Source organism: Ramlibacter henchirensis, assembly GCF_004682015.1.
Classification (GTDB): Bacteria; Pseudomonadota; Gammaproteobacteria; order Burkholderiales; family Burkholderiaceae_C; genus Ramlibacter; species Ramlibacter henchirensis.
This window is the reverse complement of sequence record NZ_SMLM01000002.1, coordinates 1-112,671: the sequence shown is the minus strand read 5'-3', so window position 1 is coordinate 112,671 and position 112,671 is coordinate 1. Positions and strand designations below refer to the sequence as shown.

Below are 112,671 nucleotides of genomic sequence, written 5' to 3'. Positions count from 1 at the left end.
ATCCCGACCTGCGCAGCCGCCTCACGCGGGCCATCGGGCTGGAGGACCACGTACGGGTCGACTACCTGCAGGGCGAGCTGCAGCGGGGCGATGTGTTCCTGCTGACCACGGACGGCGTCCATGGCGCGCTGGGCGCGACGCAGCTGCGGCAGCTGGCGAAGCATGCGGTCGAAGGAGAAGCCCAGGCGGCCAGCGAGTCGCTGGTGCGTGCCGCGCTCCAGGCCGGCAGCCGCGACAACGCGAGCGCATTGGTGATCCGCGTCCTGGACCTGGCCGCCGCGCGGCTGGAGGACGTGCTGATCGGCGGCCGCCAGCTGCCGGTGCCCGCACGCCTGAAGGTGGGCGACACGCTGGACCAGTTCACCGTGACGGCGGTGGTGGCCGACACCGGCCTGCACCGGCTGTACCAGGCCCGCGACAACACGACCCGCGAGCTGGTGACGATCAAGACCCTGCACGAATCGCGTGCCAACGACCGCGAGGAGCGCGCCATGCTGGCGCACGAAGTCTGGCTGGGCCTTCGGCTGGCGGAGCGGACCGGCGGCGCGGGCAGCGGCTTCGTCAACGTGCGCGAGCCGCGGGAGCCCAGCGCCTTCTACGCCGTGTTCGACTGGCATGGCGGCGCCACGCTGGAGCAGGCGCTCGCGCGCAAGCGCACCTTCAGCGTGGAACAGGTGGTGCAGGGCGGCATCGCGGTGGCCCGCGCGCTCGGCCGCCTCCACCGCCAGGGCGTGGTCCACCGGGACATCAAGCCCGGCAACCTGCACCTGGGCGACGACGGCGCCTGGCGCGTGCTGGACCTGGGCGTCGCCATCTCCGGCCAGGAGTCCGCCGTCGAACGCAGCCTGCATGCCGGAACGCCCAGCTACATGAACCCCGAGCAGTGGGATCCGGGCGAAGGCGGCCGCGCCGCGACGCCCGGCAGCGACCTGTTCGCCCTCGGCGTGACGCTGTACCAGTGGCTCACCGGCCACCTGCCGTACGGCGAGGTCGAGCCCTACCAGATCGCCCGCTACCGGCGCGACCCCAAGCCGCCGTCGCGCCTGCGTCCCGACGTGCCGATCTGGCTCGATCACGTGGTGCTTCGCGCCGTCGCCCGCGACGCCCGGTTGCGGTTCGAGACCGCGGAGGAATTCGTGCTCGCCCTGGAGCGCGGCGCCTCGCGTCCGATCGCCGGGCCCGGGGCGACGCCGTACTTCACCCGCGATCCCGCCGGTGTGTGGAAGGCGGCGCTGGTCGCGTCGGTCGTCCTGAACGGCCTGCTGCTGTTCTGGCTGCTGTTCCTGCCGCGGTAGTCCACTCATGCGGCTTTCCCTCCGCGCGGCGGCTGCGCGGCCGGCCGCAGGCGCGCGCGTCCGCCTTTCTCGGCCCAGGTGCGAGTCCAGCGGATCTGCATGATGCGCATCACGACCAGCACCACCAGCGCCAGGGCCGCGAACAGGTAGAAGCCCCACGCGTAGCTGCCGAGGTACTGCCGCGACACGCCCATCGAGGCGGGCACCAGGCCCCCTCCGAGGGCGCCGATCTCGCCGATCATCGATCCGGCCACCGCGGTGGTCGTGGGCCAGCGAAGCGGCACGAGCTGGAACAGCGCACCGTTGCCCGCGCCGAGCGCGGCGAAGCAGAGCATCATGAGCAGCGTGGTGGCCACCAGGGAAGCGCCCGAGAACCCGATCAGCACCAGCGATGCGCACACCACCGCCAGCACGACGGTCAGCGTGTTCAGGCCGCCCCAGCGGTCGGAGATCCAGCCGCCCACGACCCGCAGCGTCGCGCCCATGAAAGCGGCCAGCATCGTCAGCTGCCCCGCCTGCACCTTGCTCACGCCGAACTGCTCGAAGTAGTACGAGGGCAGGAAGCTGGTCAGGCCGATGAAGCCGCCGAAGGTGACGCAGTAGATCAGGCTGAACACCCAGCCGTCGCGCTCGAACAGGCAGGCCACGTGTTCGCGCAGGCCCGCGTGCGGGTCCACGTCCTGCGGCTCGCGGGCGAAGATCACCATCACGGCGGCCGGGACCAGGATCGCGCAGGCCGCGACGCCGTAGACCACCTGCCAGCCGAGCCATTGGGCCAGCGGCGGCGCCACCAGCACCGACACCGCGGTGCCCACGTTGCCGGCGCCCACCAGCCCCATCGCCAGGCCCTTGTGCTGCGGCGGGAAGGAGCCGGCGCCCAGCGACAGCGCGACGCCGAAGCTGGCGCCGGCGATGCCCAGCAGCACGCCCATGGCCAGCAGGTCGTCGAAGCTGTCCACGAACAGCAGGCCGAACAGCATGGCCACGCAGACCAAGCCCATCTCGACCAGCGTGGCGGGCTTGCGGCCGATGTACTGCGCCAGCAGGCCGAGCGGGAAACGCATCACGGCGCCCGCGATGATCGGCACCGACAGCATCAGGCCCAGCTGGGCGGCGGTGAGCTGGTAGGCCTCGCGGATGAAAGGCGCCATGGCCCCGTTCAGCACCCAGATCGCGCACGAGAACGCGAAGTACAGGAATGCCGCCACGAGCGTGGGAACGTGGCCGGACTGCAGGAAAGGCGTGCGCTGGTTCATCGTGTGTCTGGACCCGGGCGGAGCCAGGGCGGCTCCAGCCCTTTCGGGGGAGTACAGGACAGCACACGGCGTTGTGCGCGGGACCGGCGGTACGGTGCACGGTCCGGGTGCAGCATCGCACCCGACGCCTGCTTCCATGCACGGTCCGTGCCAGTGGCACGGCGCAGGGCTTGCACTATGCTTTGCGCCCCTTCGAAAGCCCGCGCGTGACGTCCGTTCTGCTGCTCCTCACCCCGGATCCGGCCCTGCCCGCGCTGGCGGCCGACCTTCGCAGCGCCGGCTTCACGGTGGTGGCCGAGGGCGAGTGCGCGAACCTTGTGCGCGATGCACTGCGCGCGCAACCCGATGTGGTGCTTTGCTGGCAGCCGCGGCCGGACGGCGCCTTCCTGGAAGCCGTGCGCACGCTGCAAGCGCAGCAGTCGATGCCGCTGCTGGTGTTCACCCAGGACTCCGGTGTCGAGCCGATGCAGCGGGCGCTCGATGCGGGGGTCCACGGCTGGGTGGTGCAGGGCTACGCTCCTCACCGCTTGCGGCCGCTGGTGCAGCTGGCCCAGGCGCGGGAAGCGCACGAGCGGGCGCTGCGCGAACAGGCGGCCGAGCTCACGCGCCGCCTCGAGGAGCGCAAGCTGCTGGACCAGGCCAAGGGCGTCCTGATGCGCGCCCGCCGCGTCGACGAACAGGAGGCCTTCGCGCTCCTGCGCAGCGCCGCCATGCACGGCAACGTGCGCGTCGGCCAGGTCTCTCGCCAAGTGATCGACGCGGCGCGCGCCGCCGACGCGATCAACCGCGCCGGGCAGCAGCGCATGCTGTCGCAGCGGCTGGTGAAGCTCTACGCGCTGGTCTGCCACCGCAGCGACGCGGCCTCTGCGCTGGCCTTGATCCGCGCGTCGGTGGCACGTGTCGAGGAGAACCTGCAGGCGCTGGAGAAGGAGCTCTCGTCCGCGACGTTCGGCGACCTGCTGCAGGCGGCGCGGGCCGGCTGGCAGGCGCTGCGCGGCCCGCTGGAGGCCGCCCCGGAGCCGCAGGCGCTGGCCGCCGTGGACGCCCTGGCCGAAGACGTGCTGCGACAGGCCGACGCGCTGGTGCTGGCGCTTGAGTCGTCCGGCCTCGCGACCACCGTGCACATCGTCAACGTCGCGGGCCGCCAGCGCATGCTGTCGCAGCGCGCGGCCAAGCTGGCGCTGCTGGCGGCCCAGCCGGGTGCGGAGGCGCAGTCCTCGCATTCGCTCGCGGCCACGGTGGCCGAATTCGAGGAAGGCCTGCGCGCCCTGACCGACGCTCCGCTGTCCACGCCGGAGATCCGCGAGCGGCTCGATCGCGGCCGCCAGGGCTGGGAGGCGCTGCGTCAGGCGCTGCCGCAGGCCGGCACCGCGCCGGGACGGGCGAAGCTGGCGGCCGCGAGCGAGGCGCTGCTGGAGGACTTCGACCAGCTGACCGCTGCGTACCAGCACAGCATCCAGGTCCTGATGGGCTGAGAACCGCCCCCCGCCGTCAGGCGCGCATTGCCTGCTTCTCGCGCCGGGCGCCCTGGGCGGCGCGCGCGGGCACGAACGGCTCCACCTTGCGCTGCTTTTCGTAGAGGAAGCTCAGGATCTCCTGGCGGCAGTGGTTGTAGACCCGGTCTTCGGCCAGCTCGATGCGGTTGCGCGGGCGGGCCAGCGGCACGTCCATGACCTGGCCGATCCCGGCGGCCGGCCCGTTGGTCATCATCACCACGCGGTCGGACATCAGCACGGCTTCGTCGACGTCGTGCGTGATCATCATCACCGTGTTGCCCAGCTCCGACTGGATGCGGATCACCTCGTCCTGCAGGTGGGCGCGGGTGAGGGCGTCGAGAGCGCCGAAGGGCTCGTCCAGCAGCAGCACCTTGGGCTCCATCGCCAGGGCACGGGCGATGCCCACGCGCTGCTTCATGCCGCCGGAGATCTCCGAAGGCAGCCGGTCCAGCGCATGCGACATGTTCACCATCGCCAGGTTGTGCAGCACCCAGTCGCGCCGCTCGGCCGCCGGGCGCGTGCCGCGGAAGATCTTCTCCACCGCGATCTCCACGTTCTGGTAGACGGTGAGCCAGGGCAGCAGGGAATGGTTCTGGAACACCACGGCGCGGTCGGGTCCCGGCGCGTTGACTTCGCGGCCGTCCACGATCACGCCGCCGGAGGTGGCCTTGAGCAGGCCGGCGACGATGTTGAGCACCGTGCTCTTGCCGCAGCCCGAGTGGCCGATCAGCGAGATGTATTCGCCGCGCCGCACCTGCAGGTCGATGCCCTTGAGCACCGGGTTGGGGCCGTTGGCGCCCTGGAAGGTCATGTCGACGCGCGAGATGGACAGGTAGGGGTTGCTCATGTCGTGTCTCCTTGGCGGGATCAGCTCGCCGCCGTGCCGCGGGTGACCTTGCGGCCGATGAAGGCGACGATGCGGTCCAGCGCGTAGCCGACCAGGCCGACGTAGACGAGCGCGAGGATGATGTCGCTGATGCGCGAGGAGTTCCACGCGTCCCAGATGAAGAAGCCGATGCCCACGCCGCCGATCAGCATCTCGGCCGCGATGATGGCCAGCCAGGACAGGCCCACGCCGATGCGCAGCCCCGAGAAGATGAAGGGCGCCGCCGCCGGCAGCATGATCTTGGTGAAGTACTCGATGCCGTTCAGGCGGATCACCTTGGCGACGTTGCGGTAGTCCTCGGGGATGTTCCGGATGCCGATCGACGTGTTGATGATGATCGGCCAGATCGAGGTGATGAAGATCACGAAGATCGCGGACGGATGGCCGTCGCGGAAGCCGGCCAGCGAGATCGGCAGCCACGCCAGCGGCGGCACAGTGCGCAGCACCTGGAACAGCGGATCGAGCCCGCGCAGCGCCCACGTCGACTGGCCCACCAGCACGCCCAGGCTCACGCCGGCCAGCACTGCGAGCGAATAGCCGTACGCAACCCGCTTGAGGCTCGCGAGCAGCTGCCAGGCAATGCCCACGTCGTTGCCGCCGCGGTCGTAGAAGGGCTGAGTGATCAGCTCCCAGGTGTCCTGCACCACCTTGGTTGGCGCGGGCAGGCTGGCGCCGGGGCGCGAGCCCAGCACCTGCCAGATCAGGACCAGGAAGCCGATGATCAGCAGCGGCGGCAGGACGTGGGTGAGGAAGCCGCGCGCGATGGAAGAGAGCCAGGCGTGCAGCGCGCCGGGCGCTGAAGGCGGCGCCAGGCGGATCGGTTCGATGGTGTCGGTGGAGGTCATGGCGTTTCTCGTCGCGCGACGCGATCAGGCGGCCGTCTTGATGTACTTGATCGCCAGGCTTTCCAGGTACTTCTTCGGATTCGCCGGATCGAACACCTTGCCGTCGAAGAACTTCTCGATACCGCGCGAGGTGGACGCCGGGATGTCCTTCTTGTCCACGCCCAGTTCGGTGGCAGCGGCCTTCCACAGGTCTTCCCGGTTCACTTTGGCGATCAGGGCCTTGGTGTCGATGCCGGGCGGCAGGTAGCCCCAGCGGATGTTCTCGGTGAGGAACCACATGTCGTGGCTCTGGAACGGGTAGCTCGCGTGGTCCTTCCAGTAGCGCATCTGGAACCTGCTGTTGGCCTCCACGCGGCCGGTGCCGTAGTCGAAGTCGCCCTTGACGCGGTCGATGATGTCTTCCACCGGCGCGTTGATCCAGCGGCGGCGCGCGCAGATCTCGGCCAGCTCGGTGCGGTTCTTCGGGTCCTCGCACCACATCTGGGCTTCCATCACCGCCTTGAGCAGCGCCTTGGTGGCGTTGGGGTTGGCCTGCACGTAGTCGGCGCGCATGGCGAAAGCCTTTTCCGGATGGTTCATCCAGAGTTCGCTGGTGGTGAGCGCCGTGTAGCCGATCTTCTGGTTGATCAGCTGGCGGTTCCAGGGCTCGCACACGCAGAAGGTGTCCATGCTGCCCACCTTCATGTTGGCCACCATCTGGGGCGGCGGCACCACGATGGTGGTGATGTCGCGGTTGGGGTCCACGCCGCCCGCGGCCATCCAGTAGCGGATCCACATGTCGTGCGTGCCGCCGGGGAAGGTCATGGCGGCGTTCACCGGCCTGCCGGTCTTCAGGCGCTTGGCGAGCAGCGCCTTGCCGAACTCCTTGTTGTCCAGGCCGACCTTGAGGTCCTTGTATTCGTTGGCCACCGAGATGCACTGGCCGCCCAGGTTCAGGCGGGCCAGGATGTTGATCGGCACCTGCACGTTGTTGGCCGTGACCGCGCCGGTGGTGATCAGGTAGGGCATCGGCGTCAGGATGTGGGCGCCGTCGATGCCGTTGTTCTTCGAGCCGAGCACCAGGTTGTCGCGCGTCGTACCCCAGGAAGACTGCTTGAGCACTTCCACCTCGGTCATCCCGTGCTTCTTGAAGAAGCCCTTCTCGTCGGCGACGAAGAACGGCGCGGCGTCGGTGAGCGCGATGAAGCCCAGCTTGGCGGCCTTCGTCTCCAGGGCCGTGCCCTGCGCGAGCACATGGCGAGGCCAGAGGCCGCCGGTCACCGCGGCGCCGCCGAGGGCGGCCGCTCCCTTGATGACGCTGCGGCGGGAAGTGGTGATCGTCTTGGTCGTGTCCATGCTGTCCTCCAGGGGCCTTGAAAAAAGAATCGGCGTCCACCTCCCGCATGCCCCAGCGGGCACGCAGGAGATGGACGCCGTTGTCCAGGTATCGATGTCGATGTCGTGCGCCGCCGTTGGCGCCCGTCTCAGGACGTGGTTAGCAGCATCCGTGCCAGACCCGTCGTCCCCCGCGGAGGCGGGCCTACAAGCCAGTCATCCCCGCGTTCGCAGGACTGACGACTTGGTTTGGTCCATGACGCACGCATTTGTGCACCGCAGCAGTGCGCTTCAGCGCACCGCGGGCAGCACCTCGGCCAGCGAGAGCACGTTGCCCGCGACGTCCACGAGGCGCCGGCCCTGGTTCATGGCCATCTGGCGCAGCGCCTTGTACGCCTCTTCCTCGCTCATCTGGCGGTGCGCCATCAGGAGACCCTTGGCCCGCTCGACCAGCTTGCGTTCGTTCAGGGAGGTGCGCACCGCATCGAGCTCGTCTCCGATGGCCTGGAGGCGGCGCGACTGCTCCTGCACCATGGAGAACAGCGAGCGCTCGAGGTGTGGGCCGTACGGCGCCGGCGTGGCGGCGCCCTGCGACGCGGCGCGGGCCGACAGCGCATCGAGCGCCGCGCGCTGGTCGCGCAGTTCGCCCTGCGCCTGCTCGATGCGCCGGCCGCACAACTCGCGCAGGTGCGCCGCCAGCAGGTCCTCCACCGCCTTCATCTCGTCGATGCGGCGCGTGCACCAGTGGAACCAGTCGCGGCTGAGCGCCGTGTCCAGCTCGCCGCGCACGGTGCAGCCGATGCGACGCAGCCGCTCGATCTCGGCGAGCACGGCAGGATCCCGTGCGGCGTGGTCCGCCTGCAGCACCCTGGGATCGGAGCAGTCCGCGTAGACCTGGAAGCAGCCCTGCTGCGAGTCGACCAGGTGCCGCCACAGCTGCAGCGACGCGCCGTCGATGCAGCCGGCCGCGAACACCCGGCCGCCCAGCGCCCGCTCCTGGCCCGCGAACTCCTTGCCCTGCATGAAGTGGAACATGGCCACGAGCGCCTTCGACACCTTGGGGTCGCTGGCCGTGTCGGCGGCCTCGAAGACGACGCAGAGCAGCCCCGAGACCAGCTTGACCATGGCGGCGGTGGCTTCGGCCGCGCTCATCGCCTGCCGCGCGATCCGGGCCCGCAGCGCGGGCAGGCCCTCCAGCGCGTGCAGCACCACGGCCACGCGGCTGAACAGCAGGGCGCCATTGCGGGCGTGGCGCGAGCCGGTATCGAGCTGGTCCAGGTGGCGGCGCACTTCGGCCTCGGCCGCCTGGCATTCCAGGATCTGTTGCTCGCGTTGCCCGGTGAACTGCGCGCCGTGCGAGCCGAGATAGATGTTCGAGAGGCCCCGCTCGCGCTGCAGCGCGTGGATGAAACGCGCGATCACGCCCACCAGCTCGCAGGTCTGCGCCAGCTGCTCCAGCTCCGCGATCTCGCATTGCCGCGCCGCCAGCAGGAAGTTGGATCCGGACTTCATCGCGGGCTGCTCCGCAATTCCCGTGCCGGACGTCCGCGCAAACGTCGCTCGATACACTCGGGCGATGCTGGTGCTGGGGATCGAATCTTCGTGCGACGAGACCGGTGTCGCGCTGGTCGACGCCGGCGGCCCGGGCGTGCCGCGCCTGCTCGGCCACGCACTGCACAGCCAGGTGCGCATGCACGAGGCGTACGGCGGCGTTGTGCCGGAGCTGGCCAGCCGCGACCACATCCGGCGCGTGCTGCCGCTGACGTATGAGGTCTTGCAGCAGGCCGGGCGCTCGCTGCAGGACATCGAGACCGTGGCCTACACGCGCGGCCCGGGCCTCGCAGGCGCGTTGCTAGTGGGCGCGGGCGTCGCTTGCGCGCTGGGCGCATCGCTGGACAAGCCAGTTCTGGGCGTGCACCACCTCGAAGGCCACCTGCTGTCGCCGTTCCTCAGCGCCGATCCGCCCGAGTTTCCCTTCGTGGCGCTGCTGGTCTCCGGCGGCCACACGCAGCTGATGCGGGTGGAGGCGGTCGGCGATTACGAACTGCTGGGCGAAACGATCGACGATGCGGCCGGCGAGGCCTTCGACAAGAGCGCCAAGCTGCTGGGCCTGGGCTACCCCGGCGGGCCGGCGCTCTCGCGCGTCGCGCAGCAGGGCGATCCCAAGGCCTTCGCGCTGCCGCGGCCGCTGCTGCACAGCGGCGACCTGGACTTCTCCTTCGCCGGATTGAAGACGGCGGTGCTCACGCAGGCGCGCAAGCTCGGGGACGAACTGCAGGCGCGCAAGGCGGACCTGGCCGCGTCGACCGAGGCGGCGATCGTGGAGGTGCTGCTGAAGAAATCGCTGGCTGCCCTGAAGGAGACCGGGCTCAAGCGGCTGGTCGTGGCCGGCGGCGTGGGCGCGAATCGCGTGCTGCGGGAGCAGCTGGATGCCGCGTGTGCCAGGCGGGGTGTGCGGGTGCACTACCCGGAGCTGGAGCTGTGCACCGACAACGGCGCGATGATCGCCATGGCCGCTGCGATGCGGCTGGCAGCGGACGTGGAAAAGGCCAGCTGCTCGTACGCGTTCGACGTTAAACCGCGCTGGCCTTTGGACGAACTTCGAGGCGGGTAGCTTTCTTGCTGCAATCGATCCGGGTCCTGGGCCGGCGGTCCGGGTACCCGTTCTCCGGTCCACCTCGCGATGAAGAAGCCGTTGGCGCTCTCCGCGCCTTGGCTTGGAACACGGCCTTGCCAATCTGGAACCCCGCGCGACCGCGAATGGTCCCTGCGCCCGGGTACCCAGACCACCGTCCCAGCGAGTCAGTGCGCCCCGAGTGAGCACCGAGCTTGATCAGCGGCCTGCGTGTCCCCGCGCCCAAGCTGCTGAGGCCGGTGGTTCGGGTGTCCGGGCGCAGGGACCATTCGCGGTCGCGCGGGGCCGCAGGCACGCATGGCGGTGTTCCCAGCCGCGTAGCGAAGGTTTCGATGGCCTCTTCATCGCGAGGTGGACCGGAGAACGGACACCCGGGCCGCCGGCCTCCGCCCCGGACGCCGGGGCCAACCTGAACAAGGCATGGCCCAGAAACGGATCGAGCGAGCAACCGGCCAATGCCGGTCCTCGCTCAATTCATCGGAAAGCCCGAAGAGACTCGAAGCGTGCCCGAGGCGAAATCACTTCACCTCGATCTGGCGCGCGTTGCTCACCGGCTGCTTCTTCGCCAGCGTGAGCGTCAGCACGCCGTACTCGAGCCTGGCCGTGGTGGCGTCGACATCGATCTCCTGGGGCAGCTCGTAGGCGGCCTTGTACTGCCGCTTCGCTTCGCCCTTGGTCTCGATGCGCACGATGGCGCCTTCGATGTTGATCGACAGGTCTTCACGCGCGACACCGGGCATGTCCAGCGTCACGGTCCAGGCCTTGTCGTCCTGTTCCAGCTGGAAGCCGGAGACACCGGAGCCGAAGAAGGCGTCGTTGACGAAGCGCTCGAAGCTGCGGTCGAACGAGCGGAAAGCCGGCGCGGCGGCGCGGCTGCGGACAACGGGTGCGAAGAACATGGTGGAACTCCTTTTAAACTGCGCGGCTTCCTAGCGCCGCTTGCATCCAACGTGTGCACGCGGCGCAGGTTTTTCAAGAGAGGACGACCGTTGAAAATCGAACGCAGGCAGGCCTTGAAATCGCTGGCGGCGACGCTATTTGCTCCCGCCCTTGCGCAGGCGCAGGCCACCGGGGCGCCGGTGAAGCTGGCCCTGATCGAGGCGCTCTCGGGCGCTTTCGCCAACACCGGCGAGGCGGTGTTCCGCAACCTGCTGTGGGCGGTGGAGCGCGTCAACCAGCGCGGCGGCGTCAAGCTGCCCGGCGGAGCTCGGCCGCTGGTGCTGGAGCGATACGACAGCAAGGGCCAGGCGGAGGAAGCCATCGCTTCGCTGCGCTCGGCCATCGACGACGGGGCGCAGTTCATCCTGCAGGGCAATTCGTCGGCGGTCGCGGCGGCGCTGCTCGACGCGATCGACAAGCACAACGAGCGGGAGCCGACTCGCCGCGTGCTGTACCTCAACTATTCCGCCGTCGACCCGGCCCTGACCAACGAGCGCTGCAGTTTCTGGCACTTCCGTTTCGACGCGCATGCCGACATGCGCATGGCGGCGCTGATGCAGGTGCTGGGGCAGGACAAGGGGGTGCGCAGCGCCTACCTCATCGGGCAGGACTACAGCTTCGGCCAGTCGGTCCTGCGCGAAGCGCGGCGGCAGCTGGGGGCGCAGCGGCCGGACGTGCGCATCGTCGGCGACGAGCTGCACCCGCTCGGCCGGGTGAAGGACTTCCTGCCGTACGCCACCAAGATCAAGGCCAGCGGCGCCGACGCGGTGATCACCGGCAACTGGGGCAACGACCTCACGCTGATGGTCAAGGCGGCGCGGGACGTCGGCTTCGACGGCAAGTTCTATACGTTCTACGGCAACGCGCTGGGCGCACCCGCGGCCGTCGGCGAGGCGGGCGTGGGCCGCGTGGTGGCCATCGCCGACTGGCTGCCGAACCTGCCCACGGCGCAGAGCGAGGCCTTCTACCAATCGTTCCGCCAGCGCTTCCCGCGGCCCCAGGACGACTACGTGCACATGCGCATGCAGCTGATGATCGAGGCGCTCGCGCAGGCGATCGAGCGCGCGGGCAGCGTGGCCGCGGTGCCGGTCGCGACGGCACTGGAGCAGGCGAACGTGAGCCTCTCGGGCCAGTCGGGCCGCATGCGGGCGGCCGACCACCAGTTCCAGCAGACGCTCGTCGTCGGCGTGATGGATCGGCAAGGCTCGCCGGGCGTGAAGTTCGACGTCGAGGGGTCGGGCTACGGCTTTCGCGTGGTGCGCGTGATCGCGCCCGAAAAGGCCGAGCTGCCGACGTCGTGCAGGATGTCCCGCGTTTCAGTCTGACAATTCGGACATCCGTACGCAGAAAGCGCAGAAACAGCGCAGAAAACGCGGAAAGCCATTCCTATAGTCCTCTGCGCTTTCTGCGTCCTTTCCGCGTTTTCTGCGTAAGTTTTTTCCCCCACCGCCCGAATGCGACAAGCCATCCTGAACCTCGACGAATCCAAGATCCGCGAGGTCGCCAATGCGGGCATGGGCCGCCCGGACGTGCTGGCCTTCTGGTTCGGTGAGAGCGACGAGGTCACGCCGGACTTCATCCGCGAGGCCGCGATCGAATCGATCCGGCAGGGCGAGACCTTCTACGCGCACAACCTCGGACTGCCCGAGCTGCGCGAGGCCGTCGCCGGCTACACCTCGCGCCTGCACGGGCCGGTGGGCGCCGAGCGCATCGCCATCACCTCCGGCGGCGTCAATGCGCTGATGCTCGCCGTGCAGATGCTGGTCGACGCGGGCGACGACGTGGTGGCCGTGATACCGGTCTGGCCCAACCTCACGGCCCAGCCGCTGATCCTCGGCGGCAAGCTGCGCCGGGTCTCGCTGAAGCCGGAGGCGGGCGCGTGGAAGCTCGACCTGGACCAGCTGCTGGACGCCGTCCGGCCAGGCACCAGGCTGCTCATCGTGAATGCACCGAACAACCCGACCGGTTGGACGCTGTCGCGGGCCGAGCAGCAGGCGCTCCTGGACCATTGCCGGCGCACCGGCACCTGGATCCTGGCGGACGAGGTCTACGAGCGGCTGTACTACGAGCCCGCGCCGAACGGCTGCGCGCCCAGCTTCCTCGACATCGCCACGCCGGAAGACCGGCTGGTGGTGGTGCACAGCTTCTCCAAGAGCTTCCTGATGACCGGCTGGCGCATGGGCTGGCTGGTGATGCCGGCATCGATGACGCATTCGATGGGCAAGCTCATCGAGTTCAACACCTCGTGCGCGAGCGTGTTCACGCAACGCGCGGCGCTGGTGGCGGTGCGGAGGACCGACGAGGTGACGCCGAGGGTCGTCGCGCACCTGAAGCACTGCCGCGACACGCTGGTGCCGCACCTGCGGGCGCTGCCGAGGGTGGAGCTGGCACAGCCGGCGGGGGGCATGTATGCCTTCTTCAAGCTCGACGGTTTCGGCGATTCGCTCGCGTTGGCCAAGCGGCTGGTCGCGGAAGCGGGGCTTGGCATCGCCCCGGGGAATGCATTTGCGCCGGAAGCGCAGGGGTGGCTGCGCTGGTGTTTCGCGTCCAAGGACGTGGGGCGGCTGGGGCAGGGCGTCGAGCGGCTGAAGGGCTGGCTGGCGAAGCAGGGCTGAGAAGCTTCACAGCGCGCGTGCCCTCACCCCAGCCCTCTCCTGGAGGGAGAGGGAGCAATACCGCTTCCGCTATAATCCACCGGTTCTGCGCCCCACAGGCCGGAACAGCACGTTGGAGCCCTTCCAGCCCCAACGCAAGTCGAACCCCCTACAAAGGAAACCCAGATGTCCGCCCTCAACAAGGCCGAGATCGTCGCTGCGCACTCGCGCGGCACCAACGACACCGGCAGCCCCGAAGTCCAGGTCGCCCTGCTGACCGCCCGGATCAACGAGCTGACGCCCCACTTCAAGACCCACGCCAAGGACCACCACGGCCGCCGCGGCCTGCTGCGCATGGTGAACCGCCGCAAGAGCCTGCTGGCGTACCTGAAGGACAACGACGCCGAGCGCTACACGGCGCTGATCGGCAAGCTGGGCCTGCGCAAGTAAGCAGGTCGAGAGAGCAACGCAAGGGCGCCTGGGTTGGCTCACGCTGGCTCAGGCGCTTTGCACATCGGAGACACCGGACCGGATACGCGCTGTGTCATTCCACCAGGGGCCGACGGCCCTTGATGGAATGGCATCGTGTTCGGCTCCGTCTCCTCCACAACGAGAGAGAGCAAACATGAGCATCTTCAACAAGATCACCAAGACCTTCCAGTGGGGCCAGCACACGGTCACCATGGAAACCGGCGAACTCGCCCGCCAGTCCGGCGGCGCCGTGCTGGTCAACATGGACGACACCGTGGTGCTCGCCACCGTGGTCGCGTCCAAGAGCGCCAAGCCCGGCCAGGACTTCTTCCCGCTGACCGTCGACTACATCGAGAAGACGTACGCGGCCGGCAAGATCCCCGGCAGCTTCTTCAAGCGCGAGGCCAAGCCCAGCGAACTCGAGACGCTGACCAGCCGCCTGATCGACCGCCCGATCCGTCCGCTGTTCCCCGAAGGCTTCTTCAACGAAGTGCATGTGGTGATCCACACGCTGTCGCTGAACCCTGAGGTCGACGCCGACATCGCCGCGATGATCGGCGTCAGCGCCGCGCTGGCCATCTCCGGCATCCCCTTCGCCGGCCCCATCGGCGCCGCGCGCGTGGGCTACATCAACGGTGAATACGTCCTGAACCCCGGCCAGACCCAGCGCAAGGAATCGCAGCTGGACCTGGTGGTCGCCGGCACCGAATCCGCCGTGCTGATGGTGGAGTCCGAGGCGCAGCAGCTGCCCGAGGAAATCATGCTGGGCGCCGTGGTGTTCGGCCACGAGCAGGGCAACATCGCCATCAACGCCATCCATGACCTCGTGCGCGAAGGCGGCAAGCCGGTGTGGGACTGGCAGCCGCCGGCTCGCGACGAGGCCTTCATCGGCCGTGTCGAGCAGCTGGCCGAAGAGAAGCTGCGTGCCGCCTACCAGATCCGCAGCAAGCAGGCCCGCACCCAGGCGCTGCGCGAGGCCAATGCCGCCGTGCATGCCGCGCTGGCGGAGCAGGGCGTGCAGTTCGACGCGGTCAAGGTCGACGAGCTGCTGTTCAACGTCGAATCGCGCATCGTGCGCAGCCAGATCCTGGCCGGCGAGCCGCGCATCGACGGCCGCGACACGCGCACCGTGCGCCCGATCGAGATCCGCAACGGCGTGCTGCCCCGCACCCACGGCTCCGCGCTGTTCACACGCGGCGAGACGCAGGCCCTGGTGGTCACGACGCTCGGCACCGAGCGCGACGCGCAGCGCATCGACGCGCTGGCCGGCGAGTTCGAGGACCGCTTCCTGTTCCACTACAACATGCCTCCCTTCGCCACCGGCGAAGTGGGCCGCATGGGCAGCACCAAGCGCCGCGAAGTGGGCCACGGCCGCCTGGCCAAGCGGGCGCTCATCGCCTGCCTGCCGACCAAGGAAGAGTTCCCCTACACGATCCGCGTGGTGTCGGAGATCACCGAGTCCAACGGCTCCTCGTCGATGGCTTCGGTCTGTGGCGGCTGCCTGTCGATGATGGACGCCGGCGTGCCGATGAAGGCGCACGTGGCGGGCATCGCCATGGGCCTGATCAAGGAAGGCAACCGCTTCGCAGTGCTGACCGACATCCTGGGCGACGAGGACCACCTCGGCGACATGGACTTCAAGGTGGCCGGCACGACCAACGGCATCACCGCCCTGCAGATGGACATCAAGATCCAGGGCATCACCAAGGAGATCATGCAGGTCGCCCTGGCGCAGGCCAAGGAAGCGCGCATGCACATCCTGGGCAAGATGCAGGAAGCGATGGGCGAGGCCAAGGCCGAGATCAGCAGCTTCGCGCCCAAGCTCTACACGATGAAGATCAACCCCGAGAAGATCCGCGACGTGATCGGCAAGGGCGGCTCCGTGATCCGGGGGCTGACCGACGAGACCGGCTGCCAGATCAACATCGAGGAGGACGGCACGATCACCATCGCCGCCACCGACGCCGCCAAGGCCGACGAGGCCAGGAAGCGCATCGAGCAGATCACGGCGGAAGTCGAGATCGGCAAGACCTACGAAGGCCCGATCACCAAGCTGCTGGACTTCGGCGCGCTGGTCAACCTGCTCCCGGGCAAGGACGGCCTGCTGCACATCAGCCAGATCGCGCACGAGCGTGTCGAGAAGGTCGCCGACTACCTGAGCGAAGGCCAGATCGTCCGCGTGAAGGTGCTCGAGACCGACGACAAGGGCCGCGTCAAGCTGTCCATGAAGGCGCTGCTCGAGCGCCCGCCGGGCATGGAAGACCAGCCCCCGCGCGAGCGCCGCGACCGCGGCGACCGTCCGCCGCGCGGTGACCGTGGCGACCACCGCGGCGACCGGCACGAGGGCGGCGACCGTCCCCCGCGCGATCCGCAGCCGCAAGCCACGCTGGACCCGCAGGAGTGACCGCCGGCCCGCACACCGCGGGCCGTGCGCGCTGACCCGATGAAAGCCGTCGACATCACCCGGCCCGGAGCGCCCGAGGTCCTGCGCCTGGGCGAGCGTCCCGACCCCGTCGCGGGGCCGGGAGAGGTGCTCGTGCGCGTGAAGGCGAGTGGGGTCAACCGGCCCGACGTGCTGCAGCGTGCAGGCCACTACCCGCCCCCGCCGGGCGCTTCGGACCTCCCGGGCCTCGAGATCGCGGGCGATATCGTTTCCGGCGATGCACAGGCCATGGCCCAGGCCGGCCTGAAGGTCGGCCAGCGGGTGTGCGCCCTCGTCGCGGGTGGCGGTTATGCGCAGTTGTGCGTGGCGCCGGTCGGCCAGTGCCTGCCGGTGCCCGACGGCCTGAGCGATGTCGAGGCCGCTTCGCTGCCGGAGACGTTCTTCACCGTGTGGAGCAACGTGTTCGACCGCGGACGGCTGCAACGGGGGGAGACCCTGCTCGTTCAGGGCGGCACCAGCGGCATCGGCGTGACGGCGATCCAGATGGCCAAGGCTTTCGGCGCGCGTGTCATCGCCACCGCCGGCAGCGACGAAAAGTGCGACGCCTGCCTCAAGCTCGGCGCCGACCACGCCATCAACTACCGCACGCAGGACTTCGTCGAAGAAGCGAAGAAGCTGACCGGCGGCAGGGGCGTGGACGTGGTGCTCGACATGGTCGCGGGCTCGTACGTCGCGCGCGAGGTCGAGTGCCTCGCGGAAGATGGCCGGCTGGTCATCATCGCCGTGCAGGGCGGCGTGAAGGCGGAGTTCAACGCGGGGCTGGTGTTGCGCCGCCGGCTGGTGATCACCGGCTCGACCCTTCGCCCGCGGCCCGTCGCCTTCAAGACCGCCATCGCCGCCTCGCTGCGCGAGAAGGTGTGGCCTCTGATCGCGTCGCGCGCGATCCGACCCGTGATCCACAAGACCTTCGCGGCGGCCGATGCCGCGCAGGCCCACGAGTTGATGGAATCGAACCAGCACATCGGCAAGATCGTGCTGACCTGGTGAGCCAGACGACAACCATGCCCAAGAAGAAGCTGATCGCCGGCAACTGGAAGATGAACGGCAGCATCGCGGCCAACGACGCGCTGGTGCGCGCCGTCATCGCCGGAATGAAGGATGCCGCCTGCCAGGTGGCCGTCTGCGTGCCCGCGCCCTACCTGGCGCAGGTGCAGATGCTGCGGCACGGCACCGCGCTGGAACTCGGCGCGCAGGACGTGTCCAGGCACGAGCAGGGCGCTTACACCGGCGAGTGGTCCGCCACGATGCTCAAGGAATTCGGCGTGCGCTACGCCATCGTCGGCCATTCGGAGCGGCGCCAGTACCACCACGAGTCGGACCAGGACGTGGCCGACAAGGCCAAGGCGGCGCTGGCCCACGGCATCACGCCGATCGTCTGCGTGGGCGAGACGCTGGCCGAGCGCGAAGCCGGACAGACCGAGCTCGTGGTCAAGCGGCAGCTGGCCGCCGTGATCCACACCAACGGCCATTGCATCAGCGAGATCGTGGTGGCCTACGAGCCGGTCTGGGCCATCGGCACCGGCAAGACCGCCACGCCCGAGCAGGCGCAGCAGGTGCACGCCGTGCTGCGCGCGCAACTGCATGCCGCGAGCACGCGCGACGACCGCGTGCCCATCCTCTACGGCGGCAGCATGAACGCGGCCAACGCCGCCAGCCTGCTGGCCCAGCCGGACATCGACGGCGGGCTCATCGGTGGCGCCTCGCTCAAGGCTCCCGATTTCCTGCAGATCATCGCCGCGGCGCGCTGAGCGCGGCGGCCCCAGATTCACTGAAGCGAAAAGACAATGAACGCGATCCTCACCCTCGTCCTGGCCGTCCAGATCCTCACGGCACTGGGCATGATCGGCCTCATCCTCATCCAGCACGGCAAGGGCGCCGACATGGGCGCGGCCTTCGGAAGCGGCAGCTCGGGCAGCCTGTTCGGCGCGTCGGGCAGCGCCAACTTCCTGTCGCGCACCACCGCCGTGCTCGCCACGGTGTTCTTCATCTGCACGCTGGCGCTGGCCTACTTCGGCAGCTACCGCGCGCCGGAATCGGGCAGCGTGCTCGACCGTGCGGCGGCCCCCGCCGCCGCGCCGCAGCCCGCCGCATCGGGCCCGGCCGCGCAGATCCCGGGCACTTCGGCGCCGTCGGCCATCCCCGGCAATGCGGCGCCCGCGGCGCCCGCCACTCCTGCTTCGGGCGCGGCGCAGATTCCCACCCGCTAGCACCGCCTGATCGGTGTGCTCCGGCAAGAGACGCAACCGATTCGGAGTAAACTCCAAGGCTGCCCGGAAAGCGAATAACAAGACAGTTGCCTCATGCCTGTCCGGGCAGCAACACACGGCCGTCGTGGTGAAATTGGTAGACACGCTATCTTGAGGGGGTAGTGGCGAAAGCTGTGCGAGTTCGAGTCTCGCCGACGGCACCAGACACAAGAAGTCGCGGGTAACCGACCGCCGGCACAGGCCGGTGCCTCGGGCGCGCCCGCGGCCCGTAGCGCCGACTTGAGCCCTCAGATGCAACTCGATCAGTACCTCCCGGTCCTTCTCTTCATCCTGGTGGGCATCGGGGTCGGGGTGCTGCCCCAGGTGCTGGGCTACGTCTTCGCCGGCGCGGCGGGCTTCAACAAGCCGGACGCCGCCAAGAACTCCCCGTACGAATGCGGCTTCGAGGCCTTCGAGGACGCGCGCATGAAGTTCGACGTGCGCTACTACCTCGTGGCCATCCTCTTCATCCTGTTCGACCTGGAGATCGCGTTCCTCTTCCCCTGGGCGGTCGCGCTCAAGGAGATCGGGCCCGTGGGCTTCTGGGCCATGATGGTCTTCCTCGCGATCCTGGTGGTCGGGTTCATCTACGAGTGGAAGAAGGGCGCCCTCGACTGGGAATGATCCGGGCGGCGCCCAAGGACTCACAAGCAATGGCTAAAGAAGGCATCCTCGACAAGGGCGTCGTCACGACGACCGTGGACAGCGTCATCAACTGGGCCAAGACCGGCTCGCTCTGGCCGATGACGTTCGGGCTGGCCTGCTGCGCGGTGGAGATGATGCATGCGGGCGCGGCCCGCTACGACATCGACCGCTTCGGCATGCTGTTCCGTCCCAGCCCTCGCCAGTCCGACCTGATGATCGTGGCCGGCACGCTGTGCAACAAGATGGCGCCGGCGCTGCGCAAGGTGTACGACCAGATGCCCGAGCCGCGCTGGGTGCTGTCGATGGGCACCTGCGCCAACGGCGGCGGCTACTACCACTACAGCTACTCGGTCGTTCGCGGCTGCGACCGCATCGTGCCGGTGGACGTGTACGTCCCGGGCTGCCCGCCCACCGCCGAGGCGCTGCTGTACGGGATCATCCAGCTGCAGCAGAAGATCCGGCGCACGCAGACCATCGCACGGGCCTGACCGCATGACCGCCACCTCTCCGTACGCTGTCGATCCGTCGGCCCTGCACAAGACGATCACGGATGCGCTGGGCCCGCTGGCCAGGCGCGTCGACCTGCGCCTGGGCGAAGTCACCGTCACCGTCTCGCCCGACAACTACCTCAAGGCCGCCGAGGTCCTGCGCGATGCGCCCGGCTGCCAGTTCGAGCAGCTGCTGGACGTGTGCGGCGTCGACTACTCGGACTACCGCAACGGCGGCTGGGACGGCCCGCGCTACGCCGTGGTATCGCACCTGCTGTCGGTCTCGCTCAACCAGCGCGTGCGCCTGCGCGTGTTCTGCGCCGCCGACGATCTGCCCGAGGTGGAGTCGCTCAACGGCCTGTGGAGCTCGGCCAACTGGTTCGAGCGGGAGGCGTTCGACCTGTTCGGGATCATCTTCCTGAACCACCCGGACCTGCGGCGCATCCTCACCGACTACGGCTTCATCGGCCACCCGTTCCGCAAGGACTTCCCGGTCTCCGGCCACGTCGAGATGCGCTACGACCCCGAGCGCCAGCGCGTGATCTACCAGCCGGTGACCATCGAGCCGCGCGAGATCACGCCGCGGATCATCCGGGAGGAGAACTACGGGGGCATCCAGGCGGGGCGAGGCATGGAAAACAACGACCATGGCTGAGATCAAGAACTACACGCTGAACTTCGGTCCGCAGCACCCGGCCGCGCACGGCGTGCTGCGCCTGGTGCTCGAGCTGGACGGCGAGGTGATCCAGCGCGCCGACCCGCACATCGGCCTGCTGCACCGCGCCACCGAGAAGCTGGCCGAGACCCGCACCTACATCCAGTCGCTGCCCTACATGGACCGGCTGGACTACGTCTCGATGATGTGCAACGAGCACGCCTACTGCCTGGCCATCGAGAAGCTGATGGGCATCGAGGTGCCGATCCGCGCGCAGTACATCCGCGTCATGTTCGCGGAGCTCACGCGCCTGCTCAACCACCTGCTGTGGCTGGGCGCGCACGGGCTGGACTGCGGCGCGATGAACATGCTGATCTACACCTTCCGCGAGCGGGAGGACATCTTCGACATGTACGAGGCGGTCTCCGGCGCGCGCATGCACGCCGCGTACTTCCGCCCGGGCGGCGTCTACCGCGACCTGCCGGACACCATGCCGCAGTACAGGGCGAGCAAGGTCCGCAACGAGCGCGAAATCAAGCGCATGAACGAGGACCGGCAGGGTTCGCTGCTGGACTTCATCGAGTCGTTCACCCGGCGCTTCCCCGGCTACGTCGACGAGTACGAGACGCTGCTGACCGACAACCGCATCTGGAAGCAGCGCACCGTGGGCATCGGCGTGGTGACGCCCGAGCGCGCGCTCAACCTGGGATTCACCGGCCCGATGCTGCGCGGCTCCGGCATCGCCTGGGACCTGCGCAAGACGCAGCCCTACGAGGTCTACGACAGGATGGAGTTCGACATCCCCCTGGGCAGGACCGGCGACTGCTACGACCGTTACCTCGTGCGCGTGCAGGAGATGCGCGAGGCCAACCGGATCATCCAGCAGTGCGTGGCCTGGCTGCGCGCGAATCCCGGCCCGGTGATCACCGACAACCACAAGGTGGCCCCGCCGGACCGCGAGAGCATGAAGGCCAACATGGAGGAGCTGATCCACCACTTCAAGCTCTTCTCCGAAGGCTTCCGCGTGCCCGAGGGCGAGGCCTACGCCGCGGTGGAGCATCCCAAGGGCGAGTTCGGCATCTACATCGTGAGCGACGGCGCCAACAAGCCGTACCGCCTGAAGATCCGGCCGCCTGGCTTCCCGCACCTGGCCGCGCTGGACGAGATGGGCAGGGGCCACATGATCGCGGACGCCGTGGCCATCATCGGCACGATGGACATCGTGTTCGGGGAAATCGACCGATGAACATGATTTCGGAATCCATGAAGGCCCGCTTCGACCGCGAGCTGGCCAAGTACCCGGCGGACCAGAAGCAGTCGGCCGTGATGGCCTGCCTGGCCATCGTGCAGCAGGAGCACGGCTGGGTCAGCACCGAAGCGGAGAAGGAAGTGGCGGCCTACCTGAACATGCCGCCGATCGCGGTGCACGAGGTCACCACCTTCTACAACATGTACAACCAGCACCCGGTCGGCCGCTACAAGCTGAACGTCTGCACCAACCTGCCGTGCCAGCTGCGCGACGGCGCCAAGGCGCTGCACCACCTGGAACAGCGGCTGGGCATCCGGATGGGCGAGACCACGCCGGACGGCCTGTTCACGCTGCAGCAGAGCGAGTGCCTGGGCGCCTGCGCCGACTCGCCCGTGATGCTGGTCAACGACCGCACCATGTGCAGCTTCATGAGCAACGACAAGCTCGACCAACTCGTGGATGGCCTGCGCCAGTCGGAGGGCAAGCAATGAACGCCCAACAGGTTCTCCAGCAGTTCCAGGCCACGGGCGTCCAGACCTGCTTCCACGGCCGCCACATCGAGCCGCAGATCTACGCCGGCCTGGACGGCACCAACTGGCGCCTGAAGGACTACGAGGCGCGCGACGGCTACAAGGCCCTGCGCAAGATGCTGTCCGAGGGCCTCACGCAGGACCAGGTGATCGCCACCGTCAAGGAATCGGCGCTGCGCGGCCGCGGCGGCGCGGGTTTTCCCACGGGCCTGAAGTGGAGCTTCATGCCGCGCCAGTTCCCGGGGCAGAAGTACCTTGTGTGCAACTCCGACGAGGGCGAGCCGGGCACCTGCAAGGACCGGGACATCCTGGCCTACAACCCGCACATCGTGATCGAGGGGATGATCATCGCGGCCTACGCGATGGGCATCACCGTGGGCTACAACTACATCCACGGCGAGATCTTCCAGGTCTACGACCGCTTCGAGGAAGCGCTGGAAGAGGCCCGCGCCGCCGGGTACCTGGGCAACAACATCCTGGGCAGCAGCTTCAGCTTCCAGCTGCACGGCTTCCACGGCTTCGGCGCCTACATCTGCGGCGAGGAGACGGCGCTGCTCGAATCGCTGGAAGGCAAGAAGGGCCAGCCGCGCTTCAAGCCGCCGTTCCCGGCCAGCTTCGGCGTGTACGGCAAGCCCACCACGATCAACAACACGGAGACGTTCGCGGCGGTGCCCTGGATCATCCGCAACGGCGGCCAGGCCTACCTGGAGCGAGGCAAGCCGAACAACGGCGGGACCAAGATCTTCTCGGTGTCGGGCGACGTGGAGCTGCCCGGCAACTACGAGGTGCCGATGGGAACGCCCTTCAGCAAGCTGCTGGAGTTGTGCGGCGGCGTGCGCGGGGGCAGGAAGCTGAAGGCGGTGATCCCGGGCGGGTCGTCGGCTCCCGTGCTGCCGGCCGACATCATGATGAACTGCACGATGGACTACGACTCCATCGCCAAGGCCGGCTCGATGCTGGGCTCCGGCGCGGTCATCGTGATGGACGAGACGCGCGACATGGTCGAGAGCCTGCTGCGCCTGTCGTACTTCTACATGCACGAGTCCTGCGGCCAGTGCACGCCGTGCCGCGAAGGCACGGGCTGGCTGTGGCGCGTGGTCGACCGCATCCACAACGGGCACGGCAAGCCGGCCGACATCGACCTGCTCAACTCGGTGGCGGACAACATCCAGGGCCGCACCATTTGCGCCCTCGGCGACGCAGCGGCGATGCCGGTGCGCGCCATGATCAAGCACTTCCGGCATGAGTTCGAGGCCAGGATCACGCGCCCGCAACCCATGCCCGACCCGCGCGAGCCCGTCCCTGCGGGCGCGCGGGCCTGAAAGTTCCTATGGCCGAAATCACACTGGACGGACAGAAGGTCGAGATCGCCGACGGCAGCATGGTCATGCATGCGGCCGAAAAGGCCGGCACCTACATCCCGCATTTCTGCTACCACAAGAAGCTCTCCATCGCGGCCAACTGCCGCATGTGCCTGGTGGAGGTGGAGAAGGCGCCCAAGCCGATGCCGGCCTGCGCCACGCCCGTGACCAACGGAATGGTGGTCCACACCCGCAGCGAGAAGGCCATCAAGGCCCAGCAGTCGGTGATGGAGTTCCTGCTGATCAACCACCCGCTCGATTGCCCGATCTGCGACCAGGGCGGCGAGTGCCAGCTGCAGGACCTTGCCGTCGGCTACGGCGGCTCCTCCTCGCGCTACGAGGAGGAAAAGCGCGTGGTCCTGCACAAGGACGTCGGCCCGCTGATCTCGATGGAGGAGATGAGCCGCTGCATCCACTGCACCCGCTGCGTGCGCTTCGGCCAGGAAGTGGCCGGCGTGATGGAGCTGGGCATGGTCCACCGCGGCGAGCACTCCGAGATCACCACGGTGCTGGGCGACACGGTCGATTCCGAAGTCTCCGGCAACATGATCGACCTGTGCCCGGTGGGCGCGCTCACCAGCAAGCCTTTCCGCTACAGCGCCCGCAACTGGGAGCTGTCGCGCCGCAAGTCGGTGTCGCCGCACGATTCAACCGGCGCCAACCTGATCGTCCAGGTCAAGAACAACCGGGTCATGCGCGTGCTGCCGCTGGAGAACGAAGCGGTCAACGAGTGCTGGCTGGCCGACCGCGACCGCTTTTCCTATGAGGCCCTGAACGGCGACGACCGCCTGACCTCGCCCATGCTCAAGCAGGGCGGCGAATGGAAGACGGTCGACTGGCAGACGGCGCTGGAGTACGTCGCCAACGGCCTCAAGCAGATCAAGGCCGACCACGGCGCCGGCAGCATCGGCGTGCTGGCCAGCCCGCACAGCACGGTGGAGGAGCTGTTCCTCGCCGGCCGGCTGGTGCGCGGCCTGGGCAGCGAGAACATCGACTACCGCCTGCGCAACGCGCAGTTCACGTCTTCCGGGGGCGTGCACTGGCTGGGCACGTCCATCGCGTCGCTCAGCGGCCTGCAGCGCGTGCTGGTGATCGGCTCCAACCTGCGCAAGGACCATCCGCTGTTCTCGCTGCGCATCCGCGCGGCCGTGCGCAAGGGCGCGCAGGTCTCGCGCATCCATGACGTGGCGCATGACTGGGCGATGCCGGTTGCATCCTCGGTCACGGTCCCGGCGGGGCAGTGGGCGCAGGCGCTGGCCGATGTCGCCGCGGCGGTCGCCCAATCCAGGGGCACGTCGTCGCCGGCGCAAGGCAACGCCACGGATGCCGCCAAGGCCATCGCGGCCTCGCTGCTCTCGGGCGAGCGCAAGGCCATCCTCCTGGGCAACGCCGCTGCCCACCACGCCAACGCGTCCACGCTGCTGGCGCTGGCGCAGTGGATCGGCGAGGCGACCGGCGCGACGGTCGGCTTCCTGACCGAAGCCGCCAACACGGTCGGCGCGCAGCTGGTGAACGCGATGCCGGGGCAGGGCGGTTTGAACGCGGGGCAGATGCTCTCCGGTTCGCTCAAGGCCGCGATCCTGCTGAACAACGAGCCGCTGCACGACTCCGCCGCCGGTGCTCGCGCCGCCGAGGCGCTGGGCAAGGCCGCCATGGTCGTGACGCTCAGCCCCTTCATGGCCAACATGGAATTCAGCGACGTCCTGCTGCCGATCGCGCCCTGGACCGAGACGCCCGGCACCTTCGTCAATGCCGAAGGCCGCGTGCAGTCGTTCCACGCCGTGGTCAAGCCGCTGGGCGAAACGCGCCCGGCCTGGAAGGTGCTGCGCGTGCTGGGCAACATGCTCGGCCTGCGCGAGTTCAACTACGAGTCGGCGCAGGAAGTGCTGGCCGCCGCGCGCGGCGCGGCCGACGCCGACAAGCCGATGGTGCAGGGCGACAAGCTGTCCAACCGCACGACCGCTTCGATCGATCTCTCCGTGCAGGCCGGCACGCCGGTCACGGCCCCGATCTACCAGCTCGACTCCATCGTGCGCCGCGCCGAATCGCTGCAGCTCACTGCCGACGGCCAGGCTGTCCTGCCGGAAGCGGGACGCGTCCTGCGCGAAGCCCGTGAGCCGGGGGTGCTCGCATGATCGATTCGATCTACGGCTTCGGCAACGGCCTGATCGCCGCGCCCTGGTGGTCCGCCGCCGGCTGGCCGGTGGTGTGGACGCTGATCAAGATCGTCCTCGTCGTGGCGCCGCTGATGGGCGCCGTGGCCTACCTGACGCTCTGGGAGCGCAAGGCCATCGGCTTCACGCAGATCCGCATCGGCCCCAACCGCGTCGGCCCGCTGGGCCTGCTGCAGCCGATCGCCGATGCCTTCAAGCTGCTGACCAAGGAAATCATCCTTCCCACGGTCGCCAACAAGGGCCTGTTCCTGCTCGGCCCGATCATGACCATCATGCCCGCGCTCGCCGCGTGGGCCGTCATCCCGTTCGGCCCCGAAGTGGCGCTGGCCAACATCAATGCCGGCCTGCTGTTCATCATGGCCATCACCTCGCTCGAGGTGTACGGCGTGATCATCGCGGGCTGGGCGTCGAACTCGAAGTACGCCTTCCTGGGCGCGCTGCGCGCATCGGCCCAGATGGTGAGCTACGAGATCGCGATGGGCTTCGCGCTGGTGGTGGTGCTGATGGTCACCGGCAGCCTGAACATGACCGACGTGGTCCTGTCCCAGGATCGCGGCTGGTTCGCCGAGCGCGGCATCAACTTCCTGTCGTGGAACTGGCTGCCGCTGCTGCCGATCTTCCTCGTGTACTTCATCTCGGGCCTGGCCGAGACCAACCGCCACCCGTTCGACGTGGTGGAAGGCGAGTCGGAGATCGTCGCGGGCCACATGATCGAGTACTCGGGCATGAGCTTCGCCATGTTCTTCCTGGCCGAGTACGCCAACATGTGGCTGGTCTCGATCCTGGCCGTGACCATGTTCCTGGGCGGCTGGCTGCCTCCGATCGACGCGCCGCTGCTCAACTGGATTCCCGGCTGGATCTGGCTCGGACTGAAGACCTTCATGGTCGTCACCATGTTCCTGTGGGTGCGCTCCACCTTCCCGCGCTACCGCTACGACCAGATCATGCGCCTGGGCTGGAAGATCTTCATTCCCGTCACGCTGGTCTGGCTGATCCTCGTGGGCGCCTGGATGCAGACCCCGTACAACATCTGGAAATAACGGACCTCCCATGTCCACCCAAACCCTGCAAGGCCAGCCCTCGGCGTTCTCGCTCAAGGACTTCCTCTCCAGCTTCATGCTGGTGGAACTGTTCAAGGGCCTGGCCATCACCGGCAAGTACGCCTTCAGCCGCAAGATCACGGTGCAGTTCCCGGAGGAGAAGACGCCGCTCAGCCCGCGCTTTCGCGGACTGCACGCGCTGCGCCGCTACGAGAACGGCGAGGAACGCTGCATCGCCTGCAAGCTGTGCGAGGCCATCTGCCCCGCGCTGGCCATCACGATCGAGAGCGACCAGCGCGCCGACGGCACCCGCCGCACCACGCGCTACGACATCGACCTGACCAAGTGCATCTTCTGCGGCTTCTGCGAGGAGAGCTGCCCGGTCGACTCCATCGTCGAGACGCACATCCTCGAATACCACGGCGAGAAGCGGGGCGACCTGTACTACACGAAGGAAATGCTGCTGGCCGTGGGCGACCGCTACGAGGCCGAGATCACCGAGCGCCGGGCGCAGGACGCCAAGTACAGATGACGACCACCCCGAAGCGCCTTCGGCGCCTCCCCTCAAGGGGCGCCACCAGCGGCCCGGCAAAGCCGGTTCCGCGGTGGCCGGCGAATGGCCGCGCTTGCATCTGCGACCGTTGACAAGAACACCATGGGCATCAAGGACTTCTTCTTCTACCTGTTCTCGGCGGTGCTGCTGTTCGCGGCCTTCCGCGTCATCACGGCGCGCAACCCGGTGTATGCGGCGCTCTACCTCGTCCTGGCTTTCTTCCAGGCCGCCGGGATCTGGTTGCTGCTCAAGGCCGAGTTCCTCGCCATCTCGCTGGTGCTGGTCTACGTCGGCGCGGTGATGGTGCTGTTCCTGTTCGTCGTGATGATGCTGGACATCAACGTCGACAAGCTGAGCGCCGGCTTCTGGAAGCATTTCCCGCTGGCGGGCACGGTGGGCGTGATCATCGCGCTCGAGATGGCGTGGGTGCTGATGGGCGGCTTCCGCACGGTCGAGGAGCCGCGTGCGGGTCCCGCCGCCGTCCAGGCGGCCACGGGCGGCGTGGCCCAGGTCTCCAACACGAAGGAGCTGGGCAAGCTGCTCTACACCGAATACCTGTACCCGCTGGAGATCGCGGCCGTGCTGCTGCTCGTCGCCATCGTGGCCGCCATCGCCCTCACGCTGCGCCAGCGCAAGGACAGCAAGCACATGGACCCGGGCGCGCAGGTGAAGGTGCGTGCGCGCGACCGCCTGCAGGTCATCAAGATGCCGCCGGTGGTGGCGCCGGTGCCCCAGCCCGACCCCGCGGCGGCCGCTGCCGCCGAAGGCAGCAAGGCATGAGCCGCCCGGCCGCTCCGAAGGCGAATACCGCAACGCGCAGCGCGGAGGTTTCCTGATGCACGTCACCTTGGGCCACTTCCTGTCGCTCGGCGCGATCCTGTTCGCGCTGTCCGTCGTCGGCATCTTCCTGAACCGCCGCAACCTGATCGTGCTGCTGATGGCCATCGAGCTGATGCTGCTGGCGGTCAACATGAACTTCGTGGCGTTCTCCTACTACCTGGGCGACATGCACGGGCAGGTGTTCGTGTTCTTCATCCTCACCGTCGCCGCCGCCGAATCGGCCATCGGGCTCGCCATCCTCGTGCTGCTGTTCCGCAACAAGTCGAACATCAACGTCGAAGAACTCAACCTGCTCAAAGGCTGAGCGGGCACAAGAAGAACAGCCCGGAAGAAACATGAGTCAGACACTCTCTGCATCGACCCTGCTCGCCGTTCCGCTGGCCCCGCTGGCCGGGTCGCTGATCGCCGGCATCTTCGGCACCACCTTCGGCGGCAACTGGATCGGCCGCCGCCTGTCGCACACCTTCACCATCCTGGGCGTGCTGATCGCCTTCATCATCAGCGCGATGACGCTCAAGAGCGTGGCCGTGGACGGCGCGCGCTTCAACGAGACGATCTACGAGTGGATGGTGATCGGCGGCCTGAAGATGGAAATCGGGTTCCTCGTCGACGGCCTCACCGCGATGATGATGTGCGTGGTGACCTTCGTATCGCTGATGGTCCACATCTACACCATCGGCTACATGGAAGAGGACGACGGCTACAACCGCTTCTTCGCCTACATCTCGCTGTTCACCTTCTCGATGCTCATGCTGGTCATGAGCAACAACTTCCTGCAGCTGTTCTTCGGCTGGGAGGCGGTGGGCCTCGTGTCCTACCTGCTGATCGGCTTCTGGTTCAACAAGCCCAGCGCCATCTTCGCGAACCTGAAGGCGTTCCTGGTCAACCGGGTCGGCGACTTCGGCTTCATCCTGGGCATCGGCCTGATCGCCGCCTTCGCAGGCACGCTCAGCTACGCCGAGACCTTCGCCAAGGCGGGCGATCTGGCCAAGCTGCAGTTCCCGGGCACCGAGTGGCTGCTGGTGACCGTCATCTGCATCTGCCTGTTCATCGGCGCGATGGGCAAGAGCGCGCAGTTCCCGCTGCACGTCTGGCTGCCCGATTCGATGGAAGGCCCGACGCCGATCTCCGCGCTGATCCACGCGGCCACGATGGTGACGGCCGGCATCTTCATGGTGGCGCGCATGTCGCCGCTGTTCGAGCTGTCCGACGTGGCGCTGTCGTTCATCCTGGTGATCGGCGCCATCACGGCCCTGTTCATGGGCTTCCTGGGCATCATCCAGAACGACATCAAGCGGGTCGTCGCGTACTCCACGCTTTCGCAGCTGGGCTACATGACGGTGGCGCTGGGCGCGTCCGCGTACTCGGTGGCGGTGTTCCACCTGATGACGCACGCGTTCTTCAAGGCGCTGCTGTTCCTGGCCGCGGGCTCGGTGATCATCGGCATGCACCACAACCAGGACATCCGCTGGATGGGTGGCGTGCGCAAGTACATGCCGATCACCTGGATCACGTCGCTGCTCGGCTCGCTGGCCCTGATCGGTACGCCGCTGTTCTCCGGCTTCTATTCCAAGGACAGCATCATCGAGGCGGTGCACGAGAGCCACCTGCCCGGCGCGGGCCTGGCCTACTGGGCGGTGCTGATCGGCGTGTTCGTCACCGCGTTCTATTCCTTCCGGATGTACTTCCTCGTCTTCCACGGCAAGGAACGCTTCGACCAGGTGCCGCCGCATGAGCACGACCCGAGCGAGGAGCCGGACCCGCACCACCACCAGGACGAGCACCACACGCCGCACGAGTCGCCGTGGGTGGTGACGGCGCCGCTGCTGCTGCTGGCCTTCCCCTCGGTGGTGATCGGTTTCCTGACGATCGGGCCGATGCTGTACGGCGACTTCTTCAAGGACGCGATCTTTGTCGACGCCGCACGCCATCCCGCGATGGCGGAGCTGGCCAAGCTCTACCACGGCCCGGCGCAGATGGCGCTGCATGCCTTCAGCACGCCGGTGCTGTACCTGGCACTCGCCGGCGTCGCGCTCTCGTACTACATGTACCTGGTCAACCCGGCGCTGCCGGTGCGCATCGCGTCCATGTTCCGCCCGGTCTACCAGCTGCTGGAAAACAAGTACTACATGGACTGGTTCAACGAGCACGTGCTGGCGAAGGCCGCGCGCGGCCTGGGCATCGGCCTGTGGAAGGGCGGGGACCAGGCCGTGATCGACGGCGCGGTCGTGAACGGCAGCGCGCGCGTCGTCGGGCTGTTCGCCGGCGTGGTGCGCCGCGTGCAGTCCGGCTACATCTATCACTACGCACTGGCCATGATCGTCGGGGTCTTCGTCCTGATGACCTGGTTCGTCTGGCTCGCCCGATAAGGAATCGAACGACCTTGCGGGACAGATCTTCAGCTCTGTCCCCAACTGACTAAAACTATGGGTACTCTGAGCCTTGCCATCTGGACGCCGATCGTCTTCGGCACCGTGCTGCTGGCGCTGGGACGCGACGAACAGGCCAAAGCCGTGCGCTGGATCGCGCTGATCGGCGCGGTCGCGAGCTTCCTGGTGACGCTGCCGCTGTACGGCGCGTTCGACCGCGGCAGCGCGCAGATGCAGTTCGTGGAGCGCGCGCCCTGGATCGAGCGCTTCAACATCCATTACCACCTCGGGCTGGACGGCATCTCGTTCTGGTTCGTGCTGCTGACCGCCTTCATCACCGTGGTGGTCGTCATCTCCGCCTGGGAGGTGATCACCGAGCGCGTCAACCAGTACATGGGCGCGTTCCTGATCCTGTCGGGCCTGATGGTGGGCGTGTTCTGCGCGCTGGACGCGATGCTGTTCTTCGTGTTCTTCGAGGCGACGCTGATCCCGATGTACCTGATCATCGGCATCTGGGGCGGGCCGAACAAGATCTACGCGGCGTTCAAGTTCTTCCTCTACACGCTGCTCGGCTCGCTGCTGATGCTGATCGCGCTGGTGTATCTCTACGGCAAGTCCAGCGGCAGCTTCGACATCCTCACCTGGCACCAGCTGCCGCTGCCGATGGCCGCGCAGACGCTGCTGTTCTTCGCGTTCTTCGCCGCCTTCGCGGTGAAGGTGCCGATGTGGCCGGTGCACACCTGGCTGCCCGACGTGCACGTCGAGGCGCCCACCGGCGGCTCCGCGGTGCTGGCGGCCATCATGCTGAAGCTGGGCGCCTACGGTTTCCTGCGCTTTTCCATGCCGATCGCGCCGGACGCCTCGCGCGAGTGGGCCTGGTTCATCATCGCGCTGTCGATCATCGCGGTCATCTACGTGGGCCTGGTGGCGATGGTGCAGCAGGACATGAAGAAGCTGGTGGCCTATTCGTCGGTGGCCCACATGGGCTTCGTGACGCTGGGCTTCTTCATCTTCAACCCGCTCGGCGTGGCCGGGGGCCTGATCCAGATGATCGCCCACGGCTTCGTCTCCGGCGCCATGTTCCTTTGCATCGGCGTGCTGTACGACCGCGTCCATTCACGCGAGATCTCCAGCTACGGAGGCGTGGTCAACACCATGCCCAACTTCACCGCCTTCTCGCTGCTGTTCGCCATGGCCAACTGCGGCCTGCCGGCCACCGCCGGCTTCGTGGGCGAGTGGATGGTGATCCTCGGCACGGTGCAGGCCAACTTCTGGCTGGCCATGGCGGCCGCGAGTGCGCTGATCTGGGGCGCGGCCTACACGCTGTGGATGTTCAAGCGCGTCTACCTCGGCCCGGTGGCCAACGAAGACGTGCGCCAGCTCACCGACATCAACGCGCGCGAGTTCCTGATGCTCGGTCTGCTGGCCGTCGCCGTGCTGTACATGGGCATCCACCCCAAGCCCTTCACCGACATCATGGATGCGTCCGTCGCGGGCTTCCTGAAGCACGTCGCGGTCTCGAAGCTCTGACCCCGGGAACCAACAAATGCTGGACAAACTGAGCCTGGTCGTCACCGCACCCGAGATCGTGCTGCTGGTGATGGCGTGCGTCATCGCGCTCGTGGACCTGGGCGTGAAGAGCCGCCTGCGCGGGCTGACCTACTGGCTGACGCTCGGCACACTGGCCGTGGTGGCGTTCGCCGCCGCCGACATGGCGATGGACGGGCGCACCTTCTACGCCTTCGGGCGGATGGTCGTCAGCGACCCGATGGGCAACTGGCTCAAGTGCTTCGCCGCCATCGCCATGATGATCACGCTGGTCTACGGCCGTCCCTACGCGGCCGACCGCGAAATGCTGCGCGGCGGCGAGATGTTCACGCTGGCGCTGTTCGCGCTGCTGGGCATGTTCGTCATGATCTCGGCCAGCAACTTCCTGGTGATCTACCTGGGGCTGGAGCTGATGACGCTCTCCAGCTACGCCCTCGTGGCGCTGCGCCGCGACAACGAGGTGGCCACCGAAGCGGCCATGAAGTACTTCGTGCTGGGCGCCATGGCCAGCGGCTTCCTGCTGTACGGCATGTCCATGCTGTACGGCGCCACCGGTTCGCTGGACATCGACGAGGTCTTCGCCGCGATCGGCAGCGGCCGCATCAACCACCAGGTGCTGGTGTTCGGCCTCGTGTTCATCGTCGCCGGCCTGGGGTTCAAGCTGGGCGCGGCACCCTTCCACATGTGGATCCCGGACGTCTACCACGGCGCGCCCACGGCCATCACGCTGATGATCGGTTCGGCGCCGGAGCTGGCCGCCTTCGCCATCGCCATCCGCCTGCTGGTCGAGGGAATGATCCCGCTGGCCATCGACTGGCAGCAGATGCTGATGGTGCTCTCGGTCGCGTCGCTGCTCGTGGGCAACCTGGCCGCCATCGCGCAGAGCAACCTCAAGCGCATGCTGGCGTATTCCACCATCGCGCAGATGGGATTCGTGGTGCTGGGGCTGTCCGCGGGCGTGGTCAACGGCACCACCGCCAACGCCCAGTTCGCCTACAGCGCCTCGATGTTCTACATCGTCACCTACGTGCTCACGACGCTGGGCGCGTTCGGCATCATCCTGCTGCTGGCGCGCGAGGGCTTCGAGAGCGACGAGATCGCCGACCTGGCGGGCCTCAACCAGCGCAGCCCGCTGTACGCCGGCATCATGGCCGTCTGCATGTTCTCGCTGGCCGGCGTGCCGCCGCTGGTGGGCTTCTACGCCAAGCTGCTGGTGCTGCAGGCGCTGGTGGCCTCCGGCCAGGCGCTCTACATCGGCCTGGCCATCTTTGCGGTGATCGCCTCGCTGATCGGCGCGTTCTACTACCTGCGCGTGGTGAAGGTGATGTACTTCGATTCGCCGATCACCGCCACCACCGTGTCGGCTCCGGCCGACGTGCGTGCGGTGCTGTCACTCAACGGCGCTCTGGTGCTGATCCTCGGCATCCTGCCGGGCGGCCTGATGGCGCTGTGCGCCGAGGCCGTGGTCCGCACGCTGGCCACCTGAAGCCCCGCCCCGCGTGTCGCAGACGGCCTCCATCTGGCTGGTGATCGCCGCCGCCTTCGTCGCCGCCAACCTGCCTTTCCTGCTGGACCGCCGCCTGCTGGCGGTGTGGCCCCTGAAGACGCCCAAGGGCATCGGCGTCCGGCTGGCGGAGCTCGTGGCCTGGTACTTCATCGTCGGCGGGCTCGGCCTGCTGCTGGAGCAGCGCATGGGCCAGGTCGCGCCGCAGCGCTGGGAGTTCTACGCCATCACCGGCGCGCTGTTCCTCACCTTCGCCTTTCCCGGCTTCGTCTGGCGCTACCTGAGGAAACACCGCCGTGGCTGAGCGAGACGACAAGCACCTGCGCGAACGGACGGTCTCGACCGAGCCGCTCTTCGAGGGAAGTTTCATCCGCGCGGTGCGCGACCACGTCGAACTGCCGGACGGCAGCCGGACGACGCGCGAGTACATCGTCCATTCGGGCGCCGTGATGGTGGTGCCGCTGCTGGACGACGGCCGCCTGGTGCTGGAGCGCCAGTACCGCCATCCCCTCGGGCGGGTGCTGATCGAGTTCCCGGCCGGCAAGCTGGACCCGGGCGAGGACCGCCTCGAATGCGCGCGGCGCGAGCTGCAGGAGGAGACCGGCTACTCCGCGCGCGAATGGGCGCACGCGTGCGAGCTGCATCCGGTGATCTCGTACTCCACCGAATTCATCGACATCTGGTTTGCGCGCGGCCTCACGCTGGGCGAGCGCCGGCTCGACGAGGGCGAGTTCCTCGACGTCATCCTCGCCACGCCGCAAGAACTGCAGGAGTGGTGCCGCACCGGCGAGGTCACGGACGCCAAGACGCTCATCGGCATGCTGTGGCTGCAGAACGTCCTGTCCGGCTCATGGACATTGGACTGGCGCTCATAATTCAGCCATGAAGGTCCTGAACCTGCAGTGCACCCACCACCACGCCTTCGAAGGCTGGTTCGGCTCGGAAGACGACTTCCGGGACCAGCTGGAGCGCGGCCTGGTCGAGTGCCCGATCTGCGGCGACACCTCGGTCGCCAAGCTGCCCAGCGCGCCCCGGCTGAACCTGGGCGCGCAGCCGCAGCCCGCGCCGAAGAACGAAGTCGCGACGGTGCCCGAGGCGGCCCTGCAGGCGGCCTGGCTGAAGATGGTTCGCCACGTGATGGCGAACACCGAGGACGTCGGCGAGCGTTTCGCCGAAGAGGCGCGACGGATCCACTACGGCGAGAGCGAGGAGCGAGGCATCCGCGGGCAGGCCTCTCGCGAGGAAACCGAGGCGCTGCTCGAAGAAGGCATTGGCGTGCTGCCGTTGCCGATTCCGAAGGCGCTGAAGGGGCCGGTTCAATAACCATCGTCCCCGCGCAGGCGGGGACCCAGAGCTTCCGCCTTCCTGCAGCTGTCAGGAGGAAAGCACTGGATTCCCGCCTTCGCGGGAATGACGGGTCTACGCCACCGCGTCGGCCCAGATGTTCCGGGCCCAATTCCACGCATACACGCCCTCGAGCTCCGTCGGGCCGGGCGACAGCCCGCCCGAGCCCTGCACCACGCGCCACGTCTTCTCCGCCGGCGCGTACTCGTGCACGCTGGCCACGTGCATCACTCGCTTGTCGTCGACGAAGCTGTAGCAGGTGTTCGTGAGCATCGGCGCGGCCGGCACTTCCCAGCCCATCAATCGCGCCACGATCGCGGCGGCCGCCACCTTGGCGTGGTTGTTGGCCATGTGCGCGCTCTTGGGCATGCCCGAGGCGGCCAGGATGGAGTCCCCGACCACGTGCACGTCCTTGGCCGCGGTCGATTCGAACGTCAGGTAGTCGACGCCACACCAGCGGTTGGACGCCTGGTTGGCCAGGCCCGACTGCACGGCGATGACTCCGGCGCGCATGGGCGGCAGCACGTTCATCACGTCGGCCCGAACGTCGTCCTGCAGGTCGAACCTGATGCGGCGGTTGGGCACGTCCACGCCCAGCGCCTTGTAGCTGGGGCGGTATTCGATGATGCCGGGGTACTGCTCGGCCCAGACCTTCTTGAAGAGCGCGCCCTTGGAGGTCACGTCCGGGTTGGCGTCGAGCACCAGCACCTTGCTTTTCGGCTTCGCGTTCCTGAAATAGAAGGCGACCTGGCAGGCACGCTCGTACGGCCCGGGCGGGCAGCGGTAGGGCTGCTCGGGAATCGCCAGCGCATAGACGCCGCCATCGGGCATCGCTTCGAGCTGCCGGCGAAGGGCGACGGTCTCCGGCCCGGCCTTCCAGGCCTGGAGCACCGCGCCGGAAGCCTGCGCGGCGGGCAGACCTTCGATGCGGTCGAGCTGCAGATCGACGCCGGGTGAGACCACCAGCTTGTCCCAGCGGATCTGCCGGCCGCCGGCCAACGTGAGGGTCTTGCCGGCGGTGTCGATGGCGCGCACCGTGTCCTGCACCAGCGTCACGCCGTGGCGGCCGGCCAGCCCCGAGATCGGCGTGCTGATCTGCTGCATCGTCGCGCTGCCGCCGAGCACCAGGTTGGACATCGGGCAGGAGATCAAGGCGGCCTGCGGTTCGATAAGCGTGACATCGACCTTGTGCCCAGAGAACAGGCGCACGTACTTCGCGGCCGTGGCGCCACCGTAGCCGCCGCCGACGACGGCCACGCGCGGGCGCGAGCCGCCCACGCCCGCGCAGCCGGCCAGGGCCGCGGCGCCCGCGGCGCCGGAGAACTTCAGGAGGGTGCGACGGCGCATTCGGGTCTCCTTAGCGCGATTGGCGCGAGAAGTAGGTGGCGATCTGTTCCAGCTGGGCGTCGCTGTAGCCCTTGGTGAGCTGGTGCATGATGGTCGCGGGCCGCTCGCCGGAGCGGAAGGCGCGCAGTTGCTGCAGCATCGCTTCCTTGTTCATCCCGGCCAGCGAGGGCAGGGACGAGCCCACCACCTTGCCCTGCGTGCCGTGGCAGTTGGCGCAGGTGGCGGCCAGGCCTGCGGCCTGAAGGGTCTGCGCATCCTGGGCGTGGACGGGCAAAGCGGATGCCGCTATCGCGATGGCGGCGGCGGCGAGCCTGGGCAGGTGCATGGAATGGCTCCGGTGCGGGATGGCGCGGCTGACTATAGGTGGCGCCCCGGCCGTGCGCAACCGCGCGGGACCTCTTCAATCGAGGAACTGCAAGGCCGCGAGCCGCGCGTAGAGGCCGCCTGCGGCAACCAGCGTCTCATGCCGCCCCTGCTCGACGATCCGGCCGTGGTCCATCACGACGATGCGATCGGCCTGCTGCACGGTCGAAAGCCGGTGCGCGATGACGAGGGTGGTGCGGTCCCGCATCGCCGAAGCGAGCGCGGCCTGCACCATGCGCTCGCTCTGCGCGTCGAGCGCGCTGGTGGCCTCGTCCAGCAGCAGCAGCGGCGGGTTCTTGAGCATCGCCCGCGCGATCGCGATGCGCTGGCGCTGTCCGCCCGACAGGCGCACGCCGCGCTCGCCGAGGAAGCTGGCGTAGCCCTCGGGCAGGGCCTGGATGAAGTCATGCGCGAAAGCCGCCCGCGCGGCCGCGACCACCTCTTCGTCGCTCGCGGCCGGCCGGCCGTAGCGGATGTTCTCCATCGCGCTCGCGGAGAACACCACCGGGTCCTGAGACACCAGGCCGATGCGCCCGCGCAGGTCGTGCAATCCGAGATCGCGGATCGGCACGCCGTCGATGTCGACGCGGCCGCGCGCCGGGTCGTAGAAGCGAAGCAGCAGCGAGAACACGGTGCTCTTGCCAGCGCCGCTCGGGCCCACCAGGGCCACGGTCTCGCCCGGTTTCACTTCGAGCTCGAAATCCTGCAGGGCCGCTGTGGCCGGGCGCGAGGGATAGTGGAAGGTCACGCCGCGGAACGCGACGCAGCTGCCGCCGACCGCGGGCCGCGCGGCCACCGGCTTGTCGGGCGAGGCCACCGGCGAACGGGCGGCCAGCAGTTCCATCAGGCGCTCGGTCGCGCCGGCCGCGCGCAGCAGGTCGCCGTACACCTCGCCCAGCACGGCGACCGCGCCGGCGAAGATGATCACGTACAGCGCCGCTTGACCGAGCTGGCCGGCGCTCAGTTGTCCCGCCATGACGGCCTGCGCGCCGCGGTACAGGCCCCACAGCAGGATCGCGGCGTTCGCGATGATGACGAAGGCGACCAGCACCGCGCGCGCCCGCGTGCGGCGCACGCCGGTGTGGAAAGCGTGGTCCGTGGCCTGCGCGAAGCGCCGCGACTCGCGCGGTTCGCCCGTGTAGCTCTGGACCACGGGAATGGCATTGAGCACCTCCGCCGCGATCGCGCTGGAGTCGGCCACCCGGTCCTGGCTCGCGCGCGACAGGCGCCGCACGCGCCGGCCGAAAACCATGGCGGGGAGCACGACTCCCACCACGGCCGCGAGCACCAGCGACATCACGTAGGGATGGGTGAAGACGAGCATGGCCAGCGCGCCCACGCCCATCACGGCGTTGCGCAGCCCCAGCGAGAACTGCGAGCCGACCACGGTCTGCACCAGCGTGGTGTCGGTCGTCAGCCGCGAAAGCACTTCGCCGGTCTGCGTCGTCTCGAAGAACTCGGGGCTCTGCGAGATCACGTGCGAATAGACGGCGCTGCGCAGGTCGGCGGTGACGCGCTCGCCGATCCAGCTGACCATGTAGAAGCGCGCCGCCGAGAACAGGCCCAGGGCGACGGCCACCGCGAACAGGCCGAGGAAATGTTCGCGCAGCGCCAGCACGCGCCGCCCTTGCTCGTCGGCCGCGAGGCCCTGGTCGATCAGCCCGCGCAGCGCGATCGGGAACACCAGCGTCGCGCCGGCGGCGAGCACCAGGAAGAGCACCGCCAGGGCGATGCGCCCACGGTACGGCCGCACGAACGGCAGCAGTCCGGAGAGCGAACGGGGCGAGGCGGCGGGGGCGGGCGGCGGAGCCATGGGCCGCAAGTGTAGGAAGCCGGCGGCTGTGCCGGGCCGTAAACGCGCAAGCAGCTCTTTACAAAATTGACGTCATGCGGATGCATGTGCGTGGAACACTGTCCTGCATCAGGGGAGATTGCAATGTCGCCGATCTTCACGCCGGTGCTGGGATGGGTGGCCGCTGCCGGAACGGCCTTCGGCCTGGCCGTGGCCTCGCCGCACGAGAACTGGGTGCTCGGCAAGGTGCCCAGCATCGTGGCCGAGCGGCTGGACCGCACGACGCTGCAACTGCCGCAGGAACTGCCCTCGGCGCGCACGCTGGCGCTGGTCGTCTTCCAGGGCCACCAGAAGGAAGAGGCCCGCAGCTGGATCGAGGGGCTGCAGCTGCATCGCGACAGCTCCATCTCCTGGCTCAAGCTGCCGGTCCTCAACGACCCGGGCGACGAGACCGAACGCCGCGGCATCCTGCAGCGCCTGCTCGACCGCCACCAGGACAAGGACGACCGCGCGCGCATGGTGCCGCTGTTCACCAACCGCGACGCGTTCGTGCGCGCCACGGGTTTGTCCAGCGCCGACCATGCTTCCGTGCTGGTGCTCGACCGCCAAGGCAATGTGCTGGCGCGCGCGGAGGGCCGGTTCGATCCCTACAAGGCGCAGGCCCTGCGCGAGACGCTGCTGGCGCGCAACGACTGACGTCGCGCGCCGGCTACAGCTTGAGCCGCTGCGAGTAGCCGGTCATCTCCAGGTAGCCGCGCCCGACGCGTCGGCCGTTGCTGTCGAGAAGGTCCGACAAACCTTCCCAGTACACGGCGCCGGTCGACTGCCGGCTGTCCAGCTCCTGCGCATCGACCACGGCCCGCACAGTGTAGAAGTCTGCGGGCGTCTGCACGATCCACTCCACGGGGTAGGTGGCGCCCGAGAGCGGGCTGCTCCAGCGGCGCTGCGCGCTGAAGCGGTTCTCGCCGCGCGAGGCGATGTAGGTGTAGCCGTTGGCCGCGCGGAACGATCCGCCGTCCCACAGCGGCGAGCCGTCCTTGCGCCGCAGCTGGAAAGCGCTGAGGGCGCTGCCGTCGTCCAGGTTCATGCCGATCCAGTCCCAGCCCACGGCATCGGGGTGCATCAGCGCCTCGCTCCACTCGTGGTCCAGCCACGCCTTGCCACGCACGTCGAAGGCGCGGCCCTGCAGTCGGATCGTTCCCGCGGCCCCGAGCTGCGGCACGCTGTAGTAGTAGCTCGCCTGCTCCGGTTCGGGCCCCTTGCGCGAAAGGCCCTGCGCGCCTTGCAGCAGCAGCGGTTGCGTCGGCGAGAAGCGCAGGTCGATCGTGAACTCGCCCGCCGCGAGTTTCGCCTCGTAGCCGCCGTCGGAACGGCGCTGCAGGTACCAGTCGCGCAGGTGCACGCGCGTGTCGCCGGGTTCGGCGACGGCGACACCGAAGCCTTCGCGCGCGATGCGCTGGTCGTGCCAGAGGCGCCGGCCCTGCACGTCGGTGACGGCGGCATGGGCGAAGATCAGCTGCCTGGCGGCGAACTTCGATGCCATGTCCTGCGCGGCATCGACACGCGAGCGGAAGAAGGTGAGCTGGAAGCCGAACGCACGCCCGCCGCTGTCGGCCGCGCCGGTGATGTACCACCACTCGGTGCGCAGGTCGGGATGCGCGCCGTGGTCGCGCGGGAACTGCAGCGTTCGCGCGGGCAGGGCGCGGGCCCCGGGCCAGGCCAGCATCGGCAGCGACGTGAGCAGGGCGCGGCGGCGCATCACCAGTCCTCCTTCACCGCAAGCACAGCGTCGCGTCCCGCGGCAGCCCGGCCGGAGAGCCACGCGGTCAGCGTGCCCGCCGCGACCACGGCGAGCGCCAGAGCCAGCAGCCGCAGCCAAGGCACGAGCAGGTCCATGGTCCAGTGGAAGCTTTGGGGGTTGACCACGTGCACCAGCACCACGGCCACTGCGAGACCGAGCACCACGCCGGCGAGCGCGCCGACCAGCGTCCAGGCCGCGCCTTCGCCCGCCACCACCGCGAGGATCTGGCGTCGCGTGAGCCCCAGATGCGCGAGCAGGCCGAACTCCTTGCGGCGAGCCAGCACCTGCGCGCTGAAGCTCGCGGCGACGCCGAACAGGCCGATGCCGATCGCGACCGCTTGCAGCCAGTAGGTGACGGCGAAGCTGCGATCGAAGATGCGCAGCGAGGTGGCGCGCAGCTCCGCGGCCGACGCGAACTCCAGCAGCGCACCGGCGGGGCCGGCCTGCTCGCGCAAACGCGCCTGCACCGCCGAGGGGTCCGCTCCCGGCGAAAGCCAGAGCTGCAGGTCGTTCACGCGCCGGTCGCCGGTCAGCCGCTGGTAGTCGGCCTGCCGCAGCATCACCGCGCCGCTCTGGCGCACGTAGTCGCGCCACACGCCGGCGACGAAGAAGCGGCTGTCGCCACTTGTTTGCAATCCGAGCGCCGCATCCAGCAGCGCAAGACCGGCGCCCAGCCGCGCCCCGTGCAGGTCGACCAGCGCTTCGCTGACGTACACCGGCACGCGGCCTTCCGGCACCGGCACCGGCGAACCCACCATCGGCAGCTCGCGCGCCGCGTCGTTCAGCGGCCGCGCGAGCAGTGCGACCGCGGGCCGCCGCGGATCGGGCAGGAGCGAGCGGACACGCTGGGTGGCCACCCGTTCGACGCCGGGCATGCGCGCCGCGGAGGCCACCAGCGCTTCGTCGATGAACGCGGTGTCGGCGCTCGACGAGCTGAAGCCGGTGCGAATGTAGAGGTCGGCTGGCAGCACCACGTCCAGCCAGCGTGTCACCGAGTCGCGGAAGCTCGCCACCATGACGGTGAGCGCCACCGCCAGGCTGAGCGCCGCGACGACGCCGCTGACGGCGACGGCCGCCGTCTCGCGCACGCGCCGGGCGCGCTCCACGGCCAGCAGGGGCAGCACGCGATGCGCCAAGCGCGGCGCGAGCTGGTCGTACGCCGCGCCCACGATGGGCGGCAGCGAAGCGATGCCGCCCACCAGGAGCAGGCCGACCGAAAGGTAGGCCGCGAGGGGGAGGTCGAACACCGGCGGCAGCAGCGCCATCGCACCGGCCGCGAGCAGCAGTGCAGGGCCGAGCCATTTCAGCCGCCGCGTCGCGGCGCCCGCGCGCAGGCCCTTGAGCGATTGCGCGAGAGGCAACCGTTGCGCGTCGCGCGCCGGGAACCAGCCGCCGGCCATCGCGGCGACGACGCCGAGCAGGCCGTAGCCCAGCGCGGCGGGCGCGCTCCATTGCAGGCGCGGAGCTACGCCCTCGAAATAGCCGCCGCCGAGGTCGCCGCCGAGCAAACGCAGCGAAAGGGCCGCCAGCGCGGTGCCCAGTGCCACGCCCGCCAGCGCACCGACCGCGCCGAGCGCAGCCGATTCGAGCAGGACCAACCTTTGCCGCTGGTTGGCCTCGAGCCCCAGCACACCGAGCAGCGCGAACTGCTGCGAGCGCCGCGCGACGCTCAGGGCCAGCACCGAGAACACGAGGAAGGCGCCGGTGAACAGAGCGACCAGCGCCAGCACCATGAGATTCACGCGGTAGGCGCGCGAGAGATTGCTCACCCGCTGCGTGGCATCGCCCGGCTCGGCCGCGACCACGTCGGCGGGCAGCGCCAGCGCCGCGACGAAGGCCGATCGATCGGCGCCGGGCCGCAGCTTGACGTCGATGCGGGAGAGCTCCCCGCGGCGGCCGAACAGCTCCTGCGCCGCGGCGATGTCCATCACTGCGAGCGGCGCGCCGCCTGCGCTGACCGTGCCGCCCACCTTCGCTTCGCGCAACTGGAGGCCCGCTTGCAATCGCAGCGGACCATCGCCGAGCTGTTCGCGCGCGGCGGGATTCAGGAACACCGTGGCCGGGGCGAACACTGCGAGCCGCTCGCCGTCCGCGGAGGTTACGGGCGTCAGCGCGGGCGCGAGCGCGCCGGTGACCAGCGCATCGAGGCCGACGACGCGCAAGGGCACGCGCCGGTTCTGTGGGGTGATCGCGTTGGTCGCCAGCTCCAGCACCGGGCTGGCCAGTTCGACCTGCGGGTGCGTGGCGACGCGCGCAAAGAGCGCTTCATCGAAGCCGCCACGCGTCGCGCGCAGTTCCAGGTCCGGCTGGCCGTTGACCGCGCGCACCGCGGCCGAGAACTCGCTCAGTGCCGAAGCGTTGATCAGGTGGACGGCCAACGCGAGCGCCACGCCCAGCATGACCGCGCCGACCGCGCACAGGCTGCGCCACGGGTGATGGCGCAGGTCCTGCCAGGAGAACGTGCGCAGCAGGGCGAGCATGAAGAGGATTGTGCCGACGCCGCTGCGCGCAGGCACGGCACCGCCGCGCCGGCTTAGCGGCGAGCGGTGCTATCGAGACATTGCGGTGCCGCGGGAGCGGCGGGCTCGCGTCAGGCGGTGGCGCCCATCTCCGACATGAGCTCTTCCTTGCGCGCTTCGAGCTCCTCGCGCATGCCGACCAGGTCGAGCTTGCGGGCGGCCCGGGCCTTCGGGAAGATTTCGTTGCGCTCTTCCTTGACGTGGTGGTCGATGTACTCGCCCAGCACCTTGACCTTGGCCTCGAACTTCTCGTCGGGCTCCATCGCTTCCTGGATCTGGGCGATCAGGTCCTTGGCGCTCTGGTGCTCGACCTCGGCCTCGTCGAGCAGGTCCGTGTCCTTGATGGCGTTGCGCAGGGCGGGATAGAAGATCTCCTCCTCGATCTGCGCGTGCACGGTCAGCTCCTGGCAGATCTGCCGCCCGAGCTCCATCTTCTTCTGCGCGGCATTGCGCGCGCGCGATTCGGTGAGCTCTTCGAATTCCTTGAACAGTTTCTTGACGGCCCGGTGATCGGCATCGAGCAGGTCGCAGGCGTCTTTGGCGCGCGTACTGGGCATGGGGAGCTCCTTGTTTGAGGATGCCCAATCTTGAAAGCCACTGAAGGGCCAGCATGTAGGAAAAGGTCGCGTCACCGTGCCGCACTTCGGCAGCAATCGCTTTCCTGTGTTCTGGGGTGGCGGTGCGCAGGGCCTACATACGGTTCAGCGCGGGGGACCGCGCGGATGCGAAACGCGCCTGCCTGGACGGTCGGCGTGGGCCTGCCTCGGCGGCGCGCGTACAGGTGCATAGTATTATCATGTCATTCACCTACCACTCCGAGATGGAAGACAAGCCGGCCCGCTTCACCATCCTCATCGACGCCGACAAGAAGAAGGCCTTCGACGACCTGTGCGCGGCACAGGACGTCACGGCGTCGCAGATGATCCGGCAGTTGATCCGTGAGTACCTGGACAAGCACGGCGTCGACTACACCCCGGGTCCGCTCAGGACCAAGAAGCAACGCAAGAAGAACGGCGCCGCGGCGCAGCCTTGAGGGCCGTTCCCATCCGCGGCGCGCACGCGGATCGTTGCCTTAATCACCCGTAGCAGTCACTTCAAATTGATTCCGCGGTCTCGCGGAGAGCCCGCGCGGGGCTCCGGCGTGGATTACAATCCGGTTAACATCCGCGCCCTCCCATGGAGAACAAGACCGCAAGGCTCACCGTCCTGATCGACCCGGCCAAGAAGTCGGCTTTCGAGAAACTCTGCTACTCGCAGGACATGACTCCCTCGCAAGTGATGCGACGCCTGATCCGCGAGTTCATGGATCACAACGCGCCGTCGCCATCCCCCGCACGCAAGCAGCCGGCGCGCAAGCGACGCAGCTGACGCGCGCCTTCGCGCAAGACCGGATGCCGGTCAGGCAGGCCGGATGCCTTCAGCCGTGAGGCGAAGCACCCGGTCGGCGCGCACGGCCGCGGCTTGCGAGTGGGTCACCAGCACCAGCGACGCGCGTTCCGAGCGGGTGCGCTCGATCAGCACGTCCAGCACCTGTTCGGCCGTCGAAGGATCGAGGTTGCCGGTCGGCTCGTCGGCCAGCAGCAGCGGAGGCGAATGCACCAGTGCACGCGCGATCGCCACGCGCTGCAGCTGCCCGCCGCTGAGTTGTTGCGGCAGCCGAGGCCCCAGTCCCGCGAGCCCGACCGCTTCCAGCATGGCCTCGACCCGTTGCGCGTGCGGCCGCCCGAGCAATAGCAGCGGAAGTCCGACGTTCTGCGCGACGTCGAGATGCGGCAGGACATGAAACGCCTGGAACACGAAGCCCACCTGGCTGCGACGCAGCAGCGCGCGCCGCGTGTCGTCCAGCGTCGAAAGGTCCTGGCCGGCGAGCGTGATGCGTCCCTCGTCCCAGTCGTCCAGGCCCGCCAGGCAGTTGAGCAGAGTGGATTTGCCCACGCCCGATTCGCCGACGATGGCCACGAACTCGCCGCGCTCCACCTGCAGCGAAACGCCGCGGAAGACGTGCACGTCGCCGTAGTGCTTTGCCAGCCCTTCGACCGAGACCAGCGGCGCCCCGGCGCTCACCGCAGAACCTCCAGCGCTGCTGCCAGCACCTGTTCTCGCGCATCGGGAGCATCGCATTCGATCACCCGCCGCTCCATGCCGCGCAGCCAGGTCAGCTGCCGCTTGGCGAGCTGGCGCGTGGCGAAGATGCCGCGGTCTCTCAGTTCGGCATCGGGCCAGCCTTCGTCGAGCGCCTGCCAGGCCTGCCGGTAGCCGACGCTGCGCATGCTGGGCAGGCCCGGATGCAGGTCGCCGCGCGCGCGAAGACGCCTGACCTCGTCGACGAAGCCTGCGGCCAGCATGGCATCGAAGCGGCCGGCGATCCGCTGGTGCAACCAGGCCCGCTCGCGCGGCTCCAGCGAGAGCAGGGCGGCCGGTCGCAGGCCGCGGCTGCTTTCGCCGCGCTGGAATTCGCTGAGCGGCCGGCCGGTGCTGCGGAAGACTTCGAGCGCGCGCTGGATGCGCTGGCTGTCGTTGGGCGAAAGACGCGCGGCCGTCTTGCCATCGACCTGCGCCAGCTCAGCATGCAACGCCGGCCAGCCGCGTTGGGTGGCTTCGGCTTCGATCTCGCGGCGCAGGTCGGGGTCGGCCGGCGGCATGGCGTCGAGCCCCTCGAACAGCGCCTTGAAATACAGCATGGTGCCGCCCACCAGCAGCGCGACGCGGCCGCGCGCGTTGATCTCCCCGACGAGGCGCTGCGCATCGGCGGCGAAATCGGCAGCGCTGTACGCCTGCGCGGGATCTCGGATGTCGATCAGGTGGTGCGCGACGGCGGCGCGTTCGGCAGCGGTCGGCTTGGCCGTGCCGATGTCCATCCCGCGGTAGACCAGGGCCGAGTCGACGCTGACGATTTCGCAGGGAATGGTTTGGGCGATGTGCAGCGCCGAAGCCGTCTTGCCCGAGGCGGTGGGGCCGGCGAGGGCCAGCAGGCGAGCGGCGTTCGGCATCGCGCGCGAGCCTAGCAGAACGATGCCGCAGCCGCGGCAGCAGCCCTCAGCGCAGGCTGAACAGCTGGCGCATCGCCTCGCGGTAGCGGCCCTGGCCCACCCACATCGTGCTGTGGTGCGAACCGTCCTCGACGAGCAGGAAGTGCTTCTTGCCGGTGGCCGCGTCGAAGAGGCGCTGGCCGAGCTCGGACTTGATCAGGGTGTCGCGGGCCCCGTGCACCACCAGCAGCGGCGAACCGATCTTCGAGACCTTGTCGATGGAGGAGAAGCGCTGCGTGATCAGCGGGCTGATAGGCAGCCAGCCCCACTTGAAGCTGCTGGCCACGTCGGGGATGGAGGTGAAGGTGCCTTCGACGATCGTTCCCTGCTCGTCGTCGACGTTCGCCGCCAGGTCGATGGCGATGGCGCCGCCGAGCGAGTGGCCGAAGACGTAGCGCGGCCGGTCCGGGTACTGCTGGGCCAGCCAGGCCCAGGCCCGCCGCGCATCCTCGTACGCCATCTCCTCCGAGGGCAGGCCGGGGCTGCTCTTGCCGAAGCCGCGGTAGTCGATCGCCAGCACCGAGAAACCCATGTCCTGCATGCGGCGCATCCGGCTGGAGGAGCCCATCACGTTCCACTTGGCGCCGTGCAGGTAGAGCATCACCGGGGTCTGCGGGCCCGCGTCGTCGGCCTCCAGCCAGAGCCCGTGCAGCCTGGCCGGCTCGCCCGTCACGCGGGAAGTGAAGGCTATCCAGACGTCCTGCATCCCGTCGGCGTAGCTGGCGCTGCCGCCCCAGGCGCGGTCGCTGGGCTGGAAGATCCATTCGCGCTGCTTCTCGTCCAGCGTGGAGCAGCCGACGGCAAACGTGATGGCGAGCAGGACGCTCAGGGCGATGGCAAGGATGCGGCGGACCATGGCGATGGCAGAGTCGCGGCGGCGGGTCGAAGTTCCTCGGCCTTCAGCGTCCCCTCAGGAACAGCGAGTCGAGCTCGCGCACCGAGAGCTGGCGCCAGGTCGGACGGCCGTGGTTGCACTGGTCGGAGCGCTCCGTCTGCTCCATCTGCCGCAGGAGCGCGTCCATTTCCTCCAGCGTGAGCTTGCGGTTGGCCCGCACGGCGCCGTGGCAGGCCATGGTGGCCAGCAGTTCGTTGCGTGCGCGCTGCACCACCGTGCTGGCGTCGTGCTGCGCAAGCTCAGCCAGGACGCTGCGCGCGAGTTCGACGGGGTCGCCTTGCGCCAGGGTGGTGGGCACGGCGCGCACCGCCAGGGTCTTGGCCGAGAGGGGCGCGATCTCCAGTCCGAGCGTCTGCAGCGCTTCGGCGCAGGCTTCGGCGGTGGCGACTTCCTGCGCGGTGGCGGCGAAGGTGGCGGGGATCAGCAGCGGCTGCCGCGAGATGGCCTGCGTACCGGCGCCGTCGTCCAGCTGGCACTTGAGCCGCTCGTACACGATGCGCTCGTGGGCCGCGTGCATGTCGACGATCACCAGGCCGTGGCGGTTCTCGGCGAGGATGTAGATGCCCTGGAGCTGGGCGAGCGGGCGGCCGAGGGGATGGTCTTCGACTTCCGTCCGGGCTGAGCCTGGCGAAGCCGCGGCGAAGTGTTCGACAGGCTCGGGCCCCACGGGGACCCGCGTGGACTGCCACAAAGCCGCGACATCCGAGACGCGATGCCCCACCGGCGCATCGAATGCCATCCGCGGCTGCGTCCACATCGGTTCGACTGGCCCCTCCGAGGCCGATGCCAAGGGCGTCTGCGCGGGCTCGGGCGCTTGCCCGGCGCGAGGCGCGGCCAAGGCGGCCTCCACCGCACGCCGCACGGCCTGGTGCACCTCGCGGCTGTCGCGGAAGCGAACCTCGATCTTGGTCGGATGCACGTTGACGTCGACGCGCGACGGCTCGATGTCCACGTAGAGCGCATACACCGGCTGCCGTTGGCCGTGCAGCACGTCCTCGTACGCGCTGCGCGCCGCGTGCGTGAGCACCTTGTCGCGCACGAAGCGGCCGTTGACGTAGGCGAACTGCTGGTCGGCGCGCGAGCGGGCCGCATCGGGAATCCCGGCTCGGCCGGTGACACGGATCGGTCCGATGGCCTGGTCCACCGCGACGCTCTGCGACAGGAAGTCGTCGCCCAGCACGTCGGCCAGGCGCTGCTCGCGCGTGCCGGGACGCCACTGCTCGACGAGCTTGCCTTCGTGCCACACCGCGAAGCCGACGTCGGGACGCGCGAGCGCATGCCGGCGCACGGCCTCGATGCAATGCGCCAGCTCGGTCGCGTCGGTCTTGAGGAACTTGCGGCGCGCCGGCGTGCTGAAGAACAGCTCCTTGACTTCGACGGTCGTGCCGATGGCGCGCGCGGCCGGACGCAACTCGCCGCTGCGGCCATCGAGCAGGAAGGCGCTGGGCTGGCCCGCGCAGCGGGAGAGGAGGCTCAGCTCCGACACCGAGCCGATGGCGGCCAGGGCCTCGCCCCGAAAGCCCATGGTGCCGACGGTTTCCAGGTCGGCCAGGCTGCCGATCTTGCTGGTGGCGTGGCGGCGCAGCGCGATCGGCAACTCCTCGCGCGGGATGCCGCCGCCGTCGTCCTCCACGCTCACGAGGCGCACGCCGCCCGCGAGCAGCCGCACCGTGATTTGTGTCGCACCCGCGTCGAGCGCGTTGTCGACCAGTTCACGCACGACGGACGCGGGCCGCTCGACCACCTCGCCGGCCGCGATCTGGCTGATAAGCTCGTCCGGCAGCTCCCGGATGGGCCGGCGCGGATGATCCGGATGGAGCACGGCGTTCACGTCCGGGATTCTAGGTGGCCCCACCGATAATCCTTCCCCCATGGACATCGTCGCCCTTCTGATCGATTTCATCCTGCACGTCGACGTGCACCTCGAAGCCTTCGTCGCGAACTACGGCACCTGGGTCTATGCCCTGCTGTTCGCGATCATCTTCGTCGAGACCGGCGTGGTGGTGATGCCGTTCCTGCCCGGCGACTCGCTGCTCTTCGTGGTGGGCGCTCTATGCGGCGTCGGTCTGATGGACTACGCGACCTCGATCGCGCTGCTGTGGGGCGCGGCGGTGCTGGGCAACCAGTGCAACTACGCCATCGGCCGGTTCATCGGACCGCGGGTGTTCCAGTGGGAGCAGTCGCGCGTGTTCAACCGTCGCGCATTCGACCAGGCCCACGCCTTCTACGAGAAGTACGGCGGCTTCACCATCGTGGCCGCGCGGTTCATGCCCTTCCTGCGCACCTTCGCGCCCTTCGTCGCGGGCGTGGCGCGCATGACGCGCGCGAAGTTCACCTTCTACGACATCACCGGCGGCGGCCTGTGGGTGGTCGGCATCATCACGGCCGGCTACTTCTTCGGCAGCGTGCCGTGGGTGAAGCAGCACCTGGACAAGATCATCTGGGCCATGATCATCCTCCCCGGCGTCCTGGTGCTGGCCGGCGCGTGGAAGGCGAAGAGGGCGGCGGCCAGGCTGGCCTGACCTACTGACCCGCAGTCAGCTTGTGCACCAGGTCGGCCGTCGTGTTGGCCTTGTACTTGCGCATCAGCCTTGCGCGGTAGATCTCCACGGTGCGGTGGCTGATCGCCAGCGTCTTGCCGATCTCCTTGGACGTCATCCCGTCCAGCAATCGAGCCGCCACTTCGCGTTCGCGCGCCGTCAGCTCCGCCTTCACCGGCCGCTGGGAGCTCAGGTCCTCGAACGACCAGATGCCGGCCTCGTGCGGCGCTTCGCGGTTGAGCGCGCGCCCCGTCACGTGGCACCAGAACACCTCGCCGCTGGCGCGCTTCATGATGCGGTCGTCCGCGTAGTGGCCCTTGGCATTGAGGATCGGTGCCATGCGCGCGCCCAGCCGCTCGTACTCGTCGGGCGTGGGGTAGAGCGTCATGAACGACTGCCCGATGAGCACCTCGCGCGAGAAGCCGAACATCTCGCACAGCTGCCGGTTGCAATCCACAATGGACCGATTGCGCGACAGGCACAGGCCGATGGGCGCCAGGTCGAATGCCAGCCGGTAATCGACGTCCATCGGGCTAACCTTTACGAGTAACTACGTAGCGCATTAAGTAGTATCGTACCCCCGTTTTTCCGGCGCTCCGCCGGACTGAAGACAGGAGACTTCCCCCGTGAACAAGCTCTATCCCAACGCCGCGGCCGCGCTCGACGGCGTGGTGCGCAGCGGCCAGCTGATGGCCGTGGGCGGCTTCGGCCTGTGCGGCATTCCCGAGGCGTTGATCGACGCGCTGCGCGACAGCGGCGTGAAGGACCTCACCGTCATCTCCAACAACGCGGGGGTCGACGACTTCGGGCTGGGCAAGCTGCTCACCACGCGCCAGATCAGGAAGATGATCTCGAGCTACGTCGGCGAGAACAAGGAGTTCGAGCGCCAGTACCTGGCGGGCGAACTGGAACTGGAGTTCACGCCCCAGGGCACGCTGGCCGAGAAGCTGCGCGCCGGCGGCGCGGGGATCCCGGCCTTCTTCACCAAGACCGGCGTCGGCACCATCGTGGCCGAGGGCAAGGAGTTGCGCGAGTTCGACGGCGAGACGTACGTCATGGAGCGCTCGCTGGTGCCCGACGTCGCGCTGGTCAAGGCCGCGGTCGCCGACAAGAGCGGCAACCTGCGCTTCAACCTCACCGCGCGCAACTTCAATCCCGCCTGCGCGATGGCCGGCAAGGTCTGCATTGCCGAAGTGGAGAAGGTGGTCGAAGTCGGCGAACTCGCCCCCGACGACATCCACCTGCCCGGCATCTACGTGCACCGCATCGTGCACAACGCGAAGCCCGAGAAGCGCATCGAGAAGCGCACCACCCGTCCCGCCTAGGAGATCGAACATGCCCTGGACCCAAGACCAGATGGCCGCGCGCGCGGCGCAGGAACTCGAGGACGGCTTCTACGTGAACCTCGGCATCGGCATCCCGACGCTGGTGGCCAACTTCACCGGCGACAAGGAGGTGTGGCTGCAGTCGGAGAACGGCATGCTGGGCATCGGCCCGTTCCCCACCGAGGCGGAGGTCGACGCCGACCTGATCAATGCCGGCAAGCAGACCGTCACGACCATCAAGGGCTCGTCCATCTTCGGCAGCCATGACAGCTTCGCGATGATCCGCGGCGGCAAGATCAACCTCTCGATCCTGGGCGCCATGCAGGTCAGCGAGAAGGGCGACCTGGCCAACTGGATGATCCCCGGCAAGATGGTCAAGGGCATGGGCGGCGCCATGGACCTGGTGGCGGGCGTCAAGCGCGTCATCGTGCTCATGGAACACGTCGCGAAGAAAAAGGACGGCAGCGAGGACCTCAAGATCCTGCCCAAGTGCACCCTGCCGCTCACGGGCGTCGGCGTGGTCGACCGCATCATCACGGACCTCGGCGTCCTGGACGTCACGCCCCAGGGGCTGAAGGTCGTCGAGCTCGCGCCCGGCGTGAGCTTCGAGCTGATCCAGTCCAAGACCGGCGTCAAGCTGCTCCACTGAAGCGCTGCACGCGCACACCGGCCTCACAAATCACAACCCGCTGCCAGCCACGGCTGACAGCGGGTTGTGGCTTTCGCTGTCAGGCTCAGCCGTTTTGTGGCTCGACCATCCTTGCAACGATGCCCACCATGCGGCGTGCGGGAGGTTGATGCGATGCATGCGAAGAAAGCCCTGATGGCCGCCGTGGCGGCGCTCGCGGCAGGCCCGGCGCTGGCCTGCTTCACGGTCTACGACCGAAACAACAACGTGCTCTACAACGCGCAGGTTGCGCCGGTGGACATGAGCCGGCCGCTGAACGAGACCCTGCCGAAGAAGTTTCCCGGCGGGCACCTGGTGTTCAGCAACTCCGCCGATTGCCCGGTCGTGCAGGCGTCGGGGCAGTTCCAGGTGGCGTCGACCCCGGGACGCTCGCCGCTGCTGACGGACGTCGCCACGGCGCGATCGCTCGGGCTGCCGCACAGGGTCCTGGGCAACGGCGTGGCCGTGGTGCCGAACCGGCCCGACAACATGCGGCCTGGCGTCGTGCTGGCCGAGTCCGGCCTGTCGCCCGCCGCCGGCCCCGACACGCGCGCGATGGGCGCGGGCCCGGCGCAACAAGGGCAGCAGCGCACCGGGCCGGTCATCACCGAGATGCACAACCCGCCGCTGACGGCGGTGCAGCCCGGCACGAAGCCCTACCGCTGAGGGCCTGCTGCCGGTCACATGGGCCGGCTGAGGAATCGCGATCCCGCTTCGCCGAACCTCCAGGGCACGTCCATGGCCTTGCTGATGCCGATTCGCGGGCCGCTCACGACGTGCACCGGCCGCGACGACGCGATCACCTGGAACGGCTTGCGATCGAGCCGGCAGCCATTGAGCGCGTGCGTGATGCCCAGTGCTTCGCCGACGCGCCCGGGGCCGGAGCACAACAGGCGCAGATCCTCGATGCCGCGCCGCTCGTGCATCACCGCCAAGCCATGGGTCGGCTCGATCGCGCGGATCAACACCCCCGCGCCGTGGCCCGCCTCGCGGCAGACGAAGTTCAGGCACCAGTGGATGCCGTACGAGCGGTACACATACGCTCGTCCCGGCGGACCGAACATCGAAGCATTGCGCGCGGTCGGGCCCGAGAAGCTGTGCGAGGCCGGGTCCTCGCGGTCGTAGGCCTCGGTCTCCACGATGCGGCCGCCCACGCCGTTGACGAGGAGCACCGCTCCGATCAGCGCGCGCGCGACCTCGTGCGAGTCGCCGGCGAAGTCTTGTGCAGTCAGCCGGCGGTTCATCTCGCGCGGCGCTCCAGGTCGCGGATGCGCTGCCACAGGGCGGCCCGCGAGACGCCCTGCATGTGCAGCGCGCGCATGCACTCGTCCAGCCGTTGCTGCCTGCGCCGCAAGGCTTCGACGGCCTTGGCCAGCGAATCGCGCACTGCCGTGCCGTACGCCTCCTGCGCCTTGGCGAATGCCTGGCCGAGTAGGGTGGAGGAGGGCGCCATCATTGCCAGGTCGATCAGGTCGCGGCTGAACACCGAGTCGTCGCCCCATCGGTCGGCATTGGCCAGGAGCTTGCAGGCCGCAAGGTCCACCGGCGCGAGGGTCGCCACGCCGCAGACCACGTCCTGCGGTCCCGGTGCGTCCAGCGCGATCCGGGCCTCGCGGACGATCTCGAACTTGATGCCCACGCCTTCGGTGCGCACGACGGTGCGGATGCCGTACTGGTCCGTGCGCACCTCGCGCGCCAGTTCGAGCGACAGTGCCGGCCGAAGGAGGGGAGCGAGCCCGCCGGGGCCGCCGAGCAGCTGACGCAGCGACCGGTAGCCGGCCGCATCTGCCACGACGAAGTCGATGTCCACCGACTCGCGGTATTCGCCGTAACGCAAGGCCATCGCGGTGCCGCCGCCGAACAGGCAGTGGTGCGCGAGCAGCACCGCGGGATCGAGCGCCTGCAGGACCAGTGCGATGCGCCGATGGTGCTCGCGCTCAAACAAGCAGCCGTCCTCCACCCAGCGCGGTGGCCAGCGCGTGGACGAGCGCGATTTCCTTCATCGTCAGCGTGTTGCCGTCCACGTGCCGCCAGTTGCGCTCGTAGATCGAGAGGGCTTCCTGCGGGCTGACATCCTCGACGCCCTGCAGCTGCCAGGCGAGTTTCTGCAACTGGGGGTAGTCCGCGAGTCGGATGCGGTCGGGCAGTGCAGGCGCCTCCCGAGACGCGCCCGGATCGCGAAGGTCGAGCTGGAGACCCAGTGCGGTGGCGATGCTGACCCACGCCCCCATGGTCACGCTGGGTTCGCCACGTTCGATGCGGTGCAACGTCACGCGCGACATCCCGGCCGATTCGGCCGCCGCGGTGGCGGAAATCCCCTGCCGCTTGCGGTGCAGCCGCAGCCGCTCGCCCAGCCGTGCCAGCTGATCGGCTGGGTCATGCGTAAGGGGCGGGGCGGTGGCGGGCATGTTTCTCATTCTGGTCACAACCGGAAATTTGTCAAGAATGAGAAACAATTAAGATTCGCCGAGGAACCCTCCGCTCTGGTGGGCCCACAGCTTGGCGTACAGCCCGCCCTGCGCCAGCAGGCTGCGGTGGTCGCCCTCCTCGACGATGCGGCCCTGGTCCATCACGATCAGCCGGTCCATCGCCATGATGGTCGAGAGCCGGTGCGCGATCGCAATCACGGTCTTGCCCCGCATCAGCTGGTTCAGGCTGGCCTGGATGGCGGCTTCGACTTCGGAATCCAGCGCGCTGGTGGCCTCGTCCAGCAGCAGGATGGGCGCGTCCTTGAGCATCACGCGCGCGATCGCGATGCGCTGGCGCTGGCCGCCCGAGAGCTTGACGCCGCGTTCGCCCACGTGCGCGTCGTACGCGCGGCGGCCGTGCAGGTCCGACAGTCCCAGGACGAAGTCGTGCGCCTCGGCGCGCCGCGCGGCCTGCACCATCTCTTCTTCCGACGCGCCGGGGCGGCCATAGAGGATGTTGTCGCGCACCGAGCGGTGCAGCAGCGACGTGTCCTGCGTAACCATGCCGATGTGACTGCGCAGGCTGTCCTGCGTGACACGCGAGATGTCCTGCCCGTCGATCAGGATTCGGCCGCCGTCCACGTCGTAGAAGCGCAGCAGCAGGTTGACCAGCGTGGACTTGCCTGCGCCCGAGCGGCCGATCAGGCCGATCTTCTCGCCCGGCCGCACCGTCAGGTGGAAGTCGTCGATGACCGGCGTCGGCTTGCCGTAGCCGAAGCGGACCGCCTCGAACTTCACTTCGCCGCGCGGCACCTGCAGCACGGCGGCATCGGGCCGGTCCACCACGGCCCGCGGCCGCGTCAGGGTGCCCATGCCGTCCTGCACCGTGCCGACGTTCTCGAACAGCGACGCCATCTCCCACATGATCCAGTGCGACATGCCGCTGATGCGCAGCGCCATCGCGCTGACCGCGGCCACCGCGCCGGGGCCGACCTGGCCGCGCGACCACAGCAGCAGCGCGTAGCCGGTGGCGCCGAGGATGAGCAGGACGACGAGCGCGTGGTTGACGATCTCGAACGCGCTCACCATCCGCATCTGGCGGTAGCCCGTGGTGCGGAACTCCTGCATCGCCTGCCGCGCGAAACCCGCTTCGCGGTGCGTGTGCGAGAACAGCTTGACCGTGGAGATGTTGGTGTACGCGTCGGTGATGCGGCCGGTCATCATCGCCCGCGCATCGGCCTGGGCCTTGCCGATGCGGCCCAGGCGCGGCACGAAGTACCAGACGGAGACGCCGTAGGCGGCCAGCCAGAGCAGGAAGGGCAGCATCAGCCGCTGGTCGAAGCCGGCCGCCAGCAGCACGATGGTGAGGAAGTACACCCCGATGCCGATGATCACCTCGGTGGTGGTGAACACCATCTCGCGCACCGCCAGCGCCGTCTGCATCACCTTGGTGGTCACGCGGCCGGCGAATTCGTCGGAGTAGAAGGCCATGCTCTGGCCCAGCATCAGCCGGTGGAAGTTCCAGCGCAGGCGCAGCGGGAAATTGATGGCCAGCGTCTGGTGCTTGACGATGGTCTGCAGCGCGATCAGCACGATGCTGGCCAGCAGCACGATTGCCAGCACCTCGAGCACCGGCCCATGCAGCGTCCACAGCCGCGCGGGCTCCACGGCCGGCAGCCAGTCGAGGATCCGCCCCAGCATCCAGAACAGCAGGGCCTCGTACGTCGAGATGGCAGCGCTCAGCAGCGCCAGCCAGCCGATGTAGCCGCGCAGCCCGGCGGTGCAGGCCCAGACGAAGGAAACGAAGCCCTTGGGCGGCAGCGCCGGCTCGGCTTCGGGGTACGGGTGGAGGAGTCTTTCGAAGCGGCGGAACAAGGGGCGTGAGGATGCCACAGGGGTTCATCCGCTGCGGAAGTCAAGGTGGATTTCGCACAGACGAGGGCGGTACTTTACTGTATAAATTGACAGTACTTTCTTCCTTTCCAAGTTCCTGGTTTTCCGATCCATGCAGCCCGCTGCAGCCTTGGCCGTCCCCCACGTCTGGCGCGTGCCCGACCTCGCCCACGAGGAGAGCGTGCTCGCGAGCGGCCATGCCGCGCTCGACAGGCAGCTGCCCGGCGGCGGCTGGCCCGTCGGCAGCCTGGTCGAGCTGATCCAGGCGCGGCCCGAGGCCCACGTCTGGCAGCTCGTGCTGCCCGCGCTGGCCCGGGCCACGAGCGACAAGGCCGGGCCCGTCGTGCTGGTCGGCGCGCCGCATCCGCCGTTCGGCCCCGCGCTGGCGGCGCAGGGCCTGGCGGCCGACCGCCTGCTGTGGATCCGCACCGACCGCGCTGCCGCGCGCCTGTGGGCGTGCGAGCAGGCGCTGCGCTGCGCCGATGTCGTGGGCCTGATCGCCTGGCTGCCGCAGGCGCGCCCGCAGGAGCTGCGGCGGCTGCACCTGGCCGCGCGCCAGCACCGCAAGCTGCTGTTCGTGCTGCGCGGCCTGCCGGTGCTGCAGCAGGCCAGCCCGGCGCCGCTGCGGCTGGTGCTGGAAGGGGTGGAGGAGCTGCAGGTGCGCATCGTCAAGCGCAAGGGCCCGCCGCTCGAGCAGCCGCTGCGCCTGCCCGCCATGCCGGCCCGCCTCGAAGCCTTGCTCGCGTCGCGCCGCCGCAGCGTGGAGGCGCCCGTTCCCGTCGTCGAAAGGAGATCGCATGTACTGGATCGCCTTGTCACCGAAGCTTGAAGACGAACGCCTGCCCTGGACCTGGTGGTCGCTGCGCTTCACGCCGCGCGTCGCGTGGGTCGAAGGAGAGCTGCTGCTGGAGGTGTCGTCCAGCCTGCGCCTGTTCGGCGGCCGCAGGGAGCTGCTGAAGCTGCTGCTGTCGCAGGACGACCTCGGCCCGGTGCAGTGGGCGGTGGGGCCTACCTCGCTCGTCGCGCTGGCGCTGCTGCGCTGCAAGCAGCGCTCGCTCACGGTCCCGAAGCAGTTGCCGGGCGATCTGCCGCTGGACCTGCTCGGCGCCGCGCAGCCGCACGTCGCGCTGCTCGAGCGCACCGGCATCCGCACCTGGGGCCAGTTGCGCGCGCTGCCCCGCGGCGGCCTGTCGCGGCGCTTCGGGGCCGGACTGCTCGCGGCGCTCGATGCCGCGTACGGCGAACGCCCCGAGCAATATGCCTGGGAAGTGCTGCCCGAAGCGTTCGACCTCAACGTGGAACTGGCCAGCCTCGCGACCGCGGCGCCCGAACTGATGCTCGCCGCCGAGCACCTGCTGCGCCGGCTGCAGCAATGGCTGCAGGCGCGCAACCGCGGCGTGCTGGCGCTGGAGCTGGAATGGACGCTGGACCTGCGCCGCCTCAATGGCGTGCGGCTGCCGCCCAAGGAACAGCTGCAGGTGCGCACCGCGCAGCCGACGCAGGAGATGGCGCACCTGCGCCGCCTGGTGCGTGAGCACCTGGATCGCGCCACGCTGGCGGCCCCCGCCAACCACCTGCGGCTTCGCTCGCTCGACACCGTGCCCTGGGCCGGCGCCACCACGTCCCTGCTGCCGCAGGACCGCGTCGAAGGCGAGCGGCTGCACCAGCTGGTCGAGCGACTCTCGGTGCGGCTGGGCGAGGATTGCGTGCTCGTGCCGCAGGCGCACGAAGACCACCGGCCCGAGGCCAAGCAGGAGTGGGTGGCCGCGCGCAATCATGCCCCCACGCTGTCGGCCGATGCCGACGCGCTCTATCCGACCTGGCTGCTGCCCCGGCCGGTGAAGCTGAAGATGAAGGGCGAGACGCCATGCTTCGGCGGGCCGCTGCGCCGCCTGGCGCGGATGTACCGCGTGGAAACCTGCTGGTGGGATGAAGCCGGCCCGGCGCTGCGCGACTACTTCATCGCGCGCAGCCCGCAGGCCGGCCTGGTGTGGATCTACCGCGAGCGGCCGCCCAACCTGGCGCAGGACCTCGCGTTGTCGGGCCAGTTCGACTGGTACCTGCAGGGCCTGTATGCCTGAGACCGCGTTCAAGCCCAAGCCGGTGCTCGACGAGGAGCGGCTGCCGCCCGTGCTGGGCGGCGGCCCCGACGTGCTGCCGCGGTACGTGGAGCTGCATTGCCTGTCGAACTTCAGCTTCCAGCGCGGCGCCTCGCATCCGCAGGAGCTGGTGCGGCGCGCCTACGACCTGGGCTACGAGGCGCTGGCGATCACCGACGAATGCTCGGTGGCCGGCGTCGTGCGCGCCTGGTCGGGGCTGCGCGACTACCTCGAGTTCATCCAGCGGCTGGAAGAGGCGTATCCGGGCCAGGTGCGCAAGCGGCCGTTTCGCCTGCTGTACGGCGCCGAGTTCGATTTCGGCGACGGCCGCCTGGTCGCGATCGCGTGCGACCTGCAGGGCTGGGGCGGGCTGTGCGAGTTCATCACCGCGGCGCGCATGACCGCGCCCAAGGGCAGCTACAGCGTGGGCTGGGACACGAGCGACCTCAGCCTGCTGAAAGGCTGCGAGGTGCTGTTCGTGCCGCAGCGCCGGCCCGGGCAGGCGCTGGACCCGCAAGCCTTGCAGCAGCGGCTCACGTCGCTCAAGCACCTGTACGGCGGCAGCTTCTGGCTCGCGGTGAACCTGCCGCACCTGCTGGATGACGATCTCTGGCTGGCCGGCCTGCGCACAGCGGGCGAGGGCGCGGGCGTGCCGCTCGTGGCCACCGGCGACGTGCACATGCATGCGCGCTCGCGCAAGCGCCTGCAGGACGTGATCACCGCCGTGCGGCTCGGCAAAGCGGTTGCCGACTGCGGTCTCTCGCTTCAAGGCAACGCGGAGCGCCACCTGCGCCAGCGCAAGCGCCTCGCGGAGCTGTACCCGCGCGAGCTGCTGGACCATACCTGGCAGCTGGCGGATCGCTGCCGCTTCGAGCTGGAGGAGATCCGCTACGACTACCCACTCGAGACGGTGCCGCCCCGCCGGACGCCGATGGAGCAACTGGTGCACCTGACGTACGAAGGTGCGCGCGACCGCTACCCGGACGGCATCCCGCAGCGCGTGCAGGACCTGCTGGACAAGGAGCTGCCGCTGATCGAGCGCTGCCGCTACGAGATGTTCTTCCTCACGGTGCACGACATCGTGAAGTTCGCCGAATCGAGGGGCATCCTGTGCCAGGGCCGCGGCTCGGCCGCGAATTCGGTCGTGTGCTTCTGCCTGGGCATCACGGCCATGGACCCGATGCTGTCCAAGCCGCTGCTGGAGCGCTTCATCAGCGACGACCGCAGGAACGAGCCGCCCGACATCGACGTGGACTTCGAACACGAGCGGCGCGAGGAGGTGATCCAGTACATCTACGGCAAGTACGGCCGCGAGCGCGCCGCCATCGCCGCCGTGGTCATCAGCTACCGCATGCGCAGCGCGATCCGCGACGTCGGCAAGGCGCTGGGCGTGGACGACAAGCTGGTCGACGCCTTCGCCAAGGACCATTTCTGGTTCGACCACGAACTGGCCACGCACAAGCTGCGCGAGCTGGCGGTGCACTGCGGCGTGAACCTGCCCGAGCGCCAGGCCGCGCTCTGGCTGGAACTGACGCAGCAGCTCATGGGCTTTCCGCGCCACCTGTCGCAGCACGTGGGCGGCTTCGTGCTCACGCAGACGCGGCTTACGCGGCTGGTGCCGGTGGAGAACGCCAGCATGAAGGACCGATCGGTCATCCAGTGGGACAAGGACGACCTGGAGGACATGGGCCTGATGAAGGTGGACGTGCTGGCGCTGGGCATGCTCACCGCGATCCGCCGCTGCATCGACCTGGTGGCGCAGCGGCGCGGCCAAGCGTTCACCCGCTACGACATCCCCGACGAGGACCCGGCCACCTACGAGATGGTGCGGCGCGCCGACACGGTGGGCGTGTTCCAGATCGAGAGCCGCGCGCAGATGTCGATGCTGCCGCGGCTCAAACCCACGACGTTCTACGACCTGGTGGTCGAGGTCGCCATCGTGCGTCCCGGCCCCATCACTGGGGGCATGGTCCATCCCTACCTGAAGGCGCGCGAACGCCGGGAACGCGGCGAGGAGATCGTCTACGAGCGCTCGAAGTACGACGTCGGGGAGCCGCGCCTGAAGAAGGCGCTGGAGCGCACGCTGGGCATCCCGATCTTCCAGGAGCAGGTGATGGAGATCTCCATGGTCTGCGCCGGCTTCTCGGCCACCGAGGCCGATTCGCTGCGCCGCGCGATGGCGGCGTGGAAGCGCAAGGGCGGCGTGGACCGGTTCGAGGCGCGCCTGAAGGGCGGCATGAAGGCCAACGGCTACAGCGACGAATTCGCGCACCGCATCTACGAGCAGGTGAAGGGCTTCGGCGACTACGGCTTCCCCGAGAGCCACGCCTACAGCTTCGCCCTACTGGCGTACAAGAGCAGCTGGCTCAAGTGCCATGAGCCGGCCTGCTTCCTGGCCGCGATGCTCAACTCGCAGCCCATGGGCTTCTACGGACCGTCGCAGCTGATCCAGGATGCGCAGCGCCACGGCGTGCAGGTGCTGCCGCCCGACGTTTCGTCCAGCGACTGGGACAGCAAGCTCGAAGGCGACATGGCCGCGCCCGCGATCCGGCTCGGCCTGCGCCTGGTCGGCGGCCTGCGCGAAGAAGCCGCGCGCCGCATCCCGGCGGCGCGCCAAGGTGCGCCTTTCGAGGGCACCGAGGACCTCGCGCTGCGCGCGGGCCTGGACGTACAGGACCTCGCCGCGCTGGCTGCGGGCGATGCGCTGCGCTCGCTGGCCGGCCACCGGCGCCAGCAGGTGTGGGAAGCCGCGGCCCAGCGCCGCGCGCCCGAACTGCTGCAGAACGCGCCGGTCCGCGAAGAGCCTCTCGCGCTGCCCGCGGCGCATGAAGGGGAGGAGATCGTCTTCGACTACGCGTCGATGGGGCTCACGCTGCGGCGGCATCCGCTGGCACTGCTGCGCCCCAAGCTGTCGCGCCTGCGGTACCGCACCGCAGAACAGCTGGGCCAGCTGCCCGATGGCCGGCGCGCATCGGCCTGCGGCATGGTCACCGTGCGCCAGCAGCCCGCCACCGCGGGCGGCACCATCTTCGTGACGCTGGAGGACGAGACCGGGCCGGTCAACGTGATCGTGTGGCGCAGCGTGCGCGAGCAGCAGCGCGAGCCACTGCTGCATGCCCGCCTGCTCGCGGTGCACGGCACCTGGCAGCGCGACGAGGCGAGCGGCGGCCGCGTGTGCCACCTGATCGCCGAGCGGCTGGAGGACCTCACGCCGATGCTGGGTCGGCTGGGGCGCGGCACGGAAAGCCGCGATTTCCATTGAGCCGCGGCTGAGCCTTCCACGCGACGGCGTCCGACATCCGGGCGGCGCGCGCTCCCGCACGATGGCGTGCAAGGAGCCCTGCCATGCTGGAAAAACTGCCCGAAGCCCTCGGCCACGCGCTGCGCGACCGCCGGGCCGGCCTGGACAAGCTCGTCTTCAACACCTGCGGCATGCGGTCCGGCCTGGGGATGCTCAAGGTGACCAGCCTGGCCTTTGCCGACCATGCGCCGATCCCCGAGCGCTATACCGCCGACGGCGAAGGCCTGTCGCCGCCGATCGACTGGACCGGCGTGCCCGAAAGCGCCCACAGCCTGGTGCTCATCGTCGAGGACGCCGATGCGCCGACCTCCGATCCGCTGGTGCACGCCATCGTGGTCGACATCCCGCCGCAGGACGCATCGATGCACGAAGGCGCGCTCAAGAGCCCGGGGCATGCGGGCGAGGACGACTTGCACGCGGGCCGCAACTCCTACTTCATGGCGGGCTGGATCCCGCCCGATCCGCCGCGCGGCCATGGCCAGCATCGCTACGCCTTCCAGTTGTTCGCGCTCGCCGAGGGCAGGCGATTCAGCGGCAAGCCCACCCGCGGCGAAGTGCTCAAGGCGATCCAGGAACGCGGCATCGCCGGGGGCATGCTGGTGGGAACGTACACGCGGCCCGATGGCAGCATCGAGGCGGGGCAGGGTGCACCTGCTGTGCGGTCGCGCATCGCGAATTGAGGCACTGCCCCATCCATTCGCCCAGCCCGGCCATGTGTTACGGGTGGTTCCTCAGCGCTGACCGCGCGCGGGCTGCGGTGTATGGTGATTTCCCCGGCCGCTCGGCCTCGAATGGATGTGTCATGAACAGAGCAAGCCTCACCGCGGCGGCTTCGGCTGTCGCCCTCGTCGCGGCCGCGTGCGCGAATGCGCAGCAGACGGCGCTGGGGCAGCCCTCGTCCGGCCTGGTGAGCGTGGAGCTGACCCAGGTCTCGGCCAACATCGCCGAGCGCCTGAAGGTCGATGAGGCCAAGATGCCCATGAGCATCCAGGTGCCGCCCAACGTCGCCGCCGAAGTCTGCGGTGTGCAGCCAGGCGCGCCTTCAGCCATGGTTGCGCGCAGCGGCGACGGCTGCATGGCGCGCAAGTCGTCGCCGGCGCTGGATCAGCTGATCACCAGCCGCATGAAGGCGGACGACCCGGCAACGATGGGGGGGAGTCCGACCGGTCCCGGAAGTCCGGCACAAGGCCAGCGCAAGTAGGGAACGCAGCGCGCCCGGCTTTCAGTCGGCGTGCTGCCAGGCGAGGTACTGCCACACCGTCGCCAGGACGATGACGGGCAGGACCATCTCGAGCGGCTCCTCGATGGCGACCTGCAGCGCGCGCATCGCATCGTTCGTCGCGACGCCGAAGTCCTCGGCGAGGACCGACAGCAGGCGATCCAGCAACTTGGCGAACACCAGCACGCCCAGGAACGTGAGCGTGTTGGCGCCGACCGCGCCGGCGTGCAGCCGTTTGGAGCGCCAGGCGCGAACCGCGCGAATGGTCAGGTAGAGCCAGCCCGCCAGCAGCGCGCCGACCGCGGCGAACGACAAGAGCTTGTGCGTCAGCGGCGCGGGGCCGAGGTAGTAGCTGACACGCAGCATGCTCGTGCCCGTGAAATGGATGTGCCAATCGGCCTCGCGCGCCGCGAACGCGAGCATCGTCAGGGCCAGCGCTGCCGCCACTCCCTTCGGCAACGAGCGCCAGACGGCCAGGATGCCGACGGCCGCCACCAGGTAGAGGGCGATGGTGAGGTCTTCGATCAGCGAACCCTCGTGCGTCCAGTCGATGACCAGCTCGGCCGGAAACACCAGCCACGCCGCAAGGGACGCGAGGGCGACGGCCAGCGCCAGCCAGGGCGCCGCCGCGCGTACATCGCGCACTTGTTTCGAGGAGCGAACGTGGGCCGCTTCGGAATCGGGGTAGAGGGTGCTTTCGAACATGTCCTTCATGCGAGCTCCTGTGGGGGCGCTCGCAGTACAGCAAGGAGGGGAGGTGCAGTGACCTGTCGGGGATCACACCGCTGATGCGGCGTGGAGCGGGCGATGGGAATCGAACCCACGTCTTGAGCTTGGGAAGCTCAGGTCCTGCCATTGAACGACGCCCGCGGTTCAGCTCGGATTTTACGCGGCTTCGGCCGCACACATCGCGCTGGCCCTTCTCCCTTGCAGCGTTGCCGGCGCGACGAGCTATCTCACCCTTGCTGGACGGGAAGCCGAAGCTCGTGGAAACGTTCGACGAGTGACACAATCGCAGGACCTGAACGTTCGCGATCGATGGCAATGCTTTCCGTGCCACCGTGCAACGAGGGGAAGTGAGGACTAGGGACGACTTTTCCGCGAAGGAGCTTGTCCATCATGACTGTCCCCGATCGCACCGCCTGGGCGGGCCTGCGCGCGCTGTTCGTCACCCTGGCCACGTCGCTGTCGATCGCCGGCGCCTTCGCCCAATCGCCGACTTTCGCAAGACAGGACTACCCCTTCATCGGGCACCAGGTCGTCGCGGACTTCAATGGCGACGGATTTCCTGACCTGGCGGGGCAAGCCTATCTGGTACAGGCCGTCGCGGTACGTTTGAACAACAACAACGGGACGTTCGGCACGCTGGTTGAATACCCCGTGCCCGATGCCGCCCAGGCCGTTGCGGCCGGTGACTTCAATGGCGACGGCAGGCTGGATCTCGTCGTCACCCACAACGACCCGAACATCAGTGTCTCCTTGCTTGCAGGCAGGGGGGACGGCACCTTCACCGCGCCGGTGAGCTTCCCGAACACCTCCGGCTTCGACTCGCCGGACGTCGTTGCAACGGACGTCAACAATGACGGCAAGCTCGACGTCGTCATCGCCCACAACGCCGCCTGCTTCACCGCGCCTTGCGTGATCGCGGAAACCATTTCCGTGATGCTGGGGAACGGCGACGGCACCTTCGAGCCTTACCGCGAGATCGTCGTCGGCCGGGGAACCGGCCCCATCGCCGTCGGCGACTTCAACCGCGACGGCTTCAAGGACCTGGCGATCGCCGGCCCCAATGCGCAGGTCTTCCGTCTTTTCGGAGTCGGCGACGGGACCTTCATCCAGCAACCGACATTGACGCTGCTCGCCGACACAGGCTTCGTCAACGGCAGCGACATCGATGTGGCCGACTTCAACCGCGACGGCATCGAGGACCTGGTGGTGGCCATCGCCAGCAATGGCAGCCGGACGGCCATCCTGATCGGCAACGGCGACGGCACTTTCCGCACACCCCTGATCCTCACGGATCCCAATATCAACATTCCCCAGTACCAGGCCGTCGCCGACTACAACGGCGACGGTTTCCTGGACCTGGCGCTCAGCATGGGAAACGGCCTCCAGGGCTTGATGAACATACGCAACGGCAATGGCGACGGCACGTTCCAGGCGCCGGTGGCCTTCGCCATGCCGGGCCCGCTGTCGAGTGCCGGTGGCGCCCACATCGTTGCAGCGGACCTCAACGGCGACGGCAAGCCGGACGTCGTGCTGGGCCAGGCAGGCGCCTTCCCAGGCTTGCTGGTCCTGATCAACTCCACGGGCCTCCCAGCTCCTCCGAGACCTGAGGCGCCGACGCTGCTCTCTCCGGCAGCCGACGCAACGCCGGGGCAACCGGTGAGTTTCGACTGGACCGACGTGGCCAATGCGACGAGCTACGAGATCCAGGTGGACGACAGCTCGACCTTCTCAGCGCCCTTCAGGGCGAACCAGACCGTCGGCACCTCCCAGGTGAGCATCGGCGGACTGCCCGCGCAACGCTTGTGGTGGCGTGTGCGGGCGCGCAATTCGGCCGGCGTGTTCGGCCCGTTCTCCAGTGCACGGCGCTTCACGCCGCGGGCGGCGGCGACAGGCCCGGCGACGCTCCAGGCGATCGCGCTCAGCCCGACGAGCGTCGTCGGCGGCAACACCGCGCAGGCAACCGCGACGCTGACGGCCGCTGCGCCCCCGGGCGGCTCGGTCGTGACGCTGTCAAGCAGCAACCTGAGCGTGGCCACGCTTCCTGCAAGCGCCACCGTGGCCGCCGGCGCCACCAGCGTCACTTTCACGGTCAACACGGTGCCGGTCGCCGCGCCGACCCTGGCGACCATCACCGCAGCCTTCGGCGGGACCACCCGCAGCGCAACGCTGACGGTGACGCCACCGCCGCCGCCTCCACCGCCGTTGGGACCGGCTTCCCTGTCCGTGTCCCCGGCGACGGTCAACGGCGGCGCCAGCACGGTCGGCACGATCTTCCTGTCGGCGGGGGCTCCCCCCGGCGGGCTGGTCGTCTCGCTCACGAGTTCGAACACCGCCGCGGCGACCGTCCCGGCAACGACGACCATCTTCCTGAGCAGCGGCACCTTCCCGATCACGACGCTGCCCGACGCGACGAACAGGACGACGACCATCACCGCCTCGGCGAACGGCGTCTCGCGGACGGCGACGCTCACCGTGCTCGGCACTGCTGCACCGCCCTTGCTCTCGGGGTTGACGGTCAACCCGACCAGCGTGACCGGCGGAACCTCCGCTCAAGGCACGGTCAGCCTGACGTCGGCGGCGCCCGCGGGCGGTTTCGCCGTGTCCCTGTCGAGCAACAACGCGGCGGCGGCGGTGCCGGCCAGCGTGACTGTGGCGCAGGGGGCGGCGAGCGCAAGCTTCGCGATCCCGACCGGCGCCGTGACGTTCCCGACACCGGTGACGCTCACGGCGGGCGCAGCGGGGGTGACGCGAACCGCGTCCCTGACGGTGGCGCCTGCGGCTCAAACAGCCACGGTGACGGTGACGGCGACGGGCCGCAGCGGTGAACGGGTCCTGTCGAATCCGGCCGGCATCAACGTCAGCGTCGGCAGCAGCGGTTCGTCCTCCTTCACCTCGGGAACCGCGCTCGTGCTGAGCGTCTCGAATGGCCGCGACGCGATCTGGTCCGGAGCGTGTTCCAGCGGCGGCAACAAGACCAGGACGTGTACGTTCACGGTCAATGGCAGTGCGTCTGTGGGTGCCAACGTGCAGTAGGCAGCAACGCTTCCCGAGCTGAACGCAGGCGTCGTGCGATGCAGTCCCTCAGTCCGCCTTCGCCCCCGTTGCCTTGATCACCTGCCCCCAGCGCCCGATCTCCGAACGGATCCACGAGGAGAACTGCTCCGGCGTGCTGCCGATCACCTCGAATTCCATCTCCCGCAGCCGCGCCGAGGTGTCGGGGGAGTTGATGATCTTCACCAGCTCGCGGTTGTAGCGGTCCACGATCGGCCTGGGCGTGTTGGGCGCCGTGAGGAAGCCGATCCAGGAGGTGGCCTCGAAGTCCTTGAAGCCGGACTCGGCCAGCGTCGGGACATCGGGCGTGCTCGGGAAGCGCTTCGTGCCGCTGGAAGCCAGCAGCTTGAGCTTGCCTTCCTTGACGAACTGCTGCACGTTGCCCGGCACGAAGAAGGCGGCGTGCACGTTGCCGGCGATCAGGTCGGTGACGGCCGGGCCGGCGCCGCGGTACGGGACGTGCGTGATGTTGATGCCCGCCGCCGACTTGAGCATTTCCATCGTCAGGTGCGACGCGCTGCCCACCGCCACCGATGCGTACGAATAGCGCGAGGGCTCGGCCTTGGCCTTGGCCACCAGGTCCTGCACGCTCGTGATGCCCGAGTTCGCATTCACCACCAGGTACTGCGGCGACTTCACGGCCAGCGTGAGCGGCTGCAGGTCCTTCACCGGGTCGTAGGGCATCTTCTCGAACAGCGTCGGGTTGATCGCCAGCGGGCCGTTGTAGCCGACCAGCAGCGTGTGGCCGTCGGGCTGCGCCTTGGCCACCAGGTCCGCGCCGATGTTGCCGCCGGCGCCGGGCTTGTTCTCCACCACCACGGGCTGGCCGAGCGCTTCCTGCAGCTTGGGCGCGACGAGGCGCGCGAGCACGTCGTTGGTGCTGCCCACGATGGGCACGATGATGCGCACGGGGCGGCTGGGCGCCCAGTCCTGGGCCTGCGCGAAGGCGCCGGGGGCGAGGGTTGCGGCGCAAAGCGCGAGTGCCGCGCGGCGGTGGATGAGGGTCATGGCTAGCTCCTTGTGGCCGGTCGGCCGCTTCTGGTGCTCTTGATGGCGATCACTTCGCTGTCGTCTCCCCGGTCCTCTCCAGCACCACCAGCGGCGGCCGCTCGCCCTGCGCCTTGCCCGTGATCGGCGGCGGGGGCAGGGCGTCGTCGCCCGGCTGGATGACGAACCTGTGCTCCAGCGTGTACCAGCGGCCCTGCACGTCCGGTGCGGGCGCGGGCTCGTTCTCGTGCGCCACGTAGCGGCCGACCAGCGCCTGCGTGACGCCGAACTGGACGTCGGTCTCCAGGTGGGGGTCGTCGCTCGAATACAGCTGCGAGAACTGCGTCTTGTAGCCGGGCTTGCGCACCATGAAGTGGATGTGCGCGGGCCGCATGTTGTGGCGTCCCTGGGCCTTGATCAGCGCACCGACCGGGCCGGTGACCGGGATGGGGTAGCCCGACGGCTTGACGGTGCGGAACGAGATCGCGCCCTGCGCGTCGGTGGTGAACTTGCCGCGCAGGTTCATGTCGGCCTGCTGCGGGTCCTGGTTCTCGTAATAGCCCTCGCCCGAGGCCTGCCAGATGTCGACCTCGGCCTCGGGCACCGGCTTGCCGGACCCATCGACCACCCAGGCCTTCACGAACACGGGATCGCCCGGCGTCGGCGAGCGCACGATGGAGCCGCCGTTCGGCGTGGGCGGCGAGCCCATGCGCCAGAAGGGGCCCATCAGGTTGGCCGTGGTCTTCCCCCGGCCGCCCTCGCCGTTGTTGAGCAGGCAGACGAGCGCCGAAATGCCGAGCGAGCCCGCGGCCAGCACCACCTCGTTGTGCGAGGGCGTGGTGAGCTGGCCGGCCTTCGCGACCAGGCCGCAGATCTGCCGGAACTCGGGCTCGGTGAGTTCCGTCTCGCGCACGAAGTCGTGCAGGTGCCGCACCGCCGAGGCCAGGATGCGGCGCAGGCGCGGGTCGGGCGTGCGCTCCACCTCCGCGAGCACCGCGCGGGTCACGTCGGCCTGGTTCCGGATGATCATGGCGTCACTTGATGTGCAGCCCGCCGTCCACCACCAGCGTGGTGCCGGTGATGAAGGACGCTTCGTCCGAGGCCAGCCACAGGATGGGATACGCGATCTCGCGAGGATCGGCCCAACGGCCGAGCAGCGACGTTTCCTGCCGCTGCGTCCTGAGTTCTTCCACGCTCTTGCCCGCCTTGACCGTGCGGTTCACGTGGAAGTCGGTGAGCGTGGAGCCGGGACACACCACGTTCGCGCGGACGCCGTGGCCCACTTCCTCGAAGGCCAGCGTGCGCGTCATGGCGATCATCGCGGCCTTGGTGGCGTCGTACAGCGCCATGCCCTTGCGGCTCTTGACGGCGTAGCAGGAGGAGACGTTGACGATGGCCCCCTTGCCCGATTGCCGCAGCAAGGGCAGGGCGGCGCGGCAGAAGTTCGCGTTGCCCACCATGTTCACGCCGACGACGGCGTGCCATTCCTCGGGCGTGGCGTCCGCGAACGAAGCGTAGTTGCGCATCGCCGCGTTGTTCACCAGGACGTCGAGTCCGCCGGAAGCCTGGCAAAGCTCGACGGCCCTGGTGGCGGTCGCCGGGTCGGCCACGTCGCCGGCCAGCACGCGCACGCCCGCGCCGGGCGTTTTGTCGCGCACGGCGGCCGCGGTGCGTTCCAGCGCGGCCGAGTCCATGTCGACCAGCACGACGCGCGCACCCTCCTCGCAGAAGAGCGCGGCCGCGGCGGCCCCGATGCCGGCGCCGCCTCCCGTCAGGAGCGCCACCTTGCCGGCCAGGCGCTGGCTCATAGCGAATACACCGGCTGGTTCTCGCCGTAGACGAGGTGTTCCCTGGCCCACTCCTGCGGCTTCTGGTCGCGCGGCAGCAGCACGCCGGCGGCGCGCACGTGCTGCGCCCGCGGCTCCAGGCCCGGCGGCTCGGCCCCCTGCTGCAGGCCGACGGTGGCCTCGTACAGCATGCGGCGGGCCATCACGATGGCGCGGTCGGACGGCAGCAGCTTCTCGGCCTCGTGGTCCTGGATCGAGCCCATGCTCTCCTGCAGCGATGCGTCCTGCGCGGCGAAGCCGAACACGCCGCTGAAGGAGCGCCGCTCCTTCTGCGCCTTGCGGTCGATGAGGTAGTCGTTGTCCTTGTTCGCCTTGGGCCGCCACGTTCCGCCCGGCACGTTGGTGCCCGGCTCGTACTCGCAGTGCACGCCCTTGCCTTCCTCGAGGTGCCTGCGCTCCTCGGCCGAGAGGGGCTTGTCCGGGTGGAAGTTGATGCTCCAGGCCCAGCAATTGTGGTCGTCGATCGGCACCCACACATGGCCGCCGAGGGCGTGGTCGCCGAAGGGCGGGATCAGGTTGTACCAGGGGAAGATCCACTGGGTGACGCGCCAGTAGAACGAGTCGGGCTCGCCATTGCGTCGCCCGAACAGCGTCAGGCCGCCTTTGTGGCGCTCGACCTCGAAGGTGACGTTGCCGTCCTTCTTGATGTACTCGTTGGCCTTGGTGCCCTGGTGGAACGGGTCGTCGTCCACCTCGAACTTGTGCACGAACGACACGTGGCTGGTGTCGATGCCGCCTTCCATGGCCTGCAGGAAGTTGCACTCCTGCAGGCGCTTGGAGACGAACACATGGCTCTCGGGAAGGTTGGCCCATTCCACGCCGGGCGGGTCGGGCTGCTTGTCGGGCGGGCCCATGTAGGCCCACACCATGCCGGCGCGCTCGATGCACGGATAGCCGGTGATGTGGAACTTTGCGCACATCTGCGGCGCCTGCGGGATGTCGACGCACTTGCCGTGGATGTCGAACTTCAGCCCGTGGTAGCTGCAGCGGATGCCGTTGTCCTCGTTGCGCCCGAAATAGAGCGACGCGCCGCGGTGCGAGCAGAACTCGCTGATCAGGCCGGGGCGTCCTTCGCTGTCGCGGAATGCGAGCAGCTTCTCTCCGAGGATCTGCACCCGCACCTGCGCGCCATCAGGTTCGGCGATCTCGCTGGAAAGGAGGATGGGGACCCAGAAGCGGCGCAGCAGGTCGCCGGTGGGCGTGCCGGGGCCGGTGCGCACCAGCGTCTTCATCATGTCGTTCATGGCGGATTTATTGTCCGTTGTGCGGTTATCTTGTCCATTGTATGGACGTGCGTCGGAGAGGGTCAAGCGCGGCGGCCGCCGCCCAAAGTCTCGGAAAGACGGGCGGCCAGCCCGCGCAGGTAGTGCCCGAACTCGTGGATCCGCGCCTCGGTGAGGCGCACGTCCGGCCCGAACACGCCCAGCGATCCGGCCACGCCACCCGTGCTGTCGAAGAAGGGCGCGGCCACGGCGTACGCGCCCTGGATGAGTTCGTTGTGGCCCATGGCGTAGCCACGCTCGCGCGTCAGTTCGAGCTGCTCGCGCAGCCAGCCGAAGTCGGTCGAGGTCCCCGCGGCGTAGGCCTCCAGCTGCCCCGGCGCGAGGGGCGTGAACGCGAGGATCGCGCGGCCGCTGGCGCCACGCACCAGGCGCTCGCTGTAGCCGACCCCGCGCCGGAAGCTCAGCGGTTGCGCGCTCTGCATCTCGGCGACGCACAGCCGCATGTCGCCGCGCGGCACGAACAGCGCGACGGTCTCGTTGGTGAAGGACCAGGCTTCCAGCATCACCGGCCGCGCGACCTCGGTCAGGTCCAGGCTGGCGCTCCAGACATGGGCCAGGCGTGCCACGGCGGGCCCGAGGCGGAACCGCTGCGGCTCGCCGGACGAGGCGACGAAGCCTTTCTTCTCGAGGGTGTGCAGCAGCCGGTACAGCGTGGGCCGGCTCAGGCCCACGCGCTTGAGCAGGTCGGACACGAGCAACTCGTTCTCGCCCGGCGAGAAGGCCGCCAGCACGTCCAGGGCGCGCTCGACTGCCCGGACGCCCTCCGCCTTGTCCTGCAGCGCAGGGGATTTCTCTTCGGTGTCCTGTTCCATGAAAGTTCTAGGTAGTCGGCGCGGCCGCACCGGATTGACACAGGCCACAGCGTGCCGAAAATGGAAACAGTTGTCCACTACATGGACAAGCTTGGCCGCCCGGTTTCGGGGGCGGCACAACTTACAGGAAACACCATGCTCAAACGCGCTTTTCTGCGCCGCCTGCTGGCGGGCACCGCGGCGGCCGCCTGTGCGGCAGTCGCAGCGCCCTCTGCCTTCGCCCAGGAGTGGCCCGCCAAGCCGATCCGGATCCTCGTCAGCTTCGCACCCGGCGGCCTGACCGACCTGATCGCACGCGCCCTCCAGCCTCGGTTGCAGGAGGCGGCCGGTCAGCCGGTCGTGATCGAGAACCGGCCCGGCGCCGGCGGCACGGTCGCCGAGGGCCTGCTGGCCAAGTCGGCCCCGGATGGCCACACGCTGCTGCTCAGCGCCGACAGCGTGCCGGCCAACCCGCACCTGGTGCCCAACCTCGGCTACGACGCTTTCAAGGACCTCACGCCGGTCGGGATGCTGGCGCGCATCCCGCTGGTGATGGTGGTCAACAACGACGTGCCGGCGAATTCGCTCAAGGACTTCGTGAGCCACGCCAAGGCCAGCACGGGCAAGATCAGCTACGCGAGCCCCGGCATCGGCACCAGCAACCACCTCTACTTCGAGGTGTTCAAGGACCTGGCCGGCATCGAGATGCCGCACGTCGCCTACAAGGGCGGCGGCCCGGCCATGACCGACCTGATCGGCGGCCACGTTCAGGTGATGCTGATCTCCGCGACCCTCGCGGCGCCGCAGGTCGCGGGCGGCAAGATCAAGGCGCTGGCCGTCACGAGCGACAAGCGCTCGGCGGCGATGCCCAACGTGCCCACCTTCGCCGAAGCGGGCTTCCCCCAATTCAAGCCGCAGCAGTGGACCGGCCTTTTCGTGCCGGCCGGCACGCCACCCGCGGTGGTCTCGCGCATCGCCACCGAATTCGGCAAGGTGATGAAGGCGCCCGACGTGCTCGCGCGGCTGAATGAGCTCAACGCCGAACCCGTGATGAGCTCGCAGTCGGAGTTCGCGGGCATGCTGCGGCGCGAGCACGAGGTGCTCGGCAAGCTGATCAAGCAGCGGAACATCAAGGCCCAGTGAGCGCGGCCGGCAGCGGGGAAGTGGGCGCCTAGGCCACCACCCGCACATTCACCCCGGCATCCTTTCTCAGCACCTCCACGCCCACGCTGCGCTCATGCCGCGTGAGCAGGAGGTCGCAACTCGCACCGGGCAGGCCGAGCCGCTCGATGCGCAGCCAGTCGATGAAGCCGGGCAGGCGCGGCGTGCGCAGGCAGACGTCCTTGGTCTCGCCCTCGAACGACAGCCCCAGGCAGGCCTGCAGCACGGCGAAGGGCGCGGCCGCGGCCCAGGCTTGCGGTGAGCACGCCACCGGGTACAGCGTCGGCCCGGCGTCGTGGCGGCGCGGGAAACCGCAGAACAACTCGGGCAGGCGGTGCAGGTCGAAGTGCAGGCTCGATTCGAACATCGCGGCCAGCAGGCGCATCGCGTCCTCGGTCCGCCCATAGCGCGCGAGCCCCATGGCGGCGATGGCGTTGTCGTGCGGCCAGATCGATCCGTTGTGGTACGACATCGGGTTGTAGCGGGCCTCGCCCTCGGCGACGGTGCGCACGCCCCAGCCGCTGAAGAACGCAGGGCCGAGCAGCGCGTCGGCGATGCGCTGGGCGTGGTCGTCCGCCGCGATGCCGCTCCACAGGCAATGCCCGACGTTGGAGGCCAGCACTTCGCAGCGGCGCTTGTCGCCGTCCAGCGCCAGCGCGTAGCTGCCGCGCTCCGGCGACCAGAACGCGGACTGGAACCGCACCCGCAGGTTCTCCGCCTCCTGGGCCAGTCGCAGCGCGAGCACCTCGTCGCCGAAAGCCCTGGCCATCTGCGACATCGCCAGCTTGCCCTGGTAGACGTAGCCCTGCACCTCGCACAGCGCGATCGGCGCCTCGGCAGAGCGGCCGTCGCGATGGAACACCGAATCGTGCGAGTCCTTCCAGCCCTGCTGCGTCAGGCCGTCGGCGCTCTTGCGCGCGTACTCGACGAAGCCGTCGCCGTCCGCATCGCCATGGCCGTCGATCCAGCCGAGCGCCGCCATCAGGTTGGGCCACAGCCGCTGCACGGTGGCGGCGTCGGCGGTGCGCTGCCAGTACGCGCCGGCCAGCACCAGGAACAGCGGCGTCGCGTCCACCGTGCCGTAGTAGCGGCCGAACGGGATCTCGCGCGTGCGCGCCATCTCGCTGGATCGCGCCTCGTGCAGGATCTTGCCGGGCTCGGCGTCGCGCGCCGCGTCGGAAGCCGTGGCCTGCGTGTCGGCCAGGAACTCCAGCACGCCGCGCGCCAGCGATGGGTCCAGCCACAGGTATTCCAGCGCGGTGAGGATGCCGTCGCGGCCGAAGGTGGTGGAGTACCAGGGCACGCCGGCGAACGGATAGGGGCCGGTGCGCAGCCGCGTGGTGAGCATCGCCAGGTCCGACACCGAGCGGTCCAGCCACAGGTTGGCCAGCGGGTTGGACGTGCGCAGGTGGCACGAGGCTTCCACGAGCTCGCGGCGGGCCGCGTTGTTGGCGCGGAAGGCGGTGAGATAGTCGACCAGCGCAGGGGGAGGATCGCCCTCGCGTTCGCAGGCGACGGTGAAGTAGAAGTGGCGCTCCTCCCCGGGGTCCAGCCGCACGTCGAAGCGCGCGCGGTGCGGCTCCAGTGCGTGCGGCGGCGGATCGAAGCGCAGGCGGGTGCGGCGCTGCGCGGCATCGAGGCCGCGGTAGGGCAGGGTGACCGTGTCGGCCGTCAGCTGCGGCGGCAGGCGTTCGCCGTGGCGCTGCCGCTGCATGCCGCGAACCTCGAACAGGTCGACGAAGTCCGCGTCGAAAGCGAGTTCGATGCGCACGTGCGCCGGCCGGCTGCCGTGGTGGCTCACGCGCAGGTGCTCGTAGCACGCGCCCTGCCACAGCAGCTTGGCGCGGAACAGGTGCAGCTCGCCCTTGGGCAGCACGACCTCCCCGCGTTCGGCCAGGTCCGGGTTCATCAGGTCGATGGCCAGCAGGCTGTTGGCCTCCTGCACCGACGAGCCCAGGTACAGCGGGCGCGCGCCGTTGATCGTGAGTTCCTGGTACGAGAGGTAGCGCGTGTCCTCGTGGTACAGGCCCTCCTGGCAGGGCGCGAGCGCCGAGATGTCGCCGAGGCGATCGAACATCGCGAAGGAGTGGTCGCGCTTGATGGTCTGCGGCTGCTCGTCGGGGCGCGCGAACGTCGCCAGCACGTACCACTTGTCGCCGACCTGGATCTTCTTCTCGGTCATCCGGTTCCTCGCCTCAGGCGGCCAGCCGCGAAGCGCACAGCCGCCGGTACAGCTTCGCGTACGCGTCCGCCATCACCGGCGCGGCGAAGCGGCGCTCGAACTGCTCGCGGCAGGCGCGCCGGTCGATGCGGTGCACGTTGCGCGCCGCCTCGATCGCCTGCCGCTGGTCGTGCACGATGAAGCCGGTGATGCCGTCGTCCAGCAGCTCCGGCACCGAGCCGTGGCCGTACGCGATGACCGGCGTGCCGCAGGCCAGCGCCTCGATGATCACCAGGCCGAAAGGTTCGGGCCAGTCGATCGGCGCCAGCAGGGCGCGTGCGTTGCCGATGAAGGTGTTCTTCTCGCGATCGCCGATCTCGCCGATGAACGTGACGAGCGGGTGGTCCAGCATCGGCTCGATCTCCCTTTCCCAGTAGGCGCGGTCGGCGTCGTCGACCTTGGCCGCGATGCGCAGCGGCGTGTCGCACGCCACCGCGATCTCGATGGCGCGGTCGCAGCGCTTCTCGGGCGAGATGCGGCCCACGAACGCGAAGTAGTCCTGCGCCTGTGGATGGAAGTCGTACAGGTCCAGCGGCAGCCCATGGTGCACGGTCCCCAGCCAGTTGGCGCCGGGCAGCGGCGCGCGCTGGGCCCACGAGATCGACACCAGCGGATGCTGCCGGAACTGGCGGAACAGCGGCTGCAGGTCCGGCAGGTCCAGCCGTCCGTGCAGCGTGGTCAGGCTCGGCTTTTCGCAGCGCACGGCGAAGGGCAGGTGCAGCACGTCCATGTGGAAGTGGATGACGTCGAAATTGCGGGACAGCTCGCGCACGCGGTCGACCATCAGCGTGTGCCAGATCACCGGGTCGGGCTTGCCACGGTGCAGCCTCAGCGCGCGGTCGATCACCGGCACGAGCCGCGCGCGTGTGCGGGAGTCGCCGCTGGCGAACAGCGTGACCTCATGGCCGAGGTCGATCAGCGCTTCGGTCAGGTAGTGCACGACACGCTCGGTTCCGCCATACGCGCGCGGCGGGACGCTTTCGTAGAGCGGGGCGACCTGGGCGATCTTCATGGGATGTTGGCGCCGCCACCTCCGCAGGGGCTGCATCCAAAGTAGCAACGCATCCGGCAGCGCGGTGTAGGAGCAGGTCGCGCGCGCCGCAGAGCAGGCGCGGGGACTCTCCACGCATGCGTGGCCCAGCCGCTTGCGCCCGGATACAAGAAAAATGGCCCCGCCGAAGCGGGGCCTTTTCTCGTCGAGCAGGCCGGTGTCAGGGACGACCGAGGCTCGCGGCGTACAGGTGCGGCTCGCCCTCGCCGTTGAAGGTCACCGTCACGCCGAGGCCGCCCAGCTGGATCTGGTGCTGCACGGCCAACGTGGAGGGACCGATCCTCGTGCGCACGCCGGGAAGAGGGTCGTTCAGGCTCAACGTGTCCACCCGGCTGTCGGAGGCGCGGGTGCGCTGCACCGTGTTGCCGGAGACGCTGTTGACCGTGCTCGAGTCAGCCGCGGAGGATGGCGCCAGCCCGGCGGAGGTGGGCAGCATCGCGAAGTCCCAGTACTTCGATACGGCGCCAACCGCCGGGGCGACCCACGGCGAGGGTTTGTGCATGATGAAGTGGGTGCGCATGCTGCCGGTCGTGCCCGTGCCGGACGCGTTGGTCGAGCCGAACGCAAAGAAGTTGCCGTTCGGGGCGCGATAGCCGTACATCACGCCGGGCGTATCGCCGTAGGCCAGCGCAGCGCCACCGTCGGACGTCGCGCTGATCGAAGGCAGCACATTGTCCTGCTCGCATGTGGCGGAGAGGGCGCCGGTGTCCTCGTTCCGGTAGCCGCATTCCACGCCCGCGCCCGTGGCGGCGAAGGTGAACTTGCCCAGGAAATGCACCGGGTTGTCGTCTTCCCGAATGCCGCTCTCGACGTAGTTCCACTCCCCCGTGAACGCGGAAAGCGGGTGCGCCTGCACCGGAACGAGGTAAGCGATGGTTCCGTCGTCCTGCAGCGCGCCGACGCCGCTGGGGCCGAAACCGATCCGGGTCGCCGTGGGCCCCGAGCCGATGCTGAACTCGCACGGCTGGGCGCTCGGCGTGAAGGGGATTTCGTCCGCGCCGTCGATCACCACGTTGCGGCCGAAGTCGATCTGCACTTCCTGCACGAGGCCGGTGTACTCGATGACCCGGTACTTGCCGCTGAGGGCGGTGGGGCAGGTGGCCGAGCCGCCCGCGTTCACGCCGGCCATCACGTCAGCCAGGGTGAGCGGGGCGGTCGTCGTGCCGGAGGTGACGGCCGTGCTGGCGATCTGCGTCACGACCAGCGGCAACGATTGCAGCGGCACCTTGGCCTTGAGGGCCTCGAGCGCGTCGTCGTAAGCATTGCCCGCGGTGGTGGCAGTCGCCGGGACGAGGTCCGACTTGAACGGGTCGGCGGCCAGGTCGATGCCGGTGGCGTCCTTCAGTGCCGCAAGCACCGTCGTGGTGGCGGCCTGCAGTTGCGCCGCCGTGACCGTGGTGCCGGAGCCGAAGCTCTCGAAGAAGCTGGTGGGCACCGTGCCGGCCAGCTGCGCCAGGATCATTTCCGTCAGCGGCGTCACGTTCGCCGTCGCAGTGGTCGTGCTGCCGCTGGCGGTGCCCGCCTCGGCCAGGGAGTGCAACGTCACTTCCGCGCCGTCCGCCGTGCCGGTCACCTTCACCAGGCAGGGCAGCGCCCCGTTCACCACCGCCACCGTGTAGGCGCCGGAAGCGTTGGTGGTCGCCGTGCCGGTGCCGGACGCGCACTTCACGTCGACGGAGCTGTTCGCCAGGGCCAGGCCGGTGGCTGCCACCCCGGACAGCTGCACACCCGGTTGCGCGGAATCGCCGCCACCGCCACCGCCGCCGCCGCAAGCCGCGACCATCGCCGCGACCGAGACGGCCATCAACGTCAAACCTAGTGCTTTCAACCTCATCTTCGTCCTCGGTTAGTTCGAACTGCCTGCTTCGCTTGTAGCTGCAGGTTGCCAGGGTTACGAAGCGTGTCGCAACGCCAGGGCGCGAGGATGGTCGAAAGCGGGCGCCGCATCCATTCCCCGTTTGGGGTAACTGCGGCGCGGATCCGTCAGTCCTGCACGGCGTTGTGCGGCAGGTGCAGCAGCAGGCGCACCAGTTCCGGCTGCCGGTTGGTGGAGGTCTTCTGGTAGATCGAGCGCAGCTGCTTGCGCACGGTTTCGTGCTGCGTGCCCTGCGCGTCGGCGATCTGCTTGAGCGAGAGTCCTTCGGCCAGCATCGTCGCGATGCGGCATTCGGCGGGCGTGAGGCCGAACACGGCGTACAGCAGGCCGGAGTCGATCGGCGGCGCCGACGACGGGTGGTAGAAGAGAAGCATCACCACCGGCCGCAGGCCGAAGGTGCCCATCACGCTTCCGGGCAGCAGCAGGCTGTAGAAGGCGTAGAGCGCATCGCCCGCGCGCGGCCCCTCGGTGATGCGCAGCGAGCGGAACTGGGAACCCGAAGCCTCGTGCGTGCCTCCCGATTCAGCAGACCCGGCCTGGGCCGTCTTGAACGCCTGTTCCAGCGTCGCGCAGCCTTCCAGCAGCTGCTGCAGGTGCGGCGAGGGCAGGCGCAAGCGGCCGTCTTCCACCGCCACGAGCTTCGTGGACCGCAAGAGGTCGCGCGCGGCCTCGTTGCTGTGCATGACGTGCCCGCCCGACGTCATCAGGATCACCGGCTGCCGCAGCTTGTTCACCAGCATGTGGCCCACCAGCGCCTGGCTGGAATAGACGAAGTTCTGCAGGCCGATGCGGCATGCGCGCTGCAGGTGCGGCATCAGCCGGTCCACGAAGCGCACGGCCTCGGCTGTCAGCGGCCCCTGCGACTGGCCGCTGAGGGTGGCCAGAATGATGGTGGCGTCGGGCGTGTCGACCAGCTTGGTGGCGCTCATGTAGCGCCGGTCGTAGGGCAGCAGGAACTCCTGGTAGAAGGGATGGCGCGCCACCACCGACTCGTCCAGGATCTCGTGGCAGTGGGTCCACTCCGCGGGCGCGCGCTCCAGGATCACGGGCAGCCGCGGGTCCAGCGTGCGGTAGTGCTGCATGTACGCCAGTTCGCCCTGCACCGGCAGGTTGGCGCCGTCGCTGTACGACAAGGTGCCGTGGCGCTTGTCCAGGGCCAGCATGTGGACCGACTTCACGCCGATCGCCGGCTGCAGTTCCTCGTAGAAGCGCCGCCAGCGGTCGGGGTGCTCCACGGCCTCGTAGACGAGATCGATCAGCCGCTGGAAAGAGGCATCGGAAAGGTCCATCGCATTCTTGCTTCTTGTTCTGGGCGAGGGGCTCGCACCGTCGCAGCCAGTGTAGCGTCGCTTGGCATGCTGACCGGCGGCTTCCGTTCTGCTTCCTGGAACGGTGCGAATGGAAACGGCGCCAGCGGCGCCGTTGTCTCGGGTGGATGCGGCCTGCGCGGGCCGCGCTCGCGGTCAGCTTTCGGAAGGATGCCGCGGCGAAGAAGGCGTGGGGTACATCTGGTCGCGGCCTTCCTGCGCGCCGGCGCCCGAGCCGCCGCGCGGGCCGTCGTCCGTCGGGTACTGCGGGCCGCTGGCGCTGGATCGCCCGCCACCCGAAGACGGATAGTTGCCGCCTGCGGAGCCGCCGCCGCTGGAGCCGCCGCCGTAGCCACCGCTCGAACCACCGGTCGAACCGCCGCCGTAGCCGCCACCACCGGTCGAGCCGCCGCCGGAGGAGCCGCCGCCCTGGTAGCCACCGCCGCTGCCGCCCTGGAGGGTGCTGGCGGCACCCGCGGCCTGGCTGCGCGCAATCTCCCCGCCGGCCTCGGCCGCGTGCGCGAGCTTCGGAGCGTTCTCCTGGGCCTTGCCGTACCACTTGCTCACGATCTGGCCGGCGGTCTCACGGCCGCCCAGGCCGAAGGCGAGGCCGAGGCCCAGCGCGATGGCGCCGACGAAGGCCATGAACAGGGTGTTCACGAGTGCAGTCGCGATGCCGATCTGGTTGACGGCCACCACGATCGCGAAGGACCACACCAGCGCCGAGGCCACCTTGGCCAGCAGGTTGGCGTTGGAGAGGCCCGCTTCACCGGCGGCGCCGCGCACCAGGTTGCTCAGCGCACGGGCGGCCAGGCCGCCGATCACCAGCACCACCAGCGCCACGATCACGTTGGGCAGCCACAGCAGGAGCTCACGAAGCACTTCCGACACGGCGGGCAGGCCCAGCGCATCGAATGCCACCACGGCCGCGATCAGGCGGATGAACCACTTGGCGACCAGGCCGATCATCCCGGCCGGGTCCATCGCCTGCGATCTCTGCCCACCATGGGCGCCCGCTGTCTCCGCCTGCGGGCCCGAGTTCATCTTGCTCACGAAACCCGCGAAGCCCGACTTGGCCGCGAGGTCGTTGAAGCGCACGGCGCGCAGCAGCGCCGCGACCCCCTTCTCGACCAGCGACGAAAGCAGCCAGCCGACGATGAGGATGATGGCGAAGCCGATGATCTTCGGTATCGCCGACAGGAACATGGCCAGGGCAGCTCCCAGCGACGTCATCATCGCGGTGCTCCAATCTGAGATGGCGGTGGGCATGGGAAGACTCCGGAGTTCAAACGATGCGGAGCAATTTCTCCCGGCCCGGAAACGGCCAAGGTCGGCGCAGGACAGCGACCGGTGTAGGAGGCCGCTTCATCAGGCGAACGGCTGAGAAGGCCCGTTCCCGGCTGTTGTGCCCCGATGAGTCAGCGAGCGCGGCTCATCACTTGAGCACGTCGCCCAGGCACAGGTACTTGATCTCCAGGTACTCGTCCATGCCGTGGTGCGAGCCTTCGCGGCCCAGCCCCGACTGCTTGACGCCGCCGAAAGGCACGTGTTCGGTCGCGATGATGCCGACATTGATGCCGACCATGCCGTACTCCAGCGCTTCGCTCACGCGGAAGATGCGTCCCACATCGCGGCTGTAGAAGTAGCTGGCCAGGCCGAACTCGGTGTTGTTCGCCGCATCGATCGCTTCCTGCTCGGTCGTGAAACGGAAGACCGGCGCCAGCGGGCCGAACGTTTCCTCCTTCGCGCAGAGCATGTCGCCCTTGGCTTCGGAGATCACCGTCGGCTGGAAGAACTGGCCCTGCAGCTTCGCGCCGCCCACCACGACCTTGCCGCCCTTGGCCTTCGCGTCTTCCACGTGGCGCTGCACCTTGTCCAGCGCGGCCGGCTCGATCAGCGGCCCCTGCACCACGCCATCCTCGAAGCCGTTGCCGACCTTCATGCCCTTGACCTTCGCGGAGAACTTCTCGACGAAGGCGTCGTACACGCCGTCCTGCACATAGATCCGGTTGGCGCACACGCAGGTCTGGCCGGCGTTGCGGTACTTGCTGGCGATGGCGCCTTCGACGGCCGAGTCGATGTCGGCGTCGTCGAACACGATGAAGGGCGCGTTGCCGCCCAGCTCCAGGCTCAGCTTCTTGATGGTGGGCGCGCTCTGGGCCATCAGGATGCGGCCGACTTCGGTCGAGCCGGTGAAGCTGATGTGCCGCACCGTGTCGCTGGCGCAGAACACCTTGCCGACTGCGATGCTGTTGGGGCCATCGGCCGTCAGCACGTTGAGAACGCCCGGCGGGATGCCGGCGCGCACGGCCAGCTCGGCGGCGGCCAGCGCGGTCAGCGGCGTCAGCTCGGCCGGCTTGATGACCACGGGGCAGCCGGCCGCGAGCGCCGGCGCGACCTTGCGCGTGATCATGGCCAGCGGGAAGTTCCACGGCGTGATGGCCGCGCACACGCCGATCGGCTGGCGGATCACCATCAGGCGGCGGTTGTTGTCGAACTGCGGCAGCGTCTCGCCGTTGACGCGCTTGGCTTCCTCGGCGAACCACTCGACGAAGCTGGCGCCATAGGCCACCTCGCCCTTCGCTTCGGGGAAGGGCTTGCCCTGCTCGGCGGTCATGAGCCGGCCCAGGTCTTCCTGGTTCGCCATCAGCAGGTCGAACCATCTGCGCAGCAGGATGCTGCGCTCCTTGCCCGTCTTCAAGCGCCACGCGGGCCAGGCGGCGTTGGCCGCGGCGATCGCCTGCTCGGCCTCCTTCGGACCGAGGTTGGCGACGTCGGCCAGCTTCTGCCCGGTGGCCGGGTCGTGCACGTCGAAGCGGGCGGGGCCCTTGAGCCATTCGCCGTCGATGAGGGCGTCCGTCTTGAGCAGCGTGGCGTCGTTCAGCAGGGCGAGGGGGGAGGTCTTCATGTCCATGTCGTTGTCTCCGGCTGCAGCAGGAAGGCGGCAATGGTAGTCCGGCATCAGCCTCCACCTAGACTGGCGGTCACCCAAGGAGCTTGCATGAGCCGCTTGACCGCGCTGCGCCCCGTCTTCCCGATCCTGATCGGGGCGTCGCTGATGCTGAGCCTGGCCATGGGCCTGCGGCAAAGCCTGGGCATCTTCATGCCGAACCTGACGCGCGACGTCGGCATCCAGGTCGCGGACTTCACGCTCGCCATCGCCGTGCAGAACCTCGCGTGGGGGTTCCTGCAACCTTTCGCCGGCGTGCTGGCCGTCCGCGTGGGCTACCGGCCGCTGATGATCGCCGGCGGCGTGGTGTACCTGGGCGGGCTCGTGCTGCTTGCCGGGGCCAACGGGCTGCTGCCGGTCGTCGTGGGCGCCGGCCTGGCGATCGGCCTGGCGATGTCCTGCACCGGGCCGGCCCTGGCGATGGCGGTGGCCGCCCGCGCCGTGCCGCCCGCCGTGCGCAGCACCGTGCTGGGCATCGTCTCGGCGGCGGGTTCGCTGGGCGCGATGATCGCCGCGCCCGTGGGCCAGTTGCTGATGCAGGCGCAGGGCTGGCGCATCGGCCTGGCCGGGTTCGCCGTCATGGCGCTGGTGATGCTGCCGGCGGCCTGGATGGCGAGCAAGGGCGATGCGGCGCCGCCCGCGCCCGCGGCGGCTTCGGACGCAAGCGCCGGGGCCGCGCTTCGCGACGCGTTCCGCAGCCTGCCCTTCGTCGTCATGGCCATCGCGTATTTCGTCTGCGGCATGCAGCTGATCTTCCTGACCACGCACCTGCCGGCCTACCTGGAGATCTGCGGCATGGACCCGATGCTCAGCGCGCAGGCGCTGGGCTGCATCGGCGCATTCAACGTGCTGGGCAGCCTGTTCTTCGGCTGGGCCGGCGGGCGCTGGAACAAGCTGCTGCTGCTCGGGCTGATCTACACGCTGCGCTCCCTCACCCTGGTCTGGTACTTCATGGCGCTGCCGACGCCGGCGGGCACGCTGGTGTTCGCCTCGGTCATGGGCTTCCTGTGGCTGGGCGTCAGCCCGCTGGTGGCCGGCTGGATCGTCGAGCGCTTCGGCCTGAAGTGGCAGGCGCTGCTGGTCGGCGTGGCGTTCGTCAGCCACCAGTTCGGCAGCTTCGTGGGGGCGTACGGCGGCGGCCTGCTGTACGACGCGCTGGGCAATTACACGCTGGCCTGGCGGATCGGGGTGGCGGTGGGGCTCGCGGCGGGCATCACGCAGATGCTGTTCGCCTTCTCGCGCAGCGCGCGGCCGCCGGCGCCCGCGCCGGCCTGACGCGGCCCTGTCCAAGGGCGGGAGAAGGCTCGAAACCTATAATCCCGAGCTTCGCCCGCGCGCGTGCGCGGGCCCCTTTCCGCTCCGGGTGAAGCGCCCGCAGCCCACCCCGACCGCCATGCCTTCCTCCAAGCCGCCCGCCACCGTCGCCGAAATCCGCAAGACCTTCCTGGACTTCTTCGCCAGCAAGGGCCACACGGTGGTCGAGTCCAGCCCGCTCGTGCCGGGCAACGACCCGACGCTGATGTTCACCAACTCCGGGATGGTGCAGTTCAAGGACGTGTTCCTCGGCACCGACAAGCGGCCGTATGTGCGCGCGGCTTCGGTGCAGGCGTGCCTGCGCGCCGGCGGCAAGCACAACGACCTGGAGAACGTGGGCTACACGGCGCGGCACCACACCTTCTTCGAGATGCTGGGCAACTGGAGCTTCGGCGACTACTTCAAGCGCGAATCGCTCAAGTGGGGCTGGGAGCTGCTGACCGAGGTCTACAAGCTGCCCAAGGACAGGCTCTGGGCCACGGTGTACCAGGAGGACGACGAGGCTTACGACATCTGGACCCGGGAGATCGGCCTGCCCGCCGAGCGCGTCGTGCGCATCGGAGACAACAAGGGCGCCCGCTACGCGAGCGACAACTTCTGGATGATGGCCGACACCGGCCCCTGCGGTCCCTGTTCGGAGATCTTCTACGACCACGGCCCTGGCATCGCAGGCGGCCCGCCCGGATCGCCTGACGCGGACGGCGACCGCTACATCGAGATCTGGAACCACGTGTTCATGCAGTTCGACATGCAGCCGGACGGCAGCGTGAAGAAGCTGCCCGCGCCCTGCGTGGACACCGGCATGGGCCTGGAGCGCCTGGCCGCCGTGCTGCAGCACGTGCACAGCAACTACGAGATCGACCTGTTCGACGCGCTGATCAAGGCCGCGGCGCGCGAGACCGGCATCAAGGACCTCGAGAACCCGTCGCTGCGCGTGATCGCCGACCACGTCCGCGCCACCGCGTTCCTGGTGAGCGACGGCGTGATCCCCAGCAACGAAGGCCGCGGCTACGTGCAGCGGCGCATCGTGCGACGTGGCATCCGCCACGGCTACAAGCTGGGCCGCAAGACGCCGTTCTTCCACAAGCTGGTGCCCGACCTGGTGAGGCTGATGGGCGAGGCGTATCCGCGGCTGAAGGCGGAGGAGAAGCGCATCACCGAGGTGCTCAAGGCCGAGGAGGAGCGCTTCTTCGAGACACTGGAAACCGGGATGGAGATCCTCGAGGCGTCGATCGGCAACGGCAACGGCAGGCCAGACACGCCGCCCCTGCCGGGCCACGATGCTTCCGCGACGGTCCTGCCCGGCGAGGTCGCGTTCAAGCTGCACGACACCTACGGCTTCCCGCTGGACCTGACGCAGGACGTCTGCCGCGAGCGCGGCGTGACGGTGGACGTGGCCGGCTTCGACGCCGCCATGGACAAGCAGAAGGCCGCGGGCCGCGCGGCCGGCAAGTTCAAGATGGACCGCGTGCTCGAGTACACCGGCTCCGGCCATCCGTTCACCGGCTACGAGAAGCTGGAGGAGCCGGCGCAGGTCGTCGCCCTCTACAAGGACGGCACGCCGGTGCAGCAGCTCTCCGAAGGCGAGCAGGGCGTCGTCGTGCTGGACACCACGCCGTTCTATGCCGAGAGCGGCGGCCAGGTGGGCGACTGCGGCGTGCTCACGGCCGAGGGCGTGCAGTTCGGTGTCGAGGACACGCAGAAGATCAAGGCCGACGTGTACGGCCACCACGGCGCGGTGGCGCAGGGGCGGTTGAAGGTCGGCGACAAGGTGATGGCGAAAGTGGACACGGTCCGCCGCCAGGCCACCATGCGCAACCACAGCGTCACGCACCTGATGCACAAGGCGCTGCGCGAAGTGCTCGGCACCCACGTGCAGCAGAAGGGCTCGCTGGTCGACGCCGACAAGACGCGCTTCGACTTCACCCACAACCAGCCCGTCACCGAGGACCAGGTCCGCGAGATCGAGCGGCGCGTGAACCAGGAGATCCTGGAGAACCGGCCCACGCAGGCCCGCGTGATGGACATCGATTCGGCCAAGGCCACCGGCGCCGTGATGCTCTTCGGCGAGAAGTACGGCGACTCGGTGCGGGTGCTGGACATCGGCTCCAGCCGCGAGCTGTGCGGCGGCACGCACGTGCAGCGCACCGGCGACATCGGCCTGTTCAAGATCGTCAGCGAAGGCGGCGTGGCCGCGGGCATCCGCCGTGTCGAAGCGGTGACGGGTGCGAATGCGCTCGCCTACCTGCAGCAGGTCGAGTCGACCGTGCAGAGCGCCGCGGCCGCGCTCAAGGCGCCCGTCCCCGAGCTGCAGGCGCGCATCGGCCAGGTGCTCGACCAGGTGCGCTCGCTCGAGAAGGAAGTGGCGCAGCTCAAGGGCAAGCTGGCGTCGTCGCAAGGCGACGAGCTGGCCAGCCAGGCCGTGGACGTCAAGGGCATGAAGGTGCTGGCCGCCACGCTGAACGGCGCGGACGCCAAGACGCTGCGCGACACCATGGACAAGCTCAAGGACAAGCTCAAGACGGCGGCGATCGTGCTGGCGGCGGTCGACGGCGGCAAGGTGCAGCTCGCGGCCGGCGTGACGGCCGACCGCATGGGCCAGGTCAAGGCCGGCGACCTGGTGAACTTCGTGGCGCAGCAGGTCGGCGGCAAGGGCGGCGGCAAGCCGGACCTGGCCATGGCCGGCGGCACCGACGCGAGCAAGCTGCCGACGGCGCTGAAGTCGGTGCAGCAATGGGTGGCGGACCGGGCGTGATCCGGCGCCGCGTGCTGTTCGGCGCGGCGGCAGCCCTCGCGCTGCCGGCGGTTCGCGCCGCGGAGATCGAGAGGTCGCCCGGGGCGCTGCCGCCGTTCCAGGCTCCCACGCTCGACGCCGTGAAGCTCCCTGTGCCCACGCCGGGGCGCGCCACCATCGTCAACTTCTGGGCCACCTGGTGCCCGCCCTGCCGCGCCGAGATGCCGCTGCTGCTGCAGCTCACCGAGCTCTATGGCGACAAGCTGTCGCTGCTGCTGGTGAACTACAAGGAGCGTCCTGCCACCGTGCAGCGCTACATGAAGGCGGCGGGCTGGGCCCGGCCGGTGCTGTTCGACGCGATGGGCGAGGGCGCCGCGGCATGGGGGGTCAAGACGTTCCCGACCACGTTCGGTTTCGATGAGAAGGGCCGCGCGAAGTGGCGCGTGCGTGGTGAATACGACTGGAGCAGCGCGCCCGCCGGCAAGCTGGTCGAAGGACTCTGGCAATGAACAACCGTCGCGAATTCGTTCTCACCGCCGCCGCTGCGGCCATTGCTCCTCTTCCAGCGCTTGCGCAGGAGCGCCGCTTCGCGCCGCAGCCCGCGGGCTGGCGCAGCTTCGAGCTGGTCACGCGCGTCGAGCCGGCGCTCGCCCAGGGCGCCACGCAGGTCTGGCTGCCGGTGCCCTCGGTCGACACGGACTGGCAGCGTTCGCTGGAAAGCCGCATCAGCAGCAACGGCCGGGCCGAGCGAGTGGCCGACGGCGTGGACGGCGCGCGCATCCTGCGCGTGTCGTTCGACGCATCGACCACCCAGCCTTTCGTGGAGCTCACCACCCGCGTGCAGACGCGCGACCGGGCGGTGGACTGGTCGTCCCGCGCCCCGGCGCGCGAAGACGCGGCCACGCTGGCGCACGCTCTGCGCGCGACCTCGCTGATTCCCACGGACGGCATCGTGCGCGACACCGCGCGCCAGGCCATCGGCGATGCGCGCACCGACGCCGACAAGGTGCGCCCTCTACGACTGGGTCGTGAGCAACTCCTGGCGCGAACCCACCGTGCGCGGCTGCGGCGAAGGCGACATCAGGACGATGCTGGAGACCGGCAACCTGGGCGGCAAGTGCGCGGACATCAACGCGTTGTTCGTCGGACTGTGCCGCGCCGTTGGCGTGCCGGCGCGCGACGTCTACGGCCTGCGGCTCGCGCCCTCGGCCTTCGGCTACCGCGAACTCGGCAGCAATCCGGCCAGCCTCAAGGGCGCGCAGCACTGCCGCGCCGAGGTGTACCTGCACGCGCACGGCTGGGTGGCGACGGACCCGGCCGACGTCGCCAAGGTGATGCGGCAGGAAACGCGCGAGTGGATCAAGACCGTGCAGCATCCGGTCGTCGCGCCGGTGTACCGGGGCCTCTACGGCGGCTGGGAAGGCAACTGGGTCGCGTACAACACCGCGCACGACGTCGCGCTGCCCGGTTCCCGTCACGGCCGGCTCGGATTCCTGATGTACCCGGTGGCCGAAGACGCGCAGGGCCGCTTCGACTCGTATGCGCCGGATGATTTCCGCTACCAGATCTCGGCGCGGGAACTGAAGGCCTGACAGCGCGGGCTGGGCGGCACCGAGGCCGCTGCCCGGATGAGTTGTTCCGCCGCCCCACGCGGCCGCGCCGGGCGCTAAGCTCGGCCTTGTATGCACCTCATTGCCCGCTTCTTCTCGGCGATCCATGGCGTGATCGCCGCCCTGTTTGCGGGCGCGGCCATCATCCTCATGCTGACCGCGGTCCGGGTCGCCGCTGTCGCGCTCTCCGAAGACTTCGGGTATGCGTCGGCGCAAATCGTGATCGAGGCGATCGGCCTGCTCGCCGCCGCCGTGGTGGCCCTGCAAATTTCCCAGACGATCGCCGAGGAAGAGATCGTTCGCGCAGTGCACATCAGCGCACCGACGCGCGTGCGGCGCTTCCTGTCCCGCTTCGTGGTCGTCGTCGTGGTGGCGCTGGCCATCGAAGGCCTGGTCGCGACCTTCAAGGCGATTCGAGAGGACCTGGGCCAGCTGGTCTACGCGGCTGCGCTGCTGGCGTCGACCGCACTGCTGCTCGGCGCCTGGGGCGCCTTCATCCACCTGAACCGCTCCGCCGAGGAGCTGGAGCCCGAGGCGATGGAGAAGGCCAAGCGCGAGGACCGCAAGCTCGAATGATCGAGCCCCCGTGCGGCAGGTCTCAGGCGGACCGGCGCACGAACACCACGTCCCACACACCGTGTCCGAGCCGCAGGCCGCGGTTCTCGAACTTGGTCGGCGGGCGGTAGGCGGGTTTCGGCGCAAAGCCTTCGGCCGTGTTGCGCAACAGGGGTTCGGCCGCCAGGACCTCCAGCATCTGCTGCGCATACGGCTCCCAATCGGTTGCGCAGTGCAGGTAGCCGCCAGGCCGCAGCCTGTCCGCAAGCTTTGCCACCAGCGGCGGCTGGATCAGCCGGCGCTTGTGGTGCCGCAGCTTGTGCCAGGGATCGGGAAAGAAGACGTGGACGCCATCCAGCGACTGCGGGCGCAGCATGCGGTCCAGGACCTCGACCGCGTCGTGCTGCACGATGCGGATGTTCGACAGGCCCTGCTCGCCGATGCGCTTGAGCAGCGCGCCGACGCCGGGGTCGTGCACCTCGCAGCACAGGAAGTTCTTTTCCGGCATCAGCCCCGCGATGTGGGCGGTGGCCTCGCCCATGCCGAAGCCGATCTCCAGGATCGTGGGCGCCTCACGGCCGAATGCGGCGGCGAGATCCAGGGGCTCGGGCTGGTAGGGCAGCAGGTACCGGGGCCCGAGCTGCTCGAATGCGCGCGCCTGTCCCGTCGTCGTGCGGCCGGTGCGGCGCACGAAGCTGCGGATGGCTCGGGGATGCGGCACGCCTTCGGGCGCGCCGGAGGCGGGGGGCTTGCCGGGTTCAGTCACCCGCGGATTGTAGGAAGGGCCACTGCCTCACCCACGCCGTCAACGCGTCCGCAACGGTGCCGGCCTGCGGCGGCAAGCCGAGCACGGCAGCCGCTTCATTCAACGTGCGCAGCGCATCCGACAGGTCGAGCGCGTGCGCGCCGTTCTGCTTCGACAACTTCTCGCCGTTGGCCCCCAGCACCAGCGGCGTGTGCAGGTACGACGGCGCCGGCACGCCCAACGCGCGCTGCAGCAGCAACTGCCGCGCGGTGTTGTCCGCCAGGTCCTCGCCGCGCACGACGCTCGTGATGCCTTGCCCGGCATCGTCCACCACCACCGCGATCTGGTACGCCCACAGGCCATCGGCGCGCAGCAGGACGAAGTCGCCCACTTCGCTCGCCACGTCCTGCTGCTGCGGCCCGAGCCGCCGGTCCTGCCAGCGCACGATGCCGTCCGGCACTCGCAAGCGCCATGCGCGCGCCGGCCGGCCGTGCAGCCCGTTGCGGCAGGTGCCGGGGTAGGGCGCTTCGCGGCCGCGAACGCGCGGCCGGCCTTGCAACGCCAGCGCTTCCTCGATGTCCTTGCGCGAGCAGGCGCAGGGATAGGCCTGGCCATCGGCGATCAGCCTGTCGAGCGCCTGGCGGTACATCGTGCTTCGCGCCGACTGCCACAGGGGCGGTTCATCCGCGTGCAAGCCGCAACGTGCGAGCTGGTCGAGGATCAGCCGGTCCGCGCCGGGAACGCAGCGCGGCGTGTCCACGTCCTCGATCCGCACCAGCCACGTGCCGCCGTTGCGCCGCGCATCGAGCCAGCTGGCCAATGCGGCGACGAGAGATCCCGCATGCAGCGGACCTGTCGGAGAAGGGGCGAAGCGCCCGCGGTACGGCGCACCCACGCCGGGCTCTCAGGCGGCGGCGAGCGCCAGCTCCAGCCCGGAGACGAACGCGTGCTCGACGCGGTGGCCCAGGCACCAGTCCCCGCAGGCGCCCAGGCCGATCTGCGGATCCCACAGGTGCGACCGGCCGAGCGGCGCCAGCGTCTTGGCATACCGCCAGCGCCGCACCTCGGTGTGCGACGGCTGCGCGCGGATGCCGGTGACTTCGGCGAAGGCCTTGAGCAGCTTGGCTTCGATGCGCTGTTCGTCGTCGCCCAGGTGTTCGTTGGACCAGGCCGGGCTGGCCTGCACGGTCCAGCGCTCGATCGGGCGGCGGCCCGGCTTGGACGATTCGCGCGCCAGCCAGGCGATGCGGTGGTGCGTGCTCGACGCCGCGTTCCATTGCGGGCCGAGGTGCGTCAGCCCCGGCTGCAGCGCCTGCGGGAAGGCCAGCATCAGCGTCCAGCAGGGCGCGATGTCGACGCCGCGCAGCCGCTGCACGAACGCGGGCGCCAGGCGCGAGCGCTCCAGCAGCGCCGCGGCCTGCGCGGCGGGAATCGCCAGCACCACGGCATCGAAGCCGGGGTGCACGTGCAGCGCATCCTGTGCGCTCGTGGTTCGCAGCTGCCAGCGGCGGGGATCGATGGCGTCGGGCTCGACGCGGTCGACCGCCGTGTCCAGTTCGATGCAGCCTTCGGCGGCCAGGGGCTCGACCCATTGGCGCGGCAATGCGTCCATCGCAGGCACGCCGACCCAGTGCGCTTCGGGCGTGGGCCGCGCGGCTTCGGCCACGCGGCCGAGCGGATCGAGCACCCGCACCGAGTTCGCGACCCAGCGCTCGAACGAGTGCGGCCCCGTGTCCAGCGCGCGGCGGAAGCGTTCGTCGCGCACGGTGAAGTACTGGGCGCCCGCATCGAAAGTGCCGAAGGCGCTCTGCCGGCTGGTCATGCGGCCGCCCACGGTGCCGGCCTGCTCCAGCAGCATCACTTCGTGCCCGGCCTGCCGCAGCGTGCGGGCGCAGGTGATGCCTGCCAGGCCTGCGCCGACGATGGCGTAGCGGCGGGGTCCGGGATTCTTCGTCGTGCGGGTGGTGGGCATCGCGGGCGATTGTGGCATCAGCCCACGAGCGCGCTGGCATGGCGGTCCAGCAGCGCCTTGCGCGTGGCCGGGCTCTCCAGCTGTTTCAGCCACCACTGCAGGCCGCGGCCCGGCCCGAGCGGGCCGGTCTCGCGCCACGCGTAACTCGGTCGCACCACGCGCGGCGCACGCTCCACCCGCTTGGCGACCAGGCGGCCGGTTTCGACGTAGGGGCGCGCCATGGGCTCGGGCAGGAAGCCCACCCCCAGCCCGCGCAGCTGCGCATCGAGCTTGGCCACCATGGTGGGCACGGTGAACACGGCCTGCCCGGCCAGCAATCCGAGCGTGAGACCGGTGCCGTTCTGGACCGAGTCGGCCACCGCCACGGCCCGGTGCTTGTGGATCATCTCGTCGCTGACCGGCTCGGGCATCGCAGCCAGCGGATGGTGGGGCGCCACGGCGAAGACGAAATCGATCTCGCCGAGCGTGCGGGCGTGCAGTCCGGCCGCCGTGCCTTGCTCCAGCAACGCGACGCCGAGCGCCAGGTCGGCGCCGCCGGACGTGAGCGCCGCCAGCGTGCCGGACAGGGCCTCGTCGCGCAGCCGCAGCCGCGTGTGCGGCGCCACCTCGAAGAAGGCATCGGCGAGTTCCATCACCGTCCCGCAGGAAATGATGGCGTCGACCGCGATCGTGAGCTGCGATTCCCAGCCGGTGGCGACGCGCCGCACGCGGCTGGCGACCGCATCGACTTCGCCGAGCAGGCGCTCGCCTTCGCGCAGCAGTTCGGCGCCGGCGTCGGTGAGCCGGGCTTGGCGCGAAGCGCGGTCGAACAGCAGCGCGTCGAGCGCGTCCTCGATCTGGCGCACGCGATAGGTGACGGCGCTGGGCACCAGGCCGAGTTCGCGCGCGGCCCCGGCGAAGCTGCCGGCGCGGGCCACCGTCTGCAGCAGCGACAGCGCGTCGGGCGTGAGGACATCGCGGGCGGTGGCGGGCATCGGCGTCGTTCAATTTTTTTGAATGATGCCATCAAAGCGCGGCACGGCCCGGCGGCTGTGCGCCACCTACAGTGACTCCATCGCGAACGAAACACGCAAAGGAGCGAAACGATGCTGACCCTTCGCAAGTCCCAGGAACGCGGCCATGCCGACCACGGCTGGCTCAACTCGTACCACAGCTTTTCATTCGCCAACTACTACGACGCGCAGCACATGGGCTGGGGCAACCTGCGCGTGATCAACGAGGACCGCATCGCCCCGGGCACCGGCTTCGGCACGCACGGCCACCGCGACATGGAGATCATCAGCTACGTGCTGGAGGGCAACCTCGCGCACAAGGACAGCATGGGCAACGTCAAGGGCATCCCGCCTGGCGACGTGCAGCGGATGAGCGCCGGCACCGGCGTGCAGCACAGCGAGTTCAACCACGCGGACGGGCAGACCACGCACTTCCTGCAGATCTGGATCGAGCCCAGCGTGCGCGGCATCCCGCCGGGCTACGAGCAGAAGACGTTTGCCGACACCGAGAAGCGCGGCCGCCTGCGCCTGGTCGCTTCGCCCGACGCGGCGGAAGGCTCGGTCAAGATCCACGCCAACGCGCGGCTGTACGCCGGGCTGTTCGACGGCGATGAATCCGCCGAGCTGCAGTTGGCCAGCGGCCGCAAGGGCTATGTCCACCTGGTGCGCGGCGAACTTGAAGTGAACGGCAAGACCCTGCGCACGGGAGACGCCGCCCTGCTCGACAATGAGACCCGGGTGCAGGTGCGCCAGGGCCGCGACGCCGAAGTGCTGGTGTTCGACCTGGAGCCCTGAACCCATCCGGCGGAACCCGCTCGCGCGGGCCGTCTTCCAACCTTTCCCATCATTCGCAAACAGGAGAAGCAACACATGAGCACCACCAGTCCCAACACTTACGGCAGCCCTGCCGCGGTCGGCACCACGTCCGGAACGCAGGACGCCGCCAGCCTGGTGGGCCGCATCCTGCTGGCCTGGCTTTTCGTTCCCGCGGGCTACGCCAAGATCGCCGGCTTCGCCGGCACGGCCGGCTACATCGCGTCCAAGGGCTTGCCGATGCCCGAGCTGGCGGCCGCGCTGGCCATCCTCGTCGAGCTCGGCCTGGGCCTGCTGCTGCTGGTCGGCTGGCAGGCTCGCTGGGCCGCGCTGGGCCTGGCCATCTTCGTCGCCGTGATCACGCCCCTCTTCCACAACTTCTGGGCCATGCCCGAAGCGCAGCAGATGATGCAGAAGCAGGCCTTCTGGAAGAACCTCGCCGTCGTCGGCGGCCTGCTCTACGTCTATGCCTTCGGCCCCGGTGGCTGGAGCCTGGACGGCCGCAAGCGCCGCTGATCCCGCGCGGGCGTCGGCTCCAGCGCCGGCGCCCGGCCTGACCGTTCACCTTACTGCCCGTCACGAGAACCGAGCCGCCATGGCCAACATCGCAGTCGTCTACCACTCCGGCTACGGCCACACGCAGCGCCAGGCGCAAGCCGTGGCCGAGGGCGCGGGCGCCCAGCTGATCGCCATCGACGCCGAAGGCAACCTGCCCGAAGGCGCGTGGGAGCAACTGGCCGCGGCGGACGCGATCGTCTTCGGATCGCCCACCTACATGGGCGGCCCGAGCTGGCAGTTCAAGAAGTTCGCGGACGCCTCGTCCAGGCCCTGGTACGCCTCGGCCTGGAAGGACAAGCTGTTCGCCGGCTTCACCAACAGCGCCAGCACGGTGGGCGACAAGCTGAGCACGCTCAACTACTTCATCACCCTGGCCATGCAGCACGGCGGCGTGTGGGTGGGCACGGGCATGATGCCCGCCAACACCAAGGCCGCCACGCGGGACGACCTCAACTGGCTGGGCGTGTGGAGCGGCGCCGCTTCGGTGTCGCCCTCGGACGCGTCGCCGCGGGAAATGTTCGAAGGCGACCTCCGGTTCGCCCTCGAGTTCGGCAAGCGCGTCGCGCAGGCTGCGGCGCGCTGGGCGAAGAACTAGGAGAAAAAGATGGCCGCCGCACAGCAGCTCTCCGGACACGAGAAGGACTTGGGTGGCGGCTTCAAGGTGCGCCGCCTGTTGCCGGCCGCGCGCCGGCGCAGCGTCGGGCCCTTCGTCTTCTTCGACCATTTCGGCCCGGTGACCGAGCACCCGGGCGAGCAGCACGACGTCCGCCCGCATCCGCACATCGGCCTGGCGACAGTGACCTACCTGTTCGAGGGCGCGATGATGCACCGCGACAGCCTGGGCACCGAGCAGCTGATCGAGCCCGGCGCCATCAACTGGATGACGGCGGGCCGCGGCATCGTGCATTCCGAGCGCAAGCCGGAGCACCTGCGCGAGCGCAGCTTCGTCAACCACGGCCTGCAGCTGTGGGTGGCGCTGCCGGAGGGCAAGGAGGAGATCGATCCCTCCTTCCAGCACACGCCCGCGGGCGACATCCCCGAGGTGGCGTTCGGCCCCGCGCAGGTGAGGGTGCTGGTCGGCGAAGCGCTCGGCGTGCGCTCGCCGGTGCAGCCGGCGTCACCGACCTTGTATCTCGATCTCGCGCTCTCCGGCGGCGTGGTGGACCTGCCGCCGCTCGCGCCCGAGCTGGCGGTCTATCCGATCTCGGGCGAGCTGCGGCTCGATGGCGAGCCGATGGCGCCGCACCACATGCTGGTGCTCGAGCCGGGGCGCAATGCGCGCATCGAGGCTGCGGGCCCGGCACGGCTGGCGGTGGTGGGCGGCGAGGGCGTTGGCCCGCGCTACATGTACTGGAACTTCGTGTCCAGCCGCAAGGAGCGCATCCTGCAGGCCAGCGACGACTGGGCCGCGCAACGCTTTGACGCGGTGCCGGGCGAGACCGAGTTCATCCCGCTGCCGCCCACGCGGTTCACGCCGCCGGAGCCGATGTCCTGATGCATCATGCGGGCATGCAGATGCTCGCCATCGTCCCGGCCGCCGACTGGCTGGCGGCCCTCTGGTTCTTCGCCGTGTGGGTGGCCTATGCCTGGTACTCGCGCCGCGCGAGCGAGAGCGGCGTGACCCTGCTGGCCAGCACCAACCGCTGGCGCAGGCGCTGGATGCTGCAGGCCACCTCGCGCGACCCGCGCGTGCTGGACGGCATCATCATCCAGAGCCTCTCGTCCAGCCCTTCGTTCTTCGCCTCCGCCACGCTGATCATCATCGGCGGCCTGCTGGCCTTGTTAGGCACCACCGACAAGGCCGCCGAGTTCGTGCGGGAGATCCCGTTCGCCGCGCGCACCTCGATGCTGGTGTTCGAGCTCAAGGTGCTCGCTCTGATGGCGATCTTCGTGTTCGCCTTCTTCCGCTTCACCTGGTCGATGCGGCAGTACACCTTCGCCGCCCTCGTGCTGGGGTCCATGCCCGCGCCCGAGGCTTTCACCGCGGGGCACGCCGACCGTGAACATGTCGCGGCCCGCGCGGGCAAGCTGGTGGGCATGGCGGCCGAGACCTTCAACGACGGCATCCGCGCCTACTACTTCTCCTTCGCGGCGCTGGCCTGGTTCTTCTCGCCGCTGGTCTTCGCGGTGGCGGCGGCCGTGGTAGCGGGCGTGCTGTACTCGCGCGAGTTCAACTCGCAAGTGCTGCACGTGCTGCGCGACTGACCCGCAGGCTGCCGGCCCGTCAGGGGCCGCTCGAAGGCCGCAGCAGGACCAGCAAGCCGCCTTCCGCCGTCGCCAGCACCGTGCCGTCGTCCGCGACGGCCATGACGGTCTGCAGCACGCCGGGCAGCGGCTCGCCGCCGGACACGACGTTGTTCAGGTCGACCATGCCCGTCGCCTGCGTCCAGACGAACGCGTGCTGCACGCCGGTGGCCGTCTCCGAGTTGCCGCCGACCAGCCCGGAGGCGTTGATCGCCGAGGCGGCGGATGAGCCGCCACCCAGCGTGCCGAGCGGCTGCATGGCGTTGTCGCGCCAGAGGAAGGCCACGGTGGTGTCGGCCGGCGTATCCGCCGTCCCCACCACCCAGCCCGATGCATTCAGGCCCGTCGCCGTCGAGGTGGGCCCGCCCAGCGTGCCGAGGTCCCGCAAGCCGGCCGCCTCGCTCCACAGGAAGGCGTGCTGCCTGCCTTCGGCGGTGAGCGACTCGCCCGCCACCTGGCCGGCGTCGTTGAGGGCGGTGGGCGCCGATTCGCCGTCGCCGAGCGTGCCGAGGTCCACCACGCTGTTGTCGGGCCGCCAGAGCGTCGCGTGTGCCGACGAGCCCTGCGCGGTCGAGATGCCGGCGATGTCGCCGCGCGTGTTGATGAACAGGGCCGAGCTGGTCGCCTGTCCCACTGCAGCCAGCCCCTGCACTGCCGTGCCCGGGACCCAGCGGGCCGCAGTGGCGACCCCTTGGCGGGTGATCGTGGCGGCAATGACGCCGGCGGCATTGATCGCGGTCGCCACCGAGCTGGAGCCCGGGGCGAGGTCGATCGGCGTCGGTGGGTCGTTCGTCAGCGCCCTCCAACGCATCGCGATGGTGGTGCCGTCCGGCTGGGCCAGCTGGCCCGCGACTTCCCCGGCGCCGTTCACCGCGGACGCGAACGCGGGAATGCCTGGCAGCTCGTGCAGGCTGGTGTCGAAGATGCGCGCCCGCGGGCCCAGCAGGCGGTCGATCCTCGTCATGGCCAGCACGCCGGAGCGGTTGAGTGCATTGGGTCCCGCTTCACCCTCGTCGACGAGAGCCACGCTCCAGGTCCCGATCGAGGCCGTGGGCGTGCCGCTGCCCGGCGGTGTGCCCGTTGAAGGAGTGCCCGCTGACGGAGCACCCGCCGACGGAGTGCCGGCCGACGGAGTTCCCGGACCGGAAGCGGTGGGTGCCGGTGCGCTGCCCGGATCGGGGCTGCCGGACCCGCCTCCGCAGGCCACCAGCACCATCATCAGCAGCAACGAAGCGACGCGCCAATGGCGGAGGGCTGGGGGCGCGGGACGTGAAAGGACGGAGCGTCGCATGGCCCCTCCTGATCGCCTGAACGGCAGTGTCTCCATTCTGGTGCGGCGTTCCGCCGATGCGCGGCGGGATTGGTAACCAGCCGGCGGAAGCTGTGACGTCGCGGCGCTGTGCAGCGGGCTCAGCCGCGGGCCGGCTGCAAGGAAGCGTCGAGCGCCTCGCGCCCGTCGAACACGAAGCACTCGCCGCGGAAGTGGGCGCCGCCCGTTTCCTCGAAGTACTTCAGGATCCCGCCTTCGAGTTGCCACACCTGCTCGACCCCGGCCTCGCGCATGTAGAGCGCCGCCTTCTCGCAGCGGATGCCGCCGGTGCAAAAGCTCACCACGGTCTTGCCTTCGAGCGCCTGCTTGCGCGCCTGCAGCGCCGCCGCGAAATCGCTGAACTTCGAGAGCCGCCAGTCGATCGCGCCTTCGAAGCTGCCGCAGTCGACCTCGAACGCGTTGCGCGTGTCGAGCGTCACGACCGGGCGGCCGGCGTCGTCGTGGCCCTGGTCCAGCCAGCGGCGCAGGGTGCGCGCATCGACCGACGGCGCGCGGCCTTGCTGCGGCCGGATGGCCGGCTGGTCCATGCGGATGATCTCGCGCTTGACCTTGACCAGCAGTTTTCGGGACGGCACTTCGGCCGACCAGCTGCGCTTGGCCTCGAACGACTCGAAGCCCGGCTGGGCGCGCAGCACCGCCAGGAATCCGCCGATCGCGCTCCCGCGGCCGGCCAGGAACAGGTTGGCGCCTTCGTGCGCCAGCAGCACCGTCCCCTTGAGCCCACCCGCGCCTGCGGCCTCGTGAAGCACTTCACGCAGCGCGTGCGGATCGGACACGGGCGTGAAGAGGTAGCCGGAGATGTTCAGGATGTCTTGCACGGCCCGGATTCTAGGAAGCGGGGCCACCCGCGTTTCCTACAATCGAATCCATGTTCGTCCACCTGCGCCTGCACACCGAGTTTTCCGTCGTCGACGGCACCAACCGCATCGACGATGTCGTGAAGGCGGCGGCGGCCGACGGCCAGCCGGCGCTGGGCATCACCGACCTGAACAACCTGTTCGGTGCGATCAAGTTCTACAAGGCGGCGCGGGGCGCCGGCGTCAAGCCGCTGATCGGGTCCGAGCTGTTCGTGCAGGGCCTGGGCGCGGATGCCAACGCGCTGTCGCGCCTCCTGGTGCTGGTGCAGAACAAGGCCGGCTACCTGAACCTGTGCGAACTGCTGGCCCGCGCGTGGACCGGCAACGTGGTGCGCGCGCAGGGCGTGTGCAAGCTGGAGTGGCTGCGCGAGCTGGGCGAAGGGCTGATCGTCCTCTCGGGCGCACAGGCCGGGCCCGTGGGGCAGGCGCTGGTGCAGGGCGACGCGTCGCGCGCGAGCCAGGTGGCGCTGGAACTGGCGTCGATCTTCCCGCACCGCTTCTACCTGGAGGTGCAGCGCGCGGGCCGGGCGGATGACGAGACGCACGTCGCGGCCGCGGTGCAGCTGGCGGCCAACCTCAAGCTGCCGGTGGTCGCTTCGCATCCGGTGCAGTTCACCACGCCCGAGGACTACGAGGCGCACGAGGCGCGCGTGTGCATCTCGGAGGGCGAGATCCTGGGCAACCAGCGGCGCGTGCGCAGGTTCACGCAGGAGCAGTACTTCAAGAGCTCGGCGCAGATGGAGCAGCTGTTCGCCGACATCCCCTCGGCCGTGGCCAACACGCTGGAGATCGCGCGCCGCTGCAACCTGGTGCTGGAGCTGGGCAAGCCGCGCCTGCCCAACTTCCCCACGCCCAACGGCATGCCGATCGAGGACTACTTCCGGCTGGCCTCGCACGAGGGCTTGAAGGAGCGCATGGCGCATCTGTACCCGAACGCGGCCAGGCGCGAGAAGGAGATGCCGCGCTACGTGCAGCGGCTGGAGTTCGAGATCAACACCATCCTGAAGATGGGGTTCCCGGGCTACTTCCTGATCGTGGGCGACTTCATCAACTGGGCCAAGAACAACGGCTGCCCGGTGGGCCCGGGCCGCGGTTCGGGCGCCGGCTCGCTGGTGGCCTACGCGCTGAAGATCACCGACCTGGACCCGCTGCAATACAACCTGCTGTTCGAGCGCTTCCTCAACCCCGAGCGCGTGTCGATGCCCGACTTCGACATCGACTTCTGCCAGAGCAACCGCGACCGGGTCATCGAGTACGTCAAGCAGAAGTACGGCCGCGAGGCGGTGAGCCAGATCGCCACCTTCGGCACCATGGCCGCGCGCGCGGCCATCCGTGACGTCGGCCGCGTGCTGGACATGAGCTACACCTTCTGCGACGGCATCAGCAAGCTCATCCCCAACAAGCCGGGCCAGCACATCACCATCGACGGCGCGCTCAAGGTGGAGCCGATCCTGGCCGAGCGGCTGGAGAAGGAAGACGAGGTCAAGACGCTGCTGGGCCTGGCCCAGAAGCTCGAAGGCCTGACGCGCAACGTCGGCATGCACGCGGGCGGCGTGCTCATCGCGCCGGGCAAGCTCACCGACTTCACGCCGCTGTACCAGCAGCCGGGCAGCGAATCGGCCGTCAGCCAGTACGACAAGGACGACGTGGAAGCGGCCGGCCTGGTGAAGTTCGACTTCCTGGGGCTGGCCACCCTCACCATCCTGGAGATCGCCAAGGACTTCATCCGCGCGCGCCACAAGGGGCAGGAGGATTTCGCTTTCGAGAACGTGCCGCTCGATGACGCGGCCACCTACAAGCTGTTCGCCGACGGCAAGACCGAGGCGGTGTTCCAGTTCGAATCGCGCGGCATGCAGGGCATGTTGCGCGACGCGCGGCCCACGCGGCTGGAGGACCTGATCGCGCTGAACGCGCTGTACCGTCCGGGCCCGATGGACCTGATCCCCAGCTTCGTGGCGCGCAAGCACGGCCGCGAGGAGGTGGAGTACCCGCACCCCCTGGTGGCCGAGATGCTCTCGGAGACCTACGGGATCATGGTCTACCAGGAGCAGGTGATGCAGACGGCGCAGATCCTGGGCGGCTACACGCTCGGTGGCGCCGACCTGCTGCGCCGCGCGATGGGCAAGAAGAAGGCCGAGGAGATGGCCCAGCACCGGGAGATCTTCCGGGCCGGCGCCGCGAAGAACGGCATCCCCCAGGAGAAGGCCGACGAGATCTTCGACCTGATGGAGAAGTTCGCGGGCTACGGCTTCAACAAGTCGCACGCCGCCGCGTACTCGCTGCTGGCCTATCACACGGGCTGGCTGAAGGTGCACTACACGGCCGAGTTCTTCTGCGCGAACATGACCGTGGAAATGGACGACACCGACAAGCTGAAGGTGCTGTTCGAGGACGCGATCAAGAACTTCGGCCTGTCGTTCGAGCCGCCGGACGTCAATCGCGGCGTCTACCGCTTCGAGCCGATCTCGGACAAGGTGATCCGCTACGGCCTCGGTGCCGTCAAGGGAACGGGGCAGCAGGCGATCGAGGCCATCGTGCGCGCCCGGGAGGAGGGCGGGCCATTCAAGAGCCTGTACGACTTCAGCGTCCGCGTCGATCGCACGCGCATCAACAAGCGCACGGTGGAGGCGCTGATCAAGGCCGGCGCCTTCGATGCGCTGCACCGCAATCGCGCGGAGCTGGTGGCGTCGATCGACCGGGCCTTCGACTTCGCCGGCGCCTGCGAGGCCAACGCCAACCAGGGCGGCCTGTTCGACATGGGCGACTCGCACGCGGCCAGCACGCAGGAGCCGCCGCTGGTCGAGGCGATGCCGTGGCGCGTCAAGGAGCAGCTCACGCACGAGAAGACGGCCGTCGGCTTCTACCTCTCGGGGCATCTGTTCGACGAGGTCGCGGCCGAAGTGCGGCGCTTCGCCCGCACGCCGATCGGCGACCTGATCGACAGCCGCGAACCGCAGCTGCTGGCCGGCATCGTGAGCGACTTCCGCGTCATCAACGGTCAGCGTGGCAAGCTGGCGCTGTTCAAGCTGGACGACAAGAGCGCCACGATCGAGGCGACCGCGGACGAGAACGTGATCAACGCGCACCGCAACCTGCTCAAGGACGACGAGCTGGTGATCGTCCAGGCGCGGTTGCAGCCCGATCGTTTCTCAGGAGGCTTCCGTCTTTCGATCCAGCAGGCCTGGGACCTGGCCACGGCACGCTGCCGGTTCGGCAAGTTCCTGCGCGTCGCGGTCAACGGCAAGGCGCCGGACGTGCAGCGGCTGGTGCGCGAGTTCCCTGCGCGGCGCGAGCAGACGGAGCAGGGCGAACTGGTGCGCGGGCTGCCCGTGCGTCTGGCGGTGAAGCGCGATCAGGCGGTGGCGGAATTGCAACTCGGTGAAGCGGCGCGGTTTTTCCCGAGCGATGCGGCGCTGGCCAGCTGGATGGCGCAGGCGGACCAGGGGATCGCGCAGGTCGTGTACGACTGACCTCCTGCCGCGACACCGCGCGGCCGAAGAACACTACCGCTTCGGCCGCATCTCCACCGGAAACTCCGACACATACCGCCCATCCACATCCGGCGGAATGCGCTCGCTGCGCTCGATCGCCCGCACCGCGGCCTCATCCCAGGCGGCGTTGCCGCTCGAGCGGCTCAGGCGGGCGCTGACGATCTCGCCGGTGGGCGACACCCGCACCTGCACCACGGCCTGCGGGTTGCCGACGATCGTGTCCACGCCGCCGGGAAAGACCACGTGGCGCTGGAAGTGCGCCGAGAGGCGGCCCGCGTAGCTGGCGCTCGGACCGGCTGACCGCAGTGCCGTCCCGGTGGACTCGCGCGCACCCGTGGCGCCGGCCATGCCCTGCATGCGCTTCATGTTCTCCGTGCGCAGCTCGGCCAGGCGCTTTTCCTCTTCCTGCTCGCGGCGGGCGCGGGCCTGTTCTTCCTTGCGCTTTTCCTCGGCGCGGCGGGCCTGCTCCTGCTTGCGCGCTTCTTCCTGCTGCTGGCGCTTGCGCTCGGCCAGCTGCTTCTGGCGCTCGGCCTCTTCGCGGCGGGCCTTTTCTTCCGCTTCCTTCCGCTCGCGCTCGCGTTCCAGGGCGATCTCCGCATCGCGCTGCGCCTGCGTGGGCTGCGGCGGGGCCGGCGGCGGCGGCGGTGGAGCGGGCGGCGCCTCGACCGGCTTCGGCGCGGCCTGCACCGGCGCGTTGGCCCAGAGTTCGGCCTCCGCCATGACCGCGCTGTCGTCCCGCTTCCACTTGACGCCCCAGCTGAGCCCTAGCACGAGCACCGCGTGGGCCAGCAGCGCCATCCCGATGGATCGCGTCAGCCCGCCTTCGGGCGGCGGCGTGAATTCAGGGCGTTCGGTGGCCTGCATCTGTCCTTGTCAACGGGCGAGTTGCACGGAGAGGCCGACGCGCTGCACGCCCGCGCGCTGCAGCGTGTCCATCACCATCACCACCGACTCGTACTTGACGCTGCGGTCGGCGCTGATGACCACGGCAACCGAGTCGGCCGGCTGGCCGGCCTGGACCGCCACGACGGAGGCAGCCAGTTCCGCGATCGAGAGCGGACGGGACTGGTCGCCCGACTTGAGCACCAGCTTCTCGTCCTTGCCGATCACCACTTCGAGCTTGCGGTCCGGCGAGCGGCGGGCCTTGCCGACGGTGGGCAGGTCGATGAGGCTGGGCGTGATCAGCGGCGCGGTGACCATGAAGATGATCAGCAGCACCAGCATGACGTCGATGAACGGGACCATGTTGATCTCGTTGATCGTGCGGCGCCCGCGTCCGCGGGAGGCGACGGCCGGCATGTCAGAACCTCGAGTGCCCGGCGGCCGGGGCCGCGGCCACCGCGCCCAGGTTGCGCTGCAGGATGTTGGAGAACTCCTCGATGAAGGTCTCCAGCCGGATCGCCACGCGGTCGATGTCGCGCGCGAAGCGGTTGTAGGCCACGACCGCGGGGATGGCGGCGAACAGGCCGATGGCGGTGGCCACCAGCGCCTCGGCGATGCCGGGGGCCACGGTCGCCAGCGTCACCTGCTGCAGGCTGGCCAGACCGGTGAAGGCGTGCATGATGCCCCACACGGTGCCGAACAGGCCCACGTAAGGCGACACCGAACCGACCGACGCGAGGAAGGACAGGTGGGATTCCACGGCGTCCACCTCGCGCTGGTAGCTGGCCCGCATGGCGCGCCGCGCGCCGTCCAGCACGGTGCCCGGGTCCTGGATGCGGCGCTCGCGCAGCTTCTGGTATTCGCGCATGCCGCTGGCGAAGATGCGCTCCATGGGGCCGGCGCTCCTGGCGTTCTGCGCCGCGTTGGCGAACAGCTCGTTCAGGCTGGTGCCGGACCAGAATTCGCGCTCGAAGTCCTCGTTGAGCGACTTCACGCGCTTGAGCGAGAACAGCTTGCCGAAGATGGCGGCCCAGCTGGCGACCGACACCGCCACGAGCAGCGCCATCACTAGTTGCACCACCCAGCTGGCGCCCAGCACCAGCTGGAGGATGGAAAGGTCCTGGTTCATCTGTTCAATGCCTCGAGAATGACGGCCGGGATTCTGGCAGGCCGCAGGGTGGCCGCATCGACCCAGCCGATGCGGATGATGCCCTCGGCCAGAACGCGGCCGGTGGGCTGTTGCAGAGCTTGTTGCGAGATCGTCATGGAGGCGCGGCCCGATACTTGGAGCTGGGCCGTGGCGATAAGTTCGTCGTCCAGGCGCGCCGGGGAGAGATAGCGCACCGTCGTTTCCGACACGATGAAGATGCCGCCGGCCTGCTCGCGCAGGCGCGACTGCTCGATGCCCAGCGAACGCAGCCACTCGGTGCGGGCGCGTTCGAAGAACTTCAGGTAGTTGGCGTAGAAGACGATGCCGCCGGCATCGGTGTCTTCCCAGTAGACGCGGATCGGGAGCCGGAACGCCATCAGGGCGCCATCTCCTTGAGCCGGTGCACGGCTTCCTGCAGATGCTCCATGCTGCTCGCGGTCGAAAAGCGCACGAAGCGTCCGGTCTCGGCGCTGCCGAAGTCGCGGCCGGGGGTGACGGCGACGTGGGCGCGCTTCATCGCGTCGAAGGCGAATTCCCAGCTGCCCGGAAGGCCCAGCGCGGAGCACCAGGCGGAGCAGTCCGCCCAGGCGTAGAACGCGCCGTCCGGCACCACCGGGACCGTGAGGCCCAGATCGTTCAGGGCCGGGATGAACCAGTCGCGCCGCGCCTTGAACTGCGCGCGGCGCCGCTCGTATTCGGCGATGCTTTCCGGCTCGAAGCACGCGACGGCGGCGTGCTGCGCCACCGTGCTCGGGCAGATGAACAGGTTCTGCGCCAGCCGTTCGAGCACGGGCACGAGCTCCAGCGGCGCCACGACCCAGCCCAGTCGCCAGCCCGTCATGCTGAAGTACTTGGAGAAGCTGTTGATGCTGACGACCTGGTCGTCCAGCGCGAGCGCCGAGCGGCCGAAGCGCTCGTCGTAGCTCAGCCCCAGGTAGATCTCGTCCACGATCGTCACGCCGCCCCGCGCGCGCACCACGTCGTGGATGCGGCGCAGCTCCTGCGGGTCGATCGACGTGCCGGTGGGGTTGGAGGGCGAGGCCAGCAGCACGCCGCGCGTGCGCTCCTTCCAGTTCGCCTGCACCGCAGCGGCGGAGAGCTGGAAGCGGTCCTGCGCGCCGGCCGGCACCAGCACCGCCGTGCCGTCGGCGGCGCTGACGAAATGGCGGTTGCACGGGTAGCTCGGGTCCGGCATCAGGATCTCGTCGCCGGCGTCGATCAACGCCAGGCAGGCGAGCTGCAGGGCCGCCGAGGCGCCGGCGGTGACCACGATGCGCGATGCGGGGACTTCCAGCCCGAAGCGCTGACGGTACCAGCCGCTGATCTTCTCGCGCAGGGCCTCCAGGCCGGTGGCCTGCGTGTACTGCGTGTGGCCGCCGCGCATGGCGCGTTCGGCGGCCTCTTGCACCAGCGGCGGCGCGGTGAAGTCCGGCTCGCCGATGTTGAGGAACACCATCGGGCGGTCGCTGTGCGCCACTTCGCGCGCCAGCTGCTGGGCGGCCTTGGCGACCTCCATCACATAGAACGGCTCGATGCGATGCGCGCGCTGCGCGATCCGAAGCGTCATGGCCGGGCCTTGCCGGAGGCCTTGTCCGCCTCGACCTCGGCCGCGCGCAGCTTGGGCGCCAGGCCGTTGAGCACGGCGTTCACGTACTTGTGGCCGTCGGTGCCGCCGAATTCCTTGGCGAGTTCCACGCACTCGTTGATCACCACGCGCCAGGGCACGTCGGCGGCGTTCTGGAACTCGTACACGCCGATCCACATCACGGCATGCTCGATCGGGGAGATCTCCTGCAGCTTGCGGTCGAGCAGCGGGGTGATCAGCGCATCGAGCTCCTGCCCCCGCTCGATGCAGCCGTGCAGCAGCGCGTCGTAGTGCACCGAGTCGGCCTTGTGGAAGCCGGACAGGTCGCGGGTGAAATGGTCGATGGACTGGGCATCGTTGCGGCCGACCAGGTGCTGGTAGAGGGCCTGCAGCGCGAACTCGCGCGCCCGCGTGCGGGCCGACTTGGCCGATGCCTTGCGGGCGCCTGTCGCGGTGCGGCCGGGCGCCTTGGGCAGGGGCTTGCGTTCTTCGTCCATCACATCCGGGCCAGCAGGTTGGCCATCTCCACGACCACGCGGGCGGCGTCCACGCCCTTTTCGGTCTGGCGGGCGATGGCCTGGGCCAGGTTCTCGGTGGTGAGGATCACGTTGGCGACCGGCAGCTTGTGGTCCAGCGACACGCGGGTCACGCCGGCGGCGGATTCGTTGGCCACCAGCTCGAAGTGGTAGGTCTCGCCGCGGATGACGCAGCCCAGCGCCACGAGGGCGTGGTAGCGGCGCTTGCCGGCCAGCGCCTGCAGGGCCAGCGGGATCTCCAGCGCGCCGGGCACGAAGACCTGGTCGATGTCCTCGGCTTCCACGCCCAGCCGGGCCAGCTCGCCCCGGCAGGCCTGCGACAAGGCGTCGGTGATGCTCTCGTTGAAGCGGGCCTGCACGATGCCGATGCGCAGGCCCTTGCCCTGCAGACCCTCGGCCTTGCCCTTTTCTGCGCCAAACATGGTGTTCCTATCGTTGCAGCGGGGCCAGGTGCCCCGTGATCTCGAGGCCGTAGCCGGCCATGCTGGGCAGGCGGCGGGGCGTTCCCATCAGCGTCATGCGGTGCACGCCGCAATCGCGAAGGATCTGCGCGCCGATGCCGTAGGTGCGCAGGTCCATGCGTCCGCGCTCGGGCGCCTGCGACGCGCGCGCCGTGCCCTCGAACTGCGCCAGCAGCTGCTGCGCCGATTCGCCGCAATTGAGCAGCACGGCCACGCCCTTGCCGGCGCGCGCGATGTGCTGCAGGCTGGCATCCAGGCTCCAGGAGTGCATCGGCCGGCCGGTCTCCAGCGCGTCCAGCACCGAGAGCGGTTCGTGCACCCGCACGCAGACCGATTCCTCGGGGCTCCATTCCCCCAGCACCAGAGCCAGGTGCAGGCCCTGGCTGGGCTTGTCCTGCCAGGCGTGCGCGGTGAAGCGGCCCCAGCTTGTCTGCAGCGGGCGCGAGCCCACCTTCTCGACCAGCGATTCGTTGCGGCTGCGGTATTCGATCAGGTCGGCGATGGTGCCGATCTTCAGCCCGTGCTCGGCCGCGAAGACCTGCAGGTCCGGCAGGCGGGCCATGGTGCCGTCGTCCTTCATGATCTCGCAGATCACGGCGGCGGGCGTGAGGCCCGCCATGGCGGCGAGATCGCAACCGGCCTCGGTATGGCCGGCGCGCATCAGCACGCCACCGTCCACCGCCTGCAGCGGGAAGATGTGGCCGGGCTGCACCAGGTCCTCGGGCCGTGCGTTGCGGGCGACGGCGGCCTGCACCGTGCGAGCGCGGTCGGCAGCGGAGATCCCGGTGGTCACGCCCTCGGCCGCCTCGATCGAGACGGTGAACGCGGTGCCCATCTTGGTGCCGTTGCGCGCCACCATCGGCGGCAGGCGCAGGCGTTCGCAGCGCTCGCGGGTGAGCGTCAGGCAGATCAGGCCGCGGCCGAAGCGGGCCATGAAGTTGATCGCTTCCGGCGTGACGTGTTCGGCGGCCAGCACCAGGTCACCTTCGTTCTCGCGGTCTTCCTCGTCGACCAGGATCACCATGCGGCCGGCCTGGAGCTCGGCCACGATCTCCTGGACCGGCGCGATGGCCGCGATGCCGCCCGTGTGCTTCATGCCGCCACCTTCGAGGCGCCGGCGCCCAGCATGCGCTCGACGTAGCGCGCGATCAGGTCGATTTCCAGGTTGACGCGGCTGCCGGGCTTGAGGGCGTGGAGGGCGGTGTTGTGCACGGTGTGCGGGATCAGGTTGATGCTCAGTTCGCAGCCTTGGGCCGAATCGCGCACCGCGTTGACGGTCAGGCTCACGCCGTTGACGGTGATGGAGCCCTTGTAGGCGAGGTACCTGGCGAGGGAGGAGGGCGCGAGGATGCGCATCTCGTGGCTTTCGCCCACCGGCGCGAAGTGGCTGACCGTGCCGATGCCGTCCACGTGGCCGGCGACGATGTGCCCGCCCAGGCGGTCGTGCGCGCGCAGCGCCTTTTCGAGGTTGACGGGGCCGGGCTCGGCGAGGCCGCTGGTCTTGTCCAGCGATTCGGCGGAGACGTCGAAGGTGAAGCGGCGCTGCGCCGCGTCGAGGCTGGTGACCGTCATGCAGGCGCCGTTGAGCGCGATGCTGTCGCCCAGGCCCACGTCCTCCAGGTAGCCGGCGGGCGCCTCGACGGTGATGCGCTTGCCGTGCTGACGCGTGGCGCCGAGGTCGTGGACGGCGGCGATGCGCCCCACGCCGGTGATGATTCCGGTGAACATCCCGGCATTTTCGCAGAGGCCGAGATGCCCCTTCGGGCAAACACCTAGAAAGCGCCTCGCCCCGGGATGCGCGCCAGCACCCGCAGGTCGGGGCCGACCGGTTCGGCCGACTGGAATTGCAGCTGGACGGCCTGCGAGAGCTCGCCGAGCGGCGCGAGCGAGGCCATTCCCCGGCCCGGCCCGAGCAGCCTGGGCGCCAGGTAGACCAGGAATTCGTCGACGAGGCCTTCGCGCACGAGCGAGCCGTTCAGCTTGTGGCCGGCTTCCACGTGCAGTTCGTTGACCTCCCGCTGCGCCAGGTCTCGCAGCATGGCGGCCAGGTCGACCTTGCCGCCAGGGCCCGGCAGCAGGATCACCGTGGCTCCCCGGGCCTCCAGCGCGGCCTGCTTCTGGGCGTCGGCGATCGCGGCGTAGACCAGGAGCTTGCGGTCAGGCCGCAGGATGCGCGCCGCCAAGGGCAGCTCCAACCGGCTGTCCACGAGCACCGCATGGGGCTGGCGGGGCGCATCGGGCAGGCGGACATCCAGCTGCGGGTCGTCCTCCAGCACGGTGCCGATGCCGGTGAGCACGGCGCAGGCGCGGGCGCGCCAGGCGTGCCCGTCGGCCCGGGCCGCTTCCGAGGTGATCCACTGGCTGGTCCCGTCCTCCAGCGCCGTCGTGCCGTCCAGCGACGCGGCGACCTTGAGGCGCACCCACGGCGTCTTGCGGACCATGCGGCTGAAGAAGCCCAGATTGAGCTCGCGCGATTCGGCCCCGCCCGGGCCGACCTCCACCTCGATCCCGGCGGCCAGCAGGCGCTCGAACCCCTGGCCGGAGACGAGCGGATTGGGATCGGCGATCGAGGCGACCACCCGGCCGATGCCCGCCTCGACCAGGGCGTCGCAGCAGGGGCCGGTGCGGCCGTGATGCGAGCAGGGCTCCAGCGTGACGTAGGCGGTGGCACCGCGCACGTCGTGGCCCTTCGCCGCCGCATCCCGCAACGCCATGATCTCCGCGTGCGGGCCGCCGACCCGTTGCGTGTGGCCCTGGCCCAGGACGTTGCCGGCCGGATCGCACACGACGCAACCGACCCGCGGGTTGGGGCTGGACAGCCACAGCGCCTGCCTGGCCTGCGCGAGGGCGAGGGCGGTGAGGTCCGGGCGGGCTGCGCTCATGGGGCCATTGTCGACGATCGATCCCAGGGGGCTGCGTGACGGGACCGCTCATCCATTTGAACCAGCCGCCCGTCCCGACCCGGTTCGCCGCTGCGGCTGAGCTTCCTACACTGCGCCCCAAAGACAACGCCCCGAGGGGATCCAATTGGTCGAACGCCGTTCTCGTGGTTTCACCCTGATCGAACTGATGATCACGGTCGCCATCATCGCCATCCTGTCGGCGATCGCGTATCCGTCGTACACGGAACACGTGCGCAAAGGGGCGCGCCGCGCGGCGCAGGCCCAGATGCTGGACATCGCCAACCGCGAGCAGCAGTTCCTGATCTCGACCCGGGCCTACGTCCCGTACGCCACGTTGACGGCCAGCGGCTACGCGCTGCCGGCGGACCTGGTCGGCCGGTACACGCCGTCGGTGACGGTGGGCGCCGGAACCGTGCCCTCGTACACGATCACCTTCACGGCGATCGGCGCGCAGGCCGTGGACGGCGACCTGGGCTACACCAGCGACGGCGTGAAGACGCCGGCCGGCAAATGGTGAGCTCGCGCAAGCCCCGGCCGCGCGTGCGCTCCGGGCGCGGCGCCTCGATGATCGAGGTCCTCGTCACGCTTGTGATCATCGCCCTCGGCCTCCTGGGGATGGTCGGATTGCAGGCCAAGCTGCAGTCCACCGAGATGGAGTCGTACCAGCGCACGCAGGCGCTGCTGCTGTTGGACGACCTGCGCGGCCGCATCGAGGCCAACCGGCTCGAAGTCGCCAACTACGCGGATTACGCGCCGGTGGGGACGCCCCTGGGCGCCGGCATGGTGTGCCCGGATGCGACGCCGGCGTCCACCCGCGTGCTGCGGGACGTGCGCCAGTGGTGCCTGGCCCTGCAGGGCGCGTCCGAGACGGTGGGCGGCGCCAGCGTGGGCGCCATGGTCGGCGGCCGCGGCTGCGTGGAATCCTTGGGCGTCGGTCCGACGGGCGACCAGACCGTCCGCGTCTCGGTCGCCTGGCAGGGGCTGACGCCGATCGCCGCTCCCGCCGAAACCTGCGCCGCCGGCCTCTACAACGGCGCCGCCGGCACGCCTTGCCAGGGCGACCTGTGCCGCCGGGTGGTCTCCACCGTGATCCGGATCGCCAACCTGAAGTGAGCTCCATGCACACCGCCACCCCTTCCCACCGCGCCGGCCGGCCGCGGCCCGCCCGGGCGGCGTCTGCCGCACGGCGCGCGCGCGGCCTTTCGCTGGTCGAGCTGCTGGTCTCGATCTCCCTGGGGCTGGTGGTCCTGACGGCGCTGGTGGCGCTGTACGGGAACGTCACCCGCACGAACAACGAGATGACGAAGACCAACCAGCTGATCGAGAACGGCCGCTTCGCCATGCAGCTGCTGCAGGAAGACGTCGCGCAGGCCGGTTTCTGGGGGCCGCTGGACGTGATCGAGCCCACGGCGGTGCCCGATCCCTGCGTGGCCTATGCCGACTGGCCGGCGGACGCGGCCGCGCGCGCCGCCTACCGGGACAACCTGCTCTCCATTCCGGTCCACGCCTACAGCGACGGCACCGCCCTGGCAGGCTGTGGCGCGTCGCTCGCCAACGTGATCGCGCAGAGCGACGTGCTGATCGTCCGCCGGGCCAGCAGCTGCATCTCCGGCGTGGGCTGCGACGGCGGGACCGACACGGGCCCGCACCTCCAGATCTCGAGCTGCCGCACGGCGGCGCCGCCGGAGCCCGCCTATGTCGTGGAATCCAAGGCCGAACTGGACGCCCGGCTCGGCGCCGGCACGCATATCCGCACGAAGAACTGCGCGACCGAAACGGGGCGCCGCAAGATGCTGGTCAACGTCTACTACGTCGCCAACAGCGCGGCCGGCGTCCCGACGCTCTATCGCGTGAGGCTGGTGAACGGCAGTTTCCAGCAGCCCGAACCGATGGTGGACGGCATCCAGGCCTTCAAGGTGGAGCTGGGCGTGGACGACCTGGGCTCCAACGGCCTGCCGATCGGCGCCACCAACCCCGGCGACGGCAACGCCGACCGGTACGTCGCCTGTGCGCCGGCCTGCGACCTCGCGGTGCTGGGCAACGTGGTCTCGATGAAGCTGCACCTGCTCGCCCGCAACATCGAGCCGACCGCGGGGCACACGGACGACAAGGCCTACACGGTGGGGCCGCTGGCCATCGCCGCCGCCAACGACAACTACAAGCGCCACGTGTTCACCACCACCGTGCGGGTGGTCAATCCGTCGTCGCGCCGGGAAACGCCATGAGGACCTTGCCTTGCTCGTCCCGGCGCCGCCAGCGCGGCGCCACCCTGGTCATGGGCATCGTCTTCCTGACCCTGTTGATGTTCTCGGTGGCGGTGGCCTTCCGCATGAGCAACAACAACCTCAAGGCGGTGGGCAACATGCAGTCCGAGGCCGAGGCGGAAGCGTCGGCCGAGCGCGCGATCGAGCGCCTGATCAGCAGCGACACCATCTTCCTCGCTCCCGCGGCCACCAACGTGGCGCAGGACGAATACGGCGTAACGGTGGCGCTGGGCGCGCCCGAATGCATCCGCAGCGTGGCGATCGAGGCCAATACCAGCCCGGACTCGAACCCCAACATCTACATCCAGAACCTGCCGCCCGGGAACAACTCGGGCTACGTGGACACGCACTGGGACATCGCCGCGACCGCTTCGGGCGCCGGCACGGGCGCCCGCGTCGTCGTGCACCAGGGCGTTCGCCTGGTCATGCAGTCGGATCCCAATCCCTGCCCCTAGACCTCGACGGAAGAGGACTCCCATGAAGACTGACGCTCGCCGCAAAACCGTGCCGAGGCTCGCCCTCGCAGGCCTGTCCATGCTGCTGGCCACGTCGGCGGTGCAGGCCGAGGACGTGGACCTGTTCCTGAGGAACCCGCTGGGTGATGCCACCCGGCCGAACCTGCTGCTGGTCGTCGACAACGCGGCGTCCAACAACAGCAGCATCACGCCGTTGCCCAACGGCTCCGGCAACAAGAAGCTGGACCTGATCAAGGACGTGCTGCACATCCTGACCAATCCGTTGACGTCGCCGTATTTCCCGACCTGCACGGTCCCCTCCGATCCCGAGCTGCCGCGCGTGCCCGACGGCTGCTACACGCGCGCGGAGGTCGACGACATGGTGAAGAACATCAACATGGGCCTGATGTTGATGAACCCGTCGAGCGGCACGAAGGGCGGCTACGTCCGCTCCCACATCCGGCCCATGAACGTCACCGACAACCGGACCAAGCTCTGGAACACGGTCAAGGACGGCATCCCCAACGCCAACAACGCCCCGTATGCCAAGACCATGCACGAGGCCTACCTGTATTTCGGCGGCAAGCCGGCTTACGCCGGTTTCAGCACCAGCGTCTATGACCCGGACGCGAAGAACGGCTCGAACTACCGCAGCCCGATCGGGGACGTCTGCCAGCCCAACTACATCATCTACGTCGGCAACGGCGGGCCGGACTCCAGCGAAGACGGCGACTCCCGCACGCTGCTCAGCGGACTGGGCGGCGTGCTCAGCAGCGACCCGATCAAGTTCACGCCCAGCAACTACCAGTCGAACTGGCTGGACGAGTACGCCCGCACGCTGAACCGGATCGACCTCGTGTCGACCCTCACGGGCGACCAGAAGGCGACCACCTACACCGTCGCCATCCAGAACCCACAGGACAACAACTTCAACACGAACGGCCAGAAAAGCGCGCGTGCCCTGCTGCAAAGCGCCGCGCTGGCGGGCGGCGGCGAGTACGCGCTGGGCGAGGACGGGCAGTCCGTGCTGAAGGCGATCCTCAGCGCGCTGCGCAAGATGCAGCCGGTGAACTCCGTGTTCGCCGCAGTGACGCTGCCGGTGAGCGTGAACGTGCGGGGCACGTTCCTGAACCAGGTGTACATGGGCCAGTTCCGTCCGGATCCGAATGCGCGTCCGCGCTGGCCGGGCAACCTGAAGCAGTACCAGATCGGCCTGGACGCCAAGCTCGACCCCGTGCTGGTCGATCGCAACAAGAAGCCGGTCGAGGACACGGCCAAGGGCTTCCTGCTGCCGGACATCACCAGCTTCTGGACCAAGAACTCCAACTACTGGGGGTTCGCTTCGGGCTCCAGCAACGATGCGCCCGACGGCGCGGTCGTGGAGAAGGGCGGGGCGGCGCAGCGCATGCGCACCGACCTGGCGACTTCGGCCCTGCGCTCCAGCCGCAAGCTGTACACCTGCAACGGCGCCTGCGTGGCGGGCGCCGCGCTCTCGACGGTCAGCTTTTCGCAGACGAACCTCAACATAAATGGCCCCACTGCCAGCAATTTGGGAGCTGCGCTGCTCGAACGCGACGCGCTGATCGAATGGATCCGCGGGGCGGACAACCTGGAAGACGAGAACACGAACGAGTCCAACGAGGACGCCCGTGCCTACATCCACGGCGACCTGCTGCATTCGCGGCCGGCGGTGGTGAACTACAACCGCACCGCGGGTGACCGTGACGTGGTCGTGTACTACGGCTCCAACGACGGCATCTTCCGGGCGGTGAAGGGCGGCCAGGACGACACCGACGGCTACGAGAAGTGGGGCATGGTCTTCCCGGAGTTCTTCAAGAAGCTCAAGCGACTGCGGGACAACGACGAACTGATCGATGCTGCGAAGCCCAAGCCCTACTTCGCCGACGGCGCCGTGTCGGTGTACCAGAACGACGTCAACGGCGACGGCAAGCTGGTCGCCGCGGACGGCGACAAGGTGTACCTGTACGTCGGCATGCGCCGGGGCGGGCAGTTGATCTATGCGCTCGACGTGAGCGACCCCGACACTC

Annotated in this window: 106 protein-coding genes and 2 tRNA genes (1 of these 108 only partly in view); 58 read left to right on the top strand and 50 right to left on the bottom strand. The window is 69.1% G+C overall.

Going from position 1 to position 112,671, the window contains the following annotated elements:
- Positions 1-1,295, top strand: partial view of a bifunctional protein-serine/threonine kinase/phosphatase gene (locus tag EZ313_RS13215; RefSeq protein WP_135263760.1) — the 3' portion only. It extends 430 nt beyond the left edge of the window; only the last 1,295 of its 1,725 coding nucleotides appear in the window; its start codon lies off the left edge, out of view; its stop codon occupies positions 1,293-1,295.
- A gap of 5 nt (positions 1,296-1,300) precedes the next feature.
- Here EZ313_RS13215 and EZ313_RS13210 read toward each other — a convergent pair whose 3' ends face one another.
- The gene (locus EZ313_RS13210) at positions 1,301-2,551 is read right to left on the bottom strand and encodes an MFS transporter (RefSeq protein WP_135263759.1); all 1,251 of its coding nucleotides are present in this window, start codon (positions 2,549-2,551) and stop codon (positions 1,301-1,303) included.
- Positions 2,552-2,757: 206 nt separating this feature from the next.
- Here EZ313_RS13210 and EZ313_RS13205 point away from each other — a divergent pair, with 206 nt between their 5' ends.
- Positions 2,758-4,026, top strand: coding sequence for a type IV pili methyl-accepting chemotaxis transducer N-terminal domain-containing protein (locus tag EZ313_RS13205; RefSeq protein ID WP_135263758.1), 1,269 nt, complete (start codon positions 2,758-2,760; stop codon positions 4,024-4,026).
- Between the two features lie 16 nt (positions 4,027-4,042).
- Here EZ313_RS13205 and EZ313_RS13200 read toward each other — a convergent pair whose 3' ends face one another.
- From EZ313_RS13200 to EZ313_RS13185, 4 genes are all read right to left on the bottom strand, one after another.
- A complete protein-coding gene (locus tag EZ313_RS13200; RefSeq protein WP_135263757.1) occupies positions 4,043-4,894 on the bottom strand; it encodes an ABC transporter ATP-binding protein in 852 nt (283 codons plus the stop codon).
- Positions 4,895-4,914: 20 nt separating this feature from the next.
- Positions 4,915-5,778, bottom strand: a complete 864-nt coding sequence (ntrB, locus tag EZ313_RS13195; RefSeq protein WP_135263756.1) for a nitrate ABC transporter permease — start codon at positions 5,776-5,778, stop codon at positions 4,915-4,917.
- Between the two features lie 24 nt (positions 5,779-5,802).
- Entirely contained in the window at positions 5,803-7,113 is a 1,311-nt protein-coding gene (locus EZ313_RS13190; RefSeq protein ID WP_135263755.1) for a CmpA/NrtA family ABC transporter substrate-binding protein, read from the bottom strand.
- Positions 7,114-7,383: 270 nt separating this feature from the next.
- The gene (locus EZ313_RS13185) at positions 7,384-8,604 is read right to left on the bottom strand and encodes a nitrate regulatory protein (RefSeq protein WP_135263754.1); all 1,221 of its coding nucleotides are present in this window, start codon (positions 8,602-8,604) and stop codon (positions 7,384-7,386) included.
- A gap of 64 nt (positions 8,605-8,668) precedes the next feature.
- On the opposite strand from EZ313_RS13185, the gene tsaD reads away from it, so the two are divergent.
- On the top strand, positions 8,669-9,706 hold the full coding sequence (gene tsaD / locus EZ313_RS13180; protein ID WP_135263753.1) for a tRNA (adenosine(37)-N6)-threonylcarbamoyltransferase complex transferase subunit TsaD: 1,038 nt from the start codon (positions 8,669-8,671) through the stop codon (positions 9,704-9,706).
- 539 nt (positions 9,707-10,245) lie between these two features.
- On the opposite strand, the gene EZ313_RS13175 is transcribed toward tsaD, so the two are convergent.
- Positions 10,246-10,626: an Hsp20/alpha crystallin family protein gene (locus EZ313_RS13175; protein ID WP_135263752.1), complete on the bottom strand. Its 381-nt coding sequence runs from the start codon at positions 10,624-10,626 to the stop codon at positions 10,246-10,248.
- Between the two features lie 90 nt (positions 10,627-10,716).
- Between EZ313_RS13175 and EZ313_RS13170 the strand changes: the two genes are divergently transcribed.
- The 25 genes from EZ313_RS13170 (at position 10,717) to EZ313_RS13050 (ending at position 34,699) form a co-directional block, all read left to right on the top strand.
- The gene (locus EZ313_RS13170) at positions 10,717-11,991 is read left to right on the top strand and encodes a branched-chain amino acid ABC transporter substrate-binding protein (protein WP_135263751.1); all 1,275 of its coding nucleotides are present in this window, start codon (positions 10,717-10,719) and stop codon (positions 11,989-11,991) included.
- A 129-nt stretch (positions 11,992-12,120) separates the two neighbouring features.
- Positions 12,121-13,281, top strand: a complete 1,161-nt coding sequence (locus EZ313_RS13165; protein ID WP_135263750.1) for a pyridoxal phosphate-dependent aminotransferase — start codon at positions 12,121-12,123, stop codon at positions 13,279-13,281.
- Positions 13,282-13,446: 165 nt separating this feature from the next.
- Positions 13,447-13,710 (top strand): 30S ribosomal protein S15, encoded by a 264-nt coding sequence (gene rpsO, locus EZ313_RS13160; protein ID WP_135263749.1) that lies wholly within the window; start codon positions 13,447-13,449, stop codon positions 13,708-13,710.
- 175 nt (positions 13,711-13,885) lie between these two features.
- Entirely contained in the window at positions 13,886-16,135 is a 2,250-nt protein-coding gene (gene pnp, locus EZ313_RS13155; protein ID WP_135263748.1) for a polyribonucleotide nucleotidyltransferase, read from the top strand.
- 39 nt (positions 16,136-16,174) lie between these two features.
- The gene (locus tag EZ313_RS13150; RefSeq protein WP_135263747.1) at positions 16,175-17,161 is read left to right on the top strand and encodes an NAD(P)H-quinone oxidoreductase; all 987 of its coding nucleotides are present in this window, start codon (positions 16,175-16,177) and stop codon (positions 17,159-17,161) included.
- A 14-nt stretch (positions 17,162-17,175) separates the two neighbouring features.
- Entirely contained in the window at positions 17,176-17,922 is a 747-nt protein-coding gene (tpiA, locus tag EZ313_RS13145; RefSeq protein WP_135264646.1) for a triose-phosphate isomerase, read from the top strand.
- A 36-nt stretch (positions 17,923-17,958) separates the two neighbouring features.
- Positions 17,959-18,381, top strand: coding sequence for a preprotein translocase subunit SecG (gene secG, locus EZ313_RS13140; protein ID WP_135263746.1), 423 nt, complete (start codon positions 17,959-17,961; stop codon positions 18,379-18,381).
- A 118-nt stretch (positions 18,382-18,499) separates the two neighbouring features.
- Positions 18,500-18,584, top strand: a tRNA-Leu gene (locus EZ313_RS13135).
- Between the two features lie 88 nt (positions 18,585-18,672).
- Entirely contained in the window at positions 18,673-19,044 is a 372-nt protein-coding gene (locus tag EZ313_RS13130) for an NADH-quinone oxidoreductase subunit A (protein ID WP_135263745.1), read from the top strand.
- Between the two features lie 29 nt (positions 19,045-19,073).
- Positions 19,074-19,553, top strand: a complete 480-nt coding sequence (locus EZ313_RS13125; protein WP_135263744.1) for a NuoB/complex I 20 kDa subunit family protein — start codon at positions 19,074-19,076, stop codon at positions 19,551-19,553.
- Between the two features lie 4 nt (positions 19,554-19,557).
- Positions 19,558-20,208 (top strand): NADH-quinone oxidoreductase subunit C, encoded by a 651-nt coding sequence (locus tag EZ313_RS13120; RefSeq protein WP_135263743.1) that lies wholly within the window; start codon positions 19,558-19,560, stop codon positions 20,206-20,208.
- Complete coding sequence (locus tag EZ313_RS13115) at positions 20,201-21,454, top strand: NADH-quinone oxidoreductase subunit D (RefSeq protein ID WP_135263742.1); 1,254 nt, start codon at positions 20,201-20,203, stop codon at positions 21,452-21,454. The genes EZ313_RS13120 and EZ313_RS13115 overlap by 8 nt, the downstream gene beginning before the upstream one ends.
- Positions 21,455-21,456: 2 nt before the next feature.
- Positions 21,457-21,948, top strand: coding sequence for an NADH-quinone oxidoreductase subunit NuoE (nuoE, locus tag EZ313_RS13110; protein WP_135264645.1), 492 nt, complete (start codon positions 21,457-21,459; stop codon positions 21,946-21,948).
- On the top strand, positions 21,945-23,309 hold the full coding sequence (gene nuoF, locus EZ313_RS13105) for an NADH-quinone oxidoreductase subunit NuoF (RefSeq protein WP_135263741.1): 1,365 nt from the start codon (positions 21,945-21,947) through the stop codon (positions 23,307-23,309). The genes nuoE and nuoF overlap by 4 nt, the downstream gene beginning before the upstream one ends.
- Positions 23,310-23,317: 8 nt before the next feature.
- Positions 23,318-25,483, top strand: coding sequence for an NADH-quinone oxidoreductase subunit NuoG (gene nuoG / locus EZ313_RS13100; RefSeq protein ID WP_135263740.1), 2,166 nt, complete (start codon positions 23,318-23,320; stop codon positions 25,481-25,483).
- The gene (gene nuoH, locus EZ313_RS13095) at positions 25,480-26,562 is read left to right on the top strand and encodes an NADH-quinone oxidoreductase subunit NuoH (protein ID WP_135263739.1); all 1,083 of its coding nucleotides are present in this window, start codon (positions 25,480-25,482) and stop codon (positions 26,560-26,562) included. Before nuoG ends, nuoH begins: the two co-directional genes overlap by 4 nt.
- 10 nt (positions 26,563-26,572) lie before the next feature.
- Positions 26,573-27,094 (top strand): NADH-quinone oxidoreductase subunit NuoI, encoded by a 522-nt coding sequence (gene nuoI / locus EZ313_RS13090; protein ID WP_135263738.1) that lies wholly within the window; start codon positions 26,573-26,575, stop codon positions 27,092-27,094.
- 123 nt (positions 27,095-27,217) lie between these two features.
- Entirely contained in the window at positions 27,218-27,895 is a 678-nt protein-coding gene (locus tag EZ313_RS13085) for an NADH-quinone oxidoreductase subunit J (protein WP_135263737.1), read from the top strand.
- A 55-nt stretch (positions 27,896-27,950) separates the two neighbouring features.
- Complete coding sequence (gene nuoK / locus EZ313_RS13080; protein WP_135263736.1) at positions 27,951-28,259, top strand: NADH-quinone oxidoreductase subunit NuoK; 309 nt, start codon at positions 27,951-27,953, stop codon at positions 28,257-28,259.
- A 31-nt stretch (positions 28,260-28,290) separates the two neighbouring features.
- On the top strand, positions 28,291-30,324 hold the full coding sequence (gene nuoL / locus EZ313_RS13075) for an NADH-quinone oxidoreductase subunit L (RefSeq protein ID WP_135263735.1): 2,034 nt from the start codon (positions 28,291-28,293) through the stop codon (positions 30,322-30,324).
- A 57-nt stretch (positions 30,325-30,381) separates the two neighbouring features.
- Positions 30,382-31,854: an NADH-quinone oxidoreductase subunit M gene (locus EZ313_RS13070; RefSeq protein WP_135263734.1), complete on the top strand. Its 1,473-nt coding sequence runs from the start codon at positions 30,382-30,384 to the stop codon at positions 31,852-31,854.
- Between the two features lie 16 nt (positions 31,855-31,870).
- Positions 31,871-33,358, top strand: coding sequence for an NADH-quinone oxidoreductase subunit NuoN (gene nuoN / locus EZ313_RS13065; protein WP_135263733.1), 1,488 nt, complete (start codon positions 31,871-31,873; stop codon positions 33,356-33,358).
- Between the two features lie 13 nt (positions 33,359-33,371).
- A complete protein-coding gene (locus EZ313_RS13060) occupies positions 33,372-33,680 on the top strand; it encodes a DUF2818 family protein (RefSeq protein WP_135263732.1) in 309 nt (102 codons plus the stop codon).
- Positions 33,673-34,251: an NUDIX domain-containing protein gene (locus EZ313_RS13055; RefSeq protein WP_135263731.1), complete on the top strand. Its 579-nt coding sequence runs from the start codon at positions 33,673-33,675 to the stop codon at positions 34,249-34,251. The genes EZ313_RS13060 and EZ313_RS13055 overlap by 8 nt, the downstream gene beginning before the upstream one ends.
- A gap of 7 nt (positions 34,252-34,258) precedes the next feature.
- Positions 34,259-34,699, top strand: a complete 441-nt coding sequence (locus tag EZ313_RS13050; protein WP_135263730.1) for a DUF1178 family protein — start codon at positions 34,259-34,261, stop codon at positions 34,697-34,699.
- 96 nt (positions 34,700-34,795) lie between these two features.
- On the opposite strand, the gene EZ313_RS13045 is transcribed toward EZ313_RS13050, so the two are convergent.
- From EZ313_RS13045 to EZ313_RS13035, 3 genes are all read right to left on the bottom strand, one after another.
- On the bottom strand, positions 34,796-36,067 hold the full coding sequence (locus EZ313_RS13045) for an NAD(P)/FAD-dependent oxidoreductase (protein WP_135263729.1): 1,272 nt from the start codon (positions 36,065-36,067) through the stop codon (positions 34,796-34,798).
- A gap of 10 nt (positions 36,068-36,077) precedes the next feature.
- Entirely contained in the window at positions 36,078-36,392 is a 315-nt protein-coding gene (locus EZ313_RS13040; protein ID WP_135263728.1) for a c-type cytochrome, read from the bottom strand.
- Between the two features lie 75 nt (positions 36,393-36,467).
- On the bottom strand, positions 36,468-38,243 hold the full coding sequence (locus EZ313_RS13035; protein ID WP_135263727.1) for an ABC transporter transmembrane domain-containing protein: 1,776 nt from the start codon (positions 38,241-38,243) through the stop codon (positions 36,468-36,470).
- Between the two features lie 123 nt (positions 38,244-38,366).
- Between EZ313_RS13035 and EZ313_RS13030 the strand changes: the two genes are divergently transcribed.
- Entirely contained in the window at positions 38,367-38,918 is a 552-nt protein-coding gene (locus tag EZ313_RS13030) for a hypothetical protein (protein ID WP_135263726.1), read from the top strand.
- 13 nt (positions 38,919-38,931) lie between these two features.
- On the opposite strand, the gene EZ313_RS13025 is transcribed toward EZ313_RS13030, so the two are convergent.
- From EZ313_RS13025 to EZ313_RS13015, 3 genes are all read right to left on the bottom strand, one after another.
- A complete protein-coding gene (locus tag EZ313_RS13025) occupies positions 38,932-39,981 on the bottom strand; it encodes a lipocalin-like domain-containing protein (protein WP_135263725.1) in 1,050 nt (349 codons plus the stop codon).
- Positions 39,981-42,503: an FtsX-like permease family protein gene (locus tag EZ313_RS13020; protein ID WP_135263724.1), complete on the bottom strand. Its 2,523-nt coding sequence runs from the start codon at positions 42,501-42,503 to the stop codon at positions 39,981-39,983. The genes EZ313_RS13025 and EZ313_RS13020 overlap by 1 nt, the downstream gene beginning before the upstream one ends.
- Positions 42,504-42,613: 110 nt before the next feature.
- A complete protein-coding gene (locus tag EZ313_RS13015) occupies positions 42,614-43,099 on the bottom strand; it encodes a hemerythrin domain-containing protein (RefSeq protein WP_135263723.1) in 486 nt (161 codons plus the stop codon).
- A 239-nt stretch (positions 43,100-43,338) separates the two neighbouring features.
- Here EZ313_RS13015 and EZ313_RS13010 point away from each other — a divergent pair, with 239 nt between their 5' ends.
- The gene (locus EZ313_RS13010) at positions 43,339-43,575 is read left to right on the top strand and encodes a ribbon-helix-helix protein, CopG family (RefSeq protein ID WP_420849312.1); all 237 of its coding nucleotides are present in this window, start codon (positions 43,339-43,341) and stop codon (positions 43,573-43,575) included.
- 143 nt (positions 43,576-43,718) lie between these two features.
- Positions 43,719-43,910: a CopG family transcriptional regulator gene (locus EZ313_RS13005; RefSeq protein ID WP_135263722.1), complete on the top strand. Its 192-nt coding sequence runs from the start codon at positions 43,719-43,721 to the stop codon at positions 43,908-43,910.
- Positions 43,911-43,940: 30 nt separating this feature from the next.
- On the opposite strand, the gene EZ313_RS13000 is transcribed toward EZ313_RS13005, so the two are convergent.
- Genes EZ313_RS13000 through mutL form a run of 4 tightly spaced genes read right to left on the bottom strand, consistent with a single transcriptional unit; the run spans position 43,941 to position 48,297 of the window.
- The gene (locus tag EZ313_RS13000) at positions 43,941-44,606 is read right to left on the bottom strand and encodes an ABC transporter ATP-binding protein (protein WP_420849311.1); all 666 of its coding nucleotides are present in this window, start codon (positions 44,604-44,606) and stop codon (positions 43,941-43,943) included.
- On the bottom strand, positions 44,603-45,532 hold the full coding sequence (miaA, locus tag EZ313_RS12995; protein ID WP_135263720.1) for a tRNA (adenosine(37)-N6)-dimethylallyltransferase MiaA: 930 nt from the start codon (positions 45,530-45,532) through the stop codon (positions 44,603-44,605). The genes EZ313_RS13000 and miaA overlap by 4 nt, the downstream gene beginning before the upstream one ends.
- Positions 45,533-45,578: 46 nt before the next feature.
- A complete protein-coding gene (locus tag EZ313_RS12990; protein WP_135263719.1) occupies positions 45,579-46,427 on the bottom strand; it encodes an alpha/beta hydrolase in 849 nt (282 codons plus the stop codon).
- A 43-nt stretch (positions 46,428-46,470) separates the two neighbouring features.
- On the bottom strand, positions 46,471-48,297 hold the full coding sequence (gene mutL, locus EZ313_RS12985; protein ID WP_240788645.1) for a DNA mismatch repair endonuclease MutL: 1,827 nt from the start codon (positions 48,295-48,297) through the stop codon (positions 46,471-46,473).
- Positions 48,298-48,337: 40 nt separating this feature from the next.
- Here mutL and EZ313_RS12980 point away from each other — a divergent pair, with 40 nt between their 5' ends.
- Positions 48,338-48,988: a VTT domain-containing protein gene (locus tag EZ313_RS12980; RefSeq protein ID WP_135263718.1), complete on the top strand. Its 651-nt coding sequence runs from the start codon at positions 48,338-48,340 to the stop codon at positions 48,986-48,988.
- Position 48,989: 1 nt separating this feature from the next.
- Here EZ313_RS12980 and EZ313_RS12975 read toward each other — a convergent pair whose 3' ends face one another.
- Complete coding sequence (locus EZ313_RS12975) at positions 48,990-49,535, bottom strand: PAS and helix-turn-helix domain-containing protein (RefSeq protein WP_135263717.1); 546 nt, start codon at positions 49,533-49,535, stop codon at positions 48,990-48,992.
- Between the two features lie 97 nt (positions 49,536-49,632).
- Here EZ313_RS12975 and EZ313_RS12970 point away from each other — a divergent pair, with 97 nt between their 5' ends.
- The 3 genes from EZ313_RS12970 (at position 49,633) to EZ313_RS12960 (ending at position 51,664) form a co-directional block, all read left to right on the top strand.
- Entirely contained in the window at positions 49,633-50,331 is a 699-nt protein-coding gene (locus EZ313_RS12970) for a CoA transferase subunit A (RefSeq protein ID WP_135263716.1), read from the top strand.
- Positions 50,332-50,341: 10 nt separating this feature from the next.
- On the top strand, positions 50,342-50,980 hold the full coding sequence (locus EZ313_RS12965) for a 3-oxoacid CoA-transferase subunit B (RefSeq protein WP_135263715.1): 639 nt from the start codon (positions 50,342-50,344) through the stop codon (positions 50,978-50,980).
- A 153-nt stretch (positions 50,981-51,133) separates the two neighbouring features.
- Positions 51,134-51,664: a hypothetical protein gene (locus EZ313_RS12960; protein ID WP_135263714.1), complete on the top strand. Its 531-nt coding sequence runs from the start codon at positions 51,134-51,136 to the stop codon at positions 51,662-51,664.
- Between the two features lie 14 nt (positions 51,665-51,678).
- Here EZ313_RS12960 and EZ313_RS12955 read toward each other — a convergent pair whose 3' ends face one another.
- Genes EZ313_RS12955 through EZ313_RS12940 form a run of 4 tightly spaced genes read right to left on the bottom strand, consistent with a single transcriptional unit; the run spans position 51,679 to position 55,281 of the window.
- Entirely contained in the window at positions 51,679-52,242 is a 564-nt protein-coding gene (locus EZ313_RS12955) for a DNA-3-methyladenine glycosylase (RefSeq protein ID WP_135263713.1), read from the bottom strand.
- Positions 52,239-52,943: a nucleotidyl transferase AbiEii/AbiGii toxin family protein gene (locus tag EZ313_RS12950; protein WP_135263712.1), complete on the bottom strand. Its 705-nt coding sequence runs from the start codon at positions 52,941-52,943 to the stop codon at positions 52,239-52,241. Before EZ313_RS12950 ends, EZ313_RS12955 begins: the two co-directional genes overlap by 4 nt.
- On the bottom strand, positions 52,936-53,406 hold the full coding sequence (locus tag EZ313_RS12945) for a helix-turn-helix domain-containing protein (protein WP_135263711.1): 471 nt from the start codon (positions 53,404-53,406) through the stop codon (positions 52,936-52,938). The genes EZ313_RS12950 and EZ313_RS12945 overlap by 8 nt, the downstream gene beginning before the upstream one ends.
- Positions 53,407-53,454: 48 nt before the next feature.
- Positions 53,455-55,281, bottom strand: a complete 1,827-nt coding sequence (locus EZ313_RS12940; RefSeq protein WP_135264642.1) for an ABC transporter ATP-binding protein — start codon at positions 55,279-55,281, stop codon at positions 53,455-53,457.
- 148 nt (positions 55,282-55,429) lie between these two features.
- On the opposite strand from EZ313_RS12940, the gene imuA reads away from it, so the two are divergent.
- From imuA to EZ313_RS12915, 5 genes are all read left to right on the top strand, one after another.
- Entirely contained in the window at positions 55,430-56,128 is a 699-nt protein-coding gene (imuA, locus tag EZ313_RS12935; RefSeq protein ID WP_240788644.1) for a translesion DNA synthesis-associated protein ImuA, read from the top strand.
- On the top strand, positions 56,097-57,380 hold the full coding sequence (locus tag EZ313_RS12930; protein WP_205960391.1) for a DNA polymerase Y subunit UmuC family protein: 1,284 nt from the start codon (positions 56,097-56,099) through the stop codon (positions 57,378-57,380). The genes imuA and EZ313_RS12930 overlap by 32 nt, the downstream gene beginning before the upstream one ends.
- Positions 57,373-60,660, top strand: coding sequence for an error-prone DNA polymerase (locus EZ313_RS12925; protein WP_135263709.1), 3,288 nt, complete (start codon positions 57,373-57,375; stop codon positions 60,658-60,660). The genes EZ313_RS12930 and EZ313_RS12925 overlap by 8 nt, the downstream gene beginning before the upstream one ends.
- 83 nt (positions 60,661-60,743) lie before the next feature.
- Positions 60,744-61,379: a YbhB/YbcL family Raf kinase inhibitor-like protein gene (locus EZ313_RS12920; protein ID WP_135263708.1), complete on the top strand. Its 636-nt coding sequence runs from the start codon at positions 60,744-60,746 to the stop codon at positions 61,377-61,379.
- Between the two features lie 122 nt (positions 61,380-61,501).
- The gene (locus EZ313_RS12915) at positions 61,502-61,900 is read left to right on the top strand and encodes a hypothetical protein (RefSeq protein WP_135263707.1); all 399 of its coding nucleotides are present in this window, start codon (positions 61,502-61,504) and stop codon (positions 61,898-61,900) included.
- 21 nt (positions 61,901-61,921) lie between these two features.
- Here EZ313_RS12915 and EZ313_RS12910 read toward each other — a convergent pair whose 3' ends face one another.
- Entirely contained in the window at positions 61,922-62,632 is a 711-nt protein-coding gene (locus EZ313_RS12910) for a hypothetical protein (RefSeq protein ID WP_135263706.1), read from the bottom strand.
- A gap of 82 nt (positions 62,633-62,714) precedes the next feature.
- Positions 62,715-62,788: transfer RNA gene (locus EZ313_RS12905), tRNA-Gly, on the bottom strand.
- 249 nt (positions 62,789-63,037) lie between these two features.
- Between EZ313_RS12905 and EZ313_RS12900 the strand changes: the two genes are divergently transcribed.
- Positions 63,038-65,680 (top strand): FG-GAP repeat domain-containing protein, encoded by a 2,643-nt coding sequence (locus EZ313_RS12900; protein WP_135263705.1) that lies wholly within the window; start codon positions 63,038-63,040, stop codon positions 65,678-65,680.
- 48 nt (positions 65,681-65,728) lie between these two features.
- Here EZ313_RS12900 and EZ313_RS12895 read toward each other — a convergent pair whose 3' ends face one another.
- From EZ313_RS12895 to EZ313_RS12875, 5 genes are all read right to left on the bottom strand, one after another.
- Complete coding sequence (locus tag EZ313_RS12895) at positions 65,729-66,706, bottom strand: Bug family tripartite tricarboxylate transporter substrate binding protein (RefSeq protein WP_135263704.1); 978 nt, start codon at positions 66,704-66,706, stop codon at positions 65,729-65,731.
- A gap of 49 nt (positions 66,707-66,755) precedes the next feature.
- Positions 66,756-67,715, bottom strand: coding sequence for a dioxygenase family protein (locus EZ313_RS12890; protein ID WP_135263703.1), 960 nt, complete (start codon positions 67,713-67,715; stop codon positions 66,756-66,758).
- 4 nt (positions 67,716-67,719) lie between these two features.
- Complete coding sequence (locus EZ313_RS12885) at positions 67,720-68,493, bottom strand: SDR family NAD(P)-dependent oxidoreductase (RefSeq protein WP_135263702.1); 774 nt, start codon at positions 68,491-68,493, stop codon at positions 67,720-67,722.
- Positions 68,490-69,776: a Rieske 2Fe-2S domain-containing protein gene (locus EZ313_RS12880; protein ID WP_135263701.1), complete on the bottom strand. Its 1,287-nt coding sequence runs from the start codon at positions 69,774-69,776 to the stop codon at positions 68,490-68,492. The genes EZ313_RS12885 and EZ313_RS12880 overlap by 4 nt, the downstream gene beginning before the upstream one ends.
- A 62-nt stretch (positions 69,777-69,838) precedes the next feature.
- On the bottom strand, positions 69,839-70,627 hold the full coding sequence (locus tag EZ313_RS12875) for an IclR family transcriptional regulator (protein ID WP_135263700.1): 789 nt from the start codon (positions 70,625-70,627) through the stop codon (positions 69,839-69,841).
- 135 nt (positions 70,628-70,762) lie between these two features.
- On the opposite strand from EZ313_RS12875, the gene EZ313_RS12870 reads away from it, so the two are divergent.
- Positions 70,763-71,749: a Bug family tripartite tricarboxylate transporter substrate binding protein gene (locus EZ313_RS12870; RefSeq protein ID WP_167772576.1), complete on the top strand. Its 987-nt coding sequence runs from the start codon at positions 70,763-70,765 to the stop codon at positions 71,747-71,749.
- Positions 71,750-71,777: 28 nt separating this feature from the next.
- On the opposite strand, the gene EZ313_RS12865 is transcribed toward EZ313_RS12870, so the two are convergent.
- The 6 genes from EZ313_RS12865 to EZ313_RS12840 all read right to left on the bottom strand — a co-directional run bounded on the left by EZ313_RS12865 (position 71,778) and on the right by EZ313_RS12840 (position 81,136).
- Positions 71,778-73,949 carry an amylo-alpha-1,6-glucosidase gene (locus EZ313_RS12865; RefSeq protein ID WP_135263698.1) on the bottom strand — a complete coding sequence of 724 codons (2,172 nt, stop codon included), beginning with the start codon at positions 73,947-73,949 and terminating at the stop codon, positions 71,778-71,780.
- A 13-nt stretch (positions 73,950-73,962) separates the two neighbouring features.
- Complete coding sequence (locus EZ313_RS12860) at positions 73,963-75,000, bottom strand: glycosyltransferase family 4 protein (protein ID WP_135263697.1); 1,038 nt, start codon at positions 74,998-75,000, stop codon at positions 73,963-73,965.
- A 199-nt stretch (positions 75,001-75,199) separates the two neighbouring features.
- Positions 75,200-76,873 (bottom strand): hypothetical protein, encoded by a 1,674-nt coding sequence (locus tag EZ313_RS12855; RefSeq protein WP_205960390.1) that lies wholly within the window; start codon positions 76,871-76,873, stop codon positions 75,200-75,202.
- 149 nt (positions 76,874-77,022) lie between these two features.
- On the bottom strand, positions 77,023-78,204 hold the full coding sequence (locus tag EZ313_RS12850; RefSeq protein ID WP_135263695.1) for a helix-turn-helix transcriptional regulator: 1,182 nt from the start codon (positions 78,202-78,204) through the stop codon (positions 77,023-77,025).
- A gap of 174 nt (positions 78,205-78,378) precedes the next feature.
- On the bottom strand, positions 78,379-79,491 hold the full coding sequence (locus EZ313_RS12845) for a mechanosensitive ion channel family protein (RefSeq protein WP_135263694.1): 1,113 nt from the start codon (positions 79,489-79,491) through the stop codon (positions 78,379-78,381).
- 166 nt (positions 79,492-79,657) lie between these two features.
- Positions 79,658-81,136, bottom strand: coding sequence for an NAD-dependent succinate-semialdehyde dehydrogenase (locus tag EZ313_RS12840; protein ID WP_135263693.1), 1,479 nt, complete (start codon positions 81,134-81,136; stop codon positions 79,658-79,660).
- Between the two features lie 87 nt (positions 81,137-81,223).
- Here EZ313_RS12840 and EZ313_RS12835 point away from each other — a divergent pair, with 87 nt between their 5' ends.
- The 5 genes from EZ313_RS12835 to EZ313_RS12815 all read left to right on the top strand — a co-directional run bounded on the left by EZ313_RS12835 (position 81,224) and on the right by EZ313_RS12815 (position 87,406).
- Positions 81,224-82,447, top strand: a complete 1,224-nt coding sequence (locus EZ313_RS12835) for an MFS transporter (RefSeq protein ID WP_240788642.1) — start codon at positions 81,224-81,226, stop codon at positions 82,445-82,447.
- A gap of 118 nt (positions 82,448-82,565) precedes the next feature.
- Complete coding sequence (alaS, locus tag EZ313_RS12830; protein WP_135263692.1) at positions 82,566-85,241, top strand: alanine--tRNA ligase; 2,676 nt, start codon at positions 82,566-82,568, stop codon at positions 85,239-85,241.
- Positions 85,220-85,729 carry a TlpA family protein disulfide reductase gene (locus EZ313_RS12825; protein WP_135263691.1) on the top strand — a complete coding sequence of 170 codons (510 nt, stop codon included), beginning with the start codon at positions 85,220-85,222 and terminating at the stop codon, positions 85,727-85,729. The genes alaS and EZ313_RS12825 overlap by 22 nt, the downstream gene beginning before the upstream one ends.
- A gap of 519 nt (positions 85,730-86,248) precedes the next feature.
- Positions 86,249-86,812, top strand: a complete 564-nt coding sequence (locus EZ313_RS23765) for a transglutaminase-like domain-containing protein (protein WP_338106311.1) — start codon at positions 86,249-86,251, stop codon at positions 86,810-86,812.
- Between the two features lie 90 nt (positions 86,813-86,902).
- Positions 86,903-87,406, top strand: coding sequence for a hypothetical protein (locus EZ313_RS12815; protein WP_135263690.1), 504 nt, complete (start codon positions 86,903-86,905; stop codon positions 87,404-87,406).
- A 22-nt stretch (positions 87,407-87,428) separates the two neighbouring features.
- Here EZ313_RS12815 and trmB read toward each other — a convergent pair whose 3' ends face one another.
- The 4 genes from trmB to EZ313_RS12795 are packed head-to-tail and all read right to left on the bottom strand — an operon-like array spanning position 87,429 to position 91,076.
- On the bottom strand, positions 87,429-88,151 hold the full coding sequence (trmB, locus tag EZ313_RS12810) for a tRNA (guanosine(46)-N7)-methyltransferase TrmB (RefSeq protein WP_135263689.1): 723 nt from the start codon (positions 88,149-88,151) through the stop codon (positions 87,429-87,431).
- Positions 88,144-89,025, bottom strand: a complete 882-nt coding sequence (gene gluQRS, locus EZ313_RS12805; protein WP_135263688.1) for a tRNA glutamyl-Q(34) synthetase GluQRS — start codon at positions 89,023-89,025, stop codon at positions 88,144-88,146. Before gluQRS ends, trmB begins: the two co-directional genes overlap by 8 nt.
- Positions 89,026-89,034: 9 nt before the next feature.
- A complete protein-coding gene (locus EZ313_RS12800) occupies positions 89,035-90,102 on the bottom strand; it encodes an NAD(P)/FAD-dependent oxidoreductase (protein ID WP_240788641.1) in 1,068 nt (355 codons plus the stop codon).
- Positions 90,103-90,119: 17 nt separating this feature from the next.
- Entirely contained in the window at positions 90,120-91,076 is a 957-nt protein-coding gene (locus EZ313_RS12795) for a LysR family transcriptional regulator (protein ID WP_135263686.1), read from the bottom strand.
- 111 nt (positions 91,077-91,187) lie between these two features.
- On the opposite strand from EZ313_RS12795, the gene EZ313_RS12790 reads away from it, so the two are divergent.
- From EZ313_RS12790 to EZ313_RS12770, 5 genes are all read left to right on the top strand, one after another.
- The gene (locus tag EZ313_RS12790) at positions 91,188-91,889 is read left to right on the top strand and encodes a pirin family protein (protein ID WP_135263685.1); all 702 of its coding nucleotides are present in this window, start codon (positions 91,188-91,190) and stop codon (positions 91,887-91,889) included.
- 75 nt (positions 91,890-91,964) lie between these two features.
- Positions 91,965-92,423, top strand: coding sequence for a DoxX family protein (locus EZ313_RS12785; protein ID WP_135263684.1), 459 nt, complete (start codon positions 91,965-91,967; stop codon positions 92,421-92,423).
- Positions 92,424-92,502: 79 nt separating this feature from the next.
- Positions 92,503-93,060 carry a flavodoxin family protein gene (locus tag EZ313_RS12780; protein WP_135263683.1) on the top strand — a complete coding sequence of 186 codons (558 nt, stop codon included), beginning with the start codon at positions 92,503-92,505 and terminating at the stop codon, positions 93,058-93,060.
- Between the two features lie 9 nt (positions 93,061-93,069).
- On the top strand, positions 93,070-93,960 hold the full coding sequence (locus EZ313_RS12775; RefSeq protein WP_135263682.1) for a pirin family protein: 891 nt from the start codon (positions 93,070-93,072) through the stop codon (positions 93,958-93,960).
- A gap of 14 nt (positions 93,961-93,974) precedes the next feature.
- Positions 93,975-94,670 (top strand): DUF599 domain-containing protein, encoded by a 696-nt coding sequence (locus EZ313_RS12770; RefSeq protein ID WP_135263681.1) that lies wholly within the window; start codon positions 93,975-93,977, stop codon positions 94,668-94,670.
- A 19-nt stretch (positions 94,671-94,689) separates the two neighbouring features.
- On the opposite strand, the gene EZ313_RS12765 is transcribed toward EZ313_RS12770, so the two are convergent.
- Positions 94,690-95,736, bottom strand: a complete 1,047-nt coding sequence (locus tag EZ313_RS12765; RefSeq protein ID WP_135263680.1) for a hypothetical protein — start codon at positions 95,734-95,736, stop codon at positions 94,690-94,692.
- Between the two features lie 383 nt (positions 95,737-96,119).
- Positions 96,120-96,857, bottom strand: a complete 738-nt coding sequence (locus EZ313_RS12760; RefSeq protein WP_135263679.1) for a sulfurtransferase — start codon at positions 96,855-96,857, stop codon at positions 96,120-96,122.
- 50 nt (positions 96,858-96,907) lie between these two features.
- Here EZ313_RS12760 and dnaE point away from each other — a divergent pair, with 50 nt between their 5' ends.
- Complete coding sequence (gene dnaE, locus EZ313_RS12755; RefSeq protein ID WP_135263678.1) at positions 96,908-100,366, top strand: DNA polymerase III subunit alpha; 3,459 nt, start codon at positions 96,908-96,910, stop codon at positions 100,364-100,366.
- A 33-nt stretch (positions 100,367-100,399) separates the two neighbouring features.
- On the opposite strand, the gene tolA is transcribed toward dnaE, so the two are convergent.
- The 10 genes from tolA to ribD are packed head-to-tail and all read right to left on the bottom strand — an operon-like array spanning position 100,400 to position 107,883.
- On the bottom strand, positions 100,400-101,251 hold the full coding sequence (tolA, locus tag EZ313_RS12750) for a cell envelope integrity protein TolA (protein ID WP_135263677.1): 852 nt from the start codon (positions 101,249-101,251) through the stop codon (positions 100,400-100,402).
- A gap of 9 nt (positions 101,252-101,260) precedes the next feature.
- Entirely contained in the window at positions 101,261-101,686 is a 426-nt protein-coding gene (locus tag EZ313_RS12745; RefSeq protein ID WP_135263676.1) for a biopolymer transporter ExbD, read from the bottom strand.
- 1 nt (position 101,687) lies between these two features.
- The gene (gene tolQ, locus EZ313_RS12740) at positions 101,688-102,398 is read right to left on the bottom strand and encodes a protein TolQ (RefSeq protein ID WP_135263675.1); all 711 of its coding nucleotides are present in this window, start codon (positions 102,396-102,398) and stop codon (positions 101,688-101,690) included.
- Entirely contained in the window at positions 102,395-102,796 is a 402-nt protein-coding gene (gene ybgC, locus EZ313_RS12735) for a tol-pal system-associated acyl-CoA thioesterase (protein ID WP_135263674.1), read from the bottom strand. The genes tolQ and ybgC overlap by 4 nt, the downstream gene beginning before the upstream one ends.
- Positions 102,796-103,986, bottom strand: a complete 1,191-nt coding sequence (locus EZ313_RS12730; RefSeq protein WP_135263673.1) for a pyridoxal phosphate-dependent aminotransferase — start codon at positions 103,984-103,986, stop codon at positions 102,796-102,798. Before EZ313_RS12730 ends, ybgC begins: the two co-directional genes overlap by 1 nt.
- On the bottom strand, positions 103,983-104,501 hold the full coding sequence (gene nusB / locus EZ313_RS12725) for a transcription antitermination factor NusB (RefSeq protein WP_135263672.1): 519 nt from the start codon (positions 104,499-104,501) through the stop codon (positions 103,983-103,985). The genes EZ313_RS12730 and nusB overlap by 4 nt, the downstream gene beginning before the upstream one ends.
- A complete protein-coding gene (ribH, locus tag EZ313_RS12720; RefSeq protein ID WP_135263671.1) occupies positions 104,501-104,962 on the bottom strand; it encodes a 6,7-dimethyl-8-ribityllumazine synthase in 462 nt (153 codons plus the stop codon). The genes nusB and ribH overlap by 1 nt, the downstream gene beginning before the upstream one ends.
- Positions 104,963-104,969: 7 nt before the next feature.
- Positions 104,970-106,097, bottom strand: coding sequence for a bifunctional 3,4-dihydroxy-2-butanone-4-phosphate synthase/GTP cyclohydrolase II (gene ribBA / locus EZ313_RS12715; protein WP_135263670.1), 1,128 nt, complete (start codon positions 106,095-106,097; stop codon positions 104,970-104,972).
- The gene (locus tag EZ313_RS12710) at positions 106,094-106,729 is read right to left on the bottom strand and encodes a riboflavin synthase (RefSeq protein ID WP_135263669.1); all 636 of its coding nucleotides are present in this window, start codon (positions 106,727-106,729) and stop codon (positions 106,094-106,096) included. Before EZ313_RS12710 ends, ribBA begins: the two co-directional genes overlap by 4 nt.
- A gap of 44 nt (positions 106,730-106,773) precedes the next feature.
- Positions 106,774-107,883, bottom strand: coding sequence for a bifunctional diaminohydroxyphosphoribosylaminopyrimidine deaminase/5-amino-6-(5-phosphoribosylamino)uracil reductase RibD (ribD, locus tag EZ313_RS12705; protein ID WP_135263668.1), 1,110 nt, complete (start codon positions 107,881-107,883; stop codon positions 106,774-106,776).
- A gap of 145 nt (positions 107,884-108,028) precedes the next feature.
- Here ribD and EZ313_RS12700 point away from each other — a divergent pair, with 145 nt between their 5' ends.
- The 5 genes from EZ313_RS12700 to EZ313_RS12680 form a co-directional block, all read left to right on the top strand.
- Positions 108,029-108,421, top strand: a complete 393-nt coding sequence (locus EZ313_RS12700) for a type IV pilin protein (protein ID WP_135263667.1) — start codon at positions 108,029-108,031, stop codon at positions 108,419-108,421.
- The gene (locus EZ313_RS12695; protein ID WP_135263666.1) at positions 108,415-109,017 is read left to right on the top strand and encodes a PilV family protein; all 603 of its coding nucleotides are present in this window, start codon (positions 108,415-108,417) and stop codon (positions 109,015-109,017) included. Before EZ313_RS12700 ends, EZ313_RS12695 begins: the two co-directional genes overlap by 7 nt.
- 5 nt (positions 109,018-109,022) lie before the next feature.
- Positions 109,023-110,129, top strand: a complete 1,107-nt coding sequence (locus EZ313_RS12690; protein ID WP_135263665.1) for a PilW family protein — start codon at positions 109,023-109,025, stop codon at positions 110,127-110,129.
- On the top strand, positions 110,126-110,623 hold the full coding sequence (locus EZ313_RS12685) for a hypothetical protein (RefSeq protein WP_135263664.1): 498 nt from the start codon (positions 110,126-110,128) through the stop codon (positions 110,621-110,623). Before EZ313_RS12690 ends, EZ313_RS12685 begins: the two co-directional genes overlap by 4 nt.
- 22 nt (positions 110,624-110,645) lie before the next feature.
- Positions 110,646-112,671: pilus assembly protein (locus EZ313_RS12680; protein ID WP_476748474.1), on the top strand; the 2,026-nt coding region annotated here is incomplete at its 3' end.

Excerpts from the sequence above, each read along its gene's own strand:
- EZ313_RS13210 (WP_135263759.1), bottom strand. The coding sequence starts at position 2,551 with ATGAACCAGCGCACGCCTTTCCTGCAGTCCGGCCACGTTCCCACGCTC.
- EZ313_RS13200 (WP_135263757.1), bottom strand. The coding sequence starts at position 4,894 with ATGAGCAACCCCTACCTGTCCATCTCGCGCGTCGACATGACCTTCCAG.
- ntrB (WP_135263756.1), bottom strand. The coding sequence starts at position 5,778 with ATGACCTCCACCGACACCATCGAACCGATCCGCCTGGCGCCGCCTTCA.
- EZ313_RS13190 (WP_135263755.1), bottom strand. The coding sequence starts at position 7,113 with ATGGACACGACCAAGACGATCACCACTTCCCGCCGCAGCGTCATCAAG.
- EZ313_RS13185 (WP_135263754.1), bottom strand. The coding sequence starts at position 8,604 with ATGAAGTCCGGATCCAACTTCCTGCTGGCGGCGCGGCAATGCGAGATC.
- tsaD (WP_135263753.1), top strand. The coding sequence starts at position 8,669 with ATGCTGGTGCTGGGGATCGAATCTTCGTGCGACGAGACCGGTGTCGCG.
- EZ313_RS13175 (WP_135263752.1), bottom strand. The coding sequence starts at position 10,626 with ATGTTCTTCGCACCCGTTGTCCGCAGCCGCGCCGCCGCGCCGGCTTTC.
- EZ313_RS13165 (WP_135263750.1), top strand. The coding sequence starts at position 12,121 with ATGCGACAAGCCATCCTGAACCTCGACGAATCCAAGATCCGCGAGGTC.
- rpsO (WP_135263749.1), top strand. The coding sequence starts at position 13,447 with ATGTCCGCCCTCAACAAGGCCGAGATCGTCGCTGCGCACTCGCGCGGC.
- pnp (WP_135263748.1), top strand. The coding sequence starts at position 13,886 with ATGAGCATCTTCAACAAGATCACCAAGACCTTCCAGTGGGGCCAGCAC.
- EZ313_RS13150 (WP_135263747.1), top strand. The coding sequence starts at position 16,175 with ATGAAAGCCGTCGACATCACCCGGCCCGGAGCGCCCGAGGTCCTGCGC.
- tpiA (WP_135264646.1), top strand. The coding sequence starts at position 17,176 with ATGCCCAAGAAGAAGCTGATCGCCGGCAACTGGAAGATGAACGGCAGC.
- secG (WP_135263746.1), top strand. The coding sequence starts at position 17,959 with ATGAACGCGATCCTCACCCTCGTCCTGGCCGTCCAGATCCTCACGGCA.
- EZ313_RS13130 (WP_135263745.1), top strand. The coding sequence starts at position 18,673 with ATGCAACTCGATCAGTACCTCCCGGTCCTTCTCTTCATCCTGGTGGGC.
- EZ313_RS13125 (WP_135263744.1), top strand. The coding sequence starts at position 19,074 with ATGGCTAAAGAAGGCATCCTCGACAAGGGCGTCGTCACGACGACCGTG.
- EZ313_RS13120 (WP_135263743.1), top strand. The coding sequence starts at position 19,558 with ATGACCGCCACCTCTCCGTACGCTGTCGATCCGTCGGCCCTGCACAAG.
- EZ313_RS13115 (WP_135263742.1), top strand. The coding sequence starts at position 20,201 with ATGGCTGAGATCAAGAACTACACGCTGAACTTCGGTCCGCAGCACCCG.
- nuoE (WP_135264645.1), top strand. The coding sequence starts at position 21,457 with ATGATTTCGGAATCCATGAAGGCCCGCTTCGACCGCGAGCTGGCCAAG.
- nuoF (WP_135263741.1), top strand. The coding sequence starts at position 21,945 with ATGAACGCCCAACAGGTTCTCCAGCAGTTCCAGGCCACGGGCGTCCAG.
- nuoG (WP_135263740.1), top strand. The coding sequence starts at position 23,318 with ATGGCCGAAATCACACTGGACGGACAGAAGGTCGAGATCGCCGACGGC.
- nuoH (WP_135263739.1), top strand. The coding sequence starts at position 25,480 with ATGATCGATTCGATCTACGGCTTCGGCAACGGCCTGATCGCCGCGCCC.
- nuoI (WP_135263738.1), top strand. The coding sequence starts at position 26,573 with ATGTCCACCCAAACCCTGCAAGGCCAGCCCTCGGCGTTCTCGCTCAAG.
- EZ313_RS13085 (WP_135263737.1), top strand. The coding sequence starts at position 27,218 with ATGGGCATCAAGGACTTCTTCTTCTACCTGTTCTCGGCGGTGCTGCTG.
- nuoK (WP_135263736.1), top strand. The coding sequence starts at position 27,951 with ATGCACGTCACCTTGGGCCACTTCCTGTCGCTCGGCGCGATCCTGTTC.
- nuoL (WP_135263735.1), top strand. The coding sequence starts at position 28,291 with ATGAGTCAGACACTCTCTGCATCGACCCTGCTCGCCGTTCCGCTGGCC.
- EZ313_RS13070 (WP_135263734.1), top strand. The coding sequence starts at position 30,382 with ATGGGTACTCTGAGCCTTGCCATCTGGACGCCGATCGTCTTCGGCACC.
- nuoN (WP_135263733.1), top strand. The coding sequence starts at position 31,871 with ATGCTGGACAAACTGAGCCTGGTCGTCACCGCACCCGAGATCGTGCTG.
- EZ313_RS13050 (WP_135263730.1), top strand. The coding sequence starts at position 34,259 with ATGAAGGTCCTGAACCTGCAGTGCACCCACCACCACGCCTTCGAAGGC.
- EZ313_RS13045 (WP_135263729.1), bottom strand. The coding sequence starts at position 36,067 with ATGCGCCGTCGCACCCTCCTGAAGTTCTCCGGCGCCGCGGGCGCCGCG.
- EZ313_RS13040 (WP_135263728.1), bottom strand. The coding sequence starts at position 36,392 with ATGCACCTGCCCAGGCTCGCCGCCGCCGCCATCGCGATAGCGGCATCC.
- EZ313_RS13035 (WP_135263727.1), bottom strand. The coding sequence starts at position 38,243 with ATGGCTCCGCCGCCCGCCCCCGCCGCCTCGCCCCGTTCGCTCTCCGGA.
- EZ313_RS13030 (WP_135263726.1), top strand. The coding sequence starts at position 38,367 with ATGTCGCCGATCTTCACGCCGGTGCTGGGATGGGTGGCCGCTGCCGGA.
- EZ313_RS13025 (WP_135263725.1), bottom strand. The coding sequence starts at position 39,981 with ATGCGCCGCCGCGCCCTGCTCACGTCGCTGCCGATGCTGGCCTGGCCC.
- EZ313_RS13020 (WP_135263724.1), bottom strand. The coding sequence starts at position 42,503 with ATGCTCGCCCTGCTGCGCACGTTCTCCTGGCAGGACCTGCGCCATCAC.
- EZ313_RS13015 (WP_135263723.1), bottom strand. The coding sequence starts at position 43,099 with ATGCCCAGTACGCGCGCCAAAGACGCCTGCGACCTGCTCGATGCCGAT.
- EZ313_RS13010 (WP_420849312.1), top strand. The coding sequence starts at position 43,339 with ATGTCATTCACCTACCACTCCGAGATGGAAGACAAGCCGGCCCGCTTC.
- EZ313_RS13005 (WP_135263722.1), top strand. The coding sequence starts at position 43,719 with ATGGAGAACAAGACCGCAAGGCTCACCGTCCTGATCGACCCGGCCAAG.
- miaA (WP_135263720.1), bottom strand. The coding sequence starts at position 45,532 with ATGCCGAACGCCGCTCGCCTGCTGGCCCTCGCCGGCCCCACCGCCTCG.
- EZ313_RS12990 (WP_135263719.1), bottom strand. The coding sequence starts at position 46,427 with ATGGTCCGCCGCATCCTTGCCATCGCCCTGAGCGTCCTGCTCGCCATC.
- EZ313_RS12980 (WP_135263718.1), top strand. The coding sequence starts at position 48,338 with ATGGACATCGTCGCCCTTCTGATCGATTTCATCCTGCACGTCGACGTG.
- EZ313_RS12975 (WP_135263717.1), bottom strand. The coding sequence starts at position 49,535 with ATGGACGTCGATTACCGGCTGGCATTCGACCTGGCGCCCATCGGCCTG.
- EZ313_RS12965 (WP_135263715.1), top strand. The coding sequence starts at position 50,342 with ATGCCCTGGACCCAAGACCAGATGGCCGCGCGCGCGGCGCAGGAACTC.
- EZ313_RS12960 (WP_135263714.1), top strand. The coding sequence starts at position 51,134 with ATGCATGCGAAGAAAGCCCTGATGGCCGCCGTGGCGGCGCTCGCGGCA.
- EZ313_RS12955 (WP_135263713.1), bottom strand. The coding sequence starts at position 52,242 with ATGAACCGCCGGCTGACTGCACAAGACTTCGCCGGCGACTCGCACGAG.
- EZ313_RS12945 (WP_135263711.1), bottom strand. The coding sequence starts at position 53,406 with ATGCCCGCCACCGCCCCGCCCCTTACGCATGACCCAGCCGATCAGCTG.
- EZ313_RS12930 (WP_205960391.1), top strand. The coding sequence starts at position 56,097 with ATGTACTGGATCGCCTTGTCACCGAAGCTTGAAGACGAACGCCTGCCC.
- EZ313_RS12925 (WP_135263709.1), top strand. The coding sequence starts at position 57,373 with ATGCCTGAGACCGCGTTCAAGCCCAAGCCGGTGCTCGACGAGGAGCGG.
- EZ313_RS12920 (WP_135263708.1), top strand. The coding sequence starts at position 60,744 with ATGCTGGAAAAACTGCCCGAAGCCCTCGGCCACGCGCTGCGCGACCGC.
- EZ313_RS12915 (WP_135263707.1), top strand. The coding sequence starts at position 61,502 with ATGAACAGAGCAAGCCTCACCGCGGCGGCTTCGGCTGTCGCCCTCGTC.
- EZ313_RS12910 (WP_135263706.1), bottom strand. The coding sequence starts at position 62,632 with ATGAAGGACATGTTCGAAAGCACCCTCTACCCCGATTCCGAAGCGGCC.
- EZ313_RS12900 (WP_135263705.1), top strand. The coding sequence starts at position 63,038 with ATGACTGTCCCCGATCGCACCGCCTGGGCGGGCCTGCGCGCGCTGTTC.
- EZ313_RS12895 (WP_135263704.1), bottom strand. The coding sequence starts at position 66,706 with ATGACCCTCATCCACCGCCGCGCGGCACTCGCGCTTTGCGCCGCAACC.
- EZ313_RS12890 (WP_135263703.1), bottom strand. The coding sequence starts at position 67,715 with ATGATCATCCGGAACCAGGCCGACGTGACCCGCGCGGTGCTCGCGGAG.
- EZ313_RS12885 (WP_135263702.1), bottom strand. The coding sequence starts at position 68,493 with ATGAGCCAGCGCCTGGCCGGCAAGGTGGCGCTCCTGACGGGAGGCGGC.
- EZ313_RS12880 (WP_135263701.1), bottom strand. The coding sequence starts at position 69,776 with ATGAACGACATGATGAAGACGCTGGTGCGCACCGGCCCCGGCACGCCC.
- EZ313_RS12875 (WP_135263700.1), bottom strand. The coding sequence starts at position 70,627 with ATGGAACAGGACACCGAAGAGAAATCCCCTGCGCTGCAGGACAAGGCG.
- EZ313_RS12870 (WP_167772576.1), top strand. The coding sequence starts at position 70,763 with ATGCTCAAACGCGCTTTTCTGCGCCGCCTGCTGGCGGGCACCGCGGCG.
- EZ313_RS12865 (WP_135263698.1), bottom strand. The coding sequence starts at position 73,949 with ATGACCGAGAAGAAGATCCAGGTCGGCGACAAGTGGTACGTGCTGGCG.
- EZ313_RS12860 (WP_135263697.1), bottom strand. The coding sequence starts at position 75,000 with ATGAAGATCGCCCAGGTCGCCCCGCTCTACGAAAGCGTCCCGCCGCGC.
- EZ313_RS12855 (WP_205960390.1), bottom strand. The coding sequence starts at position 76,873 with ATGAGGTTGAAAGCACTAGGTTTGACGTTGATGGCCGTCTCGGTCGCG.
- EZ313_RS12850 (WP_135263695.1), bottom strand. The coding sequence starts at position 78,204 with ATGGACCTTTCCGATGCCTCTTTCCAGCGGCTGATCGATCTCGTCTAC.
- EZ313_RS12845 (WP_135263694.1), bottom strand. The coding sequence starts at position 79,491 with ATGCCCACCGCCATCTCAGATTGGAGCACCGCGATGATGACGTCGCTG.
- EZ313_RS12840 (WP_135263693.1), bottom strand. The coding sequence starts at position 81,136 with ATGGACATGAAGACCTCCCCCCTCGCCCTGCTGAACGACGCCACGCTG.
- EZ313_RS12835 (WP_240788642.1), top strand. The coding sequence starts at position 81,224 with ATGAGCCGCTTGACCGCGCTGCGCCCCGTCTTCCCGATCCTGATCGGG.
- alaS (WP_135263692.1), top strand. The coding sequence starts at position 82,566 with ATGCCTTCCTCCAAGCCGCCCGCCACCGTCGCCGAAATCCGCAAGACC.
- EZ313_RS12825 (WP_135263691.1), top strand. The coding sequence starts at position 85,220 with ATGGGTGGCGGACCGGGCGTGATCCGGCGCCGCGTGCTGTTCGGCGCG.
- EZ313_RS12815 (WP_135263690.1), top strand. The coding sequence starts at position 86,903 with ATGCACCTCATTGCCCGCTTCTTCTCGGCGATCCATGGCGTGATCGCC.
- EZ313_RS12800 (WP_240788641.1), bottom strand. The coding sequence starts at position 90,102 with ATGCCCACCACCCGCACGACGAAGAATCCCGGACCCCGCCGCTACGCC.
- EZ313_RS12795 (WP_135263686.1), bottom strand. The coding sequence starts at position 91,076 with ATGCCCGCCACCGCCCGCGATGTCCTCACGCCCGACGCGCTGTCGCTG.
- EZ313_RS12790 (WP_135263685.1), top strand. The coding sequence starts at position 91,188 with ATGCTGACCCTTCGCAAGTCCCAGGAACGCGGCCATGCCGACCACGGC.
- EZ313_RS12785 (WP_135263684.1), top strand. The coding sequence starts at position 91,965 with ATGAGCACCACCAGTCCCAACACTTACGGCAGCCCTGCCGCGGTCGGC.
- EZ313_RS12780 (WP_135263683.1), top strand. The coding sequence starts at position 92,503 with ATGGCCAACATCGCAGTCGTCTACCACTCCGGCTACGGCCACACGCAG.
- EZ313_RS12775 (WP_135263682.1), top strand. The coding sequence starts at position 93,070 with ATGGCCGCCGCACAGCAGCTCTCCGGACACGAGAAGGACTTGGGTGGC.
- EZ313_RS12770 (WP_135263681.1), top strand. The coding sequence starts at position 93,975 with ATGCAGATGCTCGCCATCGTCCCGGCCGCCGACTGGCTGGCGGCCCTC.
- dnaE (WP_135263678.1), top strand. The coding sequence starts at position 96,908 with ATGTTCGTCCACCTGCGCCTGCACACCGAGTTTTCCGTCGTCGACGGC.
- tolA (WP_135263677.1), bottom strand. The coding sequence starts at position 101,251 with ATGCAGGCCACCGAACGCCCTGAATTCACGCCGCCGCCCGAAGGCGGG.
- EZ313_RS12745 (WP_135263676.1), bottom strand. The coding sequence starts at position 101,686 with ATGCCGGCCGTCGCCTCCCGCGGACGCGGGCGCCGCACGATCAACGAG.
- tolQ (WP_135263675.1), bottom strand. The coding sequence starts at position 102,398 with ATGAACCAGGACCTTTCCATCCTCCAGCTGGTGCTGGGCGCCAGCTGG.
- ybgC (WP_135263674.1), bottom strand. The coding sequence starts at position 102,796 with ATGGCGTTCCGGCTCCCGATCCGCGTCTACTGGGAAGACACCGATGCC.
- EZ313_RS12730 (WP_135263673.1), bottom strand. The coding sequence starts at position 103,986 with ATGACGCTTCGGATCGCGCAGCGCGCGCATCGCATCGAGCCGTTCTAT.
- nusB (WP_135263672.1), bottom strand. The coding sequence starts at position 104,501 with ATGGACGAAGAACGCAAGCCCCTGCCCAAGGCGCCCGGCCGCACCGCG.
- ribH (WP_135263671.1), bottom strand. The coding sequence starts at position 104,962 with ATGTTTGGCGCAGAAAAGGGCAAGGCCGAGGGTCTGCAGGGCAAGGGC.
- ribBA (WP_135263670.1), bottom strand. The coding sequence starts at position 106,097 with ATGAAGCACACGGGCGGCATCGCGGCCATCGCGCCGGTCCAGGAGATC.
- EZ313_RS12710 (WP_135263669.1), bottom strand. The coding sequence starts at position 106,729 with ATGTTCACCGGAATCATCACCGGCGTGGGGCGCATCGCCGCCGTCCAC.
- ribD (WP_135263668.1), bottom strand. The coding sequence starts at position 107,883 with ATGAGCGCAGCCCGCCCGGACCTCACCGCCCTCGCCCTCGCGCAGGCC.
- EZ313_RS12695 (WP_135263666.1), top strand. The coding sequence starts at position 108,415 with ATGGTGAGCTCGCGCAAGCCCCGGCCGCGCGTGCGCTCCGGGCGCGGC.
- EZ313_RS12690 (WP_135263665.1), top strand. The coding sequence starts at position 109,023 with ATGCACACCGCCACCCCTTCCCACCGCGCCGGCCGGCCGCGGCCCGCC.
- EZ313_RS12685 (WP_135263664.1), top strand. The coding sequence starts at position 110,126 with ATGAGGACCTTGCCTTGCTCGTCCCGGCGCCGCCAGCGCGGCGCCACC.